The sequence below is a fragment of the Corynebacterium sp. KPL1824 genome (assembly GCF_000478095.1).
GTDB lineage: Bacteria > Actinomycetota > Actinomycetes > Mycobacteriales > Mycobacteriaceae > Corynebacterium > Corynebacterium accolens.
In genome coordinates, this window is sequence record NZ_KI515749.1 from 1086694 (window position 1) to 1202036 (window position 115343).

General features: G+C 60.5%; 105 protein-coding genes and 1 tRNA gene (2 of these 106 only partly in view). 65 read left to right on the plus strand and 41 right to left on the minus strand.

The genetic code is table 11. The features are described 5' to 3' along the window. The 4 genes from HMPREF1267_RS05080 to HMPREF1267_RS05095 all read right to left on the minus strand — a co-directional run. A protein-coding gene (locus HMPREF1267_RS05080) for a type IV toxin-antitoxin system AbiEi family antitoxin domain-containing protein (RefSeq protein WP_005280102.1) crosses the window boundary here: on the minus strand, positions 1-96 show its beginning. The gene continues 750 nt to the left of window position 1, outside the view; only the first 96 of its 846 coding nucleotides appear in the window; the start codon lies at positions 94-96; its stop codon lies off the left edge, out of view. A gap of 335 nt (positions 97-431) precedes the next feature. After that, positions 432-1763, minus strand: coding sequence for an amino acid permease (locus HMPREF1267_RS05085; RefSeq protein WP_302503347.1), 1332 nt, complete (start codon positions 1761-1763; stop codon positions 432-434). A 101-nt stretch (positions 1764-1864) separates the two neighbouring features. Beyond that, positions 1865-2836, minus strand: a complete 972-nt coding sequence (gene dapD, locus HMPREF1267_RS05090) for a 2,3,4,5-tetrahydropyridine-2,6-dicarboxylate N-succinyltransferase (RefSeq protein ID WP_005280105.1) — start codon at positions 2834-2836, stop codon at positions 1865-1867. Between the two features lie 17 nt (positions 2837-2853). After that, positions 2854-4212 carry an amino acid permease gene (locus tag HMPREF1267_RS05095; protein WP_023028623.1) on the minus strand — a complete coding sequence of 453 codons (1359 nt, stop codon included), beginning with the start codon at positions 4210-4212 and terminating at the stop codon, positions 2854-2856. Between the two features lie 88 nt (positions 4213-4300). Between HMPREF1267_RS05095 and dapE the strand changes: the two genes are divergently transcribed. The 7 genes from dapE to HMPREF1267_RS05125 are packed head-to-tail and all read left to right on the plus strand — an operon-like array spanning position 4301 to position 9069. Then, a complete protein-coding gene (dapE, locus tag HMPREF1267_RS05100; protein ID WP_023028624.1) occupies positions 4301-5389 on the plus strand; it encodes a succinyl-diaminopimelate desuccinylase in 1089 nt (362 codons plus the stop codon). A gap of 2 nt (positions 5390-5391) precedes the next feature. Beyond that, positions 5392-6156, plus strand: a complete 765-nt coding sequence (locus HMPREF1267_RS05105; RefSeq protein ID WP_023028625.1) for a TIGR00730 family Rossman fold protein — start codon at positions 5392-5394, stop codon at positions 6154-6156. A gap of 14 nt (positions 6157-6170) precedes the next feature. After that, a complete protein-coding gene (folP, locus tag HMPREF1267_RS05110) occupies positions 6171-6983 on the plus strand; it encodes a dihydropteroate synthase (RefSeq protein ID WP_023028626.1) in 813 nt (270 codons plus the stop codon). Next, positions 6980-7702, plus strand: coding sequence for a glucosyl-3-phosphoglycerate synthase (locus HMPREF1267_RS05115; RefSeq protein WP_023028627.1), 723 nt, complete (start codon positions 6980-6982; stop codon positions 7700-7702). The genes folP and HMPREF1267_RS05115 overlap by 4 nt, the downstream gene beginning before the upstream one ends. A gap of 3 nt (positions 7703-7705) precedes the next feature. Beyond that, the gene (locus HMPREF1267_RS05120) at positions 7706-8011 is read left to right on the plus strand and encodes a DivIVA domain-containing protein (protein WP_005280112.1); all 306 of its coding nucleotides are present in this window, start codon (positions 7706-7708) and stop codon (positions 8009-8011) included. An 11-nt stretch (positions 8012-8022) separates the two neighbouring features. After that, a complete protein-coding gene (locus HMPREF1267_RS12650; protein WP_023028628.1) occupies positions 8023-8190 on the plus strand; it encodes a DUF3117 domain-containing protein in 168 nt (55 codons plus the stop codon). A gap of 9 nt (positions 8191-8199) precedes the next feature. Further along, positions 8200-9069, plus strand: a complete 870-nt coding sequence (locus HMPREF1267_RS05125) for a methyltransferase domain-containing protein (RefSeq protein WP_023028629.1) — start codon at positions 8200-8202, stop codon at positions 9067-9069. 554 nt (positions 9070-9623) lie between these two features. Here the strand turns inward: HMPREF1267_RS05125 and HMPREF1267_RS05130 are convergent. Together HMPREF1267_RS05130 and HMPREF1267_RS05135 are read right to left on the minus strand one after the other, a co-directional pair. After that, the gene (locus tag HMPREF1267_RS05130) at positions 9624-11066 is read right to left on the minus strand and encodes a GH32 C-terminal domain-containing protein (RefSeq protein ID WP_023028630.1); all 1443 of its coding nucleotides are present in this window, start codon (positions 11064-11066) and stop codon (positions 9624-9626) included. Between the two features lie 191 nt (positions 11067-11257). After that, complete coding sequence (locus tag HMPREF1267_RS05135; RefSeq protein WP_023028631.1) at positions 11258-11905, minus strand: O-methyltransferase; 648 nt, start codon at positions 11903-11905, stop codon at positions 11258-11260. A 151-nt stretch (positions 11906-12056) separates the two neighbouring features. Here HMPREF1267_RS05135 and sigE point away from each other — a divergent pair, with 151 nt between their 5' ends. From sigE to HMPREF1267_RS05150, 3 genes are all read left to right on the plus strand, one after another. Beyond that, entirely contained in the window at positions 12057-12686 is a 630-nt protein-coding gene (gene sigE / locus HMPREF1267_RS05140; protein ID WP_034666906.1) for an RNA polymerase sigma factor SigE, read from the plus strand. A gap of 66 nt (positions 12687-12752) precedes the next feature. Then, on the plus strand, positions 12753-13229 hold the full coding sequence (locus HMPREF1267_RS05145) for an anti-sigma factor (RefSeq protein ID WP_005280119.1): 477 nt from the start codon (positions 12753-12755) through the stop codon (positions 13227-13229). A 21-nt stretch (positions 13230-13250) separates the two neighbouring features. Then, positions 13251-13775, plus strand: a complete 525-nt coding sequence (locus HMPREF1267_RS05150) for a twin-arginine translocase TatA/TatE family subunit (protein WP_005282270.1) — start codon at positions 13251-13253, stop codon at positions 13773-13775. 12 nt (positions 13776-13787) lie between these two features. Here HMPREF1267_RS05150 and HMPREF1267_RS05155 read toward each other — a convergent pair whose 3' ends face one another. Continuing rightward, positions 13788-14918 carry an Mrp/NBP35 family ATP-binding protein gene (locus HMPREF1267_RS05155; RefSeq protein ID WP_034666908.1) on the minus strand — a complete coding sequence of 377 codons (1131 nt, stop codon included), beginning with the start codon at positions 14916-14918 and terminating at the stop codon, positions 13788-13790. A 102-nt stretch (positions 14919-15020) separates the two neighbouring features. Between HMPREF1267_RS05155 and HMPREF1267_RS05160 the strand changes: the two genes are divergently transcribed. After that, positions 15021-15761, plus strand: coding sequence for a hypothetical protein (locus HMPREF1267_RS05160; protein ID WP_023028635.1), 741 nt, complete (start codon positions 15021-15023; stop codon positions 15759-15761). Between the two features lie 418 nt (positions 15762-16179). On the opposite strand, the gene HMPREF1267_RS05165 is transcribed toward HMPREF1267_RS05160, so the two are convergent. Next, the gene (locus tag HMPREF1267_RS05165) at positions 16180-19953 is read right to left on the minus strand and encodes a multifunctional oxoglutarate decarboxylase/oxoglutarate dehydrogenase thiamine pyrophosphate-binding subunit/dihydrolipoyllysine-residue succinyltransferase subunit (RefSeq protein WP_005280124.1); all 3774 of its coding nucleotides are present in this window, start codon (positions 19951-19953) and stop codon (positions 16180-16182) included. A gap of 145 nt (positions 19954-20098) precedes the next feature. Beyond that, complete coding sequence (locus HMPREF1267_RS05170) at positions 20099-20836, minus strand: hypothetical protein (RefSeq protein WP_023028637.1); 738 nt, start codon at positions 20834-20836, stop codon at positions 20099-20101. A gap of 145 nt (positions 20837-20981) precedes the next feature. Between HMPREF1267_RS05170 and HMPREF1267_RS05175 the strand changes: the two genes are divergently transcribed. Further along, complete coding sequence (locus tag HMPREF1267_RS05175) at positions 20982-22685, plus strand: carboxylesterase/lipase family protein (RefSeq protein WP_023028638.1); 1704 nt, start codon at positions 20982-20984, stop codon at positions 22683-22685. A gap of 81 nt (positions 22686-22766) precedes the next feature. Next, a complete protein-coding gene (locus tag HMPREF1267_RS05180) occupies positions 22767-23621 on the plus strand; it encodes a hypothetical protein (protein ID WP_023028639.1) in 855 nt (284 codons plus the stop codon). 4 nt (positions 23622-23625) lie between these two features. Here HMPREF1267_RS05180 and HMPREF1267_RS05185 read toward each other — a convergent pair whose 3' ends face one another. Further along, the gene (locus HMPREF1267_RS05185; RefSeq protein ID WP_023028640.1) at positions 23626-24138 is read right to left on the minus strand and encodes a hypothetical protein; all 513 of its coding nucleotides are present in this window, start codon (positions 24136-24138) and stop codon (positions 23626-23628) included. Between the two features lie 112 nt (positions 24139-24250). Here HMPREF1267_RS05185 and HMPREF1267_RS05190 point away from each other — a divergent pair, with 112 nt between their 5' ends. Both HMPREF1267_RS05190 and HMPREF1267_RS05195 read left to right on the plus strand, forming a co-directional pair. Beyond that, complete coding sequence (locus HMPREF1267_RS05190; protein WP_023028641.1) at positions 24251-25486, plus strand: MFS transporter; 1236 nt, start codon at positions 24251-24253, stop codon at positions 25484-25486. A gap of 39 nt (positions 25487-25525) precedes the next feature. Next, positions 25526-25753, plus strand: coding sequence for a hypothetical protein (locus HMPREF1267_RS05195; RefSeq protein WP_005280133.1), 228 nt, complete (start codon positions 25526-25528; stop codon positions 25751-25753). On the opposite strand, the gene HMPREF1267_RS05200 is transcribed toward HMPREF1267_RS05195, so the two are convergent. The 3 genes from HMPREF1267_RS05200 to HMPREF1267_RS05210 all read right to left on the minus strand — a co-directional run bounded on the left by HMPREF1267_RS05200 (position 25750) and on the right by HMPREF1267_RS05210 (position 30657). Then, on the minus strand, positions 25750-27042 hold the full coding sequence (locus tag HMPREF1267_RS05200; protein WP_023028642.1) for an Nramp family divalent metal transporter: 1293 nt from the start codon (positions 27040-27042) through the stop codon (positions 25750-25752). The genes HMPREF1267_RS05195 and HMPREF1267_RS05200 overlap by 4 nt on opposite strands. Positions 27043-27135: 93 nt before the next feature. Further along, a complete protein-coding gene (locus HMPREF1267_RS05205) occupies positions 27136-30258 on the minus strand; it encodes a DUF3427 domain-containing protein (protein ID WP_023028643.1) in 3123 nt (1040 codons plus the stop codon). Positions 30259-30270: 12 nt separating this feature from the next. Next, positions 30271-30657: a (deoxy)nucleoside triphosphate pyrophosphohydrolase gene (locus tag HMPREF1267_RS05210; protein WP_023028644.1), complete on the minus strand. Its 387-nt coding sequence runs from the start codon at positions 30655-30657 to the stop codon at positions 30271-30273. A 127-nt stretch (positions 30658-30784) separates the two neighbouring features. Between HMPREF1267_RS05210 and HMPREF1267_RS05215 the strand changes: the two genes are divergently transcribed. After that, positions 30785-32131, plus strand: a complete 1347-nt coding sequence (locus tag HMPREF1267_RS05215) for a YjiH family protein (RefSeq protein WP_023028645.1) — start codon at positions 30785-30787, stop codon at positions 32129-32131. Between the two features lie 3 nt (positions 32132-32134). Here the strand turns inward: HMPREF1267_RS05215 and hutG are convergent, their stop codons facing one another. Next, positions 32135-33073 carry a formimidoylglutamase gene (hutG, locus tag HMPREF1267_RS05220; RefSeq protein ID WP_023026303.1) on the minus strand — a complete coding sequence of 313 codons (939 nt, stop codon included), beginning with the start codon at positions 33071-33073 and terminating at the stop codon, positions 32135-32137. A 62-nt stretch (positions 33074-33135) separates the two neighbouring features. Here hutG and HMPREF1267_RS05225 point away from each other — a divergent pair, with 62 nt between their 5' ends. The 3 genes from HMPREF1267_RS05225 (at position 33136) to HMPREF1267_RS05235 (ending at position 36171) form a co-directional block, all read left to right on the plus strand. Further along, the gene (locus HMPREF1267_RS05225; protein ID WP_023028646.1) at positions 33136-33879 is read left to right on the plus strand and encodes an IclR family transcriptional regulator; all 744 of its coding nucleotides are present in this window, start codon (positions 33136-33138) and stop codon (positions 33877-33879) included. A 74-nt stretch (positions 33880-33953) separates the two neighbouring features. After that, the gene (gene hutH, locus HMPREF1267_RS05230) at positions 33954-35507 is read left to right on the plus strand and encodes a histidine ammonia-lyase (protein WP_023028647.1); all 1554 of its coding nucleotides are present in this window, start codon (positions 33954-33956) and stop codon (positions 35505-35507) included. Position 35508: 1 nt separating this feature from the next. After that, positions 35509-36171, plus strand: a complete 663-nt coding sequence (locus tag HMPREF1267_RS05235) for a flavin reductase family protein (protein ID WP_023028648.1) — start codon at positions 35509-35511, stop codon at positions 36169-36171. Here the strand turns inward: HMPREF1267_RS05235 and HMPREF1267_RS05240 are convergent. Further along, entirely contained in the window at positions 36154-36960 is an 807-nt protein-coding gene (locus HMPREF1267_RS05240; protein ID WP_023028649.1) for an SGNH/GDSL hydrolase family protein, read from the minus strand. The two genes, HMPREF1267_RS05235 and HMPREF1267_RS05240, sit on opposite strands and share 18 nt — an antisense overlap. Before the next feature lie 181 nt (positions 36961-37141). Between HMPREF1267_RS05240 and HMPREF1267_RS05245 the strand changes: the two genes are divergently transcribed. The 4 genes from HMPREF1267_RS05245 to HMPREF1267_RS05260 all read left to right on the plus strand — a co-directional run bounded on the left by HMPREF1267_RS05245 (position 37142) and on the right by HMPREF1267_RS05260 (position 43292). Further along, the gene (locus HMPREF1267_RS05245) at positions 37142-38818 is read left to right on the plus strand and encodes a urocanate hydratase (protein ID WP_023028650.1); all 1677 of its coding nucleotides are present in this window, start codon (positions 37142-37144) and stop codon (positions 38816-38818) included. Further along, entirely contained in the window at positions 38819-39988 is a 1170-nt protein-coding gene (hutI, locus tag HMPREF1267_RS05250) for an imidazolonepropionase (protein WP_023028651.1), read from the plus strand. Positions 39989-40034: 46 nt separating this feature from the next. Further along, positions 40035-41906 (plus strand): DEAD/DEAH box helicase, encoded by a 1872-nt coding sequence (locus HMPREF1267_RS05255; protein WP_023028652.1) that lies wholly within the window; start codon positions 40035-40037, stop codon positions 41904-41906. A gap of 147 nt (positions 41907-42053) precedes the next feature. Then, the gene (locus tag HMPREF1267_RS05260; RefSeq protein ID WP_023028653.1) at positions 42054-43292 is read left to right on the plus strand and encodes an HNH endonuclease signature motif containing protein; all 1239 of its coding nucleotides are present in this window, start codon (positions 42054-42056) and stop codon (positions 43290-43292) included. 8 nt (positions 43293-43300) lie between these two features. Here HMPREF1267_RS05260 and HMPREF1267_RS05265 read toward each other — a convergent pair whose 3' ends face one another. Genes HMPREF1267_RS05265 through putP form a run of 3 tightly spaced genes read right to left on the minus strand, consistent with a single transcriptional unit; the run spans position 43301 to position 45973 of the window. Then, on the minus strand, positions 43301-43744 hold the full coding sequence (locus tag HMPREF1267_RS05265) for a hypothetical protein (protein ID WP_005280147.1): 444 nt from the start codon (positions 43742-43744) through the stop codon (positions 43301-43303). 56 nt (positions 43745-43800) lie between these two features. Next, entirely contained in the window at positions 43801-44367 is a 567-nt protein-coding gene (locus tag HMPREF1267_RS05270) for an HNH endonuclease family protein (protein ID WP_023028654.1), read from the minus strand. Between the two features lie 34 nt (positions 44368-44401). After that, positions 44402-45973 carry a sodium/proline symporter PutP gene (gene putP, locus HMPREF1267_RS05275; RefSeq protein ID WP_005282330.1) on the minus strand — a complete coding sequence of 524 codons (1572 nt, stop codon included), beginning with the start codon at positions 45971-45973 and terminating at the stop codon, positions 44402-44404. Between the two features lie 168 nt (positions 45974-46141). Here putP and HMPREF1267_RS05280 point away from each other — a divergent pair, with 168 nt between their 5' ends. From HMPREF1267_RS05280 to HMPREF1267_RS05310, 7 genes are all read left to right on the plus strand, one after another. Further along, positions 46142-49171 carry an SNF2-related protein gene (locus tag HMPREF1267_RS05280; RefSeq protein WP_023028655.1) on the plus strand — a complete coding sequence of 1010 codons (3030 nt, stop codon included), beginning with the start codon at positions 46142-46144 and terminating at the stop codon, positions 49169-49171. Positions 49172-49175: 4 nt separating this feature from the next. Further along, positions 49176-49997: an SWIM zinc finger family protein gene (locus tag HMPREF1267_RS05285; protein ID WP_023028656.1), complete on the plus strand. Its 822-nt coding sequence runs from the start codon at positions 49176-49178 to the stop codon at positions 49995-49997. Between the two features lie 2 nt (positions 49998-49999). Continuing rightward, entirely contained in the window at positions 50000-51115 is a 1116-nt protein-coding gene (locus HMPREF1267_RS05290) for an exonuclease SbcCD subunit D (protein ID WP_023028657.1), read from the plus strand. A gap of 5 nt (positions 51116-51120) precedes the next feature. Then, on the plus strand, positions 51121-53709 hold the full coding sequence (locus tag HMPREF1267_RS05295; protein ID WP_023028658.1) for an AAA family ATPase: 2589 nt from the start codon (positions 51121-51123) through the stop codon (positions 53707-53709). A 5-nt stretch (positions 53710-53714) separates the two neighbouring features. Continuing rightward, positions 53715-54221, plus strand: coding sequence for a MarR family winged helix-turn-helix transcriptional regulator (locus HMPREF1267_RS05300; RefSeq protein WP_005282341.1), 507 nt, complete (start codon positions 53715-53717; stop codon positions 54219-54221). After that, positions 54208-54528 (plus strand): hypothetical protein, encoded by a 321-nt coding sequence (locus tag HMPREF1267_RS05305; protein WP_023028659.1) that lies wholly within the window; start codon positions 54208-54210, stop codon positions 54526-54528. Before HMPREF1267_RS05300 ends, HMPREF1267_RS05305 begins: the two co-directional genes overlap by 14 nt. A 72-nt stretch (positions 54529-54600) precedes the next feature. Continuing rightward, entirely contained in the window at positions 54601-54804 is a 204-nt protein-coding gene (locus HMPREF1267_RS05310; RefSeq protein WP_023017763.1) for a hypothetical protein, read from the plus strand. Between the two features lie 56 nt (positions 54805-54860). On the opposite strand, the gene HMPREF1267_RS05315 is transcribed toward HMPREF1267_RS05310, so the two are convergent. Both HMPREF1267_RS05315 and HMPREF1267_RS05320 read right to left on the minus strand, forming a co-directional pair. Beyond that, positions 54861-56030, minus strand: coding sequence for an ABC transporter permease (locus HMPREF1267_RS05315; protein ID WP_023028660.1), 1170 nt, complete (start codon positions 56028-56030; stop codon positions 54861-54863). 3 nt (positions 56031-56033) lie between these two features. Then, positions 56034-56933: an ABC transporter ATP-binding protein gene (locus HMPREF1267_RS05320; protein WP_023017765.1), complete on the minus strand. Its 900-nt coding sequence runs from the start codon at positions 56931-56933 to the stop codon at positions 56034-56036. A 197-nt stretch (positions 56934-57130) separates the two neighbouring features. Between HMPREF1267_RS05320 and HMPREF1267_RS05325 the strand changes: the two genes are divergently transcribed. Next, entirely contained in the window at positions 57131-57580 is a 450-nt protein-coding gene (locus HMPREF1267_RS05325; protein ID WP_005282350.1) for a Panacea domain-containing protein, read from the plus strand. A gap of 515 nt (positions 57581-58095) precedes the next feature. On the opposite strand, the gene HMPREF1267_RS13135 is transcribed toward HMPREF1267_RS05325, so the two are convergent. From HMPREF1267_RS13135 to HMPREF1267_RS05355, 6 genes are all read right to left on the minus strand, one after another. Continuing rightward, a complete protein-coding gene (locus HMPREF1267_RS13135; protein WP_023017767.1) occupies positions 58096-58254 on the minus strand; it encodes a hypothetical protein in 159 nt (52 codons plus the stop codon). Between the two features lie 148 nt (positions 58255-58402). Further along, positions 58403-58476 (minus strand) — tRNA-Arg (locus tag HMPREF1267_RS05335). Between the two features lie 53 nt (positions 58477-58529). Beyond that, a complete protein-coding gene (locus HMPREF1267_RS05340; protein WP_023028661.1) occupies positions 58530-60086 on the minus strand; it encodes an alpha/beta fold hydrolase in 1557 nt (518 codons plus the stop codon). Between the two features lie 111 nt (positions 60087-60197). Continuing rightward, positions 60198-60818 carry an LUD domain-containing protein gene (locus tag HMPREF1267_RS05345; protein ID WP_005282357.1) on the minus strand — a complete coding sequence of 207 codons (621 nt, stop codon included), beginning with the start codon at positions 60816-60818 and terminating at the stop codon, positions 60198-60200. Next, positions 60815-62320 (minus strand): lactate utilization protein B, encoded by a 1506-nt coding sequence (locus HMPREF1267_RS05350; RefSeq protein WP_005282359.1) that lies wholly within the window; start codon positions 62318-62320, stop codon positions 60815-60817. Before HMPREF1267_RS05350 ends, HMPREF1267_RS05345 begins: the two co-directional genes overlap by 4 nt. Continuing rightward, complete coding sequence (locus HMPREF1267_RS05355; RefSeq protein ID WP_005280166.1) at positions 62320-63105, minus strand: (Fe-S)-binding protein; 786 nt, start codon at positions 63103-63105, stop codon at positions 62320-62322. The genes HMPREF1267_RS05350 and HMPREF1267_RS05355 overlap by 1 nt, the downstream gene beginning before the upstream one ends. A gap of 226 nt (positions 63106-63331) precedes the next feature. Between HMPREF1267_RS05355 and argS the strand changes: the two genes are divergently transcribed. From argS to thrB, 4 genes are all read left to right on the plus strand, one after another. Continuing rightward, complete coding sequence (gene argS / locus HMPREF1267_RS05360; RefSeq protein ID WP_023028662.1) at positions 63332-64984, plus strand: arginine--tRNA ligase; 1653 nt, start codon at positions 63332-63334, stop codon at positions 64982-64984. Next, positions 64985-66322 (plus strand): diaminopimelate decarboxylase, encoded by a 1338-nt coding sequence (gene lysA, locus HMPREF1267_RS05365; RefSeq protein WP_023028663.1) that lies wholly within the window; start codon positions 64985-64987, stop codon positions 66320-66322. A 179-nt stretch (positions 66323-66501) separates the two neighbouring features. Then, a complete protein-coding gene (locus tag HMPREF1267_RS05370) occupies positions 66502-67845 on the plus strand; it encodes a homoserine dehydrogenase (protein WP_023017771.1) in 1344 nt (447 codons plus the stop codon). 23 nt (positions 67846-67868) lie between these two features. Further along, complete coding sequence (thrB, locus tag HMPREF1267_RS05375) at positions 67869-68798, plus strand: homoserine kinase (protein ID WP_005280170.1); 930 nt, start codon at positions 67869-67871, stop codon at positions 68796-68798. Here thrB and HMPREF1267_RS05380 read toward each other — a convergent pair. The 4 genes from HMPREF1267_RS05380 to HMPREF1267_RS05395 all read right to left on the minus strand — a co-directional run bounded on the left by HMPREF1267_RS05380 (position 68785) and on the right by HMPREF1267_RS05395 (position 72415). Further along, complete coding sequence (locus HMPREF1267_RS05380) at positions 68785-69444, minus strand: metalloregulator ArsR/SmtB family transcription factor (protein WP_005280171.1); 660 nt, start codon at positions 69442-69444, stop codon at positions 68785-68787. The two genes, thrB and HMPREF1267_RS05380, sit on opposite strands and share 14 nt — an antisense overlap. Positions 69445-69448: 4 nt before the next feature. Continuing rightward, positions 69449-71305 carry an ATP-binding cassette domain-containing protein gene (locus HMPREF1267_RS05385; RefSeq protein ID WP_005280172.1) on the minus strand — a complete coding sequence of 619 codons (1857 nt, stop codon included), beginning with the start codon at positions 71303-71305 and terminating at the stop codon, positions 69449-69451. A gap of 3 nt (positions 71306-71308) precedes the next feature. Next, positions 71309-72070, minus strand: a complete 762-nt coding sequence (gene modA / locus HMPREF1267_RS05390; protein ID WP_005280173.1) for a molybdate ABC transporter substrate-binding protein — start codon at positions 72068-72070, stop codon at positions 71309-71311. An 84-nt stretch (positions 72071-72154) separates the two neighbouring features. Further along, positions 72155-72415: a DUF2249 domain-containing protein gene (locus HMPREF1267_RS05395; RefSeq protein ID WP_005282371.1), complete on the minus strand. Its 261-nt coding sequence runs from the start codon at positions 72413-72415 to the stop codon at positions 72155-72157. Between the two features lie 71 nt (positions 72416-72486). Between HMPREF1267_RS05395 and HMPREF1267_RS05400 the strand changes: the two genes are divergently transcribed. The 3 genes from HMPREF1267_RS05400 to HMPREF1267_RS05410 are packed head-to-tail and all read left to right on the plus strand — an operon-like array spanning position 72487 to position 76138. Then, a complete protein-coding gene (locus HMPREF1267_RS05400) occupies positions 72487-73563 on the plus strand; it encodes a hypothetical protein (protein WP_023028664.1) in 1077 nt (358 codons plus the stop codon). Then, positions 73553-74752, plus strand: a complete 1200-nt coding sequence (locus HMPREF1267_RS05405) for a hypothetical protein (RefSeq protein ID WP_005282376.1) — start codon at positions 73553-73555, stop codon at positions 74750-74752. The genes HMPREF1267_RS05400 and HMPREF1267_RS05405 overlap by 11 nt, the downstream gene beginning before the upstream one ends. Further along, positions 74753-76138, plus strand: a complete 1386-nt coding sequence (locus tag HMPREF1267_RS05410) for a multicopper oxidase domain-containing protein (RefSeq protein ID WP_023028665.1) — start codon at positions 74753-74755, stop codon at positions 76136-76138. A 406-nt stretch (positions 76139-76544) separates the two neighbouring features. Here the strand turns inward: HMPREF1267_RS05410 and narI are convergent, their stop codons facing one another. From narI to HMPREF1267_RS05435, 5 genes are read right to left on the minus strand one after another with little or no spacing between them, the layout of a single operon-like run. Next, positions 76545-77324, minus strand: coding sequence for a respiratory nitrate reductase subunit gamma (narI, locus tag HMPREF1267_RS05415; RefSeq protein ID WP_005280178.1), 780 nt, complete (start codon positions 77322-77324; stop codon positions 76545-76547). 10 nt (positions 77325-77334) lie between these two features. Next, the gene (gene narJ / locus HMPREF1267_RS05420; RefSeq protein WP_023028666.1) at positions 77335-78162 is read right to left on the minus strand and encodes a nitrate reductase molybdenum cofactor assembly chaperone; all 828 of its coding nucleotides are present in this window, start codon (positions 78160-78162) and stop codon (positions 77335-77337) included. 8 nt (positions 78163-78170) lie between these two features. Then, on the minus strand, positions 78171-79763 hold the full coding sequence (gene narH, locus HMPREF1267_RS05425) for a nitrate reductase subunit beta (protein WP_023028667.1): 1593 nt from the start codon (positions 79761-79763) through the stop codon (positions 78171-78173). Next, complete coding sequence (locus tag HMPREF1267_RS05430; RefSeq protein WP_023028668.1) at positions 79763-83500, minus strand: nitrate reductase subunit alpha; 3738 nt, start codon at positions 83498-83500, stop codon at positions 79763-79765. Before HMPREF1267_RS05430 ends, narH begins: the two co-directional genes overlap by 1 nt. Before the next feature lie 19 nt (positions 83501-83519). Beyond that, positions 83520-84845 carry a NarK/NasA family nitrate transporter gene (locus tag HMPREF1267_RS05435; RefSeq protein WP_023028669.1) on the minus strand — a complete coding sequence of 442 codons (1326 nt, stop codon included), beginning with the start codon at positions 84843-84845 and terminating at the stop codon, positions 83520-83522. A gap of 228 nt (positions 84846-85073) precedes the next feature. Between HMPREF1267_RS05435 and HMPREF1267_RS05440 the strand changes: the two genes are divergently transcribed. Beyond that, positions 85074-85553 carry a molybdopterin-binding protein gene (locus HMPREF1267_RS05440; RefSeq protein ID WP_023028670.1) on the plus strand — a complete coding sequence of 160 codons (480 nt, stop codon included), beginning with the start codon at positions 85074-85076 and terminating at the stop codon, positions 85551-85553. A 52-nt stretch (positions 85554-85605) separates the two neighbouring features. On the opposite strand, the gene HMPREF1267_RS05445 is transcribed toward HMPREF1267_RS05440, so the two are convergent. The 5 genes from HMPREF1267_RS05445 to HMPREF1267_RS05465 all read right to left on the minus strand — a co-directional run bounded on the left by HMPREF1267_RS05445 (position 85606) and on the right by HMPREF1267_RS05465 (position 90851). Further along, the gene (locus tag HMPREF1267_RS05445; RefSeq protein WP_023028671.1) at positions 85606-86181 is read right to left on the minus strand and encodes a molybdenum cofactor guanylyltransferase; all 576 of its coding nucleotides are present in this window, start codon (positions 86179-86181) and stop codon (positions 85606-85608) included. Beyond that, positions 86181-86660, minus strand: coding sequence for a cyclic pyranopterin monophosphate synthase MoaC (gene moaC, locus HMPREF1267_RS05450; RefSeq protein ID WP_005280185.1), 480 nt, complete (start codon positions 86658-86660; stop codon positions 86181-86183). Before moaC ends, HMPREF1267_RS05445 begins: the two co-directional genes overlap by 1 nt. A gap of 15 nt (positions 86661-86675) precedes the next feature. Beyond that, on the minus strand, positions 86676-87875 hold the full coding sequence (locus HMPREF1267_RS05455) for a molybdopterin molybdotransferase MoeA (RefSeq protein WP_023028672.1): 1200 nt from the start codon (positions 87873-87875) through the stop codon (positions 86676-86678). Between the two features lie 11 nt (positions 87876-87886). Then, the gene (gene moaA, locus HMPREF1267_RS05460; RefSeq protein WP_005280187.1) at positions 87887-89002 is read right to left on the minus strand and encodes a GTP 3',8-cyclase MoaA; all 1116 of its coding nucleotides are present in this window, start codon (positions 89000-89002) and stop codon (positions 87887-87889) included. A gap of 61 nt (positions 89003-89063) precedes the next feature. Continuing rightward, entirely contained in the window at positions 89064-90851 is a 1788-nt protein-coding gene (locus HMPREF1267_RS05465) for a long-chain fatty-acid--CoA ligase (protein WP_005282405.1), read from the minus strand. 373 nt (positions 90852-91224) lie between these two features. On the opposite strand from HMPREF1267_RS05465, the gene rho reads away from it, so the two are divergent. The 25 genes from rho to HMPREF1267_RS05585 all read left to right on the plus strand — a co-directional run bounded on the left by rho (position 91225) and on the right by HMPREF1267_RS05585 (position 113550). Then, the gene (rho, locus tag HMPREF1267_RS05470) at positions 91225-93108 is read left to right on the plus strand and encodes a transcription termination factor Rho (protein ID WP_034666917.1); all 1884 of its coding nucleotides are present in this window, start codon (positions 91225-91227) and stop codon (positions 93106-93108) included. Continuing rightward, on the plus strand, positions 93101-94177 hold the full coding sequence (prfA, locus tag HMPREF1267_RS05475) for a peptide chain release factor 1 (protein ID WP_023028674.1): 1077 nt from the start codon (positions 93101-93103) through the stop codon (positions 94175-94177). The genes rho and prfA overlap by 8 nt, the downstream gene beginning before the upstream one ends. 9 nt (positions 94178-94186) lie before the next feature. Further along, positions 94187-95020 carry a peptide chain release factor N(5)-glutamine methyltransferase gene (prmC, locus tag HMPREF1267_RS05480; protein ID WP_023028675.1) on the plus strand — a complete coding sequence of 278 codons (834 nt, stop codon included), beginning with the start codon at positions 94187-94189 and terminating at the stop codon, positions 95018-95020. A gap of 32 nt (positions 95021-95052) precedes the next feature. Continuing rightward, positions 95053-95721: an L-threonylcarbamoyladenylate synthase gene (locus HMPREF1267_RS05485; RefSeq protein WP_005282416.1), complete on the plus strand. Its 669-nt coding sequence runs from the start codon at positions 95053-95055 to the stop codon at positions 95719-95721. Between the two features lie 14 nt (positions 95722-95735). Next, positions 95736-96911 (plus strand): MraY family glycosyltransferase, encoded by a 1176-nt coding sequence (locus tag HMPREF1267_RS05490; protein WP_023017787.1) that lies wholly within the window; start codon positions 95736-95738, stop codon positions 96909-96911. Between the two features lie 10 nt (positions 96912-96921). Continuing rightward, entirely contained in the window at positions 96922-97353 is a 432-nt protein-coding gene (locus tag HMPREF1267_RS05495; protein WP_005280194.1) for a hypothetical protein, read from the plus strand. Between the two features lie 445 nt (positions 97354-97798). Next, complete coding sequence (gene atpB, locus HMPREF1267_RS05500) at positions 97799-98599, plus strand: F0F1 ATP synthase subunit A (RefSeq protein ID WP_005280195.1); 801 nt, start codon at positions 97799-97801, stop codon at positions 98597-98599. A 104-nt stretch (positions 98600-98703) separates the two neighbouring features. Continuing rightward, positions 98704-98943: an ATP synthase F0 subunit C gene (locus tag HMPREF1267_RS05505; RefSeq protein ID WP_005280196.1), complete on the plus strand. Its 240-nt coding sequence runs from the start codon at positions 98704-98706 to the stop codon at positions 98941-98943. A 43-nt stretch (positions 98944-98986) separates the two neighbouring features. Then, positions 98987-99556 (plus strand): F0F1 ATP synthase subunit B, encoded by a 570-nt coding sequence (locus HMPREF1267_RS05510; RefSeq protein ID WP_005280197.1) that lies wholly within the window; start codon positions 98987-98989, stop codon positions 99554-99556. A 6-nt stretch (positions 99557-99562) separates the two neighbouring features. Further along, complete coding sequence (locus HMPREF1267_RS05515; RefSeq protein WP_005280198.1) at positions 99563-100378, plus strand: F0F1 ATP synthase subunit delta; 816 nt, start codon at positions 99563-99565, stop codon at positions 100376-100378. 60 nt (positions 100379-100438) lie between these two features. Continuing rightward, on the plus strand, positions 100439-102079 hold the full coding sequence (atpA, locus tag HMPREF1267_RS05520; RefSeq protein WP_023017789.1) for a F0F1 ATP synthase subunit alpha: 1641 nt from the start codon (positions 100439-100441) through the stop codon (positions 102077-102079). 50 nt (positions 102080-102129) lie between these two features. Next, positions 102130-103119 (plus strand): F0F1 ATP synthase subunit gamma, encoded by a 990-nt coding sequence (locus HMPREF1267_RS05525; RefSeq protein ID WP_005280200.1) that lies wholly within the window; start codon positions 102130-102132, stop codon positions 103117-103119. Positions 103120-103122: 3 nt separating this feature from the next. Then, a complete protein-coding gene (atpD, locus tag HMPREF1267_RS05530; protein WP_005280201.1) occupies positions 103123-104568 on the plus strand; it encodes a F0F1 ATP synthase subunit beta in 1446 nt (481 codons plus the stop codon). Positions 104569-104578: 10 nt separating this feature from the next. Further along, positions 104579-104953: a F0F1 ATP synthase subunit epsilon gene (locus HMPREF1267_RS05535; protein ID WP_005280202.1), complete on the plus strand. Its 375-nt coding sequence runs from the start codon at positions 104579-104581 to the stop codon at positions 104951-104953. Positions 104954-105136: 183 nt separating this feature from the next. After that, complete coding sequence (locus tag HMPREF1267_RS05540) at positions 105137-105616, plus strand: DUF2550 domain-containing protein (protein WP_005280203.1); 480 nt, start codon at positions 105137-105139, stop codon at positions 105614-105616. Between the two features lie 21 nt (positions 105617-105637). Further along, positions 105638-106330 carry an endonuclease NucS gene (gene nucS / locus HMPREF1267_RS05545; RefSeq protein WP_005280206.1) on the plus strand — a complete coding sequence of 231 codons (693 nt, stop codon included), beginning with the start codon at positions 105638-105640 and terminating at the stop codon, positions 106328-106330. Further along, complete coding sequence (locus HMPREF1267_RS13140; protein WP_081445490.1) at positions 106330-106614, plus strand: hypothetical protein; 285 nt, start codon at positions 106330-106332, stop codon at positions 106612-106614. Before nucS ends, HMPREF1267_RS13140 begins: the two co-directional genes overlap by 1 nt. Positions 106615-106624: 10 nt before the next feature. After that, positions 106625-106933 (plus strand): thiamine-binding protein, encoded by a 309-nt coding sequence (locus tag HMPREF1267_RS05550; RefSeq protein ID WP_034653892.1) that lies wholly within the window; start codon positions 106625-106627, stop codon positions 106931-106933. Continuing rightward, positions 106933-107850 (plus strand): tetratricopeptide repeat protein, encoded by a 918-nt coding sequence (locus HMPREF1267_RS05555; RefSeq protein ID WP_005282433.1) that lies wholly within the window; start codon positions 106933-106935, stop codon positions 107848-107850. The genes HMPREF1267_RS05550 and HMPREF1267_RS05555 overlap by 1 nt, the downstream gene beginning before the upstream one ends. A 50-nt stretch (positions 107851-107900) precedes the next feature. Continuing rightward, on the plus strand, positions 107901-108719 hold the full coding sequence (locus tag HMPREF1267_RS05560; protein ID WP_023028676.1) for an ABC transporter ATP-binding protein: 819 nt from the start codon (positions 107901-107903) through the stop codon (positions 108717-108719). After that, positions 108719-109546: an NUDIX domain-containing protein gene (locus HMPREF1267_RS05565; RefSeq protein WP_005282435.1), complete on the plus strand. Its 828-nt coding sequence runs from the start codon at positions 108719-108721 to the stop codon at positions 109544-109546. The genes HMPREF1267_RS05560 and HMPREF1267_RS05565 overlap by 1 nt, the downstream gene beginning before the upstream one ends. Next, complete coding sequence (locus HMPREF1267_RS05570; RefSeq protein ID WP_023028677.1) at positions 109543-110676, plus strand: class I SAM-dependent methyltransferase; 1134 nt, start codon at positions 109543-109545, stop codon at positions 110674-110676. Before HMPREF1267_RS05565 ends, HMPREF1267_RS05570 begins: the two co-directional genes overlap by 4 nt. Positions 110677-110702: 26 nt before the next feature. Continuing rightward, entirely contained in the window at positions 110703-111485 is a 783-nt protein-coding gene (locus tag HMPREF1267_RS05575; RefSeq protein WP_023028678.1) for an electron transfer flavoprotein subunit beta/FixA family protein, read from the plus strand. Between the two features lie 8 nt (positions 111486-111493). Further along, positions 111494-112435, plus strand: a complete 942-nt coding sequence (locus tag HMPREF1267_RS05580) for an electron transfer flavoprotein subunit alpha/FixB family protein (protein ID WP_023028679.1) — start codon at positions 111494-111496, stop codon at positions 112433-112435. Continuing rightward, a complete protein-coding gene (locus HMPREF1267_RS05585) occupies positions 112435-113550 on the plus strand; it encodes a cysteine desulfurase family protein (protein ID WP_023028680.1) in 1116 nt (371 codons plus the stop codon). The genes HMPREF1267_RS05580 and HMPREF1267_RS05585 overlap by 1 nt, the downstream gene beginning before the upstream one ends. Here the strand turns inward: HMPREF1267_RS05585 and HMPREF1267_RS05590 are convergent. Then, positions 113547-114725 carry an HNH endonuclease signature motif containing protein gene (locus tag HMPREF1267_RS05590; protein ID WP_023028681.1) on the minus strand — a complete coding sequence of 393 codons (1179 nt, stop codon included), beginning with the start codon at positions 114723-114725 and terminating at the stop codon, positions 113547-113549. The genes HMPREF1267_RS05585 and HMPREF1267_RS05590 overlap by 4 nt on opposite strands. Positions 114726-114931: 206 nt before the next feature. Between HMPREF1267_RS05590 and HMPREF1267_RS05595 the strand changes: the two genes are divergently transcribed. Then, positions 114932-115343: the 5' end (the start) of a glycoside hydrolase family 25 protein gene (locus tag HMPREF1267_RS05595; RefSeq protein WP_034667045.1), read on the plus strand. It continues 752 nt past the right edge of the window; 412 of the gene's 1164 nt are visible here — the first part of the coding sequence; the start codon lies at positions 114932-114934; the stop codon falls past the right edge of the window.

Here is a 115343-nt window from a genome sequence, read left to right on the forward strand (position 1 = left end):
GTGCACGCGGTGCAGCTTGCCCGCGCGCACCCGCCGCCGAATCGCGTCCTTGCCTAGTCCCTGCTCGCGCAACTGCGCGGTTGTCCATGCCCCCATGGCTTCAACTTAAAAAGGGGCCGCCTCCCCGTCCATACGGATTTCGCTAGCCTGTGGATAACCGTCCCATTTTGCGTTCCCGCGCGCTATTCTCGCCGCTGCCCTGTGGATAACTTCCCCGCAACCCTCCCTTCGCGCTCACCGCCCCCGCTTTCCGATGCCCATTTTTGGTTTCTGTGAGCGCGGAGGACGGGCCCACACCCCGTCGCGCTCACCGAGAGGTGAAAACGGAACACCCCGCCCTGCGCTGGTGAGCGCGAGGGGCGGGGCGGATGTGAACGGTGGAGGTAGATGCGAGGCGGTGTAGGGCGCCAAGGGTGGGGCTGGAGGCAAAGCTAGGTCAGAGGGAGCGTGGAGGTCGGGTCGATGCCGCGAGCCTTGGAATTGAGCACACCCGCGATGGCGAGCACCGCGAACATGGCGGCAGCGGAGAGGAGTTGGGTGCGGGCGGTGGCATCGGTAAGCATGAGCACCGCGATGGCCGCGAAGAGGCCGAGGGCGAACCAGGTGAGATAGGGGAAGGCCCACATGCGGATGGGGAGGGGATGCAGGGCCTCGAGTTGGCGGCGCAGGCGCAGCTGGCTGACGGCAATGAAGACCCAGACGATGAGTAGGGAGGCGCCGGCGGCGTTGAGCATGAAGGTGAGCAACCAGCCGGTATCGGCGTAGTTGAGGACGACCATGAGCGCGGACAGTGCGACGGACAAGGCGATGGCGGTGGTGGGCACGCCGTCGGTATTGGTGGCGGCGAAGATGCGCGGGGCCTCGCCGCGGGAGGCGAGTGAGTGCATCATGCGGGAGGAGGCGAAGATTTGCGCGTTGAAGGCGGATAGCAGCGCGAGGACGATGATGACCTCCATGATGCCGGCGGCGCCGGGGATGCCGGCGCGGTCGAGGACCATGGTAAACGGCGATTCGGCGGCGGTGGAGGCGGCGTCCAGGCTGGAATAGGGAAGCAGGAACGTAATGACGAGGACGGAGCCCAGGTAGAACACGGAGATGCGCAGGATGGTGGAGCGCACGGCGTTGACCAGGGATTTCTCGGGATCCTCGGATTCGGCGGAGGCGATGGCGACGACCTCGATGCCGCCGAAGGCGAAGGCTACGGCGAGCAGGCCGGCGGCGACGCCGCCGAGGCCGTTGGGCATGAAGCCATCGGCAAGGAAGACGGATGTGCCCACGAAGGTGTGGCCGGGCAGGAGGCCGAAGATGAGGAGGACGCCGATGATGAGGAAGGCGATGATCACGACGACCTTGATGAGCGCGAACCAGTACTCGAACTCGCCGAAGGTGCGCACGCGCAGCAAGTTGACGAGGCCGAAGACGGCGACGCAGATGGCGGCGGGGATCCAGGGCGGGACGTCGAACCACGAGCCGATGAAGCCTGCGGCGCCGGTGATTTCGGCGCCAAGGACGGCGACGGTGGCACACCAGTAGATCCACCCTTGGGTAAAGCCCGCCCAGCGGCCGATGCCGTGCTCGGCGTATTCGGAAAAGGAGCCGGAGGCAGGGATGACCGTTCCCATCTCTCCGAGCATTTGCATCACGAGGATGGCGAGGAAGCCGGCGATCGCGTAGGCGATGATCACCGCTGGGCCGGCGGCGGAAATGCCGACGCCCGTGCCGAGGAAGAGACCGGCGCCAATGGTGGAGCCAAGCCCCATCATGGTCAGGTGGCGGACCTTCAGGCCAGAACCAAGGGTAGAAGAGTTATCAGACACTTCTCCATGGTATTTCTCGGCCGCAGGGCACCGGAATTGGGGTGGCGTTAATTCTTGTGGAGGTCCTCGTTCAGCGCGACGGCCTCGGCATTCCACTCCACGGCCTCGACGGCACCGGAGACGGAATTGCGGCGCAGCAGCAGGCCGGAGGCGCCGGAGAGCTGGGAGCCCTTGACGGCCTCGCCATTGCCGACGCCCAGGGCCTCGGCCACCTTGCCAAAGACGGCGACCTTGGTGCCGGCGGTGACGTAGAGGCCGGCTTCGACAACGGCGTCATCGCCAAGCGAAATGCCGATGCCCGAGTTAGCGCCGAGTAGGCAGCGCTCGCCGATGGAAATAACTTCCTTGCCGCCGCCGGACAGGGTGCCCATGATGGAGGCGCCGCCGCCGATATCGGAGCCATCGCCCACGACGACGCCCGCGGAAATGCGGCCTTCCACCATGGAAGCGCCCAGGGTACCGGCGTTGAAGTTGACGAAGCCCTCGTGCATGACCGTGGTGCCCTCTGCCAGGTGGGCGCCCAAGCGGACGCGGTCGGCGTCACCGATGCGCACGCCGGAGGGGACAACGTAGTCCACCATGCGGGGGAACTTGTCCACGGAGTAGACCACGACGGGGCCGCGGGAGGCGAGGCGGCCGCGCACCATCTGGAAATCGGAGACGGCGCAGGGGCCGTAGTTGGTCCAGACCACGTTATTGAGGTGGCGGAAGATGCCGTCCATGTTGAGGCCATGCGGCTTTACCTCGCGGTGGGAGAGCAGGTGGAGGCGTAGGTAGGCGTCGTAAGTATCGGTGGGGGCCTCGTCGAGGTCAGCGATGGAGGTTTCCACCGCCACGCGGGCCACGCCACGTTCTTCATCGGGGCCGACGAGGGCGGAGAACTGCTGCGGAGTCTCCTCCAAACGCGTCGTGCCGGTGGTCTCTACTTGCTTATCGGTATGAACTGCTGGGAACCAAACGTCCAAGACGGTGCCGTCGTGGGTAATGGTTGCCAGGCCACGTGCGGATGCAGAAGTCATGGTGGCTAGCTTAGCAATTACTGCCGTACTTGCTCGCGCTTGCCCGCGGGAACCACGAAGGACAAGGCAACGAGCGCGGCAAAGAGGATGATGACGGCGATGACTTGGTTGCGGGCGGAGGGATCAAAGAGCATGAAGATGGTCAGCGCGGCCAGCGCGGCGGCGGTTGCCCAAGGCAACCAGGGGTAGGCGGGGACGCGGATCTCGGTAAGCTCGCCATTCGCCTTGAGCTGCGGGTGCAGCTTGATGTAGGAAGCGACGATGAAGGCCCAGACCACCAAGAGGCAGCCGCCGACGGCGTTGAAGAGGAAGGCCAGCAGTCCCGGCGGGTTCCAGAACTGCAGGCCCACCGAGGCGAAGGCGAAGATCATGGACAAGATGACGGCGTTGATGGGGGAGCCGGAGTGGTTGGTCTTGAGGAAGAACTTGGGCGCGCAGTGGTCCTTGGCCATGTCGAAGACCAGGCGCGAGGTGGCGTAGATCTGCGCGTTGAAGGCGGATAGGAGGGCCAGAGCGATGATGGCCTCCATGAAGCCGGCTGCGAATGGAATCTTGGCGGCCTCGAGCACCAGGGTAAACGGCGAATCGGCGGCGGCATCGGCGTCTTGGATCTGGCTAAACGGCAAGGCCATGGTGATGACCACGATGGAGCCGATGTAGAAGATCATGATGCGCACGATGATGGCGCGCACTGCAGTTGCCACGTTGCGGGCTGGATCCTCGGACTCGGCGGCGGCGATGGTCACCAGCTCGATTCCACCGAAGGCGAAGGCCACGGCCAGCAGGCCCGCGGCGAAGCCGGGCATGCCATTGGGTAGGAAGTTATCGGTGAAGTTGGTTCCAGCGCGGGAGAGATCCATGCCGGGCAGGATGCCCAGTGCCATGAGGATGCCGATGACGAGGAAGGCGATGATGACGGCGACCTTGATGATGGCGAACCAGAACTCGAATTCACCGAAGCCCCGCACGGCGGCTAAGTTCACCACGGCAAAGAAGGCCACCGCGATGAGCGCGGGAATCCACGGGGCAATATCGAACCAGCTGCCGATGATCGCGGCGGCGCCGGTGATTTCGGCACCCATGACCATGATGAGCATGAACCAGTAGATCCAGCCCATCGTAAAGCGCGCCCAGTGGCCGAAGGCCTGGCCGGCATAGGTGGAAAAAGAACCCAGGGAAGGGCGGGCCGCGGCGATTTCCCCGAGCATCCACATGATGAGCGCGATGAGGACGCCGGCGACGGCATAAGAAATGAGCACCGAGGTGCCGGAGATTTGGATTCCCAATCCGACGCCCAAGAAGAGACCGGCACCCACCGCGGAGCCAAGGCCCATCATGGTGAGGTGTCGCGATTTCAATTGTGTGGCTTCGGCCATAATTACCACCTTGTGAGAGGTTATTTTTTACAGTGAAGTGAACATTACACAATGCAACGGACCCAGCGGGGCGCTACCATGGCGGCTTGTGACTTTAGATCTATATGCCGACCCCATTGAAGTGACCAAGGCGCTCGTCGATATCCCGAGCCCCTCCCACCACGAGGAGGCCATCGCGGATGCGGTGGAAGAAGCCCTGCGTAGTCTAGACGTGGAGGTCGCCCGCTTTGGCAATACCGTGTGTGCGCGCACGAACCGCGGGATGGATTCTCGCGTGGTTCTTGCAGGCCACATCGATACCGTTCCATTGGCAGATAACGTACCGCATCGCATGGACACCGCCGAAGATGGCGCCGAGATCATGTTCGGCTGCGGCACTGTGGACATGAAATCCGGCATGGCGGTCTACCTCAACGCCTTTGCTCACCTGCATGAATCGGAAGAGCTCCAGCACGATCTGACTGTCATTGCCTATGAGGGCGAAGAGGTATCCACTGAATTTAATGGGCTGGGCCACTTGCAAAAGGACCACCCGGAGTGGTTGCAGGGCGATTTCGCGCTCCTGGGCGAGCCCTCCGGCGCCATGGTCGAGGCCGGCTGCCAGGGCACGATTCGCCTGCGCGTGACGGCACATGGCACCCGCGCGCACTCGGCCCGCGCTTGGCTCGGCTCCAACGCCGCGCACAAGCTCGCCCCCGTCATGACTCGCATTGCGGACTACGAGCCGCGCGAGGTCACCATCGATGGCTGTACCTACCGCGAGGGCCTGAACATCGTCCACCTGGAGGCCGGCGTGGCCACCAATACCTTGCCGGACGAGGCCTGGATGTTCGTCAACTTCCGCTTCGCCCCGGACCGCAGTACGGAGGAGGCGCTGGAGTACATGAAGGGGGTCATCGGCAAGCATGAGGACGTCACCATAGAGATCGATGACATCGCCGGTGCCGCCCTGCCAGGCTTGGGGCAGCCTGCGGCACGCGCGCTTGTCGATGCCGTCGGTGGCAACGTCCGCGCCAAGTTCGGCTGGACCGATGTCTCGCGCTTTGCTGAGATGGGCATTCCGGCCGTGAATTTCGGTGCCGGTGACCCGGGCTTTGCGCATAAGAAGGACGAGCAGGTGCCCACGGCGCAAATCACTGAAGTTTCTACCGCTCTGTTTAATTACTTGAAGGGATAAAAATGACCCCTGACCACATGCGTACCCTGCGCGGCCCGCTCTTGCTGCGCAGCGAGGGAGAACAAGGCTCCACCTTTGACCAGCGCCTGCTGGAATCCGGCGCGGACCACGAATGGCAGCATGCCGATCCGTGGCGCGTGCTGCGCATCCAAGGTGAATTCGTCGCCGGCTTCGATGCGCTGGCCAAGCTGCCCAAGGCAGTGACGGTCTTTGGTTCCGCGCGCACCAAGCCTGAGGATGCGAGCTATCAGATGGCCGAAGAACTCGGCCGCAAGCTCGCCGAGTGTGCCTACGCCGTCATCACCGGCGGCGGCCCCGGCATCATGGAGGCGGCGAATAAGGGCGCGCACGAGGGCGATGGTCTCTCGGTGGGACTCGGCATCGAATTGCCCCACGAGCAGGGTCTTAACGAATATGTGGACCTTGGCCTGAACTTCCGCTACTTCTTTGCCCGCAAGACCATGTTTTTGAAGTACTCCCAGGCCTTCGTCTGCCTGCCCGGCGGCATGGGCACCATGGATGAATTCTTCGAGGTTCTCTGCATGGTTCAGACTGGCAAGGTCACCAACTATCCCATCGTGCTCATGGGTACCGAGTACTGGTCTGGCCTGCTGGAATGGATAAAAAATACCCTCGCCGAAGGCGGGTATATCAACGAAGACGACCAAGAGCTTTTCCTGCTTACCGATGACCCCGATGAGGCCGTCGCCCACATCATCGAGCGCCACAAGGTCATGAGCGATAAGCGCATTAGGGAGCCGCGTTGAGCCTCGCGCGCGTGATGGCGATAGTCAATCGCACCCCAGACTCCTTTTATGACAAGGGGGCCACCTTTGACATGGACCCCGCCCTCCAGCGCTGCGATGAGGCCATTGCGGCGGGAGCCTCCATCATCGATATTGGCGGGGTTAAGGCCGGGCCGGGCGAGGAAGTGGATAGCGCGGAAGAAATCGACCGCGTCGTGCCCACCATCGCCCGCGTGCATGAGCGGCATCCGGAGGTACTCATTTCCGTAGATACCTGGCGCGGTGAGGTGGCCGAGGCCGCTATCGCTGCCGGGGCGGGGCTGGTCAATGACACCTGGGCCGGCTGGGATCCGCAGCTTATCGAGGTCGCCGGCCACCACCGCGTGGGCTACGTGTGCTCGCATACCGGCGGGATTACCCCGCGCACCCGCCCGTACCGCGTGCACTTTGATGACGTTGTCGCCGACGTCATCGCAGAGACCACCGCCCTGGCGGAAAAGGCCGCGGGGCTCGGCTGCCCGGAAGAGCTCACCTTCATCGATCCCACGCACGACTTTGGTAAAAACACCTATCACGGCCTTGAACTCTTGCGGCGTATCGACGAGATCGTCGCTACCGGCTGGCCCGTGCTCATGGCGCTTTCCAATAAGGACTTCGTGGGCGAGACCCTCGCGCGCGGGGTAGGAGACCGCGTTGCCGGAACGCTCGCCGCCACCGCCTGGGCCGCAGCGCACGGGGTGGCCGCCTTCCGCGTCCACGAGGTTGCTGAGACCGTCGACGTCATCCGCATGACCGCCGCCATCCAGGGCACGGCCGCTCCCCTTGACACCACGCGCGGGCTCGCATGAGCGTTTCCGTCATCATCCCGGCGCTCAATGAGGAATCCACCGTGGCCGGCGTTATCCGCGCCTGCCTTGCCGATGACCCACTCGAAGTGCTCGTCATCGACGCCGACTCCACCGACGAGACCGCCGCAGTGGCGCGCGCCGCCCGTGCCGATGTGCGCAATTGGCGCGATATCCTACCCGAACCGCCGCGCCCCGGCAAGGGCGAATCCCTCTGGCGCGGGGTCGCCGCCGCGCGCGGGGACATCGTCGTATTCATCGACGCCGACCTAGAATCCGCCGCGCCCGGCATGGTCACAGCGCTCGCGGCACCCTTTGCGGATCCGGGTGTGAACATGGTCAAGGCGCGCTATCGCCGCAGCCTCAACGGCCAACCCACCGGTGGCGGACGCGTGACCGAACTCACCGCAAAGCCGCTCATCCGACAGCTCTTCCCAGAGCTTGCCCACATTGACCAACCCTTGGGCGGCGAGTACGCGATCCGGCGCACGGCCGCGCTAGAGGTGCCCTTCGTGGAAGGTTATGGGGTGGAAGCGGGGCTGCTGGTGGACATCGGCAAGCGCGGCGGGCTGACACAAGTCGACCTAGGCACTCGAGTCCACCGCAACCGGCCGCTTCATGAGCTCGCGCCGATGGCGGATATCGTGGCACGCACGCTGCTTTCGCGCGCTGGGGTGGGAGCGCCGATTGCTCAGCGCCCGCCGCTGCTGGGTAGGATTTAGGCCATGCTGTCCTGGATTGTGCTCATCGTGGTGCTCATTGCGTTCATTGTGATCGGAACGTGGCTGTGGGGTTCGATTTTTGGGCCCGGGACCGTGATGGACCCGCCCGATGAGCCGCAGAAGGTACTGGAAAATAACCGCGTCGCCGCAGCTCAAGGCCGTTTTGAGGATGTGCAATTCGAGGTCGTCCCGCGCGGGTACCGCCAGGATCAGGTTGATGATCTGCTCGCGCAGCTGGAGCAGGAATTGGAGGCCGCGCGGAAAAGCGGGCAAAAAGGGACTAAGCTGGAAAGAAACGAAGAAAGTTAAGGAGCCCTACTATGGCAGCAATGAAGCCACGTACCACTGGCGGCGAAATGGAAGCGGTGGTGGAATCCCGCAAGATCGTCATGCGCATCCCATCTGACGGCGGCGGGCGCATCGTTATCGAGCTGAACAAAGAAGAGGCCGCGGAGCTCGGTTCTTTGTTAACCGAGGTTTCTCGCTAGTCTGGATACATGCTTTCTCATATCGTCGACATTCTGGCCGATCCATCCGACGGCACGGCGCTTTCCGGCGCCGATGATTTTTCCCGCCTCGTTTCGGAGTCTGGCCATTCCTTTGATGTGGCCAAGCAAGGGTATGTGACCTTAGCGGCCGGTGCTGGCCTCAAGCACAAGGGCGATGACATGGATATGGTCAACGCCCGCGAAGCGTACCTAGCCACCGGCCATTTCGCGCCCTTCGTCGAGTCTGTGACCGGCGCGGTGCAAGACGCGCTCGATGCGAGCTCGCTGTCTGCCTCTACGCCCGCCTCGCTCCTCGAGGTCGGCGCCGGAACCGGCTACTATCTGGCCCACACGCTTGACTCCATCGACGGCGCGCGCGGCGTCGGCCTCGATATTTCTCCGCACGCGGCCAAGCACCTGGCCAAGTGCCACCCACGCGTGGGCGCCGTGGTTGCCGATGTCTGGCAGCAACTTCCCATCCGCGATGAATCCATCGACGCCATTTCCGTGGTCTTCGCCCCGCGCAACCCATCCGAATTCCAGCGCGTCCTCGCCCCCGGCGGCCAGGTCATCGTCCTGACCCCGGGCGCCGGGCACCTCGATGAGCTGCGCGAACCCCTCGGCATCCTCGGTGTGGAAGAGGGCAAGGTCGAGCGCATGTATGAGCAGGCGGAAGGCTACCTCGAGCAAGCGGCCGACCCCGTCGATATTTCCTTCCCCATTCACCTGGATAAAGCGGCCATCGCCGCACAGGTAGGAATGAGCCCGTCCGCCCGGCACATCAGCGCCGACGAGCTCGCCGAGCGCATGGCCGCCCTTCCACCCACGCTGACGGTCACCGCCCGCGCCCGCCTAGACCGCCTCCGCGCGGTTTCTTAATCGCAGGTCTGCCTCGCGGCAACCTGTACCGCCCTTCGCGCTCACCAGGAGCGCGCGGGGCGGTTCTTTTTCGCTTCCGGTGAGCGCGAAGGGCGGGTGTGGAATCGGCCAGTCACCGTACCCTCCCTTGGCGATCACGAGGAGCTGCTTGCCGATGCCCCTCCACCTTGCCCGTGAGCGCGAAAGGCTGGTGGCATCGTCAGGGCGGTGGCTGACGGAAAACGAGGATGCAGAATGCGGCTAAGGACGGCATCATTTGACCCGTGCGGTCGGTCCTGGGGCCAGATGGAAGGAATACCCGCCCTTCGCGCTCACGGCAAGCACATTCTGATGGCCGGAGTCGCTCGTCGGTGAGCGCGAAGGGCGGGGGTGGAATAGGCCAGTCACCGTACCCTCCCTTGGCGATCACGAGGAGCTGCTTGCCGATGCCCCTCCACCTTGCCCGTGAGCGCGAAGGGCGGGTGGCGAGGGTCGGGGGCAGAAAGGCGGGTGGCGACAGGCGGGGCAGAAAGGCGGGGCCGAGAGGCGGGTGGCCGGGTAGGAGGGCTGCAGTATTAGAGCTTGGAGCCGGAGCGCTGCCAGTCTTGTTCGATGACTGCGTCGCCGGTGGTCTCGACATCCATGCCGGAGCAGCCGCCGTCGAAATAGACGCGGGAGGCCATGGCGATGAGGCCGCCGTCGACGAAGACCTCCACCGTGGAGCCGTCTTGGATGATGGTGAGGGTGTCGGAGTCGCCATCGGCAAGCGTGGCGGTGGCGGGAGCGGAATCGGCGAAGAAGTGATCGAAGGCCTTGTTCATGGAACGATCGAGGCTGATTTCCTCGCCGGAGTGGCAGATGGAGGCGGCGAGGTCGCCGTTGCCATCGCGAAGGGTGATGGTGACGCTGGAGCCGGTGGGAACCTCCATGACGCCGGTCCAGGAGCGCGCGTAATCCGAAAGCTTGACCGCCTCGGGCAGGCCGGTGGCCGGTGCCTGGTACAGGACGCCGCCTTCGAGCGTGACCTGGCGCGGCAGGGAGAGGGCATTCGACCAGCCCTCGGCATCCCAAGAGGCGTGCTGGGTGGCGTCGTCGCCGCGGCCGTTGCCGTTGAGCAGGCCGAGGATGACGGCGCGCTCGTAGCGGCTTTCTTCAGGAATCGTGCCTGCGGTGGCATTCGTATTGCGCGGGCGGGAGAAATCGTGGCCGAAGTCCACGCGGCGGAAACCGGAGACCACCGTGAAGGTGGTGTCTTCCAGCTGGCCCACGAGGTAGCCGGAGACATCGCGGCCGTCGCGCTCGAGGGTGACAAAGAGTACGTCGTAGATCTCTTCGTCGACTTCATCGCGCAGGCGCACGATGCGCGGGGAAACCACCGGAGGAATAGGGGAATTGGCAGGCACTTCGCCGTCGAGGAAGCCCGGGTCACCTTCGAAGGTAAGGCCGCCGCGCAGGGACCACGAGATGCCGTCGTGGCTTTCTAGAATGACTGGCTGCGGGGTGTCGGTGCGGCCAGAAAGTGCCAGCATGAGCCAGCCCTTGTGGCCGTCCTCGCGGTCATCGGTGGCCCAATCGGGAACAACGGAAGGCGAGCGGAACCGGGTGTGGTCGGTGGTATTGCCAGCCACCTCGCCAAACCGCACGACGTTGGGGTCGAGGGCCGAGGAGTCATCGGAGACCTCGCAGACATCGTCGATGCCGGAATAGCGCGCGAGGCGAATGGAGGTGCCCGTCGCGGTCACGGAGGTGAAATAGAGGTTGATAGCGTCCTCACCCTGGGCCACGGACCCAGCGCGGAGGGCGAGCTCGCCGCCGACGGGCGCGAGGACGTCATCGCAGTCCAGCCAGTTAAACGGTACTTCCTCCGAGTACGTGTGTCCCCAGCGGGCCGGGGCATCGGGAGTGGGGCGGTACTGGTAGAACATGTGCCAGGTATCGCCATCGCGAAGGACGCCGGCGGGCGCGTCTAGGATGCCGGCATCGGGGATGAAGTGGAGTTCGGGGCGGTGAGTCGTCACGGCATTCCTCTCTTAAATCAGGTGCGGGTTACAAGCTTGGGTTGGGGTGGCAGCCACGCCGGGGAGGAAACTCGTTGACCTGCCACGCGGTGCTTTCGCGAACTTTATGGGGCAGTGTCCGGCTGTCATGTACACCCAGAATACGGATATCTTTTAGCGCGTGCAGGGGCCCTTGCTTGCCGATGCCCCCTTTATAGCTTCGTCACCAGCGTCAGCCCCGAACCCAGTGGGAGCCGGGTCACGGTGGCGCCTTCGAGCTCGCGGAGGTATTCATCGGCTTCACGCGCGGCGGCGGTATCGCGGTCGGTGCGGGAGGTGTCGGCGACGGTGCCATCGAGAAGGGCATTGGCAAGCACCAGCGTGCCGTGTTGGTGCAGCAGGGGCCAGGCCGCCTTGATGAGGGCGGGGAGATCGAGGGCGGCGACGTCCGCGTAAATGACCTGGTAGGCCTCAGTAGCCAGGCGCCCGAGCACGTCGAGGGGGCGCGAGGGGAGGAAGCGGCCGCGGGTGGGGGCGTAGCCGGCCTCGCGGAAGGCGGCCTTGGCGCTGCGCTGGTGCTCGGCTTCTGGGTCGATGCACGTGAGGATGCCGTTATCCGGCATGCCTGCGAACAGGTAGAGGCCCACGACGGAGGCTGCGGGGGTAATCGCCACGGCCTGGGGGCGGTCTACCACACCGGAGGAGGTTGCCGTCAGCGTCGTGAGAAGCTGGCCGGTGGATTCATCCGGGACGGGCAGGCCGTATTCCTCGGCGTGGTCGCGGGCGCCGCGGAGAGCCGCCGAAGGCTCACTGGTGGAATCGATATAGGAGCGCAGTGCGTCATATGCGGTAGTAGTCACGATTAAGACAATAGGTAAAGTTGCGCGCTAGGGTGGCAAAAACGCGCCTAGCCAGCGAAATTGTGGTCTGTGGGAAGTATGTGACGGACTCACAGGATATTATCAGCGCAGTGGCTGGAGTTTCCGCGCCGAGTATAGAAAAATGACACCCATGACAGAAACGAAGCGCGATGCCGAGTCCGTTGCCTCCACCGATCCGAACGTGGAGTTGACCGGTACCGCGGCGTTCGATGCTGGGGAAGCCATGATGCCTTCGTGGGCCGAATTGGTGGCAGAGCACGCCGATGGCGTGTACCGCTTGGCCTACCGTTTATCCGGTGACCAGCAGGATGCCGAGGATCTCACCCAAGAGACCTTCATGCGTGTCTTCCGCTCCTTGGATAAGTACCAACCGGGTACCTTCGGCGGCTGGCTGCACCGCATCACTACGAACCTCTTTTTGGATATGGTGCGCCACCGCTCCAAGATCCGCATGGAGTCCCTGCCTGAGGATTACGAGCGCGTTCCGGGGACGGATATGACCCCGGAACAGGCTTATACCGTGGCCAACCTGGACCCCGTGCTGCAGTCCGCGCTGGATAGCTTGGCGCCGGATTTCCGCGTCGCCGTGGTTCTGTGTGATATCGAAGGCATGAGCTATGACGAAATCGCCGAAACCCTTGGCGTGAAAATGGGTACGGTGCGCTCTCGCATCCACCGCGGCCGCTCCCAACTGCGCGCGGCGCTGGAAAAAGAGGCACAGACCAATGCGGAGGCGCGCATCTTGCTGCGCACGCGCTAGAATCGAATCATTACCTTCCCTGCCACGCGGCAGGGGGGACTTAAGTGTGAGTAATCCGTCTGTGGAATGAACGTGAGGAGGGTGTCGATGGACTCACTGCGAGGACGCCGCACCCTCTCCACGCTCAGCGTGCGGGGCGAGTTCACTCCCGCGCAGGCGAAAGCCCGGGATAAGGCAAAGGCGCGGGCGCGGCGCAGCGATTCCATCGGTCACCTTGGCCCAGAAGCCGTCGTTGCCTTCGTCGATGGGGAGATGGAGCCCAAAGCCATGCACCGCGTGCGCATCCATCTAGTCCACTGCGCGGAGTGCCGCGCCGACGTGCACCACCAGCGCCATGCCTCCGAGTGGGTGCGTCACTGCAGCGATGATTCTGCGGTGAAGGCTCCTCAGTCCTTATTGGCTAAGCTGGCGGGAATGGCTACGGAAGGCGTCGCGCCGGGGCCCGATGCGTCGACCCCGGCGCACCGGCCCGAGCAGGATTTCCTGGATAAAGTCGAGACGGTGGTACGCGCGATTAAACACAATCAGCGCGGGCAGAACTAAACGGAGGGCGAGGATTTAACCGTGTTTTCTTCCATTGGCTGGCCCGAGATTATTGTCATTGTCCTCCTCGGCATCGTCATCATCGGCCCGGAGCGCATGCCGGAGGTCATCAAGGACGTGCGCGCGGCCATCTACGCCGCCCGCAAGGCCATCAATAACGCGAAGGCTGAGCTCAACGGCGAGATGGGGTCCATCTCCGCGGAATTCGACGATATCCGCGGCCCGCTCAACCAAGCAGCGCAGTGGACGCGGCTAGGCCCCAAGGGTGCTATTACCAAGGCGCTTTTCGATGGCGATGATTCCGCCTGGGACGACTTCAACCCCAAGAAGATGGCCGAAGACATCAAATCCGGCACCGCGCCGAAAGAGCCCGAACAGCGCGCGCAGGACAACAATGGCCCCGCCCGGCCCAGCTTTAACTACGCCGAGGTATACGGCGACACCACCCAGCAGCCGGCGCAGCGGCCGCCCCAGCAACAACAAAAGCCGCAGCGCGGTGGGGAAGATTCCACCGGCGGCGGCTCTGAGTGGAGCGACGTTACCTAATACAACGCGCTCTTAGTTCACGCCCAGGTTGAGGCTCTTGCCCACGAGGGAATCGGAGCGAATGGCGAGCTTATCAGCCACCGCCCTGATTTCCTTCGCGGCAGGGGAGTCGGGTGCCTCGAGCACGATGGGCGTGCCGGCATCGCTATTCGAGCGCAGCGCTGGATCCAGCGGCACGGAGGCCAGCAGCGGAACCTCGTGGCCCAAGATGATGCCGAGGCGGTCTGCAACAATCTGGCCGCCGCCTTCACCAAAGACGTCCATGGTGGAGCCATCCGGCATGACCATGGCGCTCATGTTCTCAATCACGCCGGCCACGCGCTGGCGCGTTTGTTGGGAGATGGATCCGGCGCGCTCGGCCACCTCGGCTGCGGCGGCCTGCGGCGTGGTGACGATGAGCAGCTCCGCATTCGGGATGAGCTGCGCAACGGACAGCGCCACATCGCCGGTACCCGGAGGCAGGTCGAGGAGGAGGACATCGAGATCGCCCCAGAAGACGTCCGCCAAGAACTGCTGCAGCGCGCGGTGGAGCATGGGCCCGCGCCAGACGACGGGCGCGTTACCCTCCACAAACTGCCCAATCGAGATGTGCTTAATGCCGTGAGAGATGGGCGGCAGCAGCATTTCATCATCAAGCACGGTGGGGCCATCGGTCGAGCCGAGCAGGCTGGGCACGGAGTGGCCGTAAATATCGGCATCGACAATGCCCACCTTCAGGCCCTTATCCGCCAGCGCTGCGGCCAGGTTGACGGTCATCGAGGACTTGCCGACGCCACCCTTACCCGACGCCACCGCAAAGACACGGGTCGTCGAATCGGGCTTCGCAAAAGGAATCTCGGGCTCGGCCTGGCCGCCGCGCAGCTTCTGTTTCAGCTCGCGGCGCTGCTCATCGCTCATCGCGTCCATGGTCACGGTAACCTTGCCAACGCCGTCGATGTCCTCGACCGCGGCACGGGTATTGGTCTCGATGGTGGACTTCATGGGGCAGCCCGCGATGGTCAGGTAGATGCCAACGGTGACATCGTTTCCTTCGATATCGACCGATTTCACCATATCGAGTTCGGTGATGGGGCGGCCGATTTCTGGATCCTGTACGTGGGAAAGAGCCTCGCGTACGGCTGATTCGGTAATAGAGCTAGACATAACTCTTGCCATCTTAGTCACGGCGCTACCTCAGGTAAACACGCCCGCGCGGTAGACTCAGCGAGAAGCCACTGCATTTAGTGAAGGAGAACGTCTAACACCATGCGCATGTTCGCCCGTCCTATCGTTGCCTGTGCAGGCGTTGTCCTCAGCGCCACGTTGCTGGCAGGATGTACTGACCACATCGTTACCGAACCTTCCGCGGAGGCAAGTGACCGCAACTCCGTAGACATCGTGGTCGACCCAGACGAAACCGACCAAGTGGTACTGGGCGAGATTTACCGCCAAATGCTCGCACGCGCAGGGCGTGAGGCCACCGTGCTGAAAGACGACAAGTACCAGTCTCATGGAGATAAAGGCCGGAGCCTCAATCCAGAAGGCAACTTCTATGTTGGCTGTACGGGCGATTTCCTCAACTATCTAAACCCCAGCGAGGCCCGCGACATCTCGCAAGATTATAAGAAGGCCGAACAAGACACTCAGCCTGGCGGGGAAGACTTCCTCGCCCGCACTCATATTGCGTTGATGTCCTCGCTGCCCACGGATCTAGCCACCGTAGAGCCCTCCGGAGCCTACGGCTGCGAGGACGCGGAGCCGGAACTGCCCGAAAACTTCGTGGTGGTTTATCAGAAGAGGCTTTTCGACCGTGAGGAAGAAATCGCCTTTGCTTCCCTCACCAAGTTCATCACGCACAAAGACCTCTCCGACTTAGCCGAAGACGCCGAGGAAAAGGGCAGCGTGGAAAAGGCCGTCCGCGACTGGATGCAATCCCCCGGTAGCGACATCGTAGACGGCGAGGGCGATTCCGCGTCCACCGGCGGTTCCGACCTGACGAGCTCCTAAGGCCCAGCCCCACGCTTCAGTCCCGCCCCACGCTTCAGTCCCGCCCCACCTCACCCCACCTAACCCTTCGCGCTCACCGGCAGCCACCCTTCAGCAGGCGATCGTCCTCCCCGTGAGCGCGAGGGGCAGCTAGCTACCGCCCCCACCCCTGGCGCTCACCAGTAGCCGTCCTTCAGCAAGCGATCGTCCTCCCCGTGAGCGCGAGGGGTGGGTGGTTTCGAGGCTGAGTACGGTACCCTCCCTTGGCGCTCACGGGCGGTGCGTGCTGATGACCATTCCGCTTCGCCGGTGAGCGCGAAGGGCGGGTAGGTGGCTGGCAGGAGGCGAAGGCGCATGAAAATGCCCCAGTGAGGAAATAACCTCACTGGGGCATTCAGCGCTGCAGCGCGCTAGGTGCCTTTTCGGCGGTTACACGTGGTTAAACGTCGAAGGCCTCTTCAAGCAGGTTCTTCTGCTCAATCTGGTGTACCTTGGCGTTACCCGTAGCCGTAGAGGACTGGGCGCGGCGGGAGACGCGGACCATTTCCGGCATATCCGGAATGAGGTCGCGCAGGTGCTCGTTGTAGAACGGCCATGGGCCCTGGTTGGCGGGCTCGTCCTGTACGAACCGGACCTGGGTGGCGTTCGGGTACATCTCGAATGCCTCGCTCAGGCGGTTGAACGGAATCGGGTGGAGCATTTCCACGCGGACGATGGCGATGTCATCGCGGCCGTCGGCCTCGCGCTTCTTCTCCAGGTCCCAGTAGAGCTTGCCGGAGACCAGCATGATGGTCTTGACCTTGTCCGTGTCGCCGACCTTCTTGTTGTTGACGTCCACGAAGTGGGGGTCATTGATAACGGAGCGGAACTTCTTGACCTCGGTGAACTCCTCAACGGAGGAGGTGGCGGCCTTGTTACGCAGCATGGACTTCGGGGTGAAGACGACCAGCGGGCGCTTCATCTCGCCCAAAGCCTGACGGCGCAGCAGGTGGAAGTGGTTAGCCGGGGTGGACGGCTGAGCCACGGTCATGGAACCTTCCGCACACAGCTGCAGGTAGCGCTCGATGCGGGCGGAGGAGTGGTCCGGGCCCTGGCCTTCGTAGCCGTGCGGCAGGAGGAGAACCAGGCTGGACAACTGGCCCCACTTGGCCTCACCGGAAGAGAGGTACTCATCGATGATGGTCTGGGCACCGTTGGCGAAGTCACCGAACTGAGCCTCCCATGCCACAAGGGCGTCGGGGTTACCCACGGTGTAGCCGTATTCGAAGCCCATGCCGGCGAACTCGGTCAGCGCGGAGTTATAGACCATGAACTTGCCGCCATTGTCCTTGGACACTGCCAGGGAGTTGAGCGGGTTGTATTCGTTGCTATTGCGGGGGTCGAAGGTCACGGCGTGGCGCTGGGTAAAGGTACCGCGGCGGGAATCCTCGCCGGCCAGGCGCACGACTTTGCCCTGGTTAGCCAGGGAACCGAAGGCGAGCAGCTCGCCCCAGCCCCAGTCGATGCCGCCTTCGCGGACAGACTTCGCACGGTCCTTGGCCACCTTGGCCACGCGCTTGTGGTACTCGAAGTCCTCGGGTGGGTTGCCGTAGGCATCGCCAAGCTCGGCCATCTCTTCTGCGGTGATGGAGGTATCCAGGCCGCGGGTGAGCTCCTGCGAAGAGGTAATACCGGTCTGTTCCTTCGGGCCGGCCTTCTCGGCTTCCTTGTGCTCGGTGAACACGGACTCCATCTGGTCGTGGAAGTCGCGTGCGGCTGCCTCGGCGTCCTCGGCAGACAGGTCGCCACGGCCGATGAGCTCGTTGGTGTAGTGCTCGCGCACCGGCTCGTGGTTCTCGATGACCGAGTACAGCTGCGGCTGGGTCATGGATGGGTCATCGGCCTCGTTGTGGCCGCGCAGGCGGTAGACCACGAGGTCAATGAAGACGTCCTTGCCAAACTGGCGGCGGTATTCGGCGGCCATCTGGCCTACCCAGACAACGGCCTCTGGGTCATCACCGTTGACGTGGAAGACCGGGCAGTCAAAGCCCTTGGCCAAGTCGGTGACGTAGTGGGTGGAACGGCCGGAATCCGGGGTGGTGGTAAAGCCCACCTGGTTGTTGACCACGATGTGGACGGTGCCTCCGTTGGTAAAGCCGCGCAGCTGGGACAGGTTGATGGTCTCCTGCACAACGCCGAGGCCGGTGAAGGACGCATCGCCGTGAAGCATGACGGGAACGACGGAGTAGCCGTCCTTGCCCTTGTCCAAGATGTCCTGCTTGGCGCGGGCGATGCCCTCCATGACTGGGTCGACAGCCTCGAGGTGGGACGGGTTGGCTGCAAGGGTGACCTTGATTTCGCCATCGCCGAACATCTGCAGGTGCTCGCCCTCGGAGCCCAAGTGGTACTTCACGTCACCAGAGCCGCCGAGCTGGCCGCCCTTGTAATTGCCGTCGAACTCGCCGAAGATATCTGCCAGCGGCTTGCCCACGATATTAAACAGCACGTTTAGGCGGCCGCGGTGCGGCATGCCCATGACGACCTCGTCGAGGCCCTGGCCCGCAGCGGTGTCGATGATGGAATCCAGCAGTGGAATAAGGGTCTCGGCGCCCTCAAGGGAGAAGCGCTTCTGGCCCACGTACTTGGTCTGCAGGAAGTTCTCGAATGCCTCGGCTGCATTGACCTTCTGTAGGATGTACTTCTGCTCGGCATTGGTCGGCTTAGGCATGCCGGCCTCGAGGCGGTCCTGCATCCAGCTGCGCTCGTCGCGGTCCAGGATGTGGGTGTACTCGGAACCTACCTTCAGGGTATAAGCAGCGCGCAGGCGGGAAAGCACCTCGCGCAAGGTCATCTGTTCCTTGCCGCCGAAGCCGCCGACGTTGAAGACGCGGTCCAAGTCCCAGATGGTCAGGCCGTGCGTAGCGATGTCGAGGTCGCGGTGATCCGGGCTAGGCAGGCCAGGCTGGGACCAGCCGAGGGGGTTGACATCGGCAAGCAAGTGCCCGCGGGAGCGGTAGGACTCGATGAGCTGCATGACGCGGGTGTTCTTGTCCACGCCGGAGTTGGGGATGTCCTGTGCCCAACGGAAGGGCTCATAAGGAACGCCCATGGACTCGAAGAGCTCGTCCCAGAAGGCATCATCAACAATGAGCTGGCCGATGGTGCGCAGGAACTCGCCAGACTCTGCACCCTGGATAACGCGGTGGTCATAGGTGGAGGTCAGCGTAACCAGGCGGCCGACGCCCAGATCAGCCAGGCGGTCAGCGGAGGCACCGGCGAATTCTGCCGGGTAATCCATGGAACCAACGCCGATAATGGAGCCTGCACCCTTGGTCAGGCGGGCAATGGAGTGGCGGGTGCCGATGCCGCCCGGGTTGGTCAGGTTAATGGTGACCCCGGAGAAGTCATCCATGGTGAGCTTGTTCTTACGGGAACGGGTAACGATGTCCTCGTAAGCCTCAATGAACTCAGCGAAGGACTTGGTCTCGCACTCCTTGATGGCGGCGACCACGAGGGCGCGGGAGCCGTCCTTCTGCGGGAGGTCAATGGCCAGGCCCAAGTTGATGTGCTCAGGCTGGACGACGAAGGGCTTGCCGTCCTTTTCCTCGTAGCGCACGTTCATTCCAGGGTGCAGCTGCACGGCCTTGACCATGGCGTAGCCAATAATGTGGGTAAAGGAGATCTTGCCACCGCGGGTGCGCTTCAGGTGGTCATTGATCATGGAACGGTTTTCCCACATGAGCTTGACCGGCATATCGCGCACGGTGGTAGCGGTAGGAATCTCGAGGGATTCTTCCATGTTCTTAGCAATCGCCTTGAACATGCCCTTGAGCTGGCGCTCGTCGCCGCCCTTATAATCTTCTAGGTTATCCAGCGGAGACTGCGCATTCTTGCCCGCAGAATGCTTAGCCTTCGCGGACTTTTCCTTGGCCTTAGATACAGACTCTTTCACGTTGGTATCGCGGGCCTCTTGCTTGCGGGCGGTGGTAGTGCCTTCGGTCTTCTTGGCCGAGGACTTAGACTCTGCCTGCGCCTTCTTTGGCTGTGGCTTAGATGCTTGAGAAGGAGCCTCAGCTTCTGGCTGCGCCTTGGGCGCGCCGTTTGCTTCGAAATAGTCGCGCCACTCCTTGTCTACGGAGCTAGGATCCTTGGAGTACTGCTGGAACTGCTCGTCTATCAGCCACGCATTCGGGCCGAAGATGCTCGATGTGCTCACGGCAGGTATTCGCCTCATTTCTCTGCTTTAAAATGGTCGTTTATTCGACTTTAGTTCGGACTTTGCACGAGCGCATATCTCACCCGCCAAAGTGTCTGCCTATATGATACGGGCCAATCCCTCACCTTCACTATGTCAGGGGTAGCGAATTCGCTCTAAACGATCATCGGGTACCCGCCTTTGTGTGGGAAAGAGGGGAGAGCTGCTGGCGGGCGTGTTCGATGACCTGATTGGCCAGCTTGCGATTGGCCTTCGTGCCAATGACCGCCCCGATACCCATGGGCATGAGTTTGCCCACCCAGGCCCACTTCATGCGCTTGGTGATCTGCTTGGTAAATACCTTGGTCAACCGGCCATTGATGCCAGATAGCGTGGGCCCGGAAAAGCGGGAGAGGGAGGCCACGGAACGCGCCCCCGTGACCGTGCCGAGGTCACCGACAAAGGTATCGACCACCGCAGAGCCCTTCGAGCCCGTCAATACCACCAGCACTAGGGCGCGGCGGCGCTCGGGCGAGGAGATGTCATCGCCGCGCAAGTACGCTGACGCCAGGATGTACCACGCGGCGGCTTCAAGAAAGACCACGGATTCCGCACCGATGGTGGCCGCGCCCGTAAAGAGCCCGATGCCGGGCACGGATGCGGAGGCACCGGCGGCCGCGCCCGTGCCAGTAGTGATATTGATGAAGTGCTTGTTAATAAAGCCCTGCAACTCCTGGTCAGTGGCATCCGGGTGGTGCTTCTTTAGGTTCTTGACGTATTTGGAAATAACACCAGATTGCACGGATACCGCGCGGTCCAGGGAGCTCAGCAGCGCCCTAGTAAACCGCCCGCTGTGCTCCGGATCGATGTCATACGTGTCGCTAGCTGCTTTATCCGGGGTGGATTTTTTAAAAATGGACATGCCTTCTCCCACACCAATCCTTAGTTCGTTGGGGCAGTGGTATTAATAGAATTTTTACCCAGCATAGCCCTGACCTTGAAATAAGGTGGGTGCGCATGTGCGATTCGGATCGCCACCGGCGTGCAACCTACCTAAGGTAGGGAGTATGCCTTACCCGCAGGAAAATCAACGTGACGCTGGGGACTTTTATTCCGAAGAGTCCACCGCTGCCGCGCGCTTGCGGGCCATGCGCGCACACGAGCGCGCCCGTAAGGCCCACGAACAGGCACAAAATGCCTACGCGGATGAACTCACCGTGCGCACGACCTCCGGCTGGGTGCGCGGGGTCATCGAAGAAGACCTGCGAGTAGATCGCCCCATTAGCGCCGGGCCAGTGCGCACGTGGCGCGGCATTCCCTTCGGCGCCTCCACGGCCGGCGAGAACCGCTTCCGCGCCCCGCGCCCGGCACCTCGCTGGAACGGCGTGCGCGATTGCAGCCAATTCGGGCCGATCGCCCCACAGCCCACATACTCCTGGACCGACCGCATCGTCGGCTCCGAGGATTGCCTGTACCTCGACATCGTGCGCCCCCGCACAGAGGAAAAGCTGCCCGTCGTGGTGTATCTGCACGGCGGCAGCTTCATCATGGGCTCGTCCCACATGCTCATGCTGCGCGGGTTTGAGCTCGCCACCCGCATGAACGTGGTCTACGTATCCATCAACTTCCGCCTCAACGCCCTGGGATATCTCGATCTGCGCAGCCTCGGCGGCGAGTGCAGCGCCAACCCCGCCGTGGCGGATCAGATTCTGGCCCTTAACTGGGTCCGCGACAATATCGCTGCCTTTGGCGGCGACCCAGACTCGGTCACCCTCATGGGCGAATCCGCCGGCGGTGCCGCGGTGCTGGCGCTCATGACCAGCCCGACGGCCGAGGGGCTCTTCCACCGCGCCATTGCCCAATCCCCACCCATCGCGCTGGTGCACTCCCGCGCCCAATCCACCTTGTGGGCCCGCGAACTTGCGCGCCGGGTGGGCCTGCCGCGCCGGGTGAGCGTAGATGACCTGCGCCAGGAAGACTGCGCGGATGTGGTGCGCTCCGGCCAATCCATGATGTGGCGCGCCGGCGAGCTACTGCACTTAAACTCCTGCTACGCGCCCACGGTGGACGGCGAGCTTCTGCCCGAGCACCCCATCACCGCCTTTGAGCAGGGCCACCAGCACAAAATCCCGCTGCTGATAGGCACGAATTCGGACGAAGCCAGCTTTGGCAAATTCCTCTTTCAGCGCCAAAGCGCCCGAGAGCGCGCCGCCCTGCGGCTATTGGCCTCCTACGATCCCCACCACGCCCCCGAGGTCGTCGCCGCCTACCGCGGTGCGGTCCGCAGGGAGGATTTTGCGCACTTGCTTGCCGATGCCCTCTTCTGGGCACCCTCCACCCGCATCGCCAGCGCCCACTCTGAAGTAGCCGATACCTGGATGTACCGCTTCGACTTCGCCTCTGCCGTCTTGAAGTGGCTGGGTTTAGGTGCCATGCACTCGATGGAGTTGGGCAATGTCTTTGGCGATCCCCAATCCTCGCGCGCCTCCCTGTTAACCGGCTGGGGCTCGCGGGCCGAGATGGAGGAATTGACCTCCACCATGCAGGATCACTGGGCCGCGTTCATCCACGGCGGCAGCCCGAAGGCGCAGTGGCCGCGCTATGAGAGCGGTGAGCGCGCGACCATGATCTTTGATGAACAGGCCTATATCGTGCACGCCCCCAACGACGGTCGCCGCAAGGCGTGGGAGGATTACCACATGGTGGAGTGGGGAAGTGGCCGCCCAGAGCTAGTGCGCTCTCTTGGTTTCCAACCACACCGGAGGGATTAGCGGTAGAATCCAGAGTGACCGCGGGCGGCGTCTTGCCCACCGCGGGGACCTCTGCTTCCGAAGGATGGATTTTTCACCACCATGAGCTTTTTCGAAGATATCGCTTCCGCATTGGACGCCGAGGGCATCGAGTCCCGCGTCAACGAAGACGTCATGTTCGTTCCAATCACCTCTGATTTGGAAATCCAGTTTGTTGAAATCGATCCTCTCTTGCCTGCCGCCAACGTATACATCGCTGCCGCGGATGTGGATGAAGACGATGAAGAATTCGAGGCCGTCTTGGTCTCCGTCGCCTTTTCCGTCGACGACGCTGTAGAGGCCGTCTCCCGCCACATCGCCACCGACCAGGTTGTTACCGTCCTGCGTGACCTCCTGGAAGGTACCGATGAACGCATCGCGGAATTGGAGTTTGACCAGGACGAACTCAACCCGCACCTCGTGGTGGCGGAAGTAGGCAACGATTCAGAGCTGCGCGTATTAGTAGAAACCATCGACGGCGTGCCCTCTGCCATCGTGCGCTTCTTGGCCTTCGACTTCGATGAAGAAGACATTGAAGAGCTCGAGGACGAGGCCGTGACGGAGATGTGGCAGGTGGACGAGGAAGGCGAGGACCTCGATGAAAACGAGCGCCTTGCCCTCTTTGGCAACACTGACTCCGATGACATCCCCATCGTGGAAGTCCCCGCTGAGGCCCTGGAACTGGGCACCTACACCGATTTCGACCGCCTCTTTGACGTGCTCGGATTGGTCTCGGAACAGGCTCTGGACTGGGAGGCCCAGCTCGTCAACTTTGATGAGGATGACTTCGAGGAACCAGACGTCTACGACATCTTCTGCGAAGACGCCGATGATGACGATGACGAGGACCTTGAGTTCTTCGACACCTTCACCGAAGACGACGACGCTGACGCTGACGACGAGGGCGACAACAACTAAGCCCCTAAGCCGCTTGCTGGAATCCCGCGAAAAGGGATTCCGGCGAGCGTACGGGCTTAAAGGCGCTATCCACCAGCCACACGTAGGTGGCATTGGGTCCACGGGAAATCTCGTGGACGGCGCCAGCTAATTCTGCGGGGACAAGCGTGCGCACCCACCCTTCCGCCGTGGCGGGATCGACTACCTGCCCAAAGTTATCGGTGATCCGAATGGTGATGAGGTAGGCGGGGATTCGGCTTTCGCCGAACCCGCGGATCCGCGCCTTTACTCGTGCTCCCACGCGGTGGCGGGTAATGCTCATGCTGTAGTCCACGCCGCCTGGTGTGGGTGGCAGTTGCTTTATGGGCGGGCGCCACGTCGGGGTGGGACGAGCCAAGGACCGCGGGTGGTGCATGATGGCGGAAATTGAGCTGACGGTCTCATAGTGGTGATAGGCCAAGTCGGCGGCGATTTCCGTCGCCGTGGCGCCGGGTTGGCTGGATACTGTGTGCGAAAAGTTCTTATCTACGTTGTGCATGGCACTCACTCTAAACCGCATGGCCGACACGAGTTCGAACAATACAAACACATGTTCGAAAAAGTAGCTTAAATAGCTTTCAGACCTTCAAAGGCATAAGGTTGCACGTGCTATGAAGAGTGCTAATGCCGAACCGGCGCCCTACGAAAAGCCCAAGGTGCCGCGGGAAATCTGGGTAATGGTAACGGCGGCGTTCATTATCGCCTTAGGTTATGGCCTTATCGCACCGCTTTTGCCGCAGTTCGTGGTCAGCTTCGATGTTTCGATGGCCGCCGCCGGCCTGGTGGTCTCCATCTTCGCCGCCTCCCGGCTGATCTTCGCGCCCGTGTCTGGTTCGTTGGTGGACCGCGTCGGCTCGCGCCGCGTCTACCTGGTGGGCCTGATGACCGTGGCCGTGACCACGGGTTTGGTTGCCATTGCCCAAGAGTATTGGCACATTGTGGTGTTGCGCGCATTGGCGGGGCTGGGCTCGACCATGTTTACCGTCTCCGCGATGGGCCTTATCGTGCGCCTGTCTCCACCGTCGATTCGCGGTAAGTGCTCTGCCACCTACGCCACGGCATTCCTACTGGGCAATGTCGCCGGCCCTGTCCTCGGCGCCAGCCTGTCCTTCCTGGGCTTCCGCTGGCCATTTTTCATCTACGGCATCGGCGTGATGCTCGCTGCTTTTGTTGTCTGGTGGCAGATGCCGCGGGTCAACCACTCCCAAACCACCACCTCGGAACTGCCGCCCATGCGCCTGCAGGAAGCTTGGAGCGATACTGCCTTCCGCGCGGTGCTGACCTCCAACTTCGCCCACGGGTGGATCAATATGGGCGTGCGCGTGTCCGTCCTGCCGCTTTTCGCCGCCGCGATTTTCCATAATGGCGCCGCAGCCTCGGGCTTGGCTCTCGCGGCCTTCGCCGCAGGCAATGCGATTATTCTCCAGTTCTCCGGCCGGTGGTCCGATCTCCATGGCCGCAAGCCGCTTATCTTGATTGGCTTGGTCGGCTCCGCCATCTTCATGGTGCTCATGGGACTGGCCACCAGTGTGTGGTTCCTATTGCTCGTATCCGCCCTTGCGGGTGCAGCATCGGGCCTAATCAATCCTTCCCAGACCGCCGCGGTGGCAGACATCGTGGGCAACGAGCGCTCCGGCGGCAAGGTATTGTCCGCCTTCCAGATGGCAGGAGACTTCGGCCAGATCGTGGGCCCCATGCTCATTGGGCTGCTTGCCGATGTCTATGGCTTCCCCACAGCCTTCACGGTCTGCGGTGCCATCGCCATTTTCGGCATCATCGCCTGGCTCTTCGGCCGTGAGCCGCGCGAAGAGTCCAAGGTGGAAGTAGAACGCATGCCGAAAAAATAGTTGACGGCAACCGCTCTGTGCCGGCTAAGTTATGCGCGTGTGGATGACTTAAACGCGCGCTTTCTTGATGCAGTCAATAACGCCTTGATTATTTGGGTACGGCTGCATAATTCAGACATATTTGTGGGCCGTGCCTGGTGGATCGAAGAAAATACTTGGGTACTCCGCCGCCTCGAGGATGGTACGCGCCGGCACATCCTGCCCCGAGAGGTGGAGCACTTAAAGGTGATCGGCGCGTACCTTGAAGACTACGAGCAACAAGGCTAGAAGAGCCCTGCGACCTGGGACACGCACAGGTAGACAAAGGCCGCGGAAATGATGCCCATCAGGGTGTTGATGAACCAGCCATTGCGCCATTCCTTCGGGGTGTGCTTGGTATTAAGCAGTACCAAGAGCGTAAGTCCCAGGAAGGGCATGAAAAATGCGCCCAAGACGCCGTAGCCAATGATTAACCCGGTGGGCTTGCCCAGCAGTAGGAGAAGCATTGGTGGGAAGGTCAACCAGATGAGGTAAGCGCGGTAGTACTTACCGCCCGTGCTGGTGCTGGGGTGGCCTTGTGGGAGGTTCTTCAGGTGACCAACGTAGTCCGCAAACATGAGGGATACACCGTTCCACACGCCCAAGCAGGAAGAGAATGCGGCTGAGAAGAATCCCACGATGAACCACTTAGAAATAAAGGTTCCGTAGCGGGCCTCCAGCACGTCCGCCATGTCTACTAAACCCTGGTCGTTATCGGAGACAGCGACATTTGCGCTATACAAAAGCTCGGCACCAAGGACCAGCGTAGCCAGGACGAAGATACCGGTGACGGCATAAGCCACCGAGTTATCCATGCGCATGACCTTCATCCACTTGGGCGTGAACCATTTCTTCTCACGCAGCCAGTAACCGTAGGCAGCAAGGGTAATGGTGCCACCGACACCGCCGGCGATGGAGAGCACGTAGACGAAAGAACCATCCGGGATGGTGGGGACAAGGCCGCGCAGAATCTCTGGCAAATTGGGCGCGGTGATTGCGGCGATGCCCACCACGGTGACGAACATGATGCCAACCAAGATGGCGGCAAGCTTTTCAAAGAGTTGGTATTGGCCCAACCAGGTAAGTGCAAAGCACAATACGCCGGTCAGGATGGCCCACATGGTCAAGCTAGTACGGGGGAAAAGCGCGCTCAATGCCAAGCCGGTGCCGGACATGGCCGCTGCGCCATATACCAATCCCCAGATGACGATGTAGGGCGCGAAGTACCACGAGGTCCAGCGTCCTAGCTCCCGCCAGCCGTGGAACATGGTGTTTCCAGTGGCCAAGCTATAGCGGCCGACGCCTTCCACCAGCACGATTTTCATAATCGTACCGACGATGACGGCCCACAACAGTGCGTAACCGTAGCGCTGGCCGGCAATCATGGTTGCCACTAGGTCAGCGGCACCGACGCCGGTGGCTGCGGCGACCAAACCCGGACCTACGAGGGTCCATTTCACCTTTGCTTGTGGCTCAGAGTTCTGTGTCTGTTGGCCTTCGGCGGATGTTGCGCCGGTGTAATTTTCTGATTGGCTCATGACACTTCCTTAAGTGGCTGTGGTGCGAATCACTTAAGAGAAATGTATCACTCTTGACGGGTAAAGTGCAGCCCAATTATTCAACCACGCGTGCTAAGCGACGGTCCGACCAGCAGCGTACAGCGCCTTTGGCATGGTTCTTTGCAGCTTCCATTGGAATTGAATGGGCTTTTCACCGTGGTGGGAAACATAATCCACAGCACCCAAAAATGTATAGGCGCTCGCGGTGCCCACGGAGTTCTTCTTAGTAAAGCGAGAGGCGATAAGGATCTTCCCGCCGAGCTCATCATGCTGAATATATCGGCGTGCGGCCTTCGATTTTAAGGTTGTAGTAGATTGCGATTCCCAGTGGAGAAGTTCTGGTGAAATCGGGTAATCACGGTAATTGGTGGTGGCGCTCACTTGATCGTCTCTTTGGAAGGTCACCAAGAACAAGTCCATGTTCATATCGGGGAAATATTTCACTCCCTCGCGCGGAAGGCTGACCAGCTTTTCTAGTTCGCCTGTTTGCAAAGCACCGACTAACTCTGCCAGGGAGTAATCGGCGTGGGTTTCCAAAACGGTGTCCTCGCTTGGCTGCGGGATAATGCGCGAAGCATCGTTTTGTAGACGCATGACCTGTTCGAGCTCCCAAATAACTCGCGGGTGCTCTCGCAATATCCCCAGCGCTTGGTCAAAAGAAGACGGGCTGGGTGCATTGGAATTAGCCCAAAAGCCCAAGACCAGCATTCGTGCGAAGGCTTGATCAGTGGGCGTCATATCGCCGAATTGCGAAGTGGCGGATTTTAGGATTCGAAGATAAGCCTCAATGCGTGTCGCATCATTGACGTGGAGGAAAACTTTAATCCGGTTGAGTAAGAAGCTTTCCATCTCATCGTCACGTGGCTCGAGGAGGCCGTCCTCGCGCAGTAGGCGGGTCCAGGAGTATTTGTTGGGGCGGTAAATATCCTCCAACTCGAGGTTTGCCTCCTCGAGGAAATCTTTGAGATCGGTAGTTCGCAATTCCGCTACCAGCGCACGCACTTTCCGCAAATTGCTCCGTGCCGTCTTCTTTACGTTGTTGAGGACCTGTTCCGTCGTCGACTCATCGAATTGGATATGCGTTCCCGGCGGCGTGGTGGGAAAGCCCTGCTCTATCTCGGTAAGCAGGCGTTTTCCGCGTTTTCTCGTTAACGCATTGAATTTGCGCTCAAAATCGTATTCAACATGCTGTTGGCCAATGAAATCGAATACGGTACAAGAATCCTTTCCGGGAGCAAGGCGAAGACCGCGGCCAAGTTGCTGTAGGAAGATAACCGGGCTTTGGGTTGGCCGGAGCAAGAGCAGTGTATTGACCGCTGGGATGTCGACGCCCTCATTGAAAATATCAACGGAAAAGAGGGCCTTGATGGCGCCGCTTTCGAGTTGTTGAATGGCTTCTGCGCGTTCAGAAGAAGTTAATTTGCTCGTCACGGCCTGGGCGGGAATTCCAAAGTGCTGAAATTGCTGCGCCATGTGCTCTGCGTGGGCGATGGAAACACAAAAGCCGATCGCCTTCATCTCAGAAAGATCGAAAATCCGTTTATCCAGTTCATTCAGAATGAATCGCGTCCGCTTTTCACCAGACTTGATATAGAACTCTGATAGCTCGGTGGTGTTGTAATCTTTCTTTCCTCTATTCCACGTGAGTGAGGAAAGATCCGTGCCGTCTGCGATTCCGTAATAGTGCATGGGGACCAACAGCTGCAGGCGCAAGGCATCCCAGAGGCGTAGCTCATGGGCAATGCGGTAGTCGAAATACTGCTGCACATTTTTGCCATCGCCGCGCTCAGGCGTTGCGGTCAGCCCAAGTAATTCGTCTGGTTCAAAATGACTAAGAAGCGCGTTATACGTTGGAGCTTCTGCATGGTGGAATTCGTCGATGACCACGACATCGAATTGATCTGGCGCGAGCTTTTCTAAGCGAGTGGAATTGAGCGACTGAACGCTCGCAAATACAAAGTCCCAGCGCCGGGGCTCGGTGCCATCGACAAGCAGCTCGCCAAAGTCGGCATCCTTAAGCACCTCGCGGTACGTACGCCGCGCTTGGTGAAGAATTTCCTTGCGGTGTGCCACGAAGAGTAAGCGTGGGCGACGCTTCCACTGCCGGCAAAGATTGAGGTAATCCAGGGCAGCTACGACGGTCTTGCCGGTGCCTGTCGCCGCAACGAGTAGGTTTTTGTGGCGATCCTTTACCTCACGTTCGGACCGCAGCGCCTCGAGCATCTCTTCTTGATAAGGATAGGGAGTAACTTCCAGGCCAGAAAGTTCTAATTGGCGCAATGCTTGTGGGGACTCCGTGCCTTTTGCAATGCGCAGGGATTCCTGCAGGCAATCCATATCCCTGGCGGGGTCAAAAGTCTTGAAGTGGCTATCGTGCCAGTAGCTGTCAAAGGTCTTTATGAATTTTTCGATGACCTCAGGCGTCGCCGTAGCAGAGCCGCGCACGTTCCATTCCCAGCCATCGATAAGAGCAGACCTCGAAAGGTTCGAGCTTCCAATAAAAGCGGTGTCGAAGCCAGAATTCCGTCGGAATAGCCATGCTTTGGCATGCAGGCGTGTGGATTTATGCTCATAGCAAATCTTCACATCGGCGCGATATTTTTCTACCAGGCGTTTAAGGGCCGCCGCATCGGAAGCCCCACAGTAAGTAGAGGTCAATAGGCGGAATGGAATCTGGTTGTCGCGCAGGAACTGCAATTGCTGGTCAAGGACACTGATTCCGGAGCTCTTGATAAAGGCGCACAACAAGTCGACGGAATCGGCTGTCTTTATCTCCCGCTCAACCTCGCTGGTTAGGCTGGCCTCGCCCTGGGCATTAGTAAAAAGCGCGCTCTTAGTCAGCGATACATCCGGAAGCAGCGGAGGTTCGGCTAAAGAAGTGTTGTAGACGGCGTAGAGGAGTTGCTCGGTATCAATATCTTCGTCCTCGCCAAGTAACCCAGCGATTGTATTGATAAGGGCTACTCGGTCTGCTGAGGATTTAAGCCCCATGAGGCGTTGCTCTAGTAAATCGCCGATGTGTTGAGACATGGCCGAGGTATAGCGCCCGCGAGCGCTATCATCTGTGCCGTTTCCTACCCCGAATCCCGCCGATGGGTGTCGACTTTGCGTTTCCTCCATTCGCTCACGAATGCGCGAGGTCACCGGGGTTTCATAAACGCCGAAGGGGAGCGAGGAATCCAAGGAATGACTCATAGCTACAAGATTCTAAGGGCAAAGCTTTTCCACGGCTGGAATATCCGCCGGCGCCCAGGTCAGCTCCATAGCTTCTGCGGGGGTAACCCATTTGGTTGCGTCGTGATCGCTCAGGCGAAGCTCGCCGCTGATGAGCGTGCAATAAAAGGTGGTTAGTTCGATGGTGGCGAAGTCGTACTCGTAGGTGGTTGTCGTGAGTTTGCTGCCTACGTGCGCGATGAGGTTGAGTTCCTCGCGAATTTCGCGGGCTAAAGCCTGTTCGGGTGATTCTCCCGGTTCGATTTTTCCGCCTGGAAATTCCCAATGTCCTTCTAGGGGTTTTCCGGGCTTCTTGCGGCAGGCGAGGAATCGGTTGCCATCGTGAAAGACGGCACCGACGACGCGGATGGGGTTAGACATAGTTCCATTGTGCCTTGAGCCAGGAAACGCTAGACAACAAGATGTAATTTAGCTAACATATTCCCAATGTTCGCGTCAGGCTGTCGCGCGGGCTTGATCATCATGCAAGCTTGAGGGGCGGTCTATCGTGACATCTACTAATTCAGTTAATTCCTCCATCCAGAGCCATGACGGGGAAGTCCCGCGGCCTGAGGGACGGTGGAAACTCTTTGTTTATAGCGCCATTGGCGCGTTCGTGTTCTTCTTTCCTGTGACATATAAGGAAAAGAACTCCATTCCTTTGGACCACATGGTCACCATCGTGCGCGATAGCATTCCGGCGGTGGTGCCGTGGCTTATCTTTGCGCTCGCCGTGTATGGAACGGTGCGTAGCTTTAGTACGGGGGCGTTTAAGGAAAGCGCGCTGCAGGCGGTCTTTGCGGTCCTCAATATCGCCGGTGCCATCATTTCCTTCCTCATGGTTATTGACGCGCTGCCGTGGGTATTAGGTGATGAAGATTTGGTTCCCTTCTTGTGGAACTCCATTGCCACGCCGGTGGGGCTTATCGTGCCCATCGGCGGTACCTTCCTGGCATTTCTTATTGGATTTGGGCTCCTGGAATTTGTTGGGGTGCTGATGCAGCCCATCATGCGCCCGCTGTGGAAGACGCCGGGTCGATCCGCCATCGATGCGGTGGCATCCTTCGTAGGTTCGTATTCGCTGGGCATTTTGGTCACGGACCGCGTCTATCAAAAGGGCGGTTATACCGGCAGGGAAGCTGCCGTTATTGCCACGGGGTTTTCCACGGTATCGGCGGCGTTTATGGTCATCGTGGCCAAGCAGCTGGATTTGATGAATATCTGGGGCACCTACTTTGCCGTCACGCTGCTGGTGACGTTCCTGGTTACGGCCATTACCGTGCGCATCCCGCCGCTGCGGACGATCCCGGATGAATATTGCGCGGGTGTAGAGCCAGACCCGGAAAAGCCGGTAGAAGGATCGCGGTTTAAGAATGCGTGGCGCGAGGCGATGCTGGCTCTGCAGCGCGCGCCGTCGCTGCCACAGGCCATTTGGGATAACCTGCGCGACGGCGTGCGCATGGCCGCGGCCATCGTCCCGTCCATTATGTCGGTGGGCCTTATTGGCTTGCTACTTGCGCGGTTTACCCCGATCTTTGAATGGATCGGGTATCTGTTTTATCCCTTTGCTTGGATTGTGCAGCTGCCGGAGCCGGCACTCGGCGGCAAGGCCGCGGCGATGGGCATTGCGGAGATGTTCCTGCCCGCCACCGCGGTGGCAGGCAGTGACTCCATGGTGCTGAAATTCGTCATCGGGGTCGTGGCGGTCTCTGCCATCATCTTCTTCTCCGCCCTGGTGCCGTGCATTTTGGCCACCAAGATTCCGGTGAAGCTATCCCACCTGGTCATCATCTGGTTTGAGCGCGTTGCTCTCACCATCGTGATTGCGACCCCGATTGCGCACCTCCTGTTCTGAGTCTTACTGCCCGCTTACCGCAGTGAGGTGAGCGTTAACGATGTCATCGATAAGCCGCGCCGCCGCCTTGGCGGTGCGGTTGTCTATGTCGAAGGTGGGGTTGAGCTCGACGACATCGACAAGCGCGAGCTTGCCCGTCGCCGCGATCGCGACCGCCAGGGCGCGGATGCGCTCGTAGGCAACGCCGAGGCTAGCCGGGGCGGATACACCCGGCGCGGTGGAGGCGGGAAGCACGTCCAAGTCGATGGAGAGGTGGACCTTGTCCGCAGCGGCGGTGGCCTGGGTGGCGAGCGCGCCGCATTCGGCCGGGGTGAGGTTCACCAGCTCCTCATCCAGGGTGTAGTTAACGCCGAGCTTTTCGGCATCGTTGAAGAGCACCGCAGTGTTATTGGGGCGGGAAATACCGAAGACGGTGTAGTCAAAGTCATCGGTGAGCTGGGAAATCTGGGTAAAGGGCGTGCCGGAGGTGGCGTGGTCCGCGTGGCGGAGATCGAAGTGGGCGTCCAAGTTGATGATCGGGGTGGCACCGCGCGCGCGGAACAGGCCGCGGTGGGAGCCGAAGGCGGTTTCGTGCCCGCCGCCCAAGATAATCGGCAGGGTAGCGCTGCGGACGAGTTCTTCGACCTTGTCAGATAGGGCCTCGTGTGCGCCGTCGAGATCATCGCCTTGGGTGGTGATGGTTCCGGCATCGGCAAGCGCGTGGCCGTGGTGAACCGCGAGGGAGCCAAGGGCTGTGCGCAGGGCGGCGGGGCCGGCGGCGGCACCTTGGCGGCCGCCGTTGCGCAGCACGCCCTCATCGGAGGCAAAGCCCAGCAGGGTCACGGGCGCGGATTCGGCCTGGTTGATGACGCTATGCCAGCGCGCGTGCTCGGCGCCGGGGCCATCGGAGCGGCCGGACCACTCGGGGGCGGGAGTAAAAAGTGGGGCTGATTCGGTATTCATAGTGCCGATACTAGAAGCGTGCGGTGAATTTGTCTGTCAATGGCGGAATATAATTGGACGTTGTGAGTGCTAACCGAGTCCCCGCCGCGCGCCATGCCCTAGACATCCTCAAGCTGCTATCTACTATCGATGTCCCGATTTCCGCCGCCCGCATCCAAGGCGAGCTCGGCCTGCCGCGCTCGACCACGTACCACCTGCTCGCGGAAATGGTCGATGCCGGGTTCGTTGCCCACCTGCCGGAGCACAAGACCTACGGCCTGGGGCTGGCCGCGTACTCGATGGCCTCTGCGTATGTAACCCAGCAGCCGCTGGTGCGCATGGCAACGCGCGACTTAGAAGAATGCGCGCGGCTGGTAGGCGGATCCGGTCATCTTTCGCGCATGGCGGGCTCGGAGATTTTATACCTGCAGGAAGTCCGCGCGCCGGGCGCTACCTCGTTGGTTACGGAGGTGGGGGTGCGCCTGCAGGCGCATAAGACGGCATCGGGCAGGGTGATGCTGGCACACCTGCCGGAATGGGAGGTCAAGGCCGCATTCGATACCGCAGGCGGGGAAAATTTTGGTCTCCTGAAAAAGCAGTTGGACCGGGCCCTTGCGCGCGGATGGGACCAAGAGGTGGAAGAAATCTCGCGGGGACAGGCCTCGGTGGCGGTGCCCATCCTGGACCACCTGGAGCGGCCCGCGGCGGCCATTGCGGTGACCTATCCCGTGTCCACGCCGGCAGATAGGGTAGAGGCGCTCATTGCGGCGCTGCGCCAGGCCGCGGAGAAAGTTGCGGGAAAAACGTATCGCCAGCGCGAAAAGTGAGGTACCATGCGGGCTAGCGCGTTAGGCTGTGACGTGAGCTATATTTTGCTGCCCTAAAGACACTAGGAGTCATCATGCCTAATGCATACCCATCCACCGTTACCGTCGGCGTCGGAGCGCTGACCATTGAGGAAGTCGTGGCCGTTGCCCGTTACGGCGCCACGGTAGAAATCTCGCCCGAAGCACTCGATGAGGTAGCCGCTACGCGCGACCGAGTCGAAGAACTGGCGCAGGATCCCACGCCGGTCTACGGAATCTCCACCGGTTTCGGCGCGCTAGCCCGCCGTCACATTCCAGAAGAGATGCGCGCGCAGCTGCAGCTATCCTTGGTGCGCTCCCACGCGGCCGGCACCGGCCCTGAGGTGGAAGAAGAAGTCATTCGCGCGCTCATGCTGCTGCGCCTATCTACCCTGTGCACCGGCCGTACCGGCGTGCGCCCAGTGGTGGTAGAGACCTACGCCAAGGCACTTAACGCCGGCATCGTGCCGGTGGTGCGCGAATACGGTTCCTTGGGCTGTTCCGGCGACTTGGCTCCGCTGGCCCACTGCGCCCTAGCGCTCTTGGGCGAGGGCGAGGTGCGCGTGGGCGGCGAGCTCAAGGACGCCGGCGAGGCCCTTGCCGCCGCCGGCATCGAGCCGCTGGAGCTGCGCGAAAAGGAGGGCCTTGCCCTTATCAACGGCACCGATGGCATGCTTGGCCAGCTCTGCCTGGCCATCACTGACCTGCGCGCGGCCGCCAAGACCGCCGATATCGCCACCGCCATGACGGTAGAAGGCCTGCTTGGCACGCTCGTTGTCTTTGCCGATGACCTCCAGCAGCTGCGCCCGCACCCGGGCCAGGCTGATTCTGCCGCCAATATCCGCCAGGTGGCGGACGGCTCCGAGATCCTCGCGGCAGCGCTGGAGGAGTTCAAGAAGAACCAGGTCCAGGACGCCTACTCGGTGCGTTGCGCGCCGCAGGTGGCCGGCGGTTTCCGCGATACCTTGGCGCACACCGCGCAGGTAGCAGAGCGCGAGCTCGCCGCCGCCGTGGATAACCCGGTGGTGGCCAAGGACGGCCGCGTGGTCTCCAACGGCAACTTCCACGGCGCCCCGGTGGCCTATGCGCTCGATTTCCTTTCCATCGTCACCGCGGACCTGGCGTCCATTTCTGAACGCCGCACCGACCGCTTCCTGGATCCGGCCCGCAACCGCGGTTTGAACGCCTTTCTTGCCGATGACCCCGGTGTCGACTCCGGCCACATGATCGCCCAATACGCCCAGGCTGGCATCGTCAGCGAATTAAAGCGCCTGGCTACCCCGGCCTCGGCCGATTCCATTCCTTCTTCTGCCATGCAGGAAGACCACGTGTCCATGGGCTGGTCCGCCGCCCGCAAGCTGCGCAAGGCCGTCGATGGCCTGCAGCGCGTGCTCGCCGTGGAGATCCTCACCGCGGCGCGCGCCATCGACATGCGCGAGGGAACGCCCGCTGGCGGCACCGGCGCGGTCATCTCCGCCCTGCGCGAGACTGTTCCTGGCCCCGGCACCGACCGCTACCTATCGCCGGAAATCGAGGAGACCGTGCGCTTGGTCAAGTCTGGCGAGCTGATCGATGCCGTCGAGGCCGCCACCGGAAAGCTGCGTGGTTAATATGGCTTCTCTAAAGTGGAACCCGCAGTCCGAGCCGAACCCGCTGCCGTATTCGCCGTTTAAGTCCAGCACGGTGCCGCGCCCCATTGGGTGGTTGTCCAGTGTTGATAGCGAGGGCCGAGAAAATATCGCCCCGTATAGCCAGTGGCAAAACCTCACTTTTGACCCACCCATGGTGATGTTCTCCGCCAATCAATACCCGGATGGTCGGCGAAAGGACACTGTGCTCAATGCGGAGGAAACCGGCTGGTTTGTGTGGAATATGGCCACCTATGAACTGCGAGAAGAGGTTAATAAGTCCGCGCAGGTACTCGAGCACGGCGATAGCGAATGGGAGCGCCTGAATGTCACCAAGGAATACGCGGAGAACTACCGCATACCCATGGTGAAAGAATCTCCCGTGAAGTTTGAGTGCGAATACAAGACCACGCTGCGCCTGCCGGGAAATTCCAAGGTCGGCACGATTGACCTCGTGGTTGCGAACGTGAAGACCATTCACATTGATAAATCCGTTGTTGATGAGGATGGCAAGCTCGATATCGTCCGGATTAAACCCATTGCACGCATGGGCTATTTCGACTACACGGTGGTTACCGAAAAGTTTGAGATGCGCGTTCCCGGATCGGACGACGCCGCCCGCGCCGGGCTAGAGGGCTCTGCCTAACGCCTCGGCCATCGCCACCTGGCCCGCGTGGGTGGGGTGCATGGGGAAGGAATCGGTATCCTGCCCCGTAAAGTCCACCCACGGCTCATCAGAGCAGGCGGAGTGCTGCGGGGCATCGTCGGGCAGCACGTAGGTGGCGCCGTTGCGCTCGGCGGCCTCGCGCACCGCTTTGTTGATGCGCTGGATGGTATCCGCCAACCACTCCCGGTCAGTGGCCGGAATTTTTTTAATGAAGGGGCAGGTCTCGCCCGGGTTGATGAGGGGGATATAGCCGGTGGCAATGACCTTCGCCTCAGGCGAGCGGTGGGCGATTTCCCCGTAGACCTTGTCCAGGCGTTGGGGGAGATCGTGTAGCTCCAGCTCAACCTGCGGGCCGGATTCGTCCTGGCACATATCGTCCGTGGCGCACTGGGTCAGGCGCACAAAGCTGACGTCGTTGCCGCCGATGCTCAAGGAGACAAGGGACGTATCCGCGGCCAGTGCGTCCACCTGGGCGGGGTGCTCGCCTGCGGAGGATAAAACATCCAACGTGCTCGCGCCCTGGCAGGCGACGTTGCGGAAGGAACTCGTGGTGATTTCCTGCGCGGCGAGTTCTGGATAGGAATCTTGTGCTCTGGCGCAGGAATCGGGCGGATCCAGCGGGAGCGTCGTCGAGCCCATCGCCGCGTAGGAATCCCCGAGGGCCACATAGTTTTCTGGGTCTTCTGTAGCATCTGGAGCTTCTTGCGGCTGGTTGGAGCATCCTGCCAGCAGGCAGGCGGCGGCGAGGGCGGGCAATATGTGGCGCATGACTGCCATCGTAGCCGCAGAGTCTGAAATGCCAGACAGTTGGTGACCGTGCAAGCTCTAAATACGTTGTGCATCACACTAAATTGATATCTGTGACGCTCGCCAAGCCCCCGGGAGACAGCCCCGGGAAACCGGCCTTGGGGTAGGGCACGGCGTCGATAAGCACGAGCGAAAGGAAGCCATGTCTGAACCACGCGAAGTCCGCGCACCCCGCGGCACCGAACTCAACGCAAAATCCTGGCAAACCGAAGCGCCACTGCGCATGCTGATGAATAACCTCGACCCAGAGGTGGCAGAGCGCCCCGAGGACCTCGTGGTCTACGGCGGCACCGGCCGCGCAGCCCGCAGCTGGGAGGCCTTCGATGCCATTGTGGAATCGCTGAAAGACCTAGAAAGCGATGAAACCCTCCTCGTCCAATCCGGCAAGCCGGTTGGCATTTGGAAGACCAATGAATGGGCACCGCGCGTGCTCATCGCCAACTCCAACCTGGTGGGCGACTGGGCCAACTGGGAGCACTTCCGCAAGCTCGAGGACGAGGGTCTGATGATGTACGGCCAGATGACGGCCGGCTCCTGGATCTACATCGCCACCCAGGGCATCCTGCAGGGCACCTACGAGACCTTCGCGGCCGTGGCCAAGAAGCGCTTCGAGGGCAGCCTGGCCGGCACCCTGACCCTGACCGGTGGATGTGGCGGCATGGGCGGTGCCCAACCGCTCGCCGTGACGCTGAACGGGGGAGCAGTGCTCATCGTGGACGTGGATGAGCACCGCCTGCGCCGCCGCCAGCACAAGCGCTACCTCGATGAAGTGGTCACCGACTTGGACGAGGCCCTGCGCTTGGTTCTCGATGCCAAGGAAAACAAGAAGGCCCTTTCCGTGGGTCTGGTGGGCAATGCCGCCGAGGTCTTCCCCGAGGTGCTGCGCCGCCAGCGCGCCGGGGAGTTCAAGGTAGACATCGTCACCGACCAGACCTCCGCGCACGACCCACTGTCCTACCTGCCCACCGAAATCACCGTGGATGACTGGCAGTCCGAGGCCAAGGCCGATCCCACGACCTTTACCAAAAAGGCCCGCGAATCCATGGCCGCGCAGGTCCAAGCGATGGTGGAATTCCAGGACGAGGGCGCCGAGGTCTTTGACTACGGCAACTCCATCCGCGATGAGGCCCGCCACGCCGGCTACCAGCGCGCATTCGAGTTCCCCGGCTTCGTTCCCGCCTATATCCGCCCGCTCTTCTGCGAAGGAATGGGCCCGTTCCGCTGGGCAGCGCTGTCCGGCGATCCAGAAGACATTAAGGTCACCGACCAAGCCCTAAAGGAGCTCTTCCCTGAAAACGAGCACCTGCACAACTGGCTGGACGCCGCCGAGGAGTACGTCGAGTTCGAGGGCCTGCCCGCCCGCATTTGCTGGCTCGGCTACAACGAGCGCCACAAGGCCGGCTTGCTCTTCAATGACCTGGTGCGCGAGGGCAAGATCAAGGCCCCCATCGTCATCGGCCGCGACCACCTCGATTCCGGCTCGGTTGCCTCCCCGTACCGCGAGACCGAAGCCATGCTCGATGGCACCGACGCCGTCGCTGACTGGCCGCTGCTTAACGCCATGACCGCCGTATCTTCCGGCGCCACCTGGGTCTCCCTCCACCACGGCGGCGGAGTGGGCATGGGCCGCTCCATCCACGCCGGTCAGGTCACGGTTGCCGATGGCACCGATCTCGCCGCCGCCAAGCTGCGCGCCGTGCTGACCAATGACCCAGGCATGGGCGTTATCCGCCACGTCGATGCCGGGTACTCTCGCGCAGAGGAAATAGCCACAGAACGCGGCGTTCGCGTACCCATGGAATTTAAGGCAAGGGATTAAATGAGCACACTTTTTACCGGAATTTCAGAGCTCCGCACGGTCAGCGAGCACGGCACGCTTAACGATGCCGCCCTTATCGCCGACCACGGCACCATCGCCTGGATCGGCCCCGCCTCTCAGGCGCCTGCCGCCGATGACCAGGTGGATCTGGGCGGGCGCGCCGTCTTGCCCGGTTGGGTGGATTCGCACACCCACATGGTCTTCGACGGCGACCGCTCCGCCGAGTTTGAGGCCCGCATGTCCGGCGGCTCCTACGAGGCCGGCGGCATCGCGGTGACCATGGATGCCACCCGGGAGGCGGGGGCGGAGCGCTTGGATAAGCTCGTCGCCGAGCGCGTGGCCGCCGGCCGCCGCGGTGGCACCACCACCTTCGAGACCAAGACCGGCTATGGCCTCAACACGGAATCTGAAGTGGAAGCCGCGCGCGTGGCATCCCAGCACGTCGACGACGTGACCTTCCTCGGCGCCCACCTCGTGCCGCCGGGAGCGGATGCGGAAGACTACCTCGATGAGGTCGTCGGTCCGATGCTGGACGGCGTTGCAGAATACGTCCAGTGGATCGACGTCTTCTGCGAGCGCGGCGCGTTCAATGAAGAGCAGTCGCGCCGGGTTTTAGAAGCCGGTAAAAAGTTGGGCCTTGGCCTGCGCGTGCACGGCAACCAGCTTGGCGAGGGCCCGGGTGTTAGCCTCGCGGTCGATCTCGGCGCCGCCTCGGTGGACCACGTGAATTACCTGAGCGTTAGTGACATCGAAAAGCTCGCCGCATCCGAGACCGTGGCCACCATGCTCCCAGCCTGCGATCTCTCCACGCGCGAGCCCTTAGCGCCTGGCCGTGCGCTTCTCGATGCCGGCGCCACCCTCGCCATCGCCTCCAACCTCAACCCAGGTACCTCCTATACCTCGTCGATGAATTACTGCGTGACCACGGCTGTCCTGCAGCAGCACCTATCCGTCGACGAGGCCATCCACGCCGCCACCACCGGCGGTGCCACGGCGCTGCGCCGCCATAATGTGGGCAACGGACTCGACCCGCAGGGCCGCCCCGCGAAGGGCACCCTGGTGGAAGGAGCTGCCGCTGACCTGCACGTGCTCGATGCTCCCAGCGCGGTGCACTTGGCCTACCGGCCGGGCATGCCGCTGAGCTACCGCACGTTCGTGGCGGGGGTATAGCGAGGAATGGAGTTTGCCGCCGGTATCGCGTAGGGTTGGACGAGCAATGAGCATTACCGATAACGCCACCGGCGGCGTAAACGAGCCGGAAGATTTTAATAAGTCGGAATCTCAGGACAACTCGCAAGGTGTCAACCAGGACACCAGGGCTGCGAATACTTCTGAGGGCACCGGCGCTGAGTCCAAGGACTCGGCCAACGACAACTCCCAGGGGTTCGAGCACCTCGGCCTGCCAGATAAAATTCTGCAAGCCGTTGCGAAAGTAGGCTTCACCACGCCGTCACCCATCCAAGCAGAAACCATCCCGATCCTGATGGAAGGCCGCGACGTCGTGGGCCTTGCACAGACCGGTACCGGCAAAACCGCAGCCTTCGCGCTGCCGGTCTTGTCCCAGCTTGACCCGCAAGCGCGCCACCCGCAGGCGCTCGTCCTTGCACCTACCCGCGAGCTCGCCCTGCAGGTTGCAGACGCCTTTCAATCCTTTGCGGAAACCCTCAAGGGCATCGAGGTTCTTCCCATCTACGGTGGCCAGGCCTACGGCATCCAGTTGTCTGGTCTGCGCCGCGGCGCCCAGGTCATCGTGGGTACCCCGGGTCGCGTCATCGACCACCTGGAAAAGGGTTCGCTTGACCTGTCTCAGCTGCAGTTCCTCGTCCTCGATGAGGCCGATGAGATGCTGAACATGGGCTTCCAGGAAGACGTCGAGCGCATCCTGGAAAGCACCCTGGACCGCAAGCAGGTGGCGCTTTTCTCCGCCACCATGCCTAATGCCATCCGCCGCCTGTCCAAGCAGTACCTGCACAACCCGGCGGAAGTAACCGTTAAGTCCGAGCGCCGCACCAACGACAACATCAAGCAGCGCTTCCTGCTGATTCCACACCGCGCAAAGATGGATGCCTTCACCCGCATCCTCGAGGTCATTACCTATGACGCCATCATCGTCTTCTGCCGCACCAAGCACGAGACCGAAGAGGTGGCCGAGGCCTTGCGCGATCGCGGTTACAGCGCCGCTGCCATTAACGGCGACATCGCCCAGGCGCAGCGCGAGCGCACCGTCGACCAGCTCAAGGATGGCCGCCTAGACATCCTCGTCGCTACCGACGTCGCCGCGCGTGGCCTTGACGTCGAGCGCATCACCCACGTGGTGAACTTCGACATCCCGAACGACACCGAGTCCTACGTGCACCGCATCGGCCGCACCGGCCGTGCCGGTCGCTCCGGTGAGGCAATCCTGTTTGTCACCCCACGCGAGCGCCGCATGCTGCGCTCCATCGAGCGCGTGACCAACGCTCGTCTCGAAGAGATGGATCTGCCGTCCGTCGATGAGGTCAATGAGAAGCGCAAGGAAAAGTTTGCGCAGGCCATTACCCAGTCCATGGACAACAAGCAGGCCGATTTCTTCCGCAACTTGGTGCGCAAGTACTCGGAAGACAATGACGTCGCGATGGATGACATCGCCGCGGCCTTGGCCGTCATGCACCAGGGTGGCAAGAACTTCCTATTGGAAGACAAGCCTTTGCCCAAGCCAAAGAAGGACCGCCGCGATCGCGATGACCGCAAGCGCGACCGCGACTTCAAGGGTGGCGGCAAGAACCGCGGCGGCTCCAAGCGGCCGGATGGTGACTTTGAGACGTACCGGTTGGACGTCGGCAAGCGCCAGAATGTCCGCCCGGGTGCCATCGTCGGTGCAATCGCCAACGAAGGTGGCCTGTCTGCCAAGGACTTCGGGCGCATCACCATTGCGGTGGGGCACACGCTCGTGGACCTGCCGAAGAACATGGACCCGGCTGTGCTGGACCGCCTGAAGGATACCCGGATTTCTGGCCAGCTCATCAAGATTCAGAAGGATACCGGTCGCCCGCCTCGCCGTGATGGCGGCGGCGGTGGCCGCAAGCACGGTGGTCGCTTCCGCGACTAATTTAACCTCCAAAGGGCCTCTTTTTAGAGGCCCTTTTTTCATGCCCTGTGACCTGCGCTTTTACTATAAACGGGGGTAGCGTGTCGGGGCGGTTTTGTATGGTGTATGGCGAAAGCATGTTCTAGCAAATCTCTCGAAAGAAAGTCCATGAATGCGCCATATTATGCCAATACCAATCCAGAAAATTCTACCTCCCGTGCAGCTACGGAGATTAGGAGGGCGGAATACCAGTTCTGGGAGAAGCTTCATCCTGGCTCAGATGACGATATCGAAATTATTAGCCAATCCCTGTCTAACTTAACTGGGGCGCGTCAGTCCCGAATTAGGAATATTATTTTCGCCTTCGAGCGATTAAAAGAGCTGCCGCGGCTGCGCGCTCGGCAAGAACAGCATTTCCATTTAGATTTAGACCGACTCATTACGATTGACCAAACCCTAGCCAAACTCGGCGCCATTGATGCGGAGAAGAAATTCACTATCGATGACGCCCTGACCAACTACTTGACCCCAACCCGTCCCAATCAAAAGCTGCCCTCGCACCGCAATCTCCGCCGAAAGCTGCGCGGGCTCATTGTGCGCCTCGATCCCTCTATTGCCGCGCGGGATCCGCGCCGCAAGCAAGCCTATAGCGTTGAACCTACAGGCGGGGAGTGGGCTGCGGTTTGCCTGGACGTCGGGTTAGAAACCGCGGAGATAATCGACCGCAATATTCGGGATATCGCTACGGACAAGGACCTCACGATGGCTGAGGCCGCAGTGGAGCTGCTGACTGGAAAGGCGCAGGCAAAGGCCAAGGTCGTGTTGAATATGTATCGCTGCGACCTGCCGGATGCACCCGCGTTTGTACAGAACTTAGGCTGGGTATCCCCGGAGACCGCGGATGACCTACAGGCTCGGGCGACAGCGACAAGGGATATGGAGAAGGCCGGTCAGGCGGAGAGCCCTAACTATGTGACGCCGCCAGATATCCGGGCGTTTGTAGAGGGCTTGGACGGCACGTGCCGGTGGCCAGGCTGCACGCGGCCGGCGGTGGCGTCCCAGATGGACCATCGGCACGACTTTGCAGATGGCGGTCCGACCTCGGCGGCGAACCTTACATGCTTATGCCAACACCATCACAATATAAAGACCGATGGGAGGGCGTTTTATATCAAGGACCCGGTAAGTGGGGACATCGTCTGGCTTTTCGATGACTCTACGTGGGTCTACGACTCCGCGAGCGGACCGCTGGCGCCGAAGAACCGCAGGTGGGCGCAGACGGTAGCGCAGGCCACGCAGAAGCGGCGGGAGAATGCGCACGCAGATGCGCAGCAACTAAAAGAAGAGCTCAGAGAGGAGTCCACGCATGAAAAAGGGGACAGCGATGACACTGTCCCCGGAGAGTAAATGGCTTCCTAGATGTACATCAGGATAAGGCAGATGATCCACAGGAGGTTGAAGACGCCGCCGAAAGCGGACAGGGACTTCTTGATGGAGCCCAGGTTGGCGGTATCGCCGGATTCTAGGGCTGCCTGCGCCGTGCGCTGCTTAGGGAGGATAAGGAAGAAGAGCAGGCACCACGCGATGATGGCCACGAGGATGGCGATGTGGAAGTTGACCTGGCTCTTGAAGGTTTCAATATCAGACAGGAACACTGCAAGGCCAAGGACCGGCACGAGGGCGGAAATGTAGCCGTAAGTATTGGTGATGTTGTGCAAGTTGCGGGCGGCGCCGAGGGCCGTCTTATCGCCCTGCGCTGCGCCCTGCAGCTGGGTCTGGTAGATGGAGGTGGAAATGCACACGGGGCCGAGCAAAACGATGGCCGCTGCCACGTGCAGGAAGATGAACAAAGTAGTCATGGAGGATGCCCTTCAGTTAAGAAAAGTTGCCTTGTTCACCCTAATCAATTTAACTGCTAGAAATCGAACCGACATTGCCTTCTCATTGCACGGACATCCGCGCGGGGCAACGGTAACTCGTACTTGCGCGCGATTTTTGCGAGGCGCCGCGAGTAATCGCAGCGGTTGGCGGGCGGTAACCACTCAGAGGGGAGGGAATCAGACTTTTCCTGATTGAGCTTCCGGCTGGTCGCCACCAAGTTGAGGGGATCGTTGGCAAAGCGGATCTTGGTGTCTTGGTCCCACTGTGCGGCACCCATGTCAAAGGCGGCAGAAAGTGGGAAGATGTGGTCGACCTCAATAGGGGAGGTGGCTGAAATCATCTCGTCCGCGTAGGGGTCATAGAGCGTGCCGGATTGCGGCCGGCAGTCTGCGAACGCCTCGCTGGCTTGGTTCTCCATGATGGCCTCACGCGTGGTGCATGCACCGTTGGGCTGCCAGCCGCCGAACTCGTCGCGGTCGTAGCCCTGCAATTCCGCGCGGGATGGAACGGTGGAGACATCAAAACGCGGAAAAGGCCACGCATACCATGCGATAACGAGAGCGGTTATGCATGATAGCGCGGCCAGGTAATAGGACTTCATGTCCTATTGGACTCCGCGAGGTGCGGGAAGGTTCCTACTTGTTATCGGAAACCTTTTCTGCTGCTTCCTCGAAGTCCAGGGAGTCGTCCTTCTCAACGAGCTTGGCAAGCTTCTCGGCTTCCTCGAACTCGTCCAAGACCTCCTGGTCTGGCTGCTTGGTAGCCAAGGTGACCAGAACGGTGACGATGAGTGCGGAGAAGAAGCCCGGAACCATCTCGTAGAGGGAATCGCCGAGCGGGGACATGCCCCAACCGATGGCGACGACTGCACCGGTAACCATACCGGCGATTGCACCGGTTGCGTTGAGGCGCTTCCAGTACAGAGCCAGGATGACCAGCGGACCGAATGCGGAACCGAAACCAGCCCATGCGAAGCCGACCAGGCCAAGAATGGAGTCGGACGGGTTGATAGCCAGGAGTGCGGCGATAACCGCGATGGCCACAACGGCGGTACGGGACAGGTTAATCAGAACGCCCTCGGAAGGCTTGCGCTTTGCGATGATGAGGTAGAGGTCCTCAATCAGGGAAGAGGACACCACGAGCATCTGGGAGGACATGGTGGACATGATCGCTGCCAGAACTGCGGTCAAGACGAAACCTGCAGGCAATGGGTGCATCATGGCCTGAGCCATATCCAAGAAGATGGTCTCGAAGTTTTCTTGGTCAGTGATGGTTTCACCGAACTGGGTGAAGTACACGGTACCGGTAAGCGCAACGAAGATAGCGCCGATGACGGAAAGACCCATCCAGGTGATGCCGTAGAAACGGCCCTGCTTGGCGTCGGAAGGCTTACGCAGCGCCATGAAGCGCACGATAATGTGCGGCTGACCAAAGTAGCCAAGGCCCCAAGCGGCGTTACCAACGATAACACCAGCGGAAACACCGGCGAAGAGAGAGAAGTAGTTATCGTTTGGCTCGAGTGCGCCGTCGGTAGCGTAGCTGTTTTCGGTAGCGAAGGAGAAGATCGCGCCGGCATCGTCAAGAGCGAAAAGCGCCATGATTGGCACGATCAGCAGGGCGACGAACATCAGCATGCCCTGCATAGCGTCGGTGTAGGACACTGCCAGGAAGCCACCGATGAAGGTGTAGAAAATGGTCACTGCGGCGATGACCAACATACCGGTGATGTAGTCGCCACCGAAGGTGGACTCGAAGTAACGACCACCGGAGACCATGCCGGAAGAGACGTAGAAGGTAAAGAAGAAGATAATGATAACTGCGGAGATAATACGCAGCATGCGCGACTTATCGCGCAGACGGTTCTCGAAGAAGGAGGGGACCGTAATGGAATCGCCCGCAACCTCCGAGTAAGCGCGCAGACGCGGCGCAATCCACTTCCAGTTAGCCCATGCACCGATAAGGAGGCCGATAGGCATCCACAGCTCGGAAAAACCGGAAAGGAAGAGCGCGCCAGGCAGACCCATAAGCAGCCAGCCGGACATATCGGATGCGCCGGCGGAGAGAGCAGCTACGAATGGGTGCAGGCCACGGCCGCCCAAAACATAATCGTCATATTCGTCGGTTTGTTTGTAGCTCCAGTAGCCAATGGCTGCCATTACGAGGAAGTACACAATCATCGCAATGACGTACCAAGTTGATTCTTGCACGTTTCACTCCTTGTAGTGATTTGTCGGACATTCTTACGTTAACGGTGACTTCAGGTTCACCCAAGCTAAAATTCAGCTGTGGCATAGATCTCTGGTGATGTTTTTCATCGTTTAACTGCGTAAAGACGTGAATATAACGAGCTTGTAACAAAACTATACGGGGCTGCTATGCTGGCCGTTATGGCTTCTTACCTTGTGCATGGCCTTTGGCTGCCAGTCTCGGGGCTTGGTCTATGGATTGAGCAGGTAGAAGGACACAAGATTGTTATGCCTTCGGCCGTGCCGGAGGGGACGTTTCCGCAGGCAGTCGATGCTATCTTGGCTAAGAAATCCTTCCGGAACCGGGCGCGAGTATCACTGCGGACCCCAAAGGGTAAGGACGTCTCGCTCATGGTGCCCATGGCCATGTTTGCCCCGGAAGAAGCGGTAGAAGCCCTAGCCCAGCTGGAATACCTGGATCACCATCCACCGGAATCGATTGCACCGGATCTGCACTGGCTCATTCACGCATATAGCGGCCTGAGCAAGTTTGTCCGCGCGGGCAGGGTGACGTTCCGGCTGGCGTACCAGGCTAACGAGTGGTTCCCCATGTGGCAGTTGGCCTCAGGCTTGGGCGAGCGCGGTTGGCTCGCAGAAATGATGGCCGCGGCACCCGGGATTCTCCATATAAATAATAGGGCCCTTTCAGATGACCTAGCGGATGAACTAACGCATTGGATTGCCAACCGGGAATTGCAGCCGCTGCTCAATGAACCCCGGCCCATGCCGTGGCACGACTTCGCCCGTGCACTTTTGACGACGTCTCCCATTCGCCGCGGCCGCGCGCAACTACTGCGCGGGCTTAATGAATGGAAGAATTCCATTTACCAGGTGGAACTCCAGCTCGTCTACATCGTGGAGGAGCCGGAAGAACAGGATCCAGAAGACGCAGCGTGGCCGATTCGGGTGCGGGTGCGCTCTGGAACGGATTCGCCGCGGCCGGTGTTGGCGGATGAGTTGGATAGGGCGAGCATCGAGAAGCTGCGCGAAAACCACCGCAAGGCCCTGCGCGCGGCGCCGAGCCTGGGCCAGAGCACGCAAATGCCCCAGCCTGGCGACGGCGATTGGGATGTTTATCTGGATACGGAGCAGCTCACGCAGTTTATTGCGCACGAGGTACCCGAGCTGAAGAAGCGGGGCATTACCGTCATGCTGCCCAAATCGTGGGCGCAGATGGATACGAAGGCCAAGCTGGAAACTCGCGAGGCGCGGGATCCGGCGGAAGCCGCCACGAAGAAGCACATCGGCATGAATCAGCTCGTGGACTATAACTGGCGCATGTCCGTGGGCGATGTGGAGCTTACCGAGTCCGAGATGGACGAGTTGGTCAATTCCAAGTCCGGGCTCATCCAGCTGCGCGGCAAGTGGGTGATGGCCGATACCCAGGTCGTATCCAAGGTTTCCTCTTATATGGAGGAGCTGGCGGATAAGTCCCGCGAACGCGCCAAGAAGGAGCTCGAGCAGCTGGCGGCCTCGGCGGAGATGGCCAAGAAGCTAGGTGAGCCGGGCTGGCAGCAGCTCATGGCGGAGGTTGAGCGTCGCCGAGCGGAGTTCAACGAGAAGAGCGAGCACCAGGTCACGGTGGCGGAGCTGCGGGAGCTGGCGCTCGAGTCGATGGCTCAGGAGCCCATCGAATTTACCGGCAGCACGTGGCATACCGCGTTGCTCGGCGGCATGGATACGGTCGCACCTAAGCGCGTGGACATCCCGGAGACCGTCCACGCGGAGCTGCGCGAGTATCAGCGCACGGGCGTGGACTGGCTGTATTGGATGTCGCGCAATAATATTGGCGCCGTGCTTGCCGATGACATGGGGCTCGGCAAAACACTCCAACTACTGTCCCTTTTGGCAGTGGAGAAAGAGCGCGGTGAACAGACCGGGCCCACCTTGGTCGTTGCACCCACCTCCGTGGTGGGCAACTGGGCTCGCGAGGCCCGCCGCTTCGTGCCGGATTTTAAGGTCATGGTGCAACACGGCGCGGGGCGTCCGGGCGGGGAGAGGTTCCTCGAGGCCGCCGCGAAAGCCGATCTGGTCATTACGACGTACGGCACCGTCAGCCGGGATTTCAACCTCTTGGGTGAGGTGTCCTGGCAGCGCGTGGTCCTCGATGAGGCGCAGGCCATTAAGAACTCGGCCACACGTTCCTCCAAGGCGGTGCGGTCGCTGCCGTCTGAACACCGCGTGGCGCTGACCGGTACGCCGGTGGAAAACCGCTTGTCCGAGATGCGGTCCATCTTGGACTTTTGCAACCCAGGAATTTTGGGTACGTCGTCCTTCTTCCGCAATCACTTTGCCAAGGCCATCGAGCGCAATAATGATGAGGAGATGTCCGAGCGCCTGCGCGCGCTGACCGCGCCTCTCATCCTGCGCCGCGTCAAGACCGATCCCAATATCATCGATGACCTGCCGGAAAAGTCCGAGCAGATTCTTACCGTATCCATGACCACCGAACAGGCCGCGCTGTACAAAGCGCTGGTCAATGAGGTGAAGAAGAGCTTGGAGGATGCTACGGGCATCAGCAAGCGCGGCATCGTCTTGGCCTCCCTGACCCGCATTAAGCAGATCTGCAATCACCCGGCGCATTACCTGGGGGATGATTCACCGGTGGTTATCAAGGGCAAGCACCGCTCGGGCAAGGTGAAGGAGCTGATGCGGATTGTCGATGCCGCCACCGAATCCGGTGAGCGCCTGCTGATCTTTACGCAGTACAAGGCCTTCGGGGCTATCCTGCAGCCCTACCTGAGCGGGCAGCTGGGCCATGAGATTCCCTTCCTGCACGGCGGGGTGACGAAGAATAAGCGCGACCAAATGGTGGAGGACTTCCAATCCGAGGATGGCCCACAGGCGATGATCCTTTCGCTCAAGGCGGGCGGCACGGGCCTCAACCTCACCGCGGCATCGATCGTGGTGCACATGGACCGTTGGTGGAACCCCGCGGTGGAAAACCAAGCCACGGACCGTGCCTTCCGCATCGGTCAGCGCCGCAACGTGCAGGTGTATAAGATGATTACCGCTGGCACGTTGGAAGAATCCATTCAAGACATTTTGGATGGAAAGACGCAGCTGGCTGGGGCCGTCGTCGGTGAAGGCGAAGGCTGGCTTACGGAACTGGAGCCGGACCAGCTGGCGGAGCTCATGAGTTACCGGGGAAAGGAGTAAGCGGATGGCCGTTAAGGGCGATGACAATGTCATCTACGCAAACTTTGGTACCCGCAAGCGCGTGAGCACCCCGGATGAGGTCAACCATGTTGACCGCAGCGGGCGGCTGCTGTCCAAGACCGCCGCCCGGATTTCTTCTTTTACCAGCCATGACGCGGACCGGGGGCGGATTACCCGCGGGCGCCAGTACGCAGAAGGCGGTCACGTCGTGGGATTGGAGATCCGTAACGGTGCCATCCATGGGCGCGTGGCCGGTTCCCAGAATGAGCCGTTTTCCGTACTCATCCAGCTGCCGTACCGCGATAATGACGATATCGCGGCACTCGCCGGGCAATTCGCGCGCACGCCCAATTCCGTAGCGAATGCGCGCAAGGGCCTGCTGTCTGAGGACGCGCTGGATACCCTTTTTGCCAGCGAGGCCGAAGAACTGCGGCTTTCCTGCACCTGCCCGGATTCCGCCTATGCCTGCAAGCACATCGTGGCGGTGGGAGATAGGCTCGCCACCCGCGCGGATGCGGATCCCGCCGTGATTTTCAATATGCGCGGGTTAGACTTTGCGCGCCTTGAAAAGGCCGTCATGGAGCAATCGCAGCAGGTCTCCCGCGAAAGCTTTGGGGCTAGCGATTTATCCGCGGAAGAAAAGAACGATGTGTTCTGGAATGGCCGCGAGATGCCCAAGCTGCCGCACCCCAAGGTTGCCCCAGCGTTAGAAGACTCCGATCCAGACCTCTTGCGCAAGGCCCTGCGGGCCGTATCGCATACCAATATTGATCTTTTGCGCGCCGTGTCCGATATTGAAGACCTTTACTACCACTTAACGCACTGATTATGACTGTAACGACCTTTATCCACACGTCCGACTTCCAGCTGGGAATGACCCGCTGGTTTTTGAAGGGGGAGGCGCAAGGTCGTTTCAACGATGACCGAGAGTCCGCCATCATGCACCTAGGCCAGCTCGCGGAGGAGGTTGGCGCGGAGTTCATCGTCGTCGCCGGCGATGTATTTGAGCACAATGCGCTCTCCCGGGAGATCTTGGCCCGCGCCACCGAGATGTTTAAGCGCCTGCCGGTACCGGTGTATGTGCTGCCCGGAAACCACGATCCGTTGGTCGCGGACTCGGTATTTTATCGCACCAGCGCCGACAACGTGCACGTCATCGCGGATTCTGAGCCCATCGAGGTGGGCAAGGGCGTGGAAGTGGTGGGGGCGCCGTACCTGTCCAAGCGCGCCAACCACGATTTGGTGCGCCAGGCCTTAGAACCGCTCGATTCCACGGAAGGAATTCGGATTGCCGTGGGCCATGGCCAGGTGGATTCGCGTACTAGCGGGGGAGATGCCGATACCATCGACTTGGAATTCGTCGAACAGTGCTTGGAGCGCGGGGTGATTGATTACTTGGCGCTGGGCGATACCCACTCGACGGCCAGCCTGGGCACAACCGGGCGCGTCTGGTTCTCCGGCAGCCCGGAGACCACGGACTTTAAGGAGTGCTCCACCGGTGGTGGCGAGGCTGATTCCGGGAATGCGCTGGTGGTAAGGATTGAGGGGGAGGATATAGACATCGATAAGCGCAGCATCGGGCGCTGGACGTTCGATGCCCTCGATGCCTCCGTCAATTCCACCGAGGACGTCGAGCGCTTCCTGCGCAGTCTGGAGGAGTACCCGGATAAGGTGCGCACGGCGATTAAATACAGCCTGCAGGGGACCCTCGGCATCGCGGCGCACGCCCGGCTCCAGCGTGGGCTGGATGAGTTGGAGGCGGTCTTTGCCTCGCTGCGCCCGCGCGAGCGGACCATGGACCTGTTCCTGGAACCGAGCGAAGATGAACTAGCCAACCTGGATATTTCCGGCTATGCCGCCGACGCCCTGCAGGAGCTGCTGGATAACCGCGAGGATCCGGTGGCCCGCGACGCCGCCAATCTGCTATTTCGCCTGGAGGGATAAACCACATGCGCATCCACAGCTTAGAGATTAAAAACGTCCGCGGCATCGAGCACCTGGTTTTAGATGATCTGCCAGAAACCGGGGTGGTGGTTATCCACGGCGAGAACGAGGCCGGTAAATCCACCATCGTGGAGGCCCTCGATGTGGTGTTAACGGAAAAGCACACGGCGCGCCCCAGCGGCATCCGGGACCTGCAGCCGGTGGGCAAGGATGTATCTCCGGAGGTCATTGCGGATATTTCCGTGGGGGAGTACCGCTTTCGCATTGCCAAGCGCTGGCTGCAGAAGAAGTACTGTGAACTGGCCATATCGTCCCCGCGCCACGCACAATATACAGGCCGCCAGGCCGATGACGAGCTGGAACAGATTTTAAGCGAGAACATGGATCGCCAGCTTCTCGATGTCCTCTTTATGCGCCAGGATGACTCCAATGACGCCATCTCCGCGGTGGGCATCCCGTCGCTGACGCAGGCCCTCGAGCAGGAGTCCGGCCTGGCGGAGGACGAGGTATCCGGCGATGATTCTCAGCTTTTGGGCAAGGTGGATAAGGAATATAAGCGCTACTACACCGAAAAGACGGGCAAGGCGGCCGGCGAATACAAGAAGGCCCAGGACAATGCGGAGCGTGCCGAGCAGAAGTTGGAAGAAGCAACCGCTGCGGTGCGCGGGCTCGACTCCGTTGTGGAACGCTACGAGCACTTGGAACGCCAGCAAGAAGAGGCCGAGGCGCAGCTTCCCGCGGCCCGTACGGATCTCGCTGAGAAACAGGCCGCCGCAGACGAGGCAGTAAAGGCCCAGCACCAAGTGGATGCGCACAAGGCCGAGCTCACCCGCGCCAAGGAGGATTTCCAACGCTCGAAGGATGCGCAGTCTAAGCGCCAGGAGATGGTCGAGGCGCTCGAGGCCGCTGGCACCGCAAAGTCGAGCGCCGCGGATAAGCTTGCGACCGCCCGCGAGAAGGCCGCGGAGGAAAACGAGAATAAAGAGGCGGTGGAAAAGAAGCTGGCTACCGCCAAAGAGGACTACGCCACCGCGCGCGCAACGCTCAAGCAGGCGCGGCTGCATCAGGACAAGGAGACCTTTAAGCGCTTGGATAAGCGCCTGCTCAAGGTGGAGGAATTGGCTCGTGGCGTGGAGAAGGCTCAGGCGGAGATAGCCCAGCGCGGGCGCGAGATGACCGCCGCGGATGTCGAGGAACTCCGCAAGGCTGACGCCGATCTCGCCTTGGCCAAGCGCCTGCACGATGCCACCGCCGCGAAGGTGGAGTTTTCCGGGCCCGAGGGCGCGGAGATTGGGGTGGATGGGACGCAGGTGGACATCGGCAAGCAGCCCGCAATTGAGCTTGTCGATGGCCGCGAGATCACCATCGGCGATATCACCGCCCGCTTCGTGGCCGGTGCGTATTCTTCCGATAAAACCCAGCGCGAGGTGGACCAAGCCGAGGCGCGCCTGCAGGAGCTTTTCGATGCCACCGGCGTCGACTCGATCGCCGCCGCCGAGGCCCTGCTTAAGGCGCACTCCGAGCAGAATGCTGGATTGGATGCCGCTACGCGCAAGCTCGAGGGCGAGCTAGGGCCGGATGATTTGGGCGAACTGCGCGCCCAGCACGCGGCGCTGAAGGACAAGGTCTCCGGGCTCGATGATGCCCCGGCCATGGATCTATCTGGTGCAGAAGAAGCTGAGGAAGAGGCGCGCGAGCTTGTCGATGCCCTCGACCGCGAGCTTATTCCCTTCCGCGATAGCCGCATCGCCCACGACGTGGTGCGCCTCGAAGCCGAGCTCGAGGCCGCCACCGAGAAGGCCGAGCGTGCCGAGCGCGAGTTGGCTGAAGCGCGGGAGAAAACCTCCGATGCCGGCTTGGAAGAAGAGACAGAGCGGTTGGGTGCTTTGGTAGGCAAGCTGCAGGAGCAGCTTTCTGAGATGGAGGCCGTGGACCTGGCCACCGCCCAGAGCCTGGTGGAGGGCGCGCAATCGCACCTGGATTACCTGCAGAATCAGGTGCAAGATGCGAAGGTGGAGCTCGGCAAGTTGTCTAGCGAGATTAATTATCACTCCGGCGCGGCAGAGCGCGAGCAGCAGGCGCAAGCCGAAGCAGAGATGGCCCAAGCGGTGCTAGAAAGCGTGGAAAAGCGCGCGCTTGCGGCACGCTACCTGCGCGAGCTGCTGTTCAAGCACCGCGATGCCGCGCGCCAGCGCTATGCCGAGCCCTTCGTGGCGGCGCTCGCCCAACTGGCCCGCACCATTTATGGCGGGGATATCAGCTTTGAATTGGCAGACGATCTCTCTGTTACCGCGCGCACCCGCGATAATGAAACTGTAGCTATGACCAGCCTGTCTGGCGGCGCGCGCGAGCAGCTGGCCATCCTTACCCGCTTTGCTATCGCGCGCTTGGTGGCGGGGGAGGAAACCGTGCCGGTCATCGTCGATGACGCGCTGGGCTCTACCGACGCCCACCGCCTGCAACTGATGTCCACTTTGTTCTCACAGGTGGGCCGCGAGAACCAGGTTTTGGTCTTTACCTGCATGCCGCAGCGCTATTCCCGGGTGCCTGGGCGCAGCGAGCGCGACATCGCCACGCTGAAGGAGGTAATCTAGTCCTTATGTCTGAACAAACCCGCTGGTTAAACGATGATGAACAGGAGCTATGGCGCCTATTATTGGCCGCGACCCGCAAGATAGATAGGGGCATGGACGAGACGCTCAAGGCGGGCGGGGAAATCTCCGTCTCCGAATTCGCGGTCCTGGTATCCCTCTCGGAAGCCCCAGATCAGCACCTGCGTTTGCGCGACCTGTGCACGGAGCTCGCCTGGGATCGCTCGCGCGCCTCCCACCAGGTCACTCGCATGGAAAAGCGTGGGCTCTTGGTTAAAGAAAAGACCACCGATGATGGCCGCGGGGTCAACGTGCACATTACGGAGGCCGGGCTCCACCACCTCGAGCGCGCGGCCCCCGAGCACGTGGAATCCGTCCGCCGCTTGGTCTTCGACCACCTCCACGAGGAGGACGTTCCCGCACTCAAGCGCTTTTTCCATGGGGTATTGCAGGTCAATAATATCCCCGGCTATTCGGGATTCGTCCCGGATTCTTTATTGAATGGAGGAAAATAACACCGCCATGATGGGACAAGAACTTTTCGAGCACCCGAAAAAGCAGCATAAAACATATGGCTTAACGGCTTTGGGCGAGCTGGGCCAGCGCATTGGTGATCCGGAAGCTTTTGCTGAGGAGCGCGCCGATGCCGATCAGATTGCCGCGATGGAGGAAGCCTTGGAAGCCTACCCCGAGTCCGCGTTGACCTTTGATGAGGATGCCGATGCCTGGATCGTGGGCGCGGAAGAGGATATCGAGAAAATGTTCACAGACCGCGAGGCATTCCTTGAGGCTTTATTAAATGATGAAGATCCGGGGATCTAATGTCACCACGGAGACCATAAACTGTTAAGATACTTTTAGTTAATCTTCGGTGAAGCGAGAGGTTTTATCATTATGAACGAGCGCGAGGCTCAAGAACAACGCGAGGCGGCGGCCCGCCAGCAATCCGAGGGCTGGGTTTCCGTTTTTGTCCAGTGGATTCCCTGCATGCTGCTGTCCGTAGTGCTGCTCGGCGCCATGTTCTTTGGCATGTACTACATCGAGCACGGCACCTTGGATATCACCCAGCCGATCACCAACGAATTCATCGTTGAGTAATTCTGCGCAATAGAAAAATCCGGCCTCCCTTTGAAAGTGGGAGGCCGGATTTATTTTTATTTCTTGAGCACCTGGCGCCAAGTCATCTTCTTGCCGTTATTCAAGATGGCGCGGCGGTAGATGCGCGCGACAACGATGAGAATGAGCGCGGTAACTACAGCGAGGACCGCATAGCTTCCCGCCAAGCCCAGCCAGCTCATATTGCCGCCAGCAACTTGGAGGGGAGCGACCAACATAGAGACCGGCGGCACCCAGCCCATGACCTGCATCCAAGTGGCATCCAAGTTGGTCCAGCCAAACATGGGGACATACATGGTGGCAAAGACGATGAGCAGGATGGGCATCTGCGTCGATTGCAGATCCTCGGTGCGCTGCACCATGGAGCCGGCTGCGGCATAGAGGCTGCCGAAGAATAAGAGACCGAGGATTTCCCCGACGAGCAGGGCAGCGATTAGACCATAGTCGAGCTGGATTTCGCTTGCTGCGCCAGTAAATGCCAGGGAAGCCACGCCGCCGGCCAAGATGAGGAAGGTGCCGAGCAGCCCGATAATGGTATTGCCAATGACCTTGCCTGCCAAGAAATCCACCGGGCGCACCGTGGAAAGGATGATTTCGACCACGCGCGAAGACTTCTCTTCTGTAACGCGGCCACCGATGAGCCCTGCGAAGGTCATGATGGAAAAGACCACCACGATGGCGGCGATAAGGACAATGGCAACGGTGCCCATCTGTTCTTCGGAGGCCTCATCTGTTTCCAGATCTACCGCGGTCACTTCGGCTGATGGGGTGGCGGCGGCAAGCTCTTGGGGATCAATATTCAGCGTATCTAGTGCCTCTGCCTGCGCCTGCGCCGCAACCACTTGATTGACCGTGGTGGAGATCGTGGTGGAGACGGTGCCGTTGGCCAAAAGCTCCCACCCCTCGTCGTTGGCGGGCACGAGGGCGGCGTCGACGTCGCCGTCATCGATAAGCTGCACCGCGCTATCCCGGTCATCTGCGGCCTGCGTCTCCAGCCCGGAATCAGCGAATGCGTCTGCCTCCATGCCCACCACGGCGACGGAGTCTGGTTCATCGTCACCACCGGACAGCAAGTCAATGATGATGGGGGTGGCGATGGCACCAATGATAAGCAGCAGCATCATGATGACAACGGATTTGGTCTTGAGGGCAACCGCCATTTCGCGCTTGGCGACGGTCCCTATGGTCTTCATTGCCGAATACTGCATGGGCTAGGCCTCCTCGGTGGTGGTGCTGGTGACGACGTCTTGGAAAAGCTCGGTAAGGTCAGGGACCTTGAGGCCGAAGGAGTGGACGGGGCCAGCGGCCATGGCAGCGCGCAAGATGGCTTGGTCATCGGTGCCATCATCGGCCTCGAGCACCACGCCCTGGTCAGTTGCCTCAACCAAGTGAGTGCCCTCCGGGTACCAACCGCGAGCAGGGGTTTCCACCGCATAGCGCGAGGCGCCTTGGGTGCGCAGCTCATCTACCGTGCCTTCTGCCACCATGCGGCCTTGCGTGACGATGCCCACGTGATCGCACAGGCGCTGCACCAAGTCCAGTTGGTGGGAGGAAAAGATGACCGGCACACCGCGGGCGGCGCGCTCGCGCAGCATGTCAGACATGACATTGACCGCAACGGGGTCCAAGCCGGAAAAGGGCTCATCCAGAATCAACATATCGGGGTCATGGATGAGGGAGGCGGCTAGCTGCACTCGCTGCTGGTTGCCCAAGGACAAGTCATCGAGCTTGTCGTCCTGGCGCTCTCCCAGCCCTAGCTGTTCCAGCAGCTCCGAGCCGGATTTCTGGGCGGCCTGCTTGTTCATGCCGTGCAGGGTGCCCAGGAACGTCAGCTGGCTAAGCAGCGGTTCCTTGCCGTAGAGCCCGCGCTCTTCTGGCATATAGCCAATGCGGCGGCGGTTATCGTCATTAATGGGGGAGCCATCGAAATAAACTTCGCCGGAGTCTTTCGCGAGCACGCCCAGTGCGATGCGCATGGTGGTGGACTTGCCCGCCCCATTGGAACCGACGAAGCCGAAGATTTCGCCCTCCTGCACGCTAAAGGTCATATCCCGCAGCGCGCGGACGCTGCCGAAAGATTTATTGAGATGGTCGATTTCTAAGGTGGGCAAGGGGTATCCTCCATGGCGCGCCTATACTGCATAACTTTCGTGGTTCTAGATACCTTAGTATTTCATAAACCTAACAGTTTGGCTATGGAATCCATTGAAAGCCAGGTTGCATGGGTCAAGCCCCCACCGAGTAGGTAGGAATAGAAAGTGCTCTCCACGTGCTGTAGCGTTTAAAACAAGCAGGAAGGAGGTGCACAATGAAGCAATACACTGCTCATCAAATCGCAGAATGGCTCGTAGCTTGGGCTGAAGAAACCGAAGAAGCCGAGCTCACACCGCTGAAAATTCAAAAGCTTCTTTACTACGCAAAGGGCCTTTACATGCGAGCCTCCGGAGGGGTGCCGCTCTTCAATGAACGGATGGAAGCATGGGCCCACGGACCTGTCGTTGTAGACATCTACCGCGAACTTAAAAAGTACGGTAAGAGCCCGATCGACCCCGATACTTTTATTTCTGATGACTTCAATTGGGATGATTATCGGCCTGTAGAAGATACCCTGATTGACGTATGGAATAAGTATGGCCCCTATTCGGCGTGGGCTTTACGTAATAAAACCCACACGGAGTCACCTTGGAAGAAAAACTTCGTTGAAGAAAAACGGGGGCTTGAGATTTCTGATGCCGACCTCAAAGAATACTTCAACTAGGTATGGCAAAGAAGAGTAAGAGACGTGGCACGCGCCCGGTTTCGAAGAATCACAGTGGTGCAGATACAGGCGTCTTGAGCGCCATACGAGCGGCATCGAACGAATACCCGCTCCTGTCCACTAGGTTTCTGCAGAGCGGATGGGGATTCGGGCAAATGACCGATAGGATGCGCCGCGAGTTCCTCGACAAATGGCACAAACGCTCACTAATTTCTTGGAGAGATCTCGTTAATCACCACAGGCACGGGCTCGGCTCGGAATTTATCCCAAAAACGAAATCAAAGCTCAAATCCCTAGGCAGTTCCAAGAGCTAACCAAATTCCGCGTGTTCCGGCACCAAGAGAACCTTCCATTCGTTGGCTGGAAAGACGGTGGAATTTTCTACGTTCTATGGATAGAGACTAAGTATGGGGATCTTTACTCACATTAAAGCGGGGCCCGCGACACCTGCCACGCGCTGGCCCTAGCCCCGTCTCACAATTTTCGCTCGGCGTTTGTGTCCGTGATTCGCAGGCTTATTTTTTCCATACTTTCTTGTAGGTGGCACAGCCAAGTACAACCACCGCCATACCTGTGAGAATGGTGCTGGAGGTAGTGAACCCGTTGATGACGTTGATGATCAAAGATATGGCTAGTAGGGCTAGGGCGATGAAGTAGAGAGTTCGTGTGGTCATGGGTTTATCCTTCCGTTTAGAATTGGAGGGGTAGCCCGGAGGTTCAGGATGGTAAGGGCTTCCTGAACCTCCGGTGGCTACTTAATCCGCAAACGGGGCGTATATTGAAACCCTCTCGCTGGAAAAAGCGAGAGGGCTAAAAATTTTGTGTCCCCGACAGGGATCGAACCTGCGACCTTCGGTACCGGAAACCGATGCTCTAATCCGCTGAGCTACGGAGACATCGCTGGGAAAATTCCCAACGATGTGATTCTAGCGCATCGGCCGCCGCGGAACTAAATCAGGCCCGGTGCGTCAGCGGTGGTTACCTCACCGGTGCGTAGATAGTGCACGCCAATCTCATCGACGGCCTTATTACCCAGCGCAAAGTGTCCGTGGCCGGGACCGTGGACGGTGACGACCCGCGATTGCATGGGCTGGGAGAGGGCCTCATGGTACTGGTACGGGGTCTGCGGATCGCCCGTGCCTTGGATTTGCAGGGGCTTGGTGGCAAGGTGCGAGCCATCGAGTGGTGCCCCGCCGGTAACGGGTCCGCGGCCGCCACACCCGGCGCCAGATCCATACATGGAATTAACCAAGGAGAAAATATCGCCGGTGACGAAGTTGGACCACAGGTAGGTGGGGAAGAGCCACGGGTTACCGGCGACGGTGTTCTCGTTGCAGACGATGAGGTTTTGCATATTCATCATCTGGATTGTTTGCTGTTGCACCGCGCGGGCAAGCTCCGGATCATCGACGACTTCGAGGGGCTTGCTGCCGTTTAAGTACTTGGCAAACTCATCCCAGTGCGCGGGCATGGGAACTACCTCGCGGGTCTTGCCTAAGGTGATTGAGGCCCTCTGATCTGCTTGTGGGTTAAGAGCCTTGTTGGCGAGGAATTCCGCCTGTACGCGCAGCTCACCCGTGGCGGTCATGATGTCCGCGCCCGGTTGGCCGGCGAACTCGAGCCCTGGGGGAAGGTCACCGATTTTCGCATCCGGTGGCAATACGGTGGGGCGGGCACCGGCTTCCATGGCGACTTTCTGCGACCACTTTTCATAGACCTGGAGTGGGGTAGTGCCCAAATGATAGGTGGCGTCATTATCCGCGATGAACTGGAACAGATCGTGCAGCGCATTCTCATATCCCTGTTGCTGTGAGGCGAAGATGCCGTTCCATGCCAGCTGCGGGCTCATGCCGGAATCAAGCAGCACCTTGCCGGTGTGCTGCGGATACTTGGTGGCATAAGCCGAGCCAAGGTAAGTGCCGTAGGAAACGCCGGCGATGTCAATGACGTCCTCACCCAGCGCTTGGCGCACCATTTCCCAGTCTTGGGCGGTATTGGCGGTGGTCAAAGAGTTGGTATAGCCAGGGGTATTCTGCTCGCAGGCATCGCGGGTGGCCTTGCCGATCTGCGTAGTGGCCTCGATGGGATTGAAGTTCGGGGTGGTAGCGCAGTCCACCGGGGTGGAACCAGGCAGGCCGCGCGGCTGGACGCCGATCAGATCCCACTCGTTGCGAATTTCCTCGGGCCATTCGACGGCATCGTTTCCAGCCCAAGAATAAGTGTCACCGCCTGGGCCGCCTGGGTTGGTAAACAGCGCGCCGCGCCGCGCATCTGGTTGTGCCGCGGGCACGCGAACGAAACCGACGCTAATGGTGCCGGCCGTGGGATTATCGTAGTAGGTAGGCACCTCTATCCGGCCGCACTCGGCGCCATTGAGGTTGACCTGTTCGGGGCAATCCTCCCAAGTGATGTCCGGCTCCGCCGCCGCGGCGGTGGGGGCTGCCACGCCCAGTGCGAGGGCGCTGGCGCACACTACGGTTGAAATTTTTCTAGAAAAAGAAAGCATAAGCTAAAGCTCCGACTTCTATAGCGTTCGTCAGAGTCAGCTTATGCTTTTTTCAGGTTCGTGGCAGTGATTTCCACGCGGCGGGTGCCCTAACTCGGCACCCTAACCACGCTACTTCACAATAATCACAATGAGATCGCGCGGGCCGTGCACGCCCTCGACGCGCGAAAGCTCGATATCGGAGGTCGCGGAAGGACCAGAAATCCACGTTGCGGGCTTGTCGGGGTCCATCCGGGAGATGACCTCGGGGATGCCGTAGACGATTTCGTCGCGGCGGACGATGCAGATGTGGCGGTCCGGTACTAGCGTCAGTGCGCGGCGGCCGCAACGGGAATCGGACTGCAATACGATGGTGCCGGTCTGTGCGGAAGACACGAGGGACTCGGTGACGACGGCGTCGGCATCGTCAAGCTCGCGCGGGTCCGCGTCCTCGTCGTCCGGACGCGCCTGAAGGCCGTCAAAAAGATCGGCATTCATACCTGGGGCGTAGCGGATGTCGGTGCATTTGCGGTCGGCGACGATGGTATCCAGCGTCTTTTTAAGATCGCTTTCCTCCGTGACGTGTACTTCCGCCTTGTAATCCTCAAGGCGATCGACCAGCATCTCGCGCAGCTCGTCATCGTTTAGCGTGCCTTTGCGCTGATATTCGCGCGGCACATCGACGTGATCTGCAAGCCCAGCCTGCTTCTGTGCCGAGCGAATGCGGTTTAGGATGTCTTGCTTTGCGCTCACTTGGTGGCCTCCTTACGGGCATTAGCCAGCAGCTCTTTGCCTTCTTCGGAGTCGAACCATTGGCGGAAGGATTTCTTCGGTGGAATCGCGGTATCGCGGCCATCGGACCAACCGGACATAAACAGCGGCAGCGATTCGATGGTGCCGTTGAATCCACCCATCACGCGGCCAAGTGCGACGAGGTGGGTGACCTTATCCCACATTTTGGGGTTATCCCAGAGCAGCTGCACCGTCTTGAAGAGCTTCGGCTCGATCGGAGAGGCAGCGTGGGTGACCTTTTGATGGCGGTTTTCCACGATGACATCAGAAAGCGGAATCTTCACCGGGCACACGTCATCGCAGCGCCCGCACAGCGAGCAGGCATACGGCAGGCTTGCCGATGGATCGTTGTGGTCTTTCATGCCGGTAAGCTGCGGCGTCAGCGAGATACCGATGGGGCCCGGGTACACGGAGCCGTAGGCGTGTCCGCCGGCGCGCTCGTACACGGGGCAGACGTTCAGGCAGGCCGAGCAACGGATGCACTTCAGCGCCTGGTGGCCAATAGGCGAGGACAGCGCAGCGGTGCGTCCATTATCCAGCAGAACGATGTGGAAGTTCTGCGGGCCATCGCCCTCCGTCACACCGGACCACATGGAGGTATAGGGGTTCATGCGCTCCGCGGTGGAGGAACGGGGAAGCAGCTGCAGGAAGACTTCCAGGTCCTGGAAGGTAGGCACGAGCTTTTCGATGCCCATGACGGTAATCAGCGTTTCCGGCAGCGTCAGGCACATGCGGCCATTGCCCTCAGATTCCACGACGTTTACGGTACCGGTCTCGGCCACGCCGAAGTTGGCGCCGGAAATGGCGACCTTGGCCTTCATGAACTGCTGGCGCAGGAACTTACGGGATGCCTCGGCCAATTCGGCGGGCTCAGCCTTTAGCGAGTCATCCGTATTGGGCATCTTATTGACAAAGATATCGCGTATCTCCGCGCGGTTGCGGTGGATTGCGGGCACCAAAATGTGCGATGGTTTATCGTCACCAAGCTGGACGATGAGCTCTGCCAAGTCGGTTTCCTGGGCGTGAATTCCGGCTTCTTCGAGGTGCTCGTTTAAGCCGATTTCCTGGGTAGCCATGGATTTCACCTTGACCACATCGGTCTCGCCCGTTTCACGGATGAGCCCTTCAATGATCTTGTTGGCTTCCTTGGCGTCGCGTGCCCAGTGGACGATGCCGCCGCGGTCAGACACGGCCTTTTCAAACTGCTCGAGCAGTTCCGGCATGCGGGCAGCGACGTCCTCTTTGAGGGCAGAACCGGCGTTGCGGAGCTGCTGCCAGTCATCTACTTCCTGCACGGTGTTGGCGCGCTTTTGGCGGATGGTGGTGGTCGCGTGCTGCAGGTTGTGGCGCTGGGTAGCATTATTCAGCCCCACGTGCGCGAGCGGGACGAAGGCCTTGCTACCGCGCAGGTTGCCGTAGCCTTCAGGGGCGCGTGGTGGGGTGGTATCGAGGAAAGAGGTCATTAGAGCATCGTCTCCTTGGAGTAAGCGGCGGAGTCAGGCTGCCACGGGTGTTCCTTCGTGGAGGCCAAAATCTCTGCCATGTGCAGGGCGCGAATGCCGGAGCGCTGGCGGTGCAGGGCGCCGCCGATATTCATCAGGCAGGAGGAGTCACCGGCGGTCACGTACTCGGCCTTGGTGTCTTTAATGTGGCGAGTCTTATCGGAGACCATGGCCTGGGAGACCTCCGGATTCTTCAGTGCGAAGGTGCCGCCGAAGCCGCAGCATTCCTCGCTATTGGCCAGCGGTGCCAAGTCGATGCCCTCGACTTCTTGCAAAAGCTTGTAGGGGCGGTCTTCTAGCTTAAGGAAGCGCAGGCCGTGGCAAGCGGAGTGGTAGGTCACGCGGTGCGGGAAGAAAGCGCCGACGTTGGTCACGCCCTCAATATCGACCAAAAATTCTGTGAGGTCGTAGGTCTTTCCCGCGGTCTTCTGCGCGCCATCCACATCGGCCGAAGTACCGTAGCGGTCGGCGATGCTCTCGTGGCGGTCGCGAACTGCTGCCACGCAGGAACCGGAGGCGGCCACGACGTAGTCAATGGAAGGATCCGCGAAGGCATCCGCATAAGAGCGGATCATCCCCAGAGTTTCCTTCTGGTAGCCGGTGTTGATGTGCATCTGGCCGCAGCAGGTTTGCTCTTCCGGAAGGACCACTTCGTGACCTAACCGGGAAAGGACCAATGCCGTCGCCTTTTGGACGTCCGGGAACAGGGTGTCACCAATGCAAGTAGAAAAAAGCGCAATGCGCATACGGTGCTCCTTATTAGTTTTTTAAGTCATGGAGGTGTAATTAACCCTACACATTCACCAGGTGAATCGTAGGGTGTATCACCTTGTTATCAGCATATATTTTGTAATATATATCGCAATATAGGTTTGCCTAAGAGGTCTATCAAACGGCCAATTTCGGCCCTCGGAAAAGTTAGCCAGTGCTTCTTTTCGCACGTGTCGGGGCAGTGAACTAGACTCTTGCCACATGACTCCAGCTGATTTGGCCACCTTAGTTAAAGAATCCGCCACCGCGGTCATGGCAGAACATGACCTAGACGCGTCCGTATTGCCGGACACTGCGACGGTTGAGCGCCCCCGCAACCCAGAACACGGTGACTATGCCACCAACCTTGCTTTGCAGGTGGCCAAGAAAGCCGGCGCTAACCCGCGCGAATTTGGCGGCTGGCTAGCGGAAAAATTGGCCGAGCACGATGCGATTGCAGAGGCCGATATTGCCGGCCCTGGCTTTATTAATATCCGACTGGCCGCCGCTGCCCAGGGCGAGATCGTCGCTCAGATTCTGCAGGCCGGCGCGGACTACGGTTCCAATGATTCCTTTGCGGGCAAGAAAATTAACCTGGAATTCGTATCCGCCAACCCCACCGGCCCGATTCACCTGGGTGGTACGCGGTGGGCCGCCGTCGGCGATTCGCTGGGCAGGGTGCTCACTGCTTCCGGCGCAGAGGTCACCCGCGAGTACTACTTCAACGATCACGGCGGCCAGATCGACCGCTTCTCGCGCTCCCTGGTTGCCGCAGCTAAAGGCGAGCCCACGCCGGAGGACGGCTACGGCGGAGATTATATCCACGACATCGCAAGCGCGGTGGTGGAAAAGAATCCAAGCGCGCTCGAGGGCGATGCCGCGCAGGTGCAAGAAGCCTTCCGCGCCGATGGCGTGGAGATGATGTTTGCGCAGATTAAGCAATCCCTGCACGAATTTGGAGTGGACTTTGATGTCTACTTCCACGAAAACTCGCTCTTTGAATCTGGCGCAGTAGATAAGGCGCTTGAGACCCTGAAGTCTGAAGGCCACCTTTATGAGGCGGACAACGCGTGGTGGCTAAAGTCCACCGATTATGGCGATTCTAAGGATCGCGTCGTGGTGAAATCAGACGGCAATGCGGCCTATATCGCCGGCGATATCGCCTATGTGGCCGATAAATTCGACCGCGGTCACGATCTCAATATCTACATGTTGGGCGCTGACCACCACGGTTATGTACCGCGCTTGAAGGCGGCAGCAGCCGCCCTGGGCTATGACGCCGATGGCGTCGAGGTGCTCATTGGCCAGATGGTCAACCTGCTGCGCGATGGCAAGCCGGTGCGCATGTCCAAGCGTGCGGGCACCGTGATCACCATTGAGGATTTGGTCGCCGCCATCGGTATCGATGCATCGCGGTATTCGCTGGTGCGCTCGTCCGCGGATCAGTCCATCGATATCGACCTGGGCCTGTGGGAGTCGCAGTCTTCGGATAATCCGGTCTACTACGTGCAATACGGGCACGCCCGGTTGTGCTCGATTGGGCGCAAGGCCGCCGAGCTAGGAGTGAGCTCCGAGGGTGCGGACCTCTCCCTGCTGCAGCATGAGCGCGAAGGCGACCTCATCCGCACCCTGGGTGAGTTCCCTGCCGTAGTGGCAGATGCCGCGGAACTGCGCGAGCCGCACCGAGTGGCGCGCTATGCCGAAGAGTTGGCTGGCGTATTCCACCGTTTCTACGACACCTGCCAGGTATTGCCCAAGGCAGGGGAGGAAGAGCAGCCCATTCACAGCGCACGCCTCGCATTGGCGGAAGCCTCCCGCGTCGTCCTGTCCAATGCATTGACCATGGTTGGCGTGAGCTCACCGGAGAAGATGTAAATGACTGATTTCAATGAGCTTCCCGCCCACGTGTGGCCGCGGAATGCGAGCCGCCAAGAAGACGGCGTCGTCACCGTGGCTGAGGTGCCTTTGCCGGATTTGGCAGAGGAATTCCAGACCCCGCTCTACGTCTTCGATGAAGATGACTTCCGCTCGCGCTGCCAAGACATGGCGCGTGCCTTCGGCGGGCCGGATCACGTGCACTATGCCTCCAAAGCGTTTATTTCCAAAAAGGTCGTGCAGTGGGTCAACGAAGAGGGCCTGTGTCTCGATGCCGCCGCGCTCAATGAGCTAAAGATTGCTCTCGCCGCCGAGTTCCCAGCCGCGCGCATTACTGCGCACGGCAATAATAAGGACGAGGAATACCTGCGCCTGTGCGTGGATGCAGGCGTGGGCCACGTGGTCATTGATAATGAGCAGGAGCTCGAAGAGCTCAACCGCATCGCCGGCGAGGCTGGCGTGGTGCAGCCGGTAATGATTCGCGTTAAGCCGGGTGTGGATGCGCATACGCACGAGTTCGTTGCTACCTCGCACGAGGACCAGAAATTCGGAATTTCCTTGGCCACGGGCGCGGCTTTTGCCGCCGCGAAGCGCTGCCTTGAGGTAGATAACCTTCACTTGAGTGGCTTGCACTGCCACGTGGGTTCTCAGGTTTTCAACGCCGAGGGGTTCAAGCTCGCCGCCGAGCGCGTGCTGGAGCTCTACCGCCAAATCCACACCGAGCTGGGCGTTGACCTAGCCGAGCTGGACTTGGGCGGCGGTTTTGGTATTCCGTATATGCCCTATGAGGAAGCGCTGGATATTGACCGCGTGGCAAAGGACATGCTGCGCGCCGTGGACCAGACCGCGGAAGATCTCGATATTAAGGCGCCGTTCCTCCTCGTGGAGCCGGGGCGTTCCTTGGTAGCGGGTTCTGCCGTGACCGTCTACCGCGTGGGTACGGTCAAGGACGTGGAAACCGGCAAGGCCGATTTGCCGGTGCGCCGTTATATCTCCATCGATGGGGGAATGTCCGATAATATTCGCCCCGCGCTCTATGGTTCTGAATACGATGTGCGCCTGGTGAACCGCTTTAGTGACGGCGAAATGGTGCCCTCGCGCATCGTGGGCTTCCACTGCGAATCCGGCGATATCTTGTTAGAAGAAGGCGAATTGCCCAATGACATCCAGCCGGGAGATTTGCTCGCCTTCGCGGCCACCGGCGGGTATCAGTACATGATGTCTTCTCGGTATAACGGCGCGGTGCGCCCGGCTGTGGTGGCAACGCGCGTGGGAAATACCAAGCCCATGTTGCGGCGCGAAACTATCGAGGACCTCTTGTCCTTGGAAGTGGATTAAGCCCAGTACTACCCCCGTAACGCAGGGACCGCATTCGGCCCGTGCGGCGGGGGTTTTCTGTAGCTGAACGAATATTATCCCCCGCATGTCGCAATATAGACAGCTCGTTCTGTATAGTGTCCTGTAGCCGCGTAAAGCGGGGGACATTTTCCACCACTAAATCGACATGGAGACGGACTATGGATGCTTCAAACAGTCAGCTACAGCTACATTCGCGTACCGGCAAGGGCGAAGGCGAAACCGTTGGCATTGCGCTGCTTGGATTCGGCACCGTGGGAGCGGAAGTTTTCCGCCTCTTAGATGAGAATGCGGATGCCTTTGCTCATCGCATCGGTGGGCCGGCAGAGATCCGCGGCATCGCTATCCAGAATAAGAACAAGCTGCGCCCGGGCGTGCCCAGCGAGTTGCTGACTGATGATGCCAAGGCCCTGATCTCCCGCGATGATATTGACTTGGTGGTGGAGGTCATCGGCGGGATCGATTTCCCGCGCGAGCTGGTTTTGACCGCGCTTAATTCCGGCAAGTCCGTGGTGACGGCGAATAAGGCGCTGGTTGCCGCGCACGCTGATGAATTGGCCGAGGCTGCGGAACGCTCCGGGGTTGACCTCTACTTTGAAGCGGCCGTGGCTGCCGCCATTCCGGTTGTGGGCATGCTGCGCCGCTCTTTGGCTGGCGACCAGATCGAGCGCATCTCCGGCATCGTCAATGGCACGACCAACTACATCCTGGACGCCATGGAATCCACCGGTGCTTCCTATGATGAGGCCTTAGCGGAAGCCACCCGCTTGGGCTACGCCGAGGCGGATCCCACCGCGGACGTAGAGGGCCACGATGCCGCATCGAAGGCCGCCATCATGGCCTCCATCGGCTTCCACACCCGCGTGAAGTTCGAGGACGTGCACTGCGAGGGCATTACCGATATCACCGCAGACGATATCGCCGCGGCAAACGATGCCGGCTATTCCATCAAGCTGCTGGCCATTTGTGAGCGCCTGCGCCGCGAGGACGGATCCGAAGTGGTCAACGCGCGTGTGCACCCGACCTTGGTGGCCAAGGAGCACCCGCTGGCTACCGTCAGCGAGTCCTATAACGCCATTTTCGTCGAGGCAGAGGCAGCCGGCTCGCTCATGTTTTACGGCAATGGTGCCGGCGGCAACCCTACCGCTTCGGCCGTGCTTGGCGATGTCGTCGGTGCCGCCCGCAATATCGTCCACGGCGGCCGCGCGCCTGGCGAGAATACCTACGCCAACCTGCCGATTGCGGACTTCGGCGAGGTCGATACCCGCTTCCACATTGATATGGAGGTCCAAGACCGCGCCGGCGTTTTGGAAGCCATTTCCGCGCTTTTCGCACAGCATGGGGTATCCCTGCGCACCGTGCGCCAAGAAGACGGCGAGGACACCGCGCGCCTTATCGTGGTTACCCACGCAGCCAAGGAAGCAACTCTGGAAAACATCGTCTCCGCCTTGGGCGAGCTCGATGAGGTCAAAACCGTTCACTCGGTCATCCGCCTGGGCAGCTAAAACGGTTCGATATATTAGTCACCATGAGCATCGAAGTTGAAGTCGGCACCAAAGCGATAGTCACCGTCCCCGCCTCCACGGCGAATTTGGGGCCGGGATATGACACCCTGGGCATGTCACTGAGCATGTACGACACCGCCGAGGTGGAGGTCATTCCCTCCGGCCTCGAGGTGGAGATTTTTGGCGAGGGGGCAGATGACCTTCCGCGCGATGGATCGCACCTGATGGTCAAGGCCATCCGGTCCGCACTATCTGCTGCCGAAGCTACGGTGCCAGGGCTGCGCGTGGTCTCGCATAATACGATTCCCCAATCGCGCGGTCTGGGTTCTTCGGCGTCTACAGCGGTCGCCGGCGTTGCCGCGGGCAATGCCTTGGCGGGCAGCCCGCTGACCCAAGATCAGCTCGTGCAATTGTCCTCGGCGTTTGAGGGCCACCCGGATAATGCCGCGGCCTCGGTACTGGGCAGCGCCGTGGTCTCGTGGACGACGGTGCCCGTCGATGGCCGCTCCTTGCCGGAATACAAGGCCGCTACCATCAACGTGCATCCCGATATCCGGGCCACCGCGCTGGTGCCGGATTCCCATGCCTCCACCCAGGCGGTGCGCCGCGTCCTGCCCTCGCATGTGACGCATTCCGATGCCGCCTTTAACGTCTCCCGCACCGCAGTCCAGGTAGCCGCATTGCAGAACTACCCAGAGCTTTTGTGGGAAGGCACCCGCGACCGCTTGCACCAGCCGTATCGCGCCGACGTGCTTCCCGTGACCGCGGAGTGGGTGAACCGCCTGCGCAACCGCGGGTACGCCGCCTATCTTTCCGGGGCGGGGCCGACGGTGATGGTGCTGCACACGGAGGACATCGACGAGAGCATTCTTGATGATGCCCGCGAGCAGGGCCTGCGCGTCTTCGATCTCAAGGTCGCGGGCCCGGTCCGCGTGGAAGTTACACAGGCTTAATCTCGATTTGGCACACTTCGGGGCGCTGCATCGGCGTTAAGGCGATGTCCGTGTCCGTACCGCTGGCTTCTTGCAAAAAGCCAGCGTGTATGGCACAGACAAAGGGGCTCGGGGTGGTTCCGGAGGAGACGAACGGGCAGGCATTCAACTCGATTTCGGAAGGATCCGCGCCCTGCGAGGGATCAAAACCCATATCGCGCAGGGTGGCAAAAAGGGTATCGAGCGCGCCGCTCTGGATATCCGCGCCCGTGGCGCGCGCCCACTGCCGCCCCAATTCCCGTGCCTGTGGGGAAGAGAAATCATCGAGCTCTTCCTTGCCCGCGAGCATGGAGGTCAGCACGCTAATGAGGCTGACGTATTCCTCTGCGATGGCACGGTTATCCGGCACGCGGGCCTGGTACACAAGGGAAGGGCGCCCGCGCCCAGAGCTGTGTTCTGGAACGGCGGTAATGGCGCCGACCTGAATGAGCTCATCGATGTGCCCGCGCGCGGTATTGACGTGCATGCCTAAATCTTTTGCTACCTCTGCAGCGCGCGCTCCCCGTGGATAATGCTGCAGCTGCGTGAGTACCTCGCGTTGCTTAGGCGATAGCTTGAGCGCTTCCGGGAAAAGATCGGAGCTGGGGCGGGGGAGCGAATTGGGCATGCGATTAACTTCGTATCTCTGAGTGCTGATGAGGGGCTTGATTAACAGAAATCTTATCTTTAGCCACGCTATAGGATACGGTATCGCCCGTATCAATACCTAAAGCCACCTGCCTGCTTACCGGCACGGTAATGGTGTGGCCGTCCATATTCAGGCTCAACCGGGCATCCGCCATGCTGGCTGCTTCCACCGCGATGACCTTGGTGGACCAGTGATTAACCCCGGTAGCCTCGTCGGACGTCAGGTGCACGTCGCTTGGCTTAAACGTGACCGCTGCCTTATCGCCGGCGCGGAGTTCGGCGGGCCCGCCGGTGACGGTAGTGTTTCCACAGGTAACGACGGTTTCGGCAGCGGTGGCCTCTGAAACGGTGCCTTCCACGCGGTTGAGCCCTGCAATATTAGCCACAAAGCCGGTGGGTGGGACATCGAGGAGGTCTGCGGCAGGTCCGTGGGCGGTGACGCGGCCGGAATTCATGACCACCATGTCATCGGCAAGCCCGGCAATATCCAACGCATTATGGGTCACCAGCAAGGTGGTGCGGTCATGGCGGGTAGCGCGCAGGAAGCGGCGCCACTTGCTGGCGGATTCCACGTCGATGGCCGCCAAGGGCTCATCCAAAATCAGGATGGTGGGCCGCGCGGCGAGCGCGCGGACGAGGGCCACTTGGGCGGCCTGGCCGCCGGAAAGGGCGGGCACGGGGACATCGTTAAGCTCACACAAGCCCGCCGCCTCCAGCAACTCCGTGGCGCGCTGCTTATCGCGGGTGACCATCGCAATGGCCTGGTTGGCGGTGGCCCGCGGCGGCAGGCCGGGGCGCTGGGTAAGCAGGACGATCTCATCTGGGTCGGCGGTAATCTCCGCGCCGGTCAGCCGCCCGGCGATGCGCCCCATGAGTGTGGTCTTGCCCGAGCCATTGGAACCGACGATGGCCGTGATCGCGCGCGGGGTAAATTCCGTGGTCTCTCCATCCGCCGTGACGTTTAGGGTGGGGGCCTTTTCTGGGGCCGTCAGGGCGCTGAGCTTCTCATAGTCCATGCTGTGTAGCTCGCGGGCCTGCGCTCGGTAGGAACGCTGGAGGAGAGAGGGAAGCCCGGCGAGGGCGAGGCAGAGGATAGCCATCGCAATGAGGATGGCGGAGAGCACATAGGCACCATCGGTATCGACCTCGCGCTCCAAGTAAATGCCGAGCGGCATCGTGCGGGTCACGCCCGGCTGGGAGCCCGCAAAGGTCAGCGTGGTACCGAACTCGCCAAGGGAGCGCGCAAACGCAAGGCCGGCGCCGGTGGCCAGGGCGGGGGCGATGGAGGGGATGGTGATTTTTCGCAGTACCTCCCAGCGGGAAAGTCCCACGCTGGCGGCAGAGGCCAAGATCTCTTGATCCAATTGGCGCAGGGCGGAATCGACCGCCACCACGACGAAGGGCAAGGCGACGAAGCACTGCGCGGCGATGACGCCGGGAAAAGCAAAAGCAAAATGGAAGTCTATGGCGTCAAGAAACGGGGCCAAGTAGCCCCTGCGGCCAATGGCTGCGGTAAGCGCGAGGCCGCCCACCACGGGCGGCATGGCCAGGGGCAAATAAATGAACAGGCGGATAACGCCGCTGCCTCGGCCGAGCTGTTGGACCCAAAAGGCAAGACCGGTCCCCAGCACCATCGCCAGCAGCATTGATTGGAATGCCGCGGTAAGGGACAGCTTGAGCATGTCCCAAATCTCCGGTTTGGCGAGGTATTCGCCGATGCGGTTCCACGGTACGCGCAGCCCCAGGGAGGCTACGGGAACGAGGATGACAACGACCGCGATGAGGCCGATAAGGCCGATAACGAGGGGAGATTTAAGGCGTATGGGCTGGGGAGGGGTCATTTATTAATCTGCTGGGTTAAAGCCGTACTCTTCCCAGGTCTTATCAAAGTCATCGGCCAACAGGTCGAGGACTTTTTGCGCCTCTTCTGGGTGCTCAGCCTCGGCGGAAACGGCTCCCAGGATCTGGTTGGCGAACTTATCAGCATCCGGGATCTCGATGACCTCTACGTCATCGCCAGCGGCTGCAGCGTCGGTGGAGTAGACCCAGCCGGCATTGGCCTCACCGGAGACAACCTTGCCCAAAACGTCAGCGACCTGCTGCTCCTGGGAGGCAGGCTTTACGTCCAGGTTGTTTTCTTCGATGATCTGGGAAGAGATATCGCCACATGGAACCTGTGGGTCACAGATGACGAAGCGGTCTTCGTTCTGCAGATCCTCGATGGAGTGGATATTGCCCGGGTTGCCCTTCGGTACAACCATCACCATGACGTTGGTGGCAAGCACCTTCGGGTCCTTGACGGTTCCGTCATTGATTGCCTTGTCCATGGTCTTCTTGGACGCGGTGAGCAGCAGGTCTGCAGGAGCGCCCTCGCTCAGCTTATTGACCAAGTCGGAAGAGCCGCCATTTTGGAACTCGAGGTCAACCGGGGTGTCGAACTCGGAAGCGCGCTTTTCCAGCTCATCGTTGATGACGCGGGTGGACGATGCAGCCAGCAAGTTCAAGCTGGTCTGCTCTGCATCGGAGGTGGTGGAGGTATCGGGAGAGCAGGCGGAGAGCGCCAGGCCGGTCGCAGCCACGGCGGCTGCGGCAAATTTCTTATTCATAGTGAATGCTCCGTGTTATGTAGACAACTATGTACGAGAGATAGAGTTATCACCACTTAGCCTATCGATTAGCACGGGAATACACTACGAAATTCGCGTGAACTTGATGTGATAGTCGTTTTCTTCTTCCTTGAGGTAAGACAGCTCAAATTCCTCCGCGCGCTCTTCCACTTCCTTGAGTAGAGGGAGTGGGTTGTGCGGGGCAATGAGGATCATGGCTTGGCCCACGTTCAGCGTGCCCAAAGCGCCGTGGATGGCGCCGTGGCGCACGGCGTGGGGGATTTCCGTGGCGTTGAGGGTGGGAATGGAGTGTTGCTGGGAGGAATCGGTGATGGGAAGTTCCATGGGGGAGAGTCATCCTTTCGGAGGTGGGGTGAGAGTTTTACCTTGCCACCAATATTAGTACGATTAAAGCCGTGATAAATAATAGGCTCGCGCACCGCTTCTTCTTCCTTGCTTGCGCCGGGCTGTCCTTGCTGCTTGGGCTCGCCGCCGGGGCATCCCTGCTCGGCGTGGGATTCTCACCGGCAGCTTCTCTGGCTGCGGATCATGGCCCCTTGATGGTCTTCGGCTTTGTCGGCGGCGCCATCGGGTTGGAGCGCGCCGTCGCCGTGCGCACGCGGTGGGCATGGATAGGCCCCATCTTCCACGTCGCCGGCTTCGTGGGCATCGTGGCGGGCCTGCCGCGGCAGGTTCCGGCTTTGTGTTTTGCCGCAGGCTTCATAGTGCTGGGGTTTATCTATGCCACCATCCACCGGCGCCAGCCCGCCTTGTCCATCATCGTGCAGGCCACCGGCGTCATCGGCGGGGTAGCGGCGGCCCTGCTGTGGGCCATGGAGCCGGCCTTTTCTACTGCGATGCCGCTGTGCGTGCTCTACGTGGTAGCGACGATCATCGGCGAGCGCATGGAGCTAGCCCGCATCACCATGGCCGGCACCCAGGCAGAAAAGCGCATTACCCTGTGGGTTTTGGGGCTGGCGGCGCTCAGCGTGGTCTATATGCTCTCCCCGGCAGTGGGCTATCGCGCCATGGGCGCGGCGCTTATCGGCGTTGCGGTTTCTACCGTGCGCGTGGATGTGGCGAAGAACCTGGTGCGCTCGCGCGGGCTGCCGCGCTATTCCGCCGCGTGCATGCTCGCCGGGTATTTCTGGCTGGCCCTCGGCGGATATTTCTGGTTGCTCTACGGGGAAAGCTCCGGCTTTGCCTACGATGCCTCCGTGCACGCCATCTTCTTGGGCTTTGTCATGTCCATGATTTTTGCCCATGCCCCCATCATCATTACCTCCGTCATCCGCCGCCACTTGCCCTACCATCCGGTGCTCTTCCTCCCCGTAGCGGTCCTGCACGGCGGGCTGGCGCTGCGCATTCTTGCCGATGTCGCCCGCCATACCGTCGCCTACCAGGTGGGCGGTCTGGTTACCATCGCCGCCGTCTTGGTTTTCCTCGCCTGCGGGATTAGTTTGTCGGTGAAGGAGGCCCACCGTGCACATTAATGACATCTCCCTGGCCGCCCGCAGCCGCTGGCACATCGTGACCGCTGCGCTTATCGGCGCGTGGGTGCTCATCGGCATCGGTATCAACGTGGCGGGTCACCTGGGTGCGCCCGTGGTGTGGTGGGATCTCATCCACCCGCTGACCATCGGCGCGCTGACCACGGCCATTATCGTATTTTCCACCCACTTCACCGAGGCGCTTACCCGCACCGCCAATAACGGTTACCGCGGCGTGGGCGCGCGCGTGGCGCTCATCCAGGTGGGCCTTATCCTGCTCATTATCGATCGCGCGGGGTATGACTGGGGCCTGCTTGCCGATGCCGCCTCCCTCCTCATCATCGCCGCCCTTGCCTGGCAGCTCGCCTTCACTTACACGCGTTTGCGCGGATCGCTTTCCGGGTCCTTCGCGGTCACGGTGCCGTTTTACGCGGCCGCGTCCATCTTCATGATCGCCTCCGTGGTGCTCGTGATCTTAAGCGGCAATGGCGTGGGCAACTATTCCTTTTTGGTGGCCGCCCATTCGCGCGGCATGGTGTGGGGATTTGCATGGCTGACCATCGTGGGCACCATCGTGACGCTGCTTCCCACCTTGTCCAGCACCGCGATTTCGCCCACCGCGCGCACCAGGTGCACGCGCGGGCTCATCGTCCACTGCGCCGGGCTGGCACTGACCATGGTCTGCGGCGCGGTGGGGTGGACGCGCGCGGCGGGCATCGCCCAGCTGCTCGTCGTGCTCGCCGCCATCATGATCATCCAACCGGTACTGGCCACCGTGCTGGGGCGCAACCCCCGGCTGACCACTGCATCGGTTTCCGTCATCGCGGGGCTGCTATGGATGGTGGCCCTGTGTGCCGGGGATGCCGTGGCCGCAGCGCTTGGTGCCTATCCGCGCGTCATCACGCTATTTTTGGTCCCGGCCTTCATCGGTGGTGGAGTCTTGCAAATGGTCACGGGCGTATTGCACCACCTCTTGCCCACGCTGGTGGGAGGCGGTTCTGCCAAGGTGCACCACGGCCGGGCTACCGCGGACCGCGCGGGTTTTGCCCGACTCGTCCTCATCAACCTCGGCGCCTTGCTGAGCCTTGTCAATGCCCTGGCTGCCGGGCTTATCCTCATGGGGATAGGCTTAGCATTAAACGTGCTTGCCGTGGGCCGCGCCGTTTACCAACAACAGAATCTGGAGAATTAAATGCTTAGTGTTTCTTCCCCACAGCCACAGGATAAGCCGCCGGAGTCCGGCAACTCCCAGTGGGCCTCGTGGCTGCTCATCGGTATCGCGCTTGCCGCGGTTATCGCGCTGGCCCTAGTCAATACCACCTCTAAGGACTCCCAGCCGTCGAGCTCTGTGGCCGAAGGCGAAACCCACACCATTGACGTGGAAGTCGATGGCATGGCCTTCGTCCCCAACCACGTTGACGTGGATCCCGGCACCCACTTGGTGGTTAACTTCACCAATACCGGCGACCAAGTCCACGATCTAAAGATTGGCGATGCCGAAACCGGCCGCGTCGATCCCGGCGATACCGTGCAGCTCGATGCCGGCGTCATCGACTCGAGCATCGAAGGCTACTGCACCATCGCCGGCCACCGCCTGCAGGGCATGACCTTTGACGTCAACGTGGGCGATTCCACGCCAAGTACCGGCGGGCACGATCATCACCATCACGCCGTGGCAGGCGCGTCCAACCCGCACGTTGATGTTCCCAGCGCCGCCGAACTCGGTGCCTCCCGCGAAGGTTTTAAAGCCCATGACGCCTCCCTCGCGCCAGCGGCCAATACCACCACGCATGAAGAAACCTGGTCTATGACCGAGGAAATCGTTGAGGTAGCCCCCGGCGTCAAGCAGATGCAATGGCTCTTTAACGGCCAAGCGCCCGGGCCGACGCTGCGCGGCAAGGTGGGCGATAAGTTCAAGATCACCATCAAGAACGAGGGCAGCATGGCCCATTCCATCGACTTCCACGCCGGTGAGGTCAGCCCGGATGAAAACATGAAGTCCATCCAGCCCGGGGAAGAACTGACCTACGAGTTCACCGCGAATCGCGCCGGCATTTGGATGTACCACTGCTCAACCGCTCCGATGTCCCTGCACATCGCCAACGGCATGGCCGGCAACGTCATTATCGATCCACCAGATCTCAAGGACGTAGATGCCGAGTACAACTTCATCGCCAACGATGTCTTCCTTGGCGAGGAAAAGACCGGCGCCGACGCCCAGCGCGTAGCCGATGGCGAGTTCGACCTCATGGCCTTTAATTACTACCCAAGCCAGTACGATGTCGATCCCATCAAGGCCAAGGTAGGCGATACCGTTCGCCTGTGGATCCTGAACGTCGGCCCCGATCAGCCGCTTAGCTTCCACGTGGTGGGCGAGCAATTCGATACTGCCTATAAGGAAGGCGCCTACCTCATCAAGGACGAGGATAAGACCGGCTCGCAGGCCTTCGACCTACTTCCCGCGCAAGGCGGGTTTGTGGAAATGACCTTCAACGAGCCCGGAACCTATTCCTTTGTCAACCACATCATGACCAACGCGGAAAAGGGACAGCACGGCAAGTTCGTCGTCACCGAATAAAGCGGCCTTAGTTTCCCGCCCCTAGCCCCGCACTTCGTCCCCTCGCCCTTCGCGCTCACCAGGGCACTGCAGAGAGGTAGATCCACCTCTCCCCGTGAGCGCGAAGGGCGGGTGGGTTCTTCGAGCGCTGCCTCTCCTTGGCGCTCACTGGGTGGAAGTATCTACGGGCGCACCGCCTTGCCGGTGAGCGCGAAGGGCGCGCGTGGGTTCTTCGATCGCAGCCTCCTCCCTTGGCGCTCACTGGGTGGTGATTTCACGGGCACACTGCTTTCCCGGTGAGCGTGAAGGGCGGTTGGAGGCGTGGGTGTGCATGGGCAGCGCCGGAGTAAATGCAGACATAAGGAAACCGCCGCGGGCCATCCAAATACTGGACAGCGCGCGGCGGTGAAGAGGGGGAGGAAACTACCTAGGCACCGTGGCCCGGGGTTTCTCCTTCCAATTGCTTCCGGTTGGAGCGGATAGGCTCCCACGCGGTATTGGAGCGCATCGGGGTGGTGCGCTCATCGCGGGAACGGTAGACCACGTAGGGGCGGGTGACGTAGCCGACCGGCGCCGAGAAGGCATGGACCAGGCGGGTAAAGGGCCACACGGCGATGATGGTGAAACCGCAGAGGACGTGGACCTTAAATTGCCACGGGGCACTGGCCATGAGATCGGGCTGGATGTTGAAGATCAACAGCTGGCGCAGCCACGGGGAAATGGTTTCGCGGTAGTCGTATCCACCGGTGCCGGCGAGGTCAAAAAGCTGCAGGGTAAAGGTGGCAAAAGAACCCGATACCAGCGCGAGGCCGAGCAGCGCGTACATCACCTTGTCCGAGGTAGAGGTGGACAAGAACACGGAGCGGTTCTTTAGCCTGCGGTACAGCAACCCGGCAAAGCCCAGCAGGACCGCCAGAGCGGCGATGGATCCTGGGATGGTGGCCAGGAGGTGGTAGGCGTGGTCGCTGATGCCAACGGCCTGGGTCCAGGACTTGGGGAATGCCAAGCCCATCAGGTGGCCAATGACCACGAAGACCATGCCCCAGTGGAAAAGCGGCGAGGATAAACGCAGCAGCTTGGATTCATAGATTTGGGAGGAGTGGGTGGTCCAGCCGAATTGGTCGGAACGCCAACGCCAGAAGATGCCCACGAAGAATGCCGCGATGGCTAACCACGGGAAGGCACCCCAGAGGAAGTTATCAAACATGATGTGGCTCCTAGACGAGGTCTGGTTGGGTAGTGGGGAAGGGAAGGTCTGCAATGCCGACCATCTCGGCGGGTGGGCCGGTGCGGATGAGATCGACGTACTTTTGCGCGGTATCAGAATCGACTTCTGGAAGGGCCTTGCACAGCGCGACGATCAAGCTGACATACGGCGAGCGCTCGTGGGCGAGGGCCGCGCGCAGCACCTCGATTCCTTCGCGGTAGCTGGCCACCAATTCAACGGCGCGCTCGTGGGTTTCCCCCTCGCTCATGGCGAGGGCTTCGAGGACGACGCAGAGGTGATCCGGTAGTTCTTCATCCGAAATTTCGAAGCCGAGCGACTCCAATTGCTGGCGGAAGGACAAAATAGCCATCCCGCGCTGGCGGGTATCGCCAACAGCAAAGTAGGACAGGTACAGCGCGCAGCGGCGGCGCTGGTCAAAGGTCTCGACGTAGTGCTCTTCCAAGCCGCGGGGGCCGATGCTGCGGGCCCATTCGGCGAAGTTGATGAAGTCGGTGGCAATGGCCAGCGGCAGGTCATCTACCTGGTCTTCGACCACTGAGAGGCGGTCAAAGATGTCTTCGCCGGGGTAATTAAGCAGCACGGACACGGCCATGGCGACGATTCGCCGCTGGTCTTCGGTGACCTCGACCGGCGTGACGAATTCGTTAGGGACCTGACCGGTGTGGGTGCGCAGCGTTTTTTCGACGTCCTTGGCACCGCCCATGGAACCGATGCCGGCGGGTGTTCCGAATCCTGCCACGGGGGCATCGCCACCCTGCTGGGCCGATTGCCGCTGCAGGGATTCCTGGCGTTTGCGGAGTTTATCGAAGATATTCACGGCTTAACCTACTTCCGCGGCGGGAACATGGCATCGGGCCGGTCGCCGCTCCAGGAGAGCAGCGAGACCTTGCCCTGTGGTTCCGCGCCGTGGGTACAGGCCTCGGGCGCACCCATGCCTAGGTCGTGGAAGACGTCCTCGGAGGCCTTGGCCGGGTCCACATCGCCAAACGGGTCCAAGTCGGTAATGCCGCGCGGGGATTCCGGCGAGGCGGTGGGGATGACGTAGCGGTCATCGTATTTAGCGATGGACAACAGACGGTACATGCCTTCCATGTCCCTGCCCGTCATGCCGACTGCCTGCGCGATCTCCTCCTGCGGCTCATTGCCCAGGTTGATATCGCGCATATACGAGCGCATGGCGACGAGCCTGCGCAGGGACTTTTCCACCGGGACGGTATCGCCGGCGGTAAATAGGCCCGCCAAGTATTGCAGAGGAATGCGCATATTCGATAGCGCCGAGAAGAGGATCTTGTGGTCCTCACCGTCGTTGCCGGTTGCGGTCACCTTGTCAACGATGGGCGACAGCGGCGGGATGTACCAAACCATCGGCAGCGTGCGGTACTCCGGGTGCAGCGGCAGAGCGACGCCGTACTTGAAGATGAGGTCGTAGATCGGCGACTGCTGCGCGGCATCGATCCAGGAGTGCGGGATGCCCTCGGCTTGGGCCGCGCGGACTACCTCTGGATCGTGGGGGTCGAGCATGATCGACTTTTGGGCCTCGAAAAGGTCCTGCTCATTCTCGGTGGAGGCGGCCTCGGCGACGCGGTCGGCATCGTAGAGGATGACGCCTAAGTAGCGCAGGCGGCCCACGCAGGTCTCGGAGCACACGGTGGGCTGTCCCACCTCGAGACGCGGGTAGCACAGCGTGCACTTTTCGGCCTTGCCGGTCTTGTGGTTGAAGTAGACCTTCTTATACGGGCAGCCGGATACGCACATGCGCCAGCCGCGGCAGCGGTCCTGGTCCACCAGGACGATGCCGTCTTCGGTGCGCTTGTACATCGCGCCAGAGGGGCAGGAGGATACGCAGGTCGGGTTCATGCAGTGCTCGCAAATGCGCGGCAGGTAGAACATGAACGAGTCCTCGATTTCCTTCTTGACCTCGAGGTTCATGTTGTGGAGCACGGGGTCATCGTCAAGCGTGGCAGTAGAGCCACCCAGGTTATCGTCCCAGTTGGAAGACCATTCGATCTTGCCGATGTCCCGGCCATCGATCTGGGAGACCGGCTTGGCGGTGGGCTGGGTCTTCTGACCCGCCTCGGCGCCCATCAGGTCCTCGTACTGGTAGGTCCAGGGCTCGTAGTAATCCTGGATGGTGGGCAGGTTGGGGTTGTGGAAGAGAGTGGCAAGCTTCTTGAGGCGCCCGCCGGCCTTGGGCTTGATCTTGCCGGATGTCGTGCGCTCCCAGCCGCCCTTCCACTTTTCTTGGTCCTCCCAGGTGCGCGGGTAGCCGAGGCCGGGGCGGGTTTCGACGTTATTGAACCAGATGTACTCGGTGCCTTCGCGGTTGGTCCATGCCTGCTTACAGGTAACTGAACACGTGTGGCAACCAATGCACTTGTCCAGGTTCATGATCATGGAGATTTGGGCCATGACTTTCATTAGTAGGATACCTCCTGGGAACGGCGGCGTACGCGGGTGACTTCATCGCGGTTATTGCCGGTAGGGCCGATGTAGTTGAAGTGGTAGGTCAGCTGGCCATAGCCGCCAGCGATGTGCACCGGTTTGATGGAAATGCGGGTCAGCGAGTTGTGCGTGCCGCCGCGGCGGCCGGTGTGCTCGTTGATCGGAGTGCCCACGGTGCGCTCCTGCGCGTGGTTGCACAGCATGGTTCCCTCCGGAATGCGGTGGGAGACGATGGCGCGGGCGGAGACGACGCCGTTGCGGTTATATACCTCAACCCAGTCGTTGTCCGTGACGCCGATTTTCTCGGCGTCCTTATTGGACATCCAGACCACCTGGCCACCGCGCGAGATGGAGAGCACGTGCAGGTTGTCGAAGTACTGCGAGTGGATGGACCACTTATTGTGCGTGGTCAAGTAACGCAGCGTGACTTCAGCCTCGCCGCGGTCATTGGTCAATTCCGTGCCCGGCGCGAATTCGCCGTGCATGTGGACGTGATCGAGCGGCGGGCGGAAAATCGGCAGCGATTCGCCGTAATCCATGAACCAGTCGTGGTCGATGTAGTACTGCATGCGGCCGGTCAGCGTGTGCCAGGGCTTATCAAACTCGACGTTGATGGAAAAGGCGGTGTAGCGGCGCTTATTACGCTTATCGGCGGTCCACTCGGGAGAGGTGATGACCTCCTTCGGGCGTTCCTTGATGTCATCCCAGGTGATGCGTACGTCTTCATCGGGAGTGCCCAGTGGCGTCAGATCCTTGCCGGTGCGTGAGGATAGGAACTCAAAACCTTGCTTGGCTAGCTCACCGTTGGAGACACCAGACAGGTGCAAGATGGCGTCGATGACTTTGGTGTCCTTGGACAGATCCACCAGCTCGCCCATGGAGGTCTCCGTGGTGCCGCAGATGAGCTCGAGCTCCTTGACCTGCTTTTCCACGTTGAACTTGGTGCCGTGCACGCCGGTGCCGGCCTTGGCGGGAAGCGGGCCTAAGTGAGCCCACTTTTCGTAGACCTTGGTGTAATCGCGCTCGACCACATGCAGCTTCGGCATTGTGACCCCAGGGATAAGGCCCTGTTCTTCGGGGTCGGGGACGATGCCGTTGGGCATGCCGAGCTCGTCCGGGCTGTCGTGGTGGCTCGGCTGGGTAATGACATCGCGCTGCACACCCAGCCACTTGGTGGCTTTATCGGACAGCGCTGCAGCCAGGTCGCGGAAGACCTCGTAGTCCGAGCGCGCCTCCCACGGCGGGTTAATCGCCGCGTTAAACGAGTGCAGGTACGGGTGCATGTCGGTAGAGGACATATCGTGCTTTTCGTACCAGGTAGCGGCCGGGAAGATGAGGTCCGAGACCAGCGTGGTGGAGGTATTACGGAAGTCCGTGGTCATCATCAGATCCAACTTGCCCTCCGGTGCCTCATCCACCCACTTGATGCTGCGCGGGCGGTCTTCGGGGGCTAGTTCTTCCGCGGTGGCGTCCGAGTCGATGCCCAAGAGGTGGCGCAGGAAGAACTCGGTGCCTTTGGCGGACGAGCCGAGCAGGTTGGTGCGCCAGTTGAGCAGGATGCGCGGCCAGTTCTCCTCGGCGGACGGGTTGTCATAGGAGAATTCCAGGCGGCCATTTTCTAGCTCTTGGACCACGTAGTCGTTGATGTCCATGCCGGCCTCATCGGCTTCATCGGCGAGGAAGAGCGAGTTGCGGTTGAACTGCGGGTAGGCCGGCATCCAGCCGCGGCGCATGGATTCCGCCATGGTATCGGAGACCATCTTGTCCCCAATGGAACCGTGACTAGCAAGCGGCGATCCCAAGTGGGAGGCGCGCGAATTATCGTACCGATACTGCTCGGTGGCGAAGTAATAGAAGCCGGTGGAAATCATGTGGCGCGGTGGGCGCTGCCAGTCGGCGGCCATGGCCCACTGGGTCCAGCCGTTGATCGGGCGCAGCTTTTCCTGGCCCACGTAGTGCGCCCAACCGCCGCCGTTAACGCCCTGGGTGCCGCACATGGAGGTCAGCGCCAAGAAGGTGCGGTAGATATTATCGGCGTGGAAGTAGTGGTTGACGCCAGCGCCCATGATGATCTGTGAGCGGCCCTTAGAATCCGCGGCGTTTTGCGCGAATTCGCGGCCGATGCGGATGGCGGTATCGGCGGCCACGCCCGTGAGCTCTTCCTGCCAAGCGGGGGTGCCGACTTCGCTGGAATCGTGGAAGTCCCTCGGCCAGCTACCCGGCAGGTGGAGGTCCTCGCGGTTGACGCCGTAGTGGGCGAGCATGATGTCGAAGACGGTGGTAACCAGCTTGCCGTCGACCTCGCGGACGGGAACGCCGCGGTGGACGATGCCCGCGCCAATCGGCTTATCGGTTCCCACGTCTTCAGGGTTGGTATCGAGATCGAAGCGCGGGAAGAGCACCTCGGCGGTGTCAAAGCTATCGGTTTCTGCGATGGACATGACCGGATCGGCGTTATCCAGCGCCAGGTTCCACTTGGCGCTCTCGTTATCCCAGCGGTCTGCCACGGTGCCGCCGGGGTCAACGATGCGCCCGTCTTCTTCCATCACCAAGCCACGGTGGGTGGCATTGGGGGAGGAGTTCAAGGTGGCATCGGCAAGCTGCGAGGCGGTGAGGAACTTGCCTGGGGTGTAGGTGCCGTCGCCGTGGTCTTCCAGGGATACCAGGAAGGGCGAGTCGGTGTATTTGCGCATGTAGTTCAGGAAGTACGGTTCCTGGCGGTCCACGTGGAAGGTCTTCAAGATGACGTGACCCATGGCAAAGGCGAGCGCGGCATCCGTGCCTGGCTCGATGCGGGCCCACTCATCGGCGAACTTGGTGTTATCCGCAAAGTCGGGCGAGACCACGACGACCTTGGTGCCCTTGTAGCGCGATTCCACCATGAAGTGGGCGTCCGGGGTGCGGGTGACCGGGATATTCGAGCCCCACATCATGAGGTAGGAAGAGTTGTACCAGTCACCGGATTCGGGGACATCGGTCTGGTCGCCGAAGGTCTGCGGCGATGCCGGGGGCAGGTCGGCGTACCAGTCGTAGAAGGAGAGCGCGACGCCGCCGATGGTCTGCAGGAAGCGCATGCCGGCACCATAGGAGATCTGGGACATGGCCGGGATCACGGTAAAGCCGTTGATGCGGTCCGGCCCGTACTTGCGGATGGTGTAGACGTGCGCGGCCGAGGCGATATCGATGGCCTCTTCATAAGAAATGCGGATAAGCCCGCCCTTGCCGCGCTGGGAGATATACGCCTTGCGCTTTTCTGGGTCCTCCTGGATGGCGCGCCATGCCAGGACGGAATCGCCGTGCTTTGCCTTTTCCTCGCGGAACATATCCACTAACACGCCGCGGGCGTACGGGTAACGCACGCGGGTAGGAGAGTAGGTGTACCAGGAAAAGGATGCACCGCGTGGGCAGCCGCGGGGCTCGTACTCTGGCATGTCATTGCCGGTGGTGGGATAATCCACCGCCTGGGATTCCCAGGTGATGACGCCGTCTTTGACGTAGACCTTCCACGAACACGAACCGGTGCAGTTCACGCCGTGGGTGGAGCGCACCATCTTGTCGAAGGCCCAGCGATTGCGGTAAAAGACGTCTGCCTGGCGGCCGCCCTTTAAGAAAAGTTGCTGGCCAGAGTCGGTAGCTTCGCCTTTGCGCAGGTAGGCGCCAAGCTTAAAGAGTGGATTTGAGTTGCCTTGTTCGGGCGCGAAGTATGCAGTCATGGGGAATGAAAGCTCCTAATTATCCGGGGAATGGGGCGTTGGGGCGGGCGTAGTAGATCCACACCAGCACGGTGGTGATGGCGAAGTACACGGCGCAGCCCCAGAAGAACGTCGGTGCAGACATCATGGAGAGCAAGACACCTGCGACAAACGGGCCGAAGGCGCCGATGGCACCGGTCCAACCGATGACGCCGCCTGCTTGGCGCTTGGGCAAAATCATGGGCATTTGCTTAAACGTGCCGGCATTGCCCAGGCCAGTGAAGAAGAAGAATATGAGCATGGTGCCCAGGAACCACCAGACCTCATCGGGCTCGTCCGGGGTGAGGAAGAAGGTGGCCACGACGGTAAAGATGGTCATGCCCAGGCAGCCAATGAAGGTCCAGATGGCGCCGCCGAACTTATCGCACAGTGGACCCCACAGCGCGCGGACGAGCGCGCCGATGAGTGGTCCCAGGAAGGCGTAGCTCGCGCCGGCAGGCAGGTTGTCGTAGGTGCCGGCAAATTCGGAGCCTTCGCCGAAGATCTGGTTAATAAGCAGCGCGGTTTGTGCGGCGAAGCCGGAGAATGCGCCGAAGGTCATGAAGTAGACGACGGTAAGAATCCAGGTGTTCTTGTTGCCAAAGATGTCCATCTGCTGGCGGAAATTCGCCTTCACGGGAACGTCCTTGAGCAGGGTCCATGCGAGGAATGCGCCGACGATGGCCCACGGCACCAAGAAGATGGCGGGGTTGTGGACAAAGATTTCACCATCGTCGGTGCGCTGCGGGGCGACAAAGCCCACGCCCAGCAGGGTAAAGCCCATGAGCCATGGGGCAACCAGCTGGATAAAGGAGATGCCGAAGTTACCGATGCCGGCCTGGATGCCCAGGGCGGTACCTGACAGGCGCTTGGGGAAGAAGTAGCCGGTCGAGGGCATGAAGCCGGAGAACACGCCGCCGCCGATGCCGGAGAGGAAGGCGAGGGTCATCAGCCACCAGTACGGGGTGGAGGAGTCCTGCACCGCGAAGAACCAGCCCAGCATGGGGATGATAAACAGCAGCGAGGAGCTGAAGACGAGCTTGCGGGTGCCGAGGATGGGCGGCAAGAACATGAAGATGAGGCGGAAGATACCGCACGCCAATCCGGGGATGGCGGTCAGCCAGTAGAGCTGGCTGCGGGATAAGTCGAAACCGATCTGGTTCAACTGTGGGGCAATTGCCGATACGAGGTACCAGGTGGCAAAGCCAATGATAAGGACGAATGTGGAGATCCACAGCGTGCGCCAGGCAATTTTAGAATCCCAGTGGTCAGAATCTTCTGGATCCCAACCCTGGATGACTTTGCCTGAGGTATCAAGAGAAGTCATGATTTCCTCACAGATAGTAGGTTGTTCAACTCTTTAATCTACCGGCGACTATGCTCAAAAAGGTAAATAAAACCGATAAAATCCGTATCTAATTACGACACACAAATGTTGCGTAATTCTTGATCGATTCCGATGTTGCTGGTTAGCCCCGTGCCTCAAGTACGTTGGTATCGAAAACGGAATAATGTGATATTAGCCACACTCCACAGTGGGGAAGGAATGAGACTCATGTCCCAAAGAAAGGCGCAGATAATCGTCAGCTCAGACCGCATCCTGGCCGGGGAAAAATCGAACCGCGCCGGGGAGAAAGCGGCAGAAATCCTGCGCGCGCACGACATCGATGTGGCACCACCCAGCATCGTGCCGGAAGGCTTTACGCCAGTCGATGACGCGCTGCGCACCGCCGTGGATACCGGCACCGATATTGTCGTGATTATCGGCGGCACCGGCATCGGGGCGACGAACCTGACCCCAGAGGTCACCGAGCGCTATATCAAGGCCCGCCTCTATGGCCTAGAGACCCAGGTGCTCCTGCGCGGGCTCGAGTCCTCGCCCAAGGCGGGCCTGTCCCGCGGGATCATCGGCATGACCGAGCACGGCGGCGGCAGCCTCATTATCAATTGCGCCTCATCCACCGGCGCCGTCGCAGATGCCCTTGGGGTTATTGCGCCGCTGATTGCCGATGTCTTCCGCTCCCGCGGCGAATAATCTCCTCCTCACCGTCCCTTCGCGCTCACGGGGAGGGTGGACTGTGGCTAAATTAGCCGCGCCGGTGAGCGCGAAGGGAGGGGTGCGGCGGAATAGACTGCAATTCGGCCGGGGTATCGTAATCGCGTTCGGCACCGGTGCCGGCCACCTCGACGAAATCGGCGCCGCGAACCAGCCTTCGCACGGAGACATTGCGGGTGGACTCCAACGCACCTAGGCACCCAAAGAGCGCATCGGTATGCCACAGCGAACACAGGGGTTGTAAATACCCGTCCGCGGCGCGGGTAATCGCGGCACCGGCGGTGGGCGCGGCATGCAACGCTCCGTTCAGGTGTGGGAGCAGTTGCGGGGAATCGGGAGCATCCACCGCGAAGAGTGCCAGGCGGTCACAATGCGACAAAGCGCGCGCACCTGCCTCGATGCCGGCGACGGGGCCACCAAAAAGCGGCGACTCGCAGACCTGCGGCATACCGAGGTAGTGCGGGGAGATAACAATAGACGGCATGCCATAGGGAAGCTGGCGCAGCAGGCGGTCCACCAGGCGCAGGCCAAAGGCGCGTACCTGTGCCTTATCGGCCCCGCCCATGCGGCGCGATTGCCCGCCGGCCAAAATGATCGCGCCGTCCATTAAGCCTCCGGGAGGGTCCTAGACCAATCGCCGGAGCGCCCGCCCGACTTCGCCACGATGCCGCACCGGCGAATATACGCGGAGCGATCGACACCCTTGACCATGTCAATGAGCGCTAAGGCGGCAACGTTGACCGCGGTCAGTGCCTCCATTTCCACGCCGGTGCGGTCGGCGGTGCGCACGGTGGCGGTGATCTTCACGTGGGCATCGGCAAGCTCGAGATCCACCGCGCAGCCGTGTACTCCAATGGTGTGCGCGAGCGGCAGGAGCTCTGGGACCTTCTTCGCCGCGGAAATGCCGGCGATGCGCGCGACCGCCAGGACGTCGCCCTTGGGCACGGTGCCCTCGCGCAGCGCGGTCATGACCTCCGGGGAACAGGCGACCTCGCCCTCAGCGGTGGCGGTGCGCACGGTCGGTTGCTTCTCGGTCACATCGACCATGTAGGCGGTGCCGGCGGAATTGAGGTGGGTAAACTCCATGAAAAATTCTCCTCGTTAGTACAGATAGACGGTGGTTTCTTCGCCCGCGGCGGGGGCAGGTCCATCGATGATGCAATACCCATTCGTACCTGCCAGCGAGACCACGCGGTGGCTGCCGCGGCTTAACGCGCCAGTAATCCTGGGCTTTCCCGCAAAACTTATGGTTACAGGAACGATGAAGGGGCGCGTGCTTGCGGGCGGCAGTGGCACCGCCACCTCCGCACGCACCTGCACGGTCTCGCGCGGATGTGGCTGGCCCGATAAGGCGGCGATAAGCGGGCGGGCATAAAGCTGGAAACCAACGAAAGCCGCCACCGGATTGCCCGGCAGCGAGAGCACCGGAACACCCCGCCACGTGCCGATGCCCTGCGGCGCGCCGGGCCGCTGATGAACGTGCCCGAACCACGAATTATCGCCCGCGCCGAGCACCCCGTGCACCACATCGAAGGCGCCGGCCGATACCCCGCCGGAGGTAATGATGAGGTCGTGGGATGCGCTGAGCTCATCGAGCAATCTGGATAACTCCGCGGGGTCGTCGCCGACGTGGAAGTAGGACTCCGTGTGGGCGAGGGAGGCGAGCATCGGCCCATTGGAATCTGGCAGGCGCCCTGGGGAAAGCTCGTCTGGATACGAAGAAAGCTCATTGCCGGAAGAAATCACCGCAATGGGTGGGCGCCGATAGGCCTGCACCGAATAGATGCCGGTGGATATAAGCGCTGCAATAACCGCGGCATTCGCGGTGGTCCCGGCCGTAGCAACGACGGTGCCTGGCCGTATATCTTCGCCGGCGGGGCGGATATGCGTTTTTGCGGGCGCTTCGGTGATGGTGACCTCGCGCGGCAGCTCCGTAGGCCCGGGCGGGACGGTGGTGTTTTCTACTGGGACGACGAGCAGGCCAGCGGTATCACCCACCGGCGCACCGGTCATGATGCGAACGGCCTGGCCGGCGGGAACTTCCTGGGCGGTAGCCCCGGCGGGGACATCGCCTGCGACCGGCAGCGTCCACGGGCCCGCACCAGAAATATCAGTGGCGCGGACGAGGAATCCATCCATCGCGGAATTAGCAAACGGCGGGACGGGAAAGCGCGCGGTGGCATCCTCCGCTAATACTCGGCCGCGCAGCGCTGGGCCCACGGGAACGGACTCTGCGCGCGGGGCCGGCGCCAGCGCCAGAACCGCGGAAAGGTGCTCAGAAATGGAACGCGATGCGGACATAAATAATTAGATTAGCCGCCAATGGCTGACATGGGACGATCCGGCTGCAAAAAGCCTTCATCATCAATGCCGTGGCCGGGTTTCTTCGTCCACATTTCCCCGGCCCATGCCTCCATCAACTCCTCGTCGCTCGCGCCAGAGCGCATGAGATCCCGCAATTGGGTTTCGGAATTGCCAAAAAGGCAGTTGCGCACGGCGCCATCGGTGGTAAGCCGGGTGCGGTCGCAGTCGCCACAGAAGGGATGGGTTACCGAGGCGATAATGCCCAGCTTGCCGGCGGTGCCATCGGGGGCGATAGCATCCCACAACGCGGCCGGGGCCGATCCGCGCGGCTCCCGCGCCGGGCGCATGGAAAAGTGGTCCTGGAGCCTGAGCAAAATATCATCGGCGGTGACCATGTCTTCGCGGCGCCACTTTTCGCGCGGGCCGAGAGGCATCTGCTCGATAAAGCGCAGCTGGGCGCCCTGGTGCAGGGCATAGTCCGCCAGCGGGACGATATCTTCCTCGTTGACGCCGGGCATGACCACGGCATTGATCTTGACGGGATTCAATCCGGCATCGGCCGCAGCGGCGATGGCCTCGAGCACGTGGGATAGGCGGTCGCGGCGGGTGAGTGCGGCATAGCGCTGAGGATCGATGGTATCCAGCGAGATATTGATGCGGTCGAGCCCCGCGGCGGCAAGCTTTGCGGCGCGCTTTTCCAGACCCAACCCATTGGTAGTCAGCGCCGTGGACGGTGCGATGCCTTCATCCGTGGTGAGTTCCTTGGTGGCGGCGATGATATCTGCCAAGGATTTGCGCAACAGCGGTTCGCCGCCGGTAAAGCGCACCTGGCGGATGCCGAGCTTTTCCACGCCGAGGCGGATAAGCCGGATGGTTTCTTCATCGGATAGCGTTTGCTGCGTGGGCATCCACTCTAAGCCTTCGGCCGGCATGCAGTACGTGCAGCGCAGGTTGCAGCGATCCGTAAGCGACACGCGCAGGTCGCGGGCCCTGCGGCCGTAGCGATCAACCAAGGCGCGGGTGCCGTCGCTTGCTGCGGCAGGTAAGTCCTCCGGCGGCTGCGACCGGCCCACGGTGGGCAGGGGCAGGGAGACCGCTGAAGAAGAAGGCGTTGGTGAAGTCATTGCTGCCAGTCTAAGAGTGGGGAACAAGGTACACCAAGCTACAACGCCACCTGGCCGGGGATTATTCCTCGTTTTCCCGGTTAAAATCGCTTTCGTCGATATCGTCAAGGCGCTGGGCTTCACCCGGGCCCTTGAGGCGGATGATGTTGTAATCGCCTTCGGCCAAGTGGGCGCGCAAATCCTTCTTATCGAACTTGCCCACTGACGTCTTATCGATGGATTTTACGAAGGTCCAGTACTCCGGCAGCATCCAGCTGGGCAATTCCTTGCGCAGGCTCTGGCGCAACTTTTCGGCGGTCTCGATGGTGGGCGAGGCCTGCTCGCCCAAGACGGTGACGGCAAGTGGGCGTTCCACCCATTGCTTATCGGGGTAGCCGATCACCGCGGCTTCCACCACATCGGAATTGGCCATGATGAGGTTTTCCAGCTGTACCGAATAGATCCACTCGCCGCCGGAGCGGATGACATCGCGGGCGCGGTCCTCAACGGTAAGAAAGCCGTCCTTCGTCACGGAACCGACATCGCCGGTGCGCAACCAACCATCTGCAGTGAACTTGGATTCCGCGGCCTCGACCGGCTTGCCGCGGAACTCGGAGGCCACCTCGCCCGGCTCGGCGGTGGGCGAATGATAATAAGAACCGGTCACGAGGTTGCCGCGCACCTGGAGCTCACCGGCATTGCGGTCGGTCTTGGATACCACTTGGCCATCATTGACCACGCGGTACTGCAGCGAGGCGGCGATCTTTCCCTGGGAGATGCGATAGGCCCACCGGGTATCGCCGGACGCGCCCTGTGGCGGGCGGGCAACGCTGCCGACCGTCGAGGTTTCGACCATGCCCCACACGTGCACGACGTCGACGCCGTAATGTTCCTCCCACATCTTGATAAGCTGCGGCGGCACAGGGGAGCCGCCGGCGAAAATTTCCGTCAGCGTCATGCGCTCTGGCGGATTGTGCATGTAGTGCACGAAGAGCTGGATCCAGATGGTGGGCACGCCGTGGGCCACGCGCGGCGACGTGGCCGCAATGACCTTGGCAAGGGTGGGGGCGGAAACATCGGCATCGGGAAGCACGAGCGGGGTACCCGTCATGAAACATGTAAAGGGAACGCCCCAGCTCAGCACGTGATAGATGGGAATGCAGCACAGGAAGGTCTCACCGTGGGTAATGCACAGCGAATCCGAGGAACGCAGCTGCATGGCCTCGAGGTACAGCGAGCGGTGGGAATATAAAACGCCCTTCGGCGCGCCGGTGGTGCCGGTGGAATAGCACAAAGCGGCGGCGGTGCGCTCATCGAGCTCGGGCCAATCGTAGATGGTAGAGCGGCCATCCAGCAGCGCCTCGTAGGAATAAAACTCGATGCCGCGCGGGAAATGGTGGGCAAAGCGCTGCGGCGATTGGGAGCCGGTGAAAATCACCGAATGCACGGATGGCGCGCCGTGTAAAACCGTGCCCAACTGCGGGGCGAGGCGGGGATCACACACGATGACGGAGACCTCAGCGTGGCTAATGATGTGCCGGATCTGGTCATTCATCAACTGCTTATTCAGCGGGGTAAAAACCGCGCCCTTGCAGGCGGAGCCAAACATGACCTCGAGGTGCTCGGCGCAATTCCACATGAAGCTGCCCACGCGCTGATCACCGGTAATGCCAAGGTCATCGTGTAAAACATGGGCAAAGGCCGCCGCGCGGGCGGCGATATCGCGGAAGGTGACCTTTTCTGCGGGGCCAAACTCGGATCCGGTGCCCTCACCGTGCCAGGTGGTAACAGTGGTATTGCCATGCACCGACGCGCCGTATTCCAAAATACGGGTTAAAGACAGGGGAATATCCATCATCGTGGAAAGCATGCTTCCACTGTAGCGGTGTCCAAGTACTCATGGTGTAGCGAATGCGCTATACTTGCCATCGACTGATAGGAAAGCGGGAAATCTTCCCAATCCTATGCAATCGGGCCCAGTGACAGGTCCCATCGTTAAACATTGCCCACAGTCGTTTCTTGAATTCTTCCGCCCCCGCGTACGAGCTACAAGGGGGAATTCCCATACGGTAACCGGAAGAGGCCTCATGCTTATTGCCCGGCAGGGTGCGCTAGCGCCTTGGCACGAGGGCGAAAAGATAAGAAAAATACACATCGGCTTCCAGTGCACCCGCCCAAGCTTCCCTGAAGTGGGGGAGGGCGGATCCCAACTATGGACCTGGTCAAGCAACGAAAGGATATCCGTGAGCGATACGGACAACACCGCGGCACAGGATCTCGCATCCCTGAAGCTGCCGGAATTGCGCAAAATGGCCGCTGAGCGCGGCCTTCGCGGCGTCTCTGCCCTGCGCAAAGGGGATCTCATCACCGCCATTAAGACCGGTCAGGTTCCCCCAAAGGCGAAGGCAAAAATAGAGCAGGTAGAAAAGGCCGAGAAGGCCGAGAAATCCGCTAAGGATGCGGCGCCTGCCAAGCAGAAAGATAAGCCGTCTAAGAAGGACGATCGCGGCGAGAGCGATAACGGCAAGTCCGGCGACCAACAGGACAATCGCGGCAAAGACCGCAAGGACAACAGCGACGACCAGCGCTATGAATCGCGGTCGCAGGCCCGCCGTGCCCGCCGCAACCGCGCCCGCCGCCAGGAGCGTCTAGAGCAGGACGATAATAACCGGGGCGAGAATAACCGGAGTGACAACAACCGGGGCGACGCGCACAACCAGAACCAGAATCGCCACCAGGATCGCCGCGATGACTCCCAGGATGGCTCCGATAATCAGGGAGACAAGCAGGGCGAGAAGAACGGCGATAATAATCACCGCAATAATCGCAATGACGATAATAATTTTGACCGCGGTAACCGCCGTGGCCGTCGCAACCGCCGGAATCGCCGGGGTGGCCGGGGTAATAATGATAACCACGGCGGCGGCAATGACCTGCAGGTGCGCGAGGGCGATGAGCTGCAGGCAGTCGGCGGCATCTTGGATGTTGTAGACAATAACGTCTCCTTCCTGCGCACCACCGGGTACCGCGCGGGCGATGCGGACGTCTTTGTTAATAAAAACATCGTGCGCCGGCTGGGCCTGCGCTCTGGCGATGCCATTACTGGTCAGGTGAAGGTGGCTGGACCTACCCACACCCACGGCAATGGCCGCAACCGTCGCAAGTACAACCAGTTGGTGCAGGTCGATACCGTCAATGGGATCGATCCAGAAGAGGCCAAGCAGCGCCCGCACTTTAATAAGCTCACGCCGCTGTATCCCAACCAGCGCCTGCGCTTGGAAACGGATCCAAAGATCCTCACCACCCGCGTCATCGACCTGATCATGCCGATTGGTAAGGGCCAGCGCGCGCTCATCGTCTCGCCGCCAAAGGCCGGTAAGACCACGATTTTGCAAAATATCGCGAATGCGATTGCCACCAATAACCCTGAGTGCTACCTCATGGTGGTGCTGGTGGATGAGCGCCCTGAAGAGGTCACGGACATGCAGCGCTCCGTGAAGGGTGAGGTCATTTCTTCGACCTTTGACCGCCCGCCATCAGAGCACACCTCCGTTTCCGAGCTGGCCATCGAACGCGCAAAGCGTCTGGTGGAGCAGGGCAAGGATGTTGTGGTGCTGCTGGATTCCATCACCCGCTTGGGCCGTGCGTACAACAACTCCTCCCCGGCATCGGGCCGCATCCTGTCCGGTGGTGTGGATTCCAATGCGCTCTACCCGCCAAAGCGCTTCTTGGGCGCTGCCCGCAATATCGAAGAGGGCGGTTCGCTCACCATCATCGCCACCGCGATGGTGGAGACCGGTTCGACCGGCGATACCGTCATCTTCGAGGAATTCAAGGGCACGGGCAACGCGGAATTGAAGCTGGACCGCGGGATCTCGGAACGCCGCGTATTCCCAGCTGTGGATGTCAACCCCTCCGGAACCCGCAAGGACGAGCTCCTGCTGGTGCCTGAAGAGGCGCGCATCATGACCAAACTGCGCCGCATCCTGTCGGCCCTGGATTCCCACCAGGCAATTGACCTGTTGATCAAGCAGCTTAAGAAGACCCGCTCGAATGGCGAGTTCCTCATGCAGGTGGCTTCTTCTGCACCGATGGCTGCGGATAAGGACGAGGAAGACTATGTCTAATCAAGTTTCCATGGTTGATGACATTGTGTCGGAATACCAGGGCATTGAAATGCAGATGGGCGACCCAGAAATCGCCGGCGATCAGCAGGCTTTTCGCAAGCTATCCAAGCGGTACGCGGAGCTGCGCCCCATCATCAAGGTCAACGAGGAGCTGACCCAGGCGCGCGAGGATCTCGCGGACGCCAAGGAGATGGCTTATGAAGACCACGACTTCCAGGAAGAAGCGGACCGCCTAGCAGCGTCGGTGGAAGAGCTGGAAGAAAAGCTGGCTGACCTGCTCGCCCCGCGCGATGAGCAGGACTCGGAAGATATCATCATGGAGATCAAGGCCGGCGCCGGCGGCGAAGAGGCCGCGCTCTTTGCCGGCGACTTGGCCCGCATGTACGAGCGTTTTGCCGATAAGATCGACTTTAAGTGGGAGGTCTTGGGCCTTAACGAGTCCGATTTGGGCGGCGTAAAGGACATGACCATTTCCTTCCGCGCTAAGTCTCCGACGCGCGATGGCGCGTGGTCCGTCTTCAAATTCGAGGGCGGCGTGCACCGCGTGCAGCGCGTGCCGGTCACGGAATCGCAGGGCCGCATCCAGACCTCCGCTGCTGGCGTGCTGGTGTACCCGGAGCCCGAAGAGGTGGAATCGGTCAATATCGATGACAAGGATATCCGCGTCGATGTGTACCGCTCCTCCGGTAAGGGTGGTCAGGGCGTGAACACCACCGACTCCGCGGTGCGCATTACCCACCTGCCCACGGGGTTGATTGTTACCTGCCAGAAGGAACGTTCGCAGATCCAGAACAAGGCCCGCGCCCTGCAGGTGCTGCAGGCTCGCCTGGACCAGATGGAGCGCGAGGCCCGCGAGGTCGAGGCTGGCGAGCAGCGCGCCTCCCAGGTGCGCACCATGGATCGCTCCGAGCGCGTGCGCACTTATAACTGGCCCGAAAACCGCATCACGGATCACCGCATTGGCTACAAGGCCAATAACCTGGATTCCGTGTTAAACGGCGATATGCAGGATCTCATCAAAGCCCTGCAGGACCAAGAGCGCGCCGAGCGCCTTGAGGCCGAGGGGTAATTGCGGTCGATGGAATCGTACGGTGAGGCGCTGCGCCATGGGGTGCAGCGCCTTCGCGTTGCTGGAGTAGGAAGTCCCGAGTGGGATACGCGGATCCTCATCTCCCACCTCATTCACTGCGGGCATTTGGATATCCCGCTGCACGAGCCACCCATGCCCGGCTTCGAGGTGGCTTTTGAGGCGCTTTTGCGCAGGCGGGAACAGCGCGAGCCGCTGCAATACGTGCTGGGTACGGCGTGGTTTGGTCCCCTAGACCTAAAGGTGGGCCCAGGCGTGTTCATTCCGCGCCCGGAAACGGAGGTGATGGCGGACTGGGCGGTCCACCACGCACCAGGCCCGCGCATGGTGGATTTGTGCTCGGGTTCGGGCGCGCTGGCGCTCTACCTGCAGCATTACGTACCGCAGGCGGAGGTTAAGGCAGTAGAGCTTTCCGATGCCGCCCTCGAGTTCACCCGCGCCAATACTCTCGGCACCGGGGTAGAGGTGGTGCAGGCGGACGCGACCGACAGTCAGACTCTGGCGGACTGGAATGGCACGGTCGATCTCGTGGTGAGCAACCCGCCATACGTTCCGGAAGATCCGAACTTGCAACCGGAGGTGTATCACGATCCGCGCGTGGCCGTCTTCGGCGGCGATGACGGCATGGGAGTAATCCGCGGGTTGATTCCCACCATCGCCAGGCTTTTGCGCCCGGGCGGGGTCATGGCGATTGAACACGACGATACGACTGGCGATGCCGTGCGCGATGCGGTGCGTGACCACAGCGGCTTTTCCCATATCGCTCCGCTTAAGGACTTAACAGGCACGCCGCGCTTTATTACTGCACAGCGCGCGGTAGACTAAGGCATCACCGTCGGGCAAGAAGGGGATAATTGATGCAAGGAAAAATTTATAATTGCGCCGATGACACCGAGCGTGAGGAAGGCGTGAGCATCGCCACCAAGGCCGCAAAGTCTGGGCGGCTCGTGGTCATGCCCACCGATACGCTGTACGGTTTGGGCTGCGATGCCTTCGATAATGACGCGGTAGCCAACCTGCTCGCCACCAAGCAGCGCGGGCCGGATATGCCGGTTCCCGTGCTCGTTGGCTCGTGGAATACCGTGCGCGGACTCGTCGCCTCGTACCCCGATTCCACCCGCGACCTCGTCGAGGCCTTTTGGCCAGGCGGGCTATCCATCGTGGTGCCACAGGCGCCATCCTTGCCGTGGAACTTGGGAGATACCCGCGGCACCGTCATGCTGCGGATGCCCCTTCACCCGATTGCCATCGAGCTCTTGCGCGAGGTAGGACCGATGGCGGTTTCATCTGCCAATATCTCCGGACACCAACCACCAACTACGGCGCAAATGGCCAAGGACCAATTGGGCAAGGCCGTCACCGTGTACTTGGATGGGGGAGAAACGGACATCGGCAAGCCCTCGACCATTATCGATCTCTCCGGTGATCATCCATACCTACTGCGCGAGGGTGCATTATCCGCGGAGGAAATCGGTGAGGTCCTCGGCGTCTCCGCTGATTCCCTGCGGACCCGGCCCCAAGGATAGAAGGAGCATTTCGCGTGAGCGGCACTGGCGTACCGCTGCGCGAGTTGGCCTTGGTCATCCTCGTAGCAGCGACATTTACCTACCTGACCACCGGAGTGGTGCGATCCTTTTTGGTCCGCACGGGCCGGGTGGCAGAAATTCGCCTGCGTGATTCCCACTCCCAGCCCACGCCCCGCATGGGCGGGCTCGCCATGTTTACCGGTTTTGGCGCGGCGATATTCCTCGCAGCCCAGCTTCCAGCCTTGACTCGCGGGTTTATGCCCGTCACCCCGGAGATGAGCGCGGTGATGTGGGCGGCGCTGGCCATCGTGCTTGTCGGGGTTGCCGATGACTACTTGGAACTCGGCGCCCTCATCAAGCTTTTCGGGCAGCTCTTTGCCGCCGCGCTCATGAGTGGCCTGGGCCTGACGTGGACGCTGCTTTTCATCCCCTTCGGCGGCGGCACCACGGTAGTGCTCGACCAGATTCAAAGCACGTTGCTTACCGCGTTTTTCACCGTGCTCCTTATCAATGCCATCAACTTCGTCGACGGCCTCGATGGCCTCGCAGCAGGACTTGGCCTCATCGCCGGTGGCGCCATCTTAGTCTTTTCGCTCACCGTCCTGCATGACCAGGGCGGGGCGGTATCGGCCTATCCACCCGCTATTATCAGCGCCGCTCTGGTGGGGATGTGTGCGGGCTTTTTGCCCCATAACTTTGAACCCTCGCGAATCTTTATGGGCGATTCCGGCTCCATGCTTATCGGGCTCTTGCTCGCCGCGGCTTCTACTTCGGCCTCGGGCAAGATCAATATGTCTCTCTACGGCACCGTGGACATGGTGGCGCTAATGTCGCCCATCCTCGTGGTGATCGCAGCGGTGTTTATTCCAGTCTTAGACCTTGTCTGGGCGGTTATTCGCCGCCTATCCCAGGGCCGTTCGCCATTTTCTGCGGATAAGGCGCATATCCACCACCGCCTGTTGTCGTTGGGGCATACGCACCGGCGCACTGTGCTCGTGCTGTACCTCTGGGTATCCGCGGTGGCCTTCGGTGCGGTGTCCTTTTCCATCGTGCCGGCCCCGGTAGCGGTCGGCTTGTCCATCACGGCATTATTGGTTGCCTTTGGCACGACCTTGATTCCACTGCGGCAGGGCAAGATTGGCCTCCGGTCATCGGATGATTGCGTATTGCATGACTCTGCGAGCGCGTGATGTAGGGTGAATGTCCGTGAGTGACACAACGGAAAATGCTAATTTCGATGACCCGCGCGTGCCGCTGCAGCGCGCCGTAAAGAAGGGGGCTACCGCCCTCGGCATCTTTACCATCATTTCCCTCGCCGTCTGGGGAGGGGCACAAGGTGTCGCCGGGCTCTGGGGCGTTATCGTCGGCGCTGCTCTCGGCGGCGGCTTTGTCTTGTTTACCGCGCTGTCGGTCCTCTTTACCGCGAACTCGACCCCCTCTACCACTATCGCGGTGGTATTGGGCGGCTGGCTTATCAAGCTGATCGTGCTTATCGGCGTGCTGGCCATTATCCGGGACATGGATTTCTATGACACGTGGGCGCTCTTTCTTACCGTCGTCGTCGCGCTCATCGTTACCTTAGGCTCCGAAGTCTGGGCCGTGGTCACCTCTCGGGTCACTTACGTGTCCTAATTCGTGCCCACATTAGGGCTTAGCCGTCGCGCACTGGGGTGGTGCGCGACGGCCTTTTTGTGCCTGCATGCTGGCATTAATGGAAGGTGACCACCCCCGAGGAGGTGTGTTGGCTTAGGGGTGTGATCAACTGCACGTTTGTGAATTAGGCAGGAATAGCGCGGTTTTGTCTGCCAAAAGGCGGATATGGCGGTATCGGGTGTGGCTTATGGGGCCCCCACGTGCGAAAACTGTTGATCCAGCTGATACGATTTGCTTCGGGTTACCGCGGGGTTAAGTGTTGCGCTTTTATCCTGCACGGTAAATCCCTGTCTTGTTCACGCTGATGTGCGACGGAGTCCGTGTTCAAGGCAGAGAGTTTGAGACGTCCATCGCACCACAGAAGCCAGCTATTGGCTGTGTGGCCCGAACACGGGAGAGAACGCTGAGCGTTACAACATTGGCTATGAAAGGGCACTTCCATACGCCCGATCTAGGTGAAGAATTCTTCCCGGGGCAAATTGATGCCGACCATCTGTTTTTCGGTGACTTCGCCGACGGATGGTTCGCGCTTGATCGCCTGATGCTGATTCGCATTTTGATGACGCTAATTGTGGTGATCCTTTTCTGGGCTGCCTTTAAGAACCCTAAGTTGGTTCCTTCTGGCATTCAGAATGTGGGCGAGAACGCGGTCGACTTCGTCCGCGTCCACATCGCCGAGGACATTTTGGGTAAGAAGGAGGGAAAGCGATTCCTGCCAATTATCGCTAGCATCTTCTTCGCGGTTCTGTTTATGAACGTCGCGACCGTTATCCCGGGACTTAACGTCTCGCCCAACGGTCGTATTGGTATGCCAATTGTGTTGGCAGCCGTTTCGTACATCGTCATGATTTACGCCGGCGCCAAGCGCTACGGCTTTGGTAAGTTCATTCGCTCCTCCGTAGTGATTCCGAACTTGCCACCGGCATTGCACCTTTTGGTGGTACCGATTGAGTTCTTCTCTACGTTCATTCTGCGACCGGTTACCCTTGCAATTCGTCTCATGGCGAACTTCCTTGCTGGACACATCATCCTGGTTCTTCTCTTCTCTGCTACGAACTTCTTCTTCTGGCAGCTAAATGGTTGGACCGTCCTGTCTGGGCTGACCGTGGTCTTGGGCTTGGCTATGAGCCTGTTCGAGATTCTGGTTATCTTCTTGCAGGCGTACATCTTCGCTTTGTTGACGGCGGTGTACATCGAGTTGTCCTTGCACGCTGATTCGCACTAAGGACGAGGTCGACGAGCGCGACCGAGTAATCCACCTAATTACACAACACTGACATTCGGTCCGGTTCGGACTGAAGATTTTTACGAAAGGGAACGACTTTCACCATGAACGAAATCATTCTGGCACAGGATGCTGCTACGACGTTCGAAGGCTTCGGCACCATCGGCTACGGCCTGGCTGCTATCGGCCCAGGTATCGGTATCGGCATCGTCGCCGGCAAGACCGTTGAGGCTATGGCTCGCCAGCCGGAGATGGCCGGCCAGCTGCGTACCACCATGTTCCTTGGTATCGCCTTCACCGAGGCCCTGGCCCTTATCGGCCTGGTTGCCGGCTTCCTGTTCTAAAAGTACGAGTTTTCCAAACCGAAACTTTTAAGACGGGAGACCTATGAATAACGTCGTTTATATGCTTGCAGCAGAGGGCGAGGAGAACCCAGGTTCGGGTAGCTTCTCCGTTCTTCTGCCCAAGAACTATGACATTTTCTGGTCTTTGCTGTGCTTCATCGTAATTCTCTGGTTGTTCTGGAAGTTCGTGCTTCCTCGTTACACCAAGTTGCTCGAAGAGCGTGAAGACCGGATTGAGGGCGGCATGAAGCGCGCTGAGGCCCAGCAGGCCGAGGCCAAGGCTGCTCTAGAAAAGTACAATGCTCAGCTGGCTGATGCCCGCGCAGAGGCAGCCGAGATCCGCGAGCAGGCGCGCGAGCGCGGCAAGCAGATCGAGGCTGACGCGAAGAGCCAAGCGGAAGAGGAATCCCGCCGCATCGTCGCCAATGGCGAAAAGCAGTTGGAAGCTTCTCGTGCGCAGGTTGTTACTGAGCTGCGTTCCGAAATGGGACAGAACTCCATCAACCTGGCAGAAAAGATTCTGGGCGGCGAGCTTTCTGACGCCTCCAAGAAGTCCTCTACCATCGATGGCTTTTTGTCCGAGCTCGACTCTGTGGCACCGGCCGGAAAGTAGGCAACTATGAAGGCAGCTAGCCGCGAAGCACTCGCGAACTCACAATCCCGTGTGGATGAAATCCTCGCTGGCGATAAGAACGTCGCTAGTGCAGTCCAAGCGGGCCTAGACATTTTTGAGGTCGTCGACGTTTTGGATGGGGACCGCGAATTGCGCGTATCCTTCATCGACGTTGCAGCCCCGGCTGAAGCACGCAAGTCCTTGGCCGAGAATCTCTTTGGCTCCAAGATTTCTGCCGGTGCACTGAGCATCCTGCAGGAAGCTGCGGCGAACCAATGGTCTTCGCCGAAGGACTTCGTCAACGGGCTTGTATCCTTGGGCCGCCGCGCATTGCTGCGCGCCGCCGAGGCGCAGGGCCAATTGGGCCAGGTCGAAGACGAGCTTTTCCGCTTGGCGCAGATTCTGGACCGCGAGGGCGAGCTTACCCAGCTGCTTTCCGATCGAACTGCTGAATCCGCACGCAAGCGCGGATTGCTGGCAAACGTGCTCTACGGCAAGGTAACGATGTTTACTGAGGCGCTCGCGCTGCAGGCCATCAGCCGCCCAGAGCAAAACCCGATTGATGACGTAGCCGGATTGGCCGATACTGCAGCAGCCCTGCAGGATCGCACCATCGCGCGCGTTGTCGCTGCGGGTGAATTGAATGAAGGCCAGCAGGCAGTACTCGCTGAGAAGCTGGGCAAAATTTATGGTCGTGCGATGTCCATTCACTCTGAGGTTGACACCAGCCTCCTCGGTGGCATGCGCATCCGCGTCGGCGATGAAATCATTGACGGCTCGACGGCAGGCAAGATTGCCCGCTTCCGTGCCCAGATGGTGTAGCCGAAACGACAGAAACGATTTAAGTAAGTGCTGGAAGATACTACCGAGAGCAGGAAGAACATGGCGGAGCTGACGATCTCCTCCGACGAGATCCGTAGTGCGATTGCGAACTACACCTCGAGCTACTCCGCGGAGGCCTCCCGTGAGGAGGTCGGCGTGGTCATTTCGGCAGCTGACGGTATTGCGCAGGTTTCTGGCCTGCCATCCGTTATGGCGAATGAGCTACTCGAGTTCCCCGGCGGCGTAATTGGCGTCGCACAGAACCTTGACACCAACTCCATTGGTGTCGTGGTCCTGGGTAACTACGAGTCCCTCAAGGAGGGCGACGAGGTTAAGAGGACCGGCGAGGTCCTTTCCATCCCCGTGGGCGAGGACTTCCTCGGCCGCGTTATTAACCCACTGGGCCAGCCCATCGACGGCTTGGGCCCAATCGAAAGCGAAGAGGAGCGCGTCCTCGAGTTGCAGGCACCTTCGGTGCTGCAGCGCCAGCCGGTTGAAGAGCCAATGCAGACCGGCATCAAGGCTATCGATGCGATGACCCCGATCGGCCGTGGTCAGCGTCAGCTGATCATTGGTGACCGTAAGACCGGTAAGACCGCGGTTACCATCGATACCATTTTGAACCAGAAGGCTAACTGGGAGTCTGGCGACAAGGACAAGCAGGTCCGTTGTATTTACGTCGCCATCGGCCAGAAGGGCTCGACCATCGCCAGCGTGCGCCGCACCCTTGAGGAGCACGGCGCGCTGGATTACACCACCATCGTGGCGGCCCCAGCTTCTGATTCCGCCGGCTACAAGTGGCTGGCACCGTTCTCCGGTGCTGCATTGGGCCAGCAGTGGATGTACCAGGGCAACCACGTCCTGGTTATCTACGATGACCTGACCAAGCAGGCTGAGGCATACCGCGCAATTTCGCTGTTGCTGCGCCGCCCGCCGGGACGTGAGGCTTACCCAGGCGACGTCTTCTACCTGCACTCCCGCTTGCTGGAGCGCGCTGCCAAGCTTTCCGATGACATGGGTGCCGGCTCCATGACCGCACTGCCCATCATCGAGACCAAGGCTAATGACGTCAGTGCCTTCATTCCGACCAACGTCATTTCCATTACTGACGGTCAGGTCTTCTTGGAGTCCGACCTCTTCAACCAGGGTGTTCGCCCGGCTATTAACGTCGGTGTGTCCGTCTCCCGTGTTGGTGGTGCGGCACAGACCAAGGGTATGAAGAAGGTTGCCGGTAACCTCCGTCTTGACCTGGCTGCATACCGTGACCTGCAGGCATTCGCTGCCTTCGCATCCGACCTGGACGCTGCCTCCAAGGCACAGCTGGAGCGCGGCTCTCGCTTGGTCGAGCTGCTGAAGCAGTCCGAATCCTCGCCGCAGCCGGTGGAATACCAGATGGTATCCATCTACCTCGCCGAGGCAGGCATCTTCGACGTCGTTCCCGTCGAAGACGTTCGCCGCTTCGAGGCCGAGGTGCACGAGTACCTCAACGCCAATACTCCAGAGGTCTTTGAGCAGATCGCCGGCGGCAAGGCGCTCAGCGATGAGTCCAAGGAAGCACTCGAGGCCGCAGCCAAGGAGTTCGCTCCTACGTTCCGCACCTCCGAGGGCCACAACTTGGGTACCGAAGAGCCTGTAGATCCTTTGGACGAAAATGACGTGAAAAGCACCGAGCTCAACGTCTCCCGGAAGACGGCTAAGTAGAGTTCAGCTCTCGTAATTAACCGTCTATATGAAAGAAGGGAGGAGAAACGATGGCTAATCTTCGCGAATTGCGCGACCGCATTCGGTCCGTGAACTCGACTAAGAAGATCACTAAAGCCCAGGAGCTCATTGCTACCTCGCGCATTACCAAAGCGCAGGCTCGGGTGGAAGCCTCTCAGCCGTACGCGACTGAGCTGACCAATGTCATGAACAGGTTGGCTGCAGCGTCGACGCTAGAGCACCCTATGCTGCGCGAGCGTGAAGACGGCAACGTCGCCGCGATTCTCGTAATCACCTCTGACCGAGGCATGTGCGGTGGCTACAACAACAACGTCTTCAAGAAGGCAGCCCAGCTCAAGGCCCTCCTCGAAAGCAAGGGCTACGAGGTAGTTCGCTACGTCACCGGCAGCAAGGGCATCGGCCACTACAACTTCCGCGAGGAAGAGGTAGCAGGCAGCTGGGATGGTTTCTCTCAGGATCCAACCTGGGAGGGCACCCACGATGTGCGTCGCCACATGATCGATGGCTTCGTTGCTGGTTCGAAGGGCACTACCAAGGGCCGCGAGGGCCTGCATGCGGAAGGTGAAGGCGCAGGTGTTACCGGTTTCGACCAGGTGCACGTGGTCTACACCGAGTTTGAATCCATGCTGACTCAAACCGCGCGTGCGCAGCAGCTTTTGCCTGTTGAGCCGGTAGTGCAGGGCGAGGAGTACGAGATGGGTGACTCCGCACTGGAAGATCCGGAGCCGACGGAAAACATTTCCGCGGACTTCGAGTTCGAACCGGACGCGGATACCCTGATGGAAGCGCTGCTTCCGCAGTACGTCTCGCGTATCCTGTTTGCTATGTTCTTGGAGGCTTCGGCTTCCGAGTCCGCTGCACGCCGTACAGCTATGAAATCTGCTACTGACAACGCAACCGAGATGGTCAATGACCTGTCTCGCGTGGCCAACCAGGCCCGTCAGGCGCAGATTACCCAGGAAATTTCAGAGATCGTCGGTGGCGCTGGCGCGCTATCTGACAGCGCAGAAAGTGACTAGATTATGACTACAGCTCTGCAAGAGCAGAATGCACAGTCTTCGGCAGTCGCCGGTCGTGTCGTGCGCGTCATCGGTCCGGTGGTGGACGTGGAATTCCCACGCGAGGCACTTCCGGCCCTGTACAACGCACTCCACGTCGAGATTAAGCTCGAAGCTGTGGCAAAGACCGTCACCCTCGAGGTCGCTCAGCACCTCGGTGACAACCTCGTTCGTACCGTGTCCATGGCACCTACCGATGGCCTCGTTCGTGGCGCCGAGGTAGTCGACTCCGGAGAGCCTATCTCCGTTCCCGTCGGCGACGTCGTCAAGGGCCACGTCTTTAACGCCCTCGGTGACTGCCTCGATGAGCCAGGCCTCGGCCGCGATGGCGAGCAGTGGGGCATCCACCGCGAGCCACCAGCGTTCGACCAGCTCGAGGGCAAGACCGAGATTCTCGAGACCGGTATTAAGGTCATTGACCTGCTGACCCCTTACGTTAAGGGCGGCAAGATTGGCCTCTTCGGCGGTGCAGGTGTGGGTAAGACGGTCCTGATTCAGGAAATGATTACCCGTATTGCCCGCGAGTTCTCCGGTACGTCGGTCTTCGCCGGCGTCGGCGAGCGCACCCGTGAGGGCACCGATCTCTTCCTGGAAATGGAAGAGATGGGTGTTCTGCAAGATACCGCCCTTGTCTTCGGCCAGATGGACGAGCCACCAGGAGTTCGTATGCGCGTGGCCCTGTCCGGCCTGACCATGGCGGAGTACTTCCGCGATGTGCAGAACCAGGACGTGCTGCTGTTCATCGACAACATCTTCCGTTTCACCCAGGCCGGCTCCGAGGTATCCACCCTGCTGGGTCGCATGCCTTCCGCCGTGGGTTACCAGCCAACCTTGGCTGATGAGATGGGTGTGTTGCAGGAGCGCATTACCTCCACCAAGGGTCGTTCCATTACCTCTCTGCAGGCCGTTTACGTGCCTGCCGATGACTACACTGACCCGGCCCCAGCCACGACCTTCGCCCACTTGGATGCGACGACCGAGCTGGACCGTGCCATTGCTTCTAAGGGTATTTACCCGGCAGTGAACCCGCTGACCTCTACCTCTCGTATCCTCGAGCCAGGCATTGTGGGCGAGAAGCACTACGAGGTAGCACAGCGCGTCATCGGTATTCTGCAGAAGAACAAGGAACTGCAGGACATCATCGCCATCCTTGGTATGGACGAGCTGTCTGAAGAAGACAAGGTGACCGTGCAGCGTGCCCGCCGTATCGAGCGCTTCCTGGGCCAGAACTTCTTCGTCGCGCAGAAGTTCACTGGTCTGGAGGGGTCCTACGTGCCGCTGCAGGACACCATCGATGCCTTCGAGCGCATCTGCAACGGTGAGTTTGACCACTACCCAGAGCAGGCCTTCAACGGCTTGGGTGGCTTGGACGATGTCGAAGCTGCATACAAGAAGTTGAACGAGAAGTAGGGAGAGGCACATGGCTGACATCACCGCCGAATTGGTTTCCGTCGAGCGCTCATTGTGGTCTGGTCAGGCCTCCATAGTGACGGCTGAGACCACCGAGGGTGAGATCGGCGTGCTTCCCGGTCACGAGCCTGTGATCGGTCAGTTGATCGACAATGGCGTAGTGACCATCCACCCAGTTGATGGCGCGCGGCGCGTTGCCGCCGTCCAGGGTGGCTTCCTCTCCGTTACCCAGGACAAGATTACCGTCCTCGCTGATTGGGCCATCTGGTCCGATGAGGTGGATGAGGCCCAGGCGGAAGAGGACTCCTCTTCGGCTCATGAGCTCACCAAGTCCCGCGGTGAGGCTGCATTGCGTGCACTTCGCCGCGCAGCAAAGGCTGAATAAACCTTGGATTGGTAGGAGAGGGCAGCAATAGCCGCCCTTCCTGCTCTCAGAAAAGCGCACTGGAATGTATCCGGTGCGCTTTTTCACGTTTTCTTTGCCTTTTCTTATTGGCGCGGAGGCGGAATCAGGCGCTACAATCCAAATAATTGTTCTTTCACTAACCAAGGATGGCGTGTGGAGCCCATGAATTCAACGGTTATCTCGGTGGTCCTGTGGGCCTTAGCGTTGGTGGTATTGCTAGTAGTTCTGCTGGCGGCCCTGCGATTTTTTACTCTGCGCTCGCGCGGAACCGCGGTGTTGTTGCGCTCAATGCCGGCGAAGGATAGCTTTTCTTGGCGCCATGGCGTGCTGCGCTATACCGGAGAAGTTGTTGAATATTTCAAACTGCGCTCTGTATTTCCGCGCTATAACCTGTGGTTTAATCGCCTCGACATCACCATTTTGAACTCTCGTTCTTTGGATGATGACGAGGCTTCTTTCATGTCTGATGCCACCGAGGTAGTGCACTTTAGTACCGGGGATGCGGAATACGAGCTGGCTTCCGATGCCCGCGGGATCATGGCCTTCGAAGCCTGGGTCGAGGCTGCGCCGTCCAAGCGGCAACAGCGCTTTGATTACAAGCAATTGCGGGAGCGAGCCACCCGGCAGTCCAAGCGCCAATAGCAACAGGCTAGGGTAGTAGCCATGCGCTTAGTAATCGCCCGTTGTTCAGTTGATTACGTGGGACGGCTCGACGCCCACCTGCCCTTGGCGGACCGCCTGCTCATCGTCAAAGCAGACGGCTCGGTATCGGTGCATGCCGATGACCGCGCGTATAAGCCCCTCAATTGGATGACGCCGCCGTGTACGGTGAGTGAATCCGTCATCGAGGACGTGGATGGCAATGACACCGGCGAGGTCTTGTGGCTAGTGGAAAACCCGAAGGGTGAGCAATTGCGCATCACTATCGCGGAAATCCACGAGGATATCTCCTACGAGATGGGCGAAGACCCCGGCCTGGTAAAGGACGGCGTGGAGGCGCACCTACAGGAGCTTTTGGCCGAAAAGATCGACACGCTGGGTTCTAATTTCACCCTCGTGCGCCGCGAGTACCCCACGGCCATTGGCCCGGTAGACATCATGGCTAAAGATGCTGATAACCGGAATGTTGCCGTGGAGGTCAAGCGCCGCGGCGGGATCGACGGAGTAGAGCAATTGACCCGCTACCTCGAGCTATTGAACCGCGATGAACTAATCGCTCCGGTATCTGGCATTTTTGCTGCGCAAGAGATTAAGCCACAGGCCCGAACGCTTGCCGAAGACCGCGGCATCCGCTGCGTGGTCTTGGATTACCAAGAGCTGCGCGGGCTCGAGTCGAAAGAATTGCGGTTGTTTTAATGCCACGGCGAAATAGGCGGAAACCACAGGAATTCCGGCCGCTGCCCAAGGACGGCTCTACCTTCCTTGGTTCGCAGACGGTCGAGGGCCCCAGCTGGACGCACGGGGAGCCGTATATCATGCGGCACATCGGTTCAGCGCGGGCGCAAAAATTCTATATTTGCCCGGGGTGTAACCAAAATATTCCGCCTGGGGTTGCCCACATCGTCGCCTGGCCGCGCGATACCGGCAGGCAGGGCGATGACCGCCGTCATTGGCACCGGCATTGCTGGGAGCGAAGGTAGACTTACGGGCATGATTGTTGCATTTTCAGTAGCACCCGCAGTGGTGGATAATGACTCCGGCGAGATGGCCGATGCCGTGGCGGAGGCGGTCCGCGTGGTGCGGGAATCCGGCCTGCCTAATGAAACCAACGCCATGTTTACCCTTGTAGAAGGCGAGTGGGACGAGGTTTTCGGCACGATTAAGAAGGCCACCGAAGCGGTACGTGCGGTATCGCCGCGCACCTCGTTGGTTATTAAGGCCGATATCCGCGAAGGCGTGACGAATCAGTTGACAGATAAAGTAGACGCCGTGAATCGTCGTTTAGCTAAGGAGGATTAATGACTTCTGCGAATAATGCTTATGTAGGCGGCGCCCTCGATCTCAGCCAGGTCAAGGCCCGTGCGGAAGCCCGCCAGCAGGCACAAGAGCAGCCGCAGTCTAACGGAGTCCAGCCATTTTTTACCGTCACCGAGGCGAATTTCGAGACCGAGGTGGTGCGCCGCTCCACTGAGGTGCCGGTCGTCGTCCTCATTGGCACCTCGCGCTCTACCCAATCCGACCAGCTGAAGCAGGACCTGCAGGAATTAGCTGCGGCGGGAAACCTAAGCTTCCTCGTAGGCTACGTGGATGCGGATGCCACTCCACAGGTCGCGCAGGCCTTCGGCGTGAAGAACCTGCCCACCGTGGTAGCCATTGGCGCAGGCCAACCGCTGACCAATTTCGAGGGAGCGCAGCCGAAGGAGGCCCTCAAGCAGTGGCTGGATAGCTTGGTAGAAAACGTCGGACCGCAGCTGAAGGGGCTCGAGGCTGCACCGGCCGCAGCGGAGGAGGAAGAAGAGGACGACCCTCGCCTGCAGGAGGCAGAATCGTTCCTGAACTCCGGCGATTTCGATGGCGCGATCAAGGTCTACGAATCCATCTTGGAAGCGGAACCGGATAATACGCAGATTAAGCAGGCGCGGGACACAACGAAGCTTTTAAAGCGGCTGGACCCGGCCAATCAAACCGAGGACCCGATTGCTGCTGCGGATGGGGATAAGGGGGACATCGGCAAGCAAATGCGTGCCGCCGATGCCGAAGTGGTGGCAGGTGCCCCTGAAAAGGCCTTTGACCGCCTCATCGAGGCCATGAAAGTCACCGCCGGCGATGAGAAGGCGCAGCTCAGGGAACGCCTGCTCGAGCTCTTCGGCCTCTTTGCCGGCAATGATCCGCGCGTTCTTGAGGCGCGCACGAAGCTGGCGAGCGCTTTGTATTAAAGTCCGCAGAGCTGTGTCAATTACTGCGGGCGGTGAATAGATCAGTCACAATGGAAGGCGTGAACGACGTAACCCCAACTGATCAAGACTGGCTCATCGACTTCCGTGGCGTGGAGCTTCGCCGCGGTGGCAAGAACTTGGTAGGGCCCGTGGACTGGCAGGTCGAGCTCGATGAACGCTGGGTCATCATCGGGCCGAACGGTGCCGGAAAGACCTCCCTGGTGCGCATGGCGGCCGCGGAGGAATTTCCCTCCAAGGGCACGGCCTTTTTGATGGGCGAGCAAATTGGCAAGACCGATATGCGTGATCTGCGCGCGCTGATTGGTCTTTCCTCCGCCGCCGTGCAATCGCGCATTCCCGCGGATGAGCGGGTCTATGACCTCGTCATTTCTGCCGGTTACGCGGTCTTGGGCCGGTGGCGCGAAGAATACCAAGACATGGACTTTTCCCGCGCCGATGACATCTTGGCCCAGGTCGGCGCCAGCCACTTAAAGGATCGCACGTGGACGACGCTTTCGGAAGGCGAGAAGAAGCGCGTCATCCTCGCCCGCGCTTTGATGTCCAATCCGGAGCTGCTCATCCTGGATGAGCCTTCTGCTGGCATGGACCTCGGCGGGCGCGAAGATCTCGTGGGATACTTGGGCGATCTCGCGATGGATCCGGATGCCCCGGCCATCGTCATGATTACCCACCACGTGGAAGAAATCCCGTACGGCTTTACCCACGCGATGCTTCTGGATGAAGGAGAAGTAGTAGCGAAGGGGCTCATTAACTCCGTGCTGACCTCGGAGAACCTATCCCAGGCCTTCCACCAGCCCATTCAGGTAGATCGCATTGGGCAGCGGTACTTTGCCCGCCGGATATATTAATGAACAACCAGATTCATGACCAGCTCGATGCGATCGACGCCAGCGATACCACCGGGTTCAATGGTGGGCGCATGGCGGCGACCGTGCTCTTGCTTCGCGATGGCCCCGACGGGCTCGAGGTCTGGGTCCAAGAACGCGTGAGCACCATGCGCAACTACCCAGGCCATGCCGTATTTCCTGGCGGTGGGGTAGACCCGCGCGATTTCCCACCGCGTTCGTGGGATTCCGGTGATTTGTGGGCCGGAAAGTCCGTTGTGGCTATGGCTCGGCGGATGGGAGTCACCAAATACAAGGCCCACGCCCTCGTCTTCGCCGCGGCCCGCGAGCTCTTCGAGGAATCTGGTACCTTGTTTGCGATCCGGGATGACGGCACGATTTCTAATGCGCGCCGGTATCACCGAGAGAGACGTCTCTTGGAAAGCCACACCATCTCCTTCACCGAGTTCCTTAGCAATAACGGGATGCGCGTCGATGCCGATATGCTCCTTCCCTGGGCCCGCTGGGTGGGGCAAAGCAAAAACCATTGGTTTGATACTTTTTTCTTCGTCGGCCTGCTTCCGAGCGGGCAGGAGCCGGACGGGGACACTCACGAAGCAGATGATGCCGGATGGTTTTCGCCGCAGCTTATCTTGGAGGGCTGGCGGGCAGGCCTCGTCCGCCTCGTAGTTCCTACATGGGCGCAAATGCAACGGTTATGCAAGTACTCGACCGTCCAGGAGGTGCTTGATGATGCCTCCTCGTCCGACCTTCGCCCCGTCATCGGCGATCCCCGCGATGACCCGCAGTATGCGGAATATTTCGCCACCACCCCTACAGAGCGCATATGAGTTTTAACCTCGATGAAGTCCGTTTCTTAAGCGAGCACAACGCTGAACTGGCTAGCTTGGACTTGGATCTGAGCAAGGCTTCGCAGCTGAAGGATCTAGAAAAGCTGAAAGCCGCCTACGGCGATTATGCGCGCTGCGCCATGGAGCTACTTACTGCCCGGCGGGGAGGAAAACTGCCTGAGACCTGGCTTATGGATGCCGATTCCGCCCAGCAAGCCACCCCGCTGTCGGTTGCGCGCTATCGGTCCGAGTTCCTGCGGCAGCGGGGAATGCGCACCGTGCACGATGTCACGTGCTCCATCGGTACCGAAGGCTATGGAACGAGCCTTGACTACTTCGGCTCCGATATCGATGCTTCGCGCCTTGCCATGGCCCGGCACAATTTGGCTTCTAACGTTTTCTTTCAAGCAGATGCACTCACTACGACCACCACGGCGGACGTCATTATCGCCGATCCCGCCCGCAGGAAGGCAGGGCGGCGGATTTCCCGCCCGGAGGATTTGCTGCCACCGCTGCCGGACCTAATCGCTGCGCACAGAGACGCACACGTGGCCATCAAGTGCGCACCCGGTCTCGATTTCAGTGACTGGGACGGATTGGTCACCGTAAGCAGCGTCAATGGAGCAGTTAAGGAGGCGTGCCTCTACACACCTGGCCTCGGCACGGGCAGGCACGCAGTGATGATTCAAGGTGAGTCAGTCGACGTTCTCACGGATGAAGAGCAAAACCTGCCAGAGGCCGGCGAGATCGGCACCTACCTCATTGATCCAGATGGGGCAGTGGTGCGCGCGGGCCTCGTGCAGCATTATGCGGCGCGCGAGGGATTGCGGCAGATCGATCCGCGAATTGCGTACCTGACGGGCGAACGCATTCCGCAGGGAACATCGGGATTTCCATTCATAGAAAAGGTCCCCCTAAAGCGCCTAAAATCTGTCCTAAAGGCCTATGATGCAGGCAGCCTAGAAATCCTTGTGCGCGGCGTCGATGTTGACCCTGACCAGCTAAGGAAACAGATGAAGTTGAAGGGATCGCGGCCTTTCGCGGTCATCATTACGCGAATTGGCTCACAGGGTATCGCGTTGCTCTGCCAACCCCGAGTATTATCGTCCGAAGATAATTACGCAAGATAAATCTATCGGAAAGGTGAGTGCCCCCAATGCCAACGATTGTGGCTCTGGTCAAGCATGTACCGGATACGTGGTCCACCAAATCTTTGGAGGATGACCACACCCTGGATCGCACCTCCGTGGACAACATCATTGATGAAATTAATGAATACTCCGTGGAACAGGCGCTACGCCTGCGCGATGAAAATCCGGATGAAAACTACCGTGTTGTCGCTTTAACGATGGGCCCCGCACAAGCAGATGAGGCCCTCCGCAAGGCGCTTGCGATGGGTGCAGATGACGCGGTCCTCGTATCCGATGACGCCCTAGCCGGCGCCGATGCACTGTCTACCGCGTGGACCCTGAACGCAGCAATTAACACGCTAGAGGATGTCCAATTGATCACCTTGGGCAATGAGGCTTCCGATGCCTCCACCGGAACGCTCGCGGGACTGCTCGCTGAATACCGCCAATTGCCTGCATTGACTGAGCTGCACAAGGTGGAGCTTTCGGGCAGCGCGGTAAAAGGCAACCGCGAAGACGCCCGTGGAACCTGGGAGATCGAGGCAGCCCTTCCCGCGATTATTTCCGTCACCGATAAGGCGGATAAGCCGCGTTTCCCCAACTTCAAGGGACTTATGGCTGCAAAGAAGGCAGAGATCACCACTTTGAACGTGGCGGACCTAGGCATCGAAGCCATTGCGCCCACCACGACCGTTACCGAATCTTCCAAGCGCCCGCCGCGCACGGCCGGCGAGGTTATCTCGGAGCCGCAGCCGCAGGATGCTGCGAAGAAGATTGCTGACTTCCTAGCCGCAAAGAACTTGATTTAGGAGTAAAAATGTCTCACGTTTACGTACTTGTTGAACACGATGCAGACAGCATTCTCCCCGTCACCGGTGAGCTCATTACCGCCGCACGCGAATTGGGTACGGTGTCTGCGGTGGTCGTCGGCAAGCAGGCAGATGCCTTCGATGCAGAGCTAGCTGCCCTCGGCGCCGCCCAGGTGGTGCAGGCAACGGCGGAGGATTATGACCAGCGCCTGGTGACCCCTGAGGTTGATGCATTGCATGCCCTGGGCACAGCCAATCCGGCGCCCATCGTCTTGGCCGCCAGCCCGACGAATAACGAGGTTGCGGGCCGCCTGTCCGCTCGTCTGGCTTCCGGTGCGCTCGCCAATGTGGATTCCATCAAGGCGGATGGCTCTGCAACCATGACCATTTTCGGTGGCACCTACGAGACCACCTCGCAGGCTTCCGGCAGCTGCCCGATTTATACCCTGCAGCCGGGTTCGGTTGTGGCGGAGCCCCAGCAGGTCGAAACTCAAGCGGCCCCAATGCCGCTTCCTGTGGCAACCGCGAAGGATGTCAAGGTTAATTCCTTTACTCCTGCCGAAAAATCCGCCCGTCCCGAGCTCACCGCAGCCAAGGTCGTGGTTTCCGGCGGCCGCGGCGTGGGCGATAACTTCGCCGAGATCGTTGAGCCGCTTGCCGATGCCCTCGGTGGCGCCGTCGGTGCCACCCGCGACGCCGTCGATGAAGGCTTCTACGATGCCACCCACCAGGTGGGCCAGACTGGCGTGACCGTGTCGCCAGATCTCTACATTGGCTTGGGCATTTCCGGTGCCATTCAGCACACCTCGGGCATGCAGACCTCCGGCACCATCGTGGTGGTCAACCAAGACCAGGATGAGCCGTTCTTCCAGATTGCGGATCTTGGCGTCGTCGGTGACCTGCACGAAATCGCCCCAGCCCTGACCGAGGAATTGAAGGCGCGCCAGTAATGCCGCACTATTTCGACTACGCAGCAACCCAGCCGATGCGCCAATCCGCCATCGACGCATGGGTTGCCGCCTCCGGCTCGCTCAACTCCAGCGCCCAGTACGCCTCTGGCCGCAGGGCACGCTCCGTGCTTGACGATGCCCGCGAGAAAGTCGCCGCCCTCCTTGGGTGCGAACCCATCGAGGTCGTCTTTACCTCCTCTGGCACCGAGGCGGATAATATCGCTATCCAGGGCCTTTATGCTGTAGGCAATACCAACCGCATCATCTCGACGGATATTGAGCACCCAGCCGTGCGCGATACCGTGAGCAAGCTTGCCCAAGCCGGCGCCACCGTGGACCTGCTCCCCGTGGACCGCAGCGGGCATATCAGCGATGGGGGCGCCTTCGCGAAACCTGCCGATCTTGCCACCTGCATGTGGGCCAATAACGAAACCGGTGTGATTCAGCCCATCGAGGAGCTTGCCTCCCTCGCGCAACAATCCGGTATTCCTATGCACGTGGATGCGGTGCAGGTAGCGGGCAAGCTGCCCATCAATTTTGCGGAATTGGGCATCACGACGCTCGCCGCCAGCGCCCACAAGTTTGGCGGCCCGCGCGGCATCGGCGTGCTGTTGGCCAAGCGCACCCCAGCGCCGCAGCCGATTTCCTATGGCGGCGGCCAAGAGCGTGGACTACGCCCAGGCACCGTGGACGTCGCCAGTGCCTCGGCGCTCGCCGCTGCCTTGGAAGAGTCGATCGCCGAAAGCGCTGCCGAGGGCGAGCGCATCGCTGGACTCCGGAACAAGCTGCGGGATGGGATCCTTTCTTCCATTGACAACGTCGTGGTGAATTCCACCGAGCCATGCTTGCCGTCGCACCTACATGTTTCTTTCCCCGGCACTGATGGCGACAGCCTCATCATGCTGCTGGATTCGCTGCAGATTGAGGCATCGACTGGCAGCGCCTGTAGCGCAGGCGTCAACCGCATGTCCCATGTGCTTTCTGCAATGGGCGTCAGCGAGGATGAAGGAATCGGCTCCCTTCGGTTTACCTTGGGGCGCCTTACCTCTGAAGACGATGTGGATTACGTGCTCGCGCACTTGCCAGATGTCGTTGCTCGGGCCCGCACGGTCTAGGTATCAGCCCTTTCTTTGGCAGCATTGCGCCGCGCGGTGATTGCCTGGGCAACGGTGAGCGCCCAGTTCTTATTCTTCGCCGCTAGCGGCCCCTGCGGTTCATCGTATTCCCACCGTCCGTCTTGGAAGAGCCAGATAATGTCCCCGCTGTGCGGATCCATGATGTAAAAGGCGCTTTTATCCGTTTTTACGTTGTGGTGGTGCTGGCACAGCGAGGCCAAGTTTCCCGCCGTTGTTTTTCCTCCCTCTGAGAAATCGATCCTGTGATCCTTCTGGCACCTGTAGGCCGGGCGGTTGCACCCCGGCCAGCGACACACACCATCGCGGCCCTCTACATAGGCACCGATGAGCGGCGGCGTGGAGTAGGCCGGACTTACCCTTGTTGCCGCTTGGTCCATATCCCGTGTCGTAGTCGGGGTTAGCCGGTCTGCGGTATCTGGGTGAACCCAGCCATAGCCCCGGATAAAACCGGGAGCCGCTTTTATATCGCTGGCGCGATACATATAAAGGTGCACCTGAGATTTATCCTCGACGGTTCCGAGGATCAGCTGGGCCAGGGCATCGGCCTTGCTGATTCCGTGTTCTTCCGCTGTGCGCTGAACAACCTCGTCAATGAGGATGAGCGCGTCTTCGTCGAACTCTACGTTTAACCCTGCTCGTCCGCCCGCGGTGGGGTAGATGAAATAGGATTCATTTCGCACGTCCTCTTCCTCGGAGTCCTTGTCTCCCGTAGTGTCCGGGGATTCCATCGTGATGAGCCCATTGAGCTTTCGACGCAGGGCAGCGTTCGATGGAAAACTTTGGCCCGGCTTTGTGGGAGTGAGGTACTTTTCCAGTTCGGCGTCTATGCGCTGGAGGACGCTGTTGTCTACTTCTCCCAGCTTGCTCAAGACCGCATCAATGGTGATAAGCCGAGAGAAATCGAGGAAGTAGTAGGTTTCCTGCAGCAGTTGGGTGCGTGGCAATTCCTCTAAGCGGTACAGGGCCATGGTGATATCCCTCGTGCGCCTCTCGCTTAAGCCGGTGCGACCCGCCAAGGTATGGCACGAGATATCGAAATCGTCTTCTAGGCTTGGTTTAATTTCCTTCCAGAGTAGGTAGTCGGACTTTCTATTGCAGGTGGCACTAACCGCGATGTCATCGTGTGGGTCAGTGATGAGGTAGTAGGGATCCACGGCGATTATCCCCCGAATTTCGCACTAAGTTTCTAATTTCCATAGCTCCACCATAAGCCGCTCACTCAACCCTCGCAAGCCGAAAAGCGAAAATATGTTCTAAATAGTACATTTCCAACGAGTTTGTCTACGCGAGTGAAAAATTTGTCTCTAAGGTGCGTGTGTTGCAAATGTGGTTAGTGTGAATGATTGTTAAACTCTCGCGCATGACAACTATGAGGGCACTCCGCAAGAGCATCATCGCGGTTATCGCTGCAGTTGCAGTCACGGTAAGCGGGACCGCTGCCGCACAGGCAGCATTGGGAACCAGCGCACCAAAAGGTATTGATATTGCTGCCCACCAGCACCCAGGTGGCATGCCTATTGACTGGAATAAGGTGAAGTCTGATGGCCAGTCCTTTGCCTTTGTGAAGGCAACTGAGGGTGGGGACTGGATTAACCCGCACTACGTCAAAGATATTCAAGCCGCCAATCTGCATGGCCTGAAGACCGGCGCATACCACTATGCGCGTCCAGCTGGCGATGCGAAGACGCAGGCCGCAAACTTTGCCACGCAGATTGCATTGGCGCCGAATCAGACGTTGCCGCCGGTGCTCGATATCGAGGTTTCCGAGGGCA

Coding starts and splice junctions, on each gene's coding strand:
- HMPREF1267_RS05180 (WP_023028639.1), top strand. CDS start 22,767: ATGAGCTTTTTCGAAGATATCGCTTCCGCATTGGACGCCGAGGGCATC.
- HMPREF1267_RS05160 (WP_023028635.1), top strand. CDS start 15,021: ATGCGCATGTTCGCCCGTCCTATCGTTGCCTGTGCAGGCGTTGTCCTC.
- HMPREF1267_RS05440 (WP_023028670.1), top strand. CDS start 85,074: ATGTCCCAAAGAAAGGCGCAGATAATCGTCAGCTCAGACCGCATCCTG.
- HMPREF1267_RS05535 (WP_005280202.1), top strand. CDS start 104,579: ATGGCTGACATCACCGCCGAATTGGTTTCCGTCGAGCGCTCATTGTGG.
- HMPREF1267_RS05580 (WP_023028679.1), top strand. CDS start 111,494: ATGTCTCACGTTTACGTACTTGTTGAACACGATGCAGACAGCATTCTC.
- HMPREF1267_RS05435 (WP_023028669.1), bottom strand. CDS start 84,845: ATGACTTCTCTTGATACCTCAGGCAAAGTCATCCAGGGTTGGGATCCA.
- HMPREF1267_RS05385 (WP_005280172.1), bottom strand. CDS start 71,305: ATGACCCCTCCCCAGCCCATACGCCTTAAATCTCCCCTCGTTATCGGC.
- HMPREF1267_RS05540 (WP_005280203.1), top strand. CDS start 105,137: ATGAATTCAACGGTTATCTCGGTGGTCCTGTGGGCCTTAGCGTTGGTG.
- moaC (WP_005280185.1), bottom strand. CDS start 86,660: ATGGAGTTTACCCACCTCAATTCCGCCGGCACCGCCTACATGGTCGAT.
- HMPREF1267_RS05550 (WP_034653892.1), top strand. CDS start 106,625: ATGATTGTTGCATTTTCAGTAGCACCCGCAGTGGTGGATAATGACTCC.
- HMPREF1267_RS05575 (WP_023028678.1), top strand. CDS start 110,703: ATGCCAACGATTGTGGCTCTGGTCAAGCATGTACCGGATACGTGGTCC.
- HMPREF1267_RS05565 (WP_005282435.1), top strand. CDS start 108,719: ATGAACAACCAGATTCATGACCAGCTCGATGCGATCGACGCCAGCGAT.
- HMPREF1267_RS05340 (WP_023028661.1), bottom strand. CDS start 60,086: ATGCTTTCTTTTTCTAGAAAAATTTCAACCGTAGTGTGCGCCAGCGCC.
- HMPREF1267_RS05510 (WP_005280197.1), top strand. CDS start 98,987: ATGAATAACGTCGTTTATATGCTTGCAGCAGAGGGCGAGGAGAACCCA.
- prfA (WP_023028674.1), top strand. CDS start 93,101: ATGTCTAATCAAGTTTCCATGGTTGATGACATTGTGTCGGAATACCAG.
- HMPREF1267_RS05525 (WP_005280200.1), top strand. CDS start 102,130: ATGGCTAATCTTCGCGAATTGCGCGACCGCATTCGGTCCGTGAACTCG.
- HMPREF1267_RS05370 (WP_023017771.1), top strand. CDS start 66,502: ATGGATGCTTCAAACAGTCAGCTACAGCTACATTCGCGTACCGGCAAG.
- HMPREF1267_RS05285 (WP_023028656.1), top strand. CDS start 49,176: ATGGCCGTTAAGGGCGATGACAATGTCATCTACGCAAACTTTGGTACC.
- modA (WP_005280173.1), bottom strand. CDS start 72,070: ATGAATAAGAAATTTGCCGCAGCCGCCGTGGCTGCGACCGGCCTGGCG.
- HMPREF1267_RS05310 (WP_023017763.1), top strand. CDS start 54,601: ATGAACGAGCGCGAGGCTCAAGAACAACGCGAGGCGGCGGCCCGCCAG.
- atpD (WP_005280201.1), top strand. CDS start 103,123: ATGACTACAGCTCTGCAAGAGCAGAATGCACAGTCTTCGGCAGTCGCC.
- HMPREF1267_RS05120 (WP_005280112.1), top strand. CDS start 7,706: ATGCTGTCCTGGATTGTGCTCATCGTGGTGCTCATTGCGTTCATTGTG.
- HMPREF1267_RS05430 (WP_023028668.1), bottom strand. CDS start 83,500: ATGACTGCATACTTCGCGCCCGAACAAGGCAACTCAAATCCACTCTTT.
- HMPREF1267_RS05485 (WP_005282416.1), top strand. CDS start 95,053: ATGCAAGGAAAAATTTATAATTGCGCCGATGACACCGAGCGTGAGGAA.
- HMPREF1267_RS05445 (WP_023028671.1), bottom strand. CDS start 86,181: ATGGACGGCGCGATCATTTTGGCCGGCGGGCAATCGCGCCGCATGGGC.
- HMPREF1267_RS05155 (WP_034666908.1), bottom strand. CDS start 14,918: ATGTCTAGCTCTATTACCGAATCAGCCGTACGCGAGGCTCTTTCCCAC.
- HMPREF1267_RS05095 (WP_023028623.1), bottom strand. CDS start 4,212: ATGGCCGAAGCCACACAATTGAAATCGCGACACCTCACCATGATGGGC.
- HMPREF1267_RS05505 (WP_005280196.1), top strand. CDS start 98,704: ATGAACGAAATCATTCTGGCACAGGATGCTGCTACGACGTTCGAAGGC.
- atpA (WP_023017789.1), top strand. CDS start 100,439: ATGGCGGAGCTGACGATCTCCTCCGACGAGATCCGTAGTGCGATTGCG.
- HMPREF1267_RS05270 (WP_023028654.1), bottom strand. CDS start 44,367: ATGAAGTCCTATTACCTGGCCGCGCTATCATGCATAACCGCTCTCGTT.
- HMPREF1267_RS05240 (WP_023028649.1), bottom strand. CDS start 36,960: ATGCGCCACATATTGCCCGCCCTCGCCGCCGCCTGCCTGCTGGCAGGA.
- HMPREF1267_RS05495 (WP_005280194.1), top strand. CDS start 96,922: ATGTCCGTGAGTGACACAACGGAAAATGCTAATTTCGATGACCCGCGC.
- HMPREF1267_RS05175 (WP_023028638.1), top strand. CDS start 20,982: ATGCCTTACCCGCAGGAAAATCAACGTGACGCTGGGGACTTTTATTCC.
- HMPREF1267_RS05380 (WP_005280171.1), bottom strand. CDS start 69,444: ATGCCCAATTCGCTCCCCCGCCCCAGCTCCGATCTTTTCCCGGAAGCG.
- argS (WP_023028662.1), top strand. CDS start 63,332: ATGACTCCAGCTGATTTGGCCACCTTAGTTAAAGAATCCGCCACCGCG.
- narI (WP_005280178.1), bottom strand. CDS start 77,324: ATGTTTGATAACTTCCTCTGGGGTGCCTTCCCGTGGTTAGCCATCGCG.
- HMPREF1267_RS05325 (WP_005282350.1), top strand. CDS start 57,131: ATGAAGCAATACACTGCTCATCAAATCGCAGAATGGCTCGTAGCTTGG.
- HMPREF1267_RS05190 (WP_023028641.1), top strand. CDS start 24,251: ATGAAGAGTGCTAATGCCGAACCGGCGCCCTACGAAAAGCCCAAGGTG.
- HMPREF1267_RS05555 (WP_005282433.1), top strand. CDS start 106,933: ATGACTTCTGCGAATAATGCTTATGTAGGCGGCGCCCTCGATCTCAGC.
- HMPREF1267_RS05235 (WP_023028648.1), top strand. CDS start 35,509: ATGGCTTCTCTAAAGTGGAACCCGCAGTCCGAGCCGAACCCGCTGCCG.
- thrB (WP_005280170.1), top strand. CDS start 67,869: ATGAGCATCGAAGTTGAAGTCGGCACCAAAGCGATAGTCACCGTCCCC.
- HMPREF1267_RS05570 (WP_023028677.1), top strand. CDS start 109,543: ATGAGTTTTAACCTCGATGAAGTCCGTTTCTTAAGCGAGCACAACGCT.
- HMPREF1267_RS05165 (WP_005280124.1), bottom strand. CDS start 19,953: ATGAGGCGAATACCTGCCGTGAGCACATCGAGCATCTTCGGCCCGAAT.
- HMPREF1267_RS05200 (WP_023028642.1), bottom strand. CDS start 27,042: ATGAGCCAATCAGAAAATTACACCGGCGCAACATCCGCCGAAGGCCAA.
- HMPREF1267_RS05145 (WP_005280119.1), top strand. CDS start 12,753: ATGAACGTGAGGAGGGTGTCGATGGACTCACTGCGAGGACGCCGCACC.
- lysA (WP_023028663.1), top strand. CDS start 64,985: ATGACTGATTTCAATGAGCTTCCCGCCCACGTGTGGCCGCGGAATGCG.
- folP (WP_023028626.1), top strand. CDS start 6,171: ATGGCGATAGTCAATCGCACCCCAGACTCCTTTTATGACAAGGGGGCC.
- hutI (WP_023028651.1), top strand. CDS start 38,819: ATGAGCACACTTTTTACCGGAATTTCAGAGCTCCGCACGGTCAGCGAG.
- HMPREF1267_RS05085 (WP_302503347.1), bottom strand. CDS start 1,763: ATGATGGGGCTTGGCTCCACCATTGGCGCCGGTCTCTTCCTCGGCACG.
- HMPREF1267_RS05205 (WP_023028643.1), bottom strand. CDS start 30,258: ATGAGTCATTCCTTGGATTCCTCGCTCCCCTTCGGCGTTTATGAAACC.
- HMPREF1267_RS05290 (WP_023028657.1), top strand. CDS start 50,000: ATGACTGTAACGACCTTTATCCACACGTCCGACTTCCAGCTGGGAATG.
- dapD (WP_005280105.1), bottom strand. CDS start 2,836: ATGACTTCTGCATCCGCACGTGGCCTGGCAACCATTACCCACGACGGC.
- HMPREF1267_RS05315 (WP_023028660.1), bottom strand. CDS start 56,030: ATGCAGTATTCGGCAATGAAGACCATAGGGACCGTCGCCAAGCGCGAA.
- HMPREF1267_RS05295 (WP_023028658.1), top strand. CDS start 51,121: ATGCGCATCCACAGCTTAGAGATTAAAAACGTCCGCGGCATCGAGCAC.
- HMPREF1267_RS05410 (WP_023028665.1), top strand. CDS start 74,753: ATGCTTAGTGTTTCTTCCCCACAGCCACAGGATAAGCCGCCGGAGTCC.
- HMPREF1267_RS05105 (WP_023028625.1), top strand. CDS start 5,392: ATGACCCCTGACCACATGCGTACCCTGCGCGGCCCGCTCTTGCTGCGC.
- HMPREF1267_RS05125 (WP_023028629.1), top strand. CDS start 8,200: ATGCTTTCTCATATCGTCGACATTCTGGCCGATCCATCCGACGGCACG.
- HMPREF1267_RS05185 (WP_023028640.1), bottom strand. CDS start 24,138: ATGCACAACGTAGATAAGAACTTTTCGCACACAGTATCCAGCCAACCC.
- HMPREF1267_RS05465 (WP_005282405.1), bottom strand. CDS start 90,851: ATGCTTTCCACGATGATGGATATTCCCCTGTCTTTAACCCGTATTTTG.
- HMPREF1267_RS12650 (WP_023028628.1), top strand. CDS start 8,023: ATGGCAGCAATGAAGCCACGTACCACTGGCGGCGAAATGGAAGCGGTG.
- sigE (WP_034666906.1), top strand. CDS start 12,057: ATGACAGAAACGAAGCGCGATGCCGAGTCCGTTGCCTCCACCGATCCG.
- HMPREF1267_RS05305 (WP_023028659.1), top strand. CDS start 54,208: ATGGAGGAAAATAACACCGCCATGATGGGACAAGAACTTTTCGAGCAC.
- HMPREF1267_RS05515 (WP_005280198.1), top strand. CDS start 99,563: ATGAAGGCAGCTAGCCGCGAAGCACTCGCGAACTCACAATCCCGTGTG.
- hutG (WP_023026303.1), bottom strand. CDS start 33,073: ATGAATACCGAATCAGCCCCACTTTTTACTCCCGCCCCCGAGTGGTCC.
- HMPREF1267_RS05300 (WP_005282341.1), top strand. CDS start 53,715: ATGTCTGAACAAACCCGCTGGTTAAACGATGATGAACAGGAGCTATGG.
- HMPREF1267_RS05585 (WP_023028680.1), top strand. CDS start 112,435: ATGCCGCACTATTTCGACTACGCAGCAACCCAGCCGATGCGCCAATCC.
- HMPREF1267_RS05170 (WP_023028637.1), bottom strand. CDS start 20,836: ATGTCCATTTTTAAAAAATCCACCCCGGATAAAGCAGCTAGCGACACG.
- narH (WP_023028667.1), bottom strand. CDS start 79,763: ATGAAAGTCATGGCCCAAATCTCCATGATCATGAACCTGGACAAGTGC.
- HMPREF1267_RS05265 (WP_005280147.1), bottom strand. CDS start 43,744: ATGACTACTTTGTTCATCTTCCTGCACGTGGCAGCGGCCATCGTTTTG.
- prmC (WP_023028675.1), top strand. CDS start 94,187: ATGGAATCGTACGGTGAGGCGCTGCGCCATGGGGTGCAGCGCCTTCGC.
- HMPREF1267_RS05455 (WP_023028672.1), bottom strand. CDS start 87,875: ATGTCCGCATCGCGTTCCATTTCTGAGCACCTTTCCGCGGTTCTGGCG.
- HMPREF1267_RS05210 (WP_023028644.1), bottom strand. CDS start 30,657: ATGTCTAACCCCATCCGCGTCGTCGGTGCCGTCTTTCACGATGGCAAC.
- nucS (WP_005280206.1), top strand. CDS start 105,638: ATGCGCTTAGTAATCGCCCGTTGTTCAGTTGATTACGTGGGACGGCTC.
- HMPREF1267_RS05350 (WP_005282359.1), bottom strand. CDS start 62,320: ATGACCTCTTTCCTCGATACCACCCCACCACGCGCCCCTGAAGGCTAC.
- HMPREF1267_RS05115 (WP_023028627.1), top strand. CDS start 6,980: ATGAGCGTTTCCGTCATCATCCCGGCGCTCAATGAGGAATCCACCGTG.
- HMPREF1267_RS05255 (WP_023028652.1), top strand. CDS start 40,035: ATGAGCATTACCGATAACGCCACCGGCGGCGTAAACGAGCCGGAAGAT.
- HMPREF1267_RS05355 (WP_005280166.1), bottom strand. CDS start 63,105: ATGCGCATTGCGCTTTTTTCTACTTGCATTGGTGACACCCTGTTCCCG.
- HMPREF1267_RS05395 (WP_005282371.1), bottom strand. CDS start 72,415: ATGGAACTTCCCATCACCGATTCCTCCCAGCAACACTCCATTCCCACC.
- HMPREF1267_RS05260 (WP_023028653.1), top strand. CDS start 42,054: ATGAATGCGCCATATTATGCCAATACCAATCCAGAAAATTCTACCTCC.
- HMPREF1267_RS13135 (WP_023017767.1), bottom strand. CDS start 58,254: ATGACCACACGAACTCTCTACTTCATCGCCCTAGCCCTACTAGCCATA.
- moaA (WP_005280187.1), bottom strand. CDS start 89,002: ATGACTTCACCAACGCCTTCTTCTTCAGCGGTCTCCCTGCCCCTGCCC.
- atpB (WP_005280195.1), top strand. CDS start 97,799: ATGAAAGGGCACTTCCATACGCCCGATCTAGGTGAAGAATTCTTCCCG.
- hutH (WP_023028647.1), top strand. CDS start 33,954: ATGCCTAATGCATACCCATCCACCGTTACCGTCGGCGTCGGAGCGCTG.
- HMPREF1267_RS05245 (WP_023028650.1), top strand. CDS start 37,142: ATGTCTGAACCACGCGAAGTCCGCGCACCCCGCGGCACCGAACTCAAC.
- HMPREF1267_RS13140 (WP_081445490.1), top strand. CDS start 106,330: ATGCCACGGCGAAATAGGCGGAAACCACAGGAATTCCGGCCGCTGCCC.
- HMPREF1267_RS05280 (WP_023028655.1), top strand. CDS start 46,142: ATGCTGGCCGTTATGGCTTCTTACCTTGTGCATGGCCTTTGGCTGCCA.
- HMPREF1267_RS05560 (WP_023028676.1), top strand. CDS start 107,901: ATGGAAGGCGTGAACGACGTAACCCCAACTGATCAAGACTGGCTCATC.